Origin of the sequence: Streptomyces olivaceoviridis (assembly GCF_014650115.1) — a bacterium.
In the GTDB taxonomy this organism is placed as follows: domain Bacteria; phylum Actinomycetota; class Actinomycetes; order Streptomycetales; family Streptomycetaceae; genus Streptomyces; species Streptomyces olivaceoviridis.
In genome coordinates, this window is record NZ_BMUI01000017.1 from 57,226 (window position 1) to 170,777 (window position 113,552).

The window sequence follows — 113,552 nt, forward strand, 5'->3', positions numbered from 1 at the left end:
CGAGAACGGCGGTGGCCGTCGCCGTGGGTATCCGGGATCGGGTCATGTGGGGGTCCCTTCGTCGGACCGGATACGGACCGGGTGTGGGCCCGGTGTGACCAAGGGTGCGTTCAAGATGATGAACACTGAACTCATCCTTGTTCTCCGGTGACCCGAGAAGTTAAAGGTCTGAACCAGACACGTCAAGAGTGCGCGGCCGACTCGCACGCCGTAGTCGGCACCTCACCAAGAACCCTTCTCCACCGCTCGGCACCCGTGGCCCCTGACCGCGCTGGTGCCGACGTCGTCGATCCGGTCGCAGTGCCAGTCGTTCCGGCCGGCCCCGTCCTCGACGTAGACGCCCCCGCCTCCGGTCGGCTCGGAGACCTTGGCGCACCCCTCGCCCACGAGCGTGCCGGAGCCCTGATCCTCGGAGGTGCTCGCGCAGTCGTAGTAGTAGGGCGGTGGCGCGGGTGCGGCGAGGGCGGCCGGGGCCGACAGCGTCCCGCAGCCTGCTGCCAACAGGCCGACGCAGAGGGCCGTCACGGTCCGGCGGCGCGTGGTGCGAGCGCGCATGCAGCGTTCCTTCCGGTGCTCGGCCGGGTGAGCGGGCGGGTGCTGATCCGGGCCCGGCCTCACGCGGGAGCGTTCCACCCGGCCGACCGCCCTGAAGCACCGCTCACCCGAACGAGGACAGCGGGTGGTCCGCTGTGCGCTGCGCACCGTCAGGAGAACCGCACGGCAGCCCGCTGACCACCTGTCACGGAGACGGGCTCGCGATGCGGAGCGGTGCCGCGGGGGCCGGAGCGGTGTCGGTCTGGCCGGTGGCGTCCGCCCACCAGTCGGCGCCGTCCTCGGCGTAGCGCAGCAGCACACCCTCGCGGATCGCCCAGGGGCAGACGACGGCCCGGGGCAGGCCCATCAGCTTCAGCGCCGTGTGCCCGACGACCGCTCCGGCCAGGCTCTGGGCGGCACGCGGCGCGGAGATCCCGGGCAGCTGGGCGCGTTCGACGGCGGGCAGTCCGGCGAGGGCGTGCACCGCCGCGCGCAGGTCCCGGCAGGCCAGCTCCCGGTCCACGAAGAGGCCGAACCGCCCCGGCGCGGCCCCGCACAGCCGGGCCAGTTGCTGGAACGTACGGGACGTGACGGCGGCGGTGCGCGGACGCTCCCAGCGGATCCGCGAGGCCACGTCCCGCAGTTCATGGCGGATACGGCGGCGCAGCTCCTTCAACTCGCCCGGACCGGGCGGATCCTGGACGCCCAGGTACTCCCGGGTCAGCCGGTTCGCGCCGAGCGGCAGGGACGCGGCGAAGTCGGGCAGCCGGCCCCGGCCGAAGGCCACCTCCAGCGAGCCGCCGCCGATGTCGAGCAGGGCCAGGGGCCCCGCCTTCCAGCCCAGCCAGCGGCGCGCCGCCAGGAAGGTCAGCTCGGCCTCCGTCTCACCGGGCAGGGTGCACATGCGGATACCAGTGCCGGACGCGACCCGTTGCAGCACGTCATGGCGGTTGGGGGCGCTGCGCACCACCGCGGTCGCGAAGGCCAGCGGGCCCGCCGCGTGCCACCGCCGGGCCGTGGCGCCCGCCGCGGCCACCGCCTTCACCAGCCGCTCCACCGCCTCGTCGGCGATGGTGCCGTCCGGGCCGACCTGTTCGGACAGGCGGAGCTTCCACTTGACGGTGTGCACCGGCAGCGGAACACCACCCTCCACATCTGCGATCACCAATCGGACCGTGTTCGACCCCGCGTCCACCACGCTCACCCGCATGGCCGGGGAGTACCCAGTTCACCGGCGATCACCCTTCGCACAGGGGGCGTGCCGGCGCACAGCGCCCCCGCCGCGTGCCTCAGCAGCGGCTCGCGCGGCAGTCGGAGGCCGACAGCAGCGCGAGGCGCACGGGCCGGAGTCCAGTGGACGCCCGCCGTGCGGCAGCTGCGCGCACACCCTCCGCACACCCGCCGCGCGGCAGCGTGCGCGCACCCCCCCCCGCACACCACGTCCGTGTCGGCTCCGGCCCTCCGGCCCTCCGGCCCCGCGCGGCCCCGCCGCGGCCCGGCCGTCCGCCGCGAACCGGGTTCCGTCGACGGCCGGCACGGAGCGGCGGCCCTCACCTGTGCGCTCCGCCGGGCACTCGGGCGGGGCCGGCCTGTCCGAATCCCGGCCCCGTGGGTCCCGGCGGACCCGCCGCTGCCCTTGGATGGTCACGCGCACGGTCGGCGCGCGCAGCGGCAGGTGACGGAGCGGATGCGATGAGGGTACTGGTGATCGGCGGCGGCATCGCGGGGACCGCGACCGCCCTGGGCCTGCACAAGGCCGGTGTCGACGTCACCGTCTTCGAGGCACACCCGGACACGGCCGAGGACATCGGCGCCTTCCTCACCCTGGCGAGCAACGGCATGCGCGCCCTGGCCGAGCTGGACGCCACGCACGCCGTCACGGCCGTCGGTTTTCCGCTGACTTCGCTGCGGCTGCTGGACGGCCAGGGCACCGAGGTCGCGCACGCACCGCTCGGCGAGGCGGACGACCCCGCCCTGCGCTACCGCTGTCTGCGCCGCGGCGAACTGAACGCGGCCCTCCAGGGCGAGGCGGTCCGGCGCGGCATCCGGCTGCGCCACGGCGCCCGGCTGGTGTCCGTGACGGACGGCCCGCACGACGTCACCGCCCACTTCGCCGACGGCTCCACGGCCGGCGGCGACCTGCTCATCGGCGCCGACGGCCTGAACTCCACCGTGCGCGGGCTGCTCCTGCCCGACGTCCGGCCCGGGTACGCCGGCCAGCGGGTCTACTACGGCTACACCGCGACCGCGTCCGGACCCGGCCCGGACGGCGCCATCACCATGGTGCGGGGCAGCGCGACCGCCTTCGGGTACGCGGTGTCGCCGGCGGGGGAGACGTACTGGTTCGCCCGTGCCGGCGGCGATCCGCTGTCCACCGGGGCCCTCGCCGCGCCGCCCGCCGTGCTGCGCGCACAGCTGCTGGCGCTGCTGAGGAAGGACGACACCCCGGCCGCCGCACTGGTCGGGGCATCCGCCGACGCCCTCATGGTCACCAACGCCACGGAGCTGCCGCTCGGCACCGCCTGGCACACCGGGCGGGTCCTGCTCGTGGGCGACGCGGCCCACGCGGCCTCCCCGGCGACCGGCCAGGGTGCCTCGATGGCCCTGGAGGACGCCGTCGTCCTGGCCAAGGCCCTGCGTGACCTGCCCGATCAGCGGGCCGCGTGCGCCGGGTACGAGCGGCACCGGCGCCCGCGGACGGAACACAACATCACCGTCAGCGGCGGCCTCACCCGCGGCACCCGCACGCCGTCCCGCCCCGCACCCGGCACGCCTCCGCCCACCGGGCCGGACGGGCGGCTCATCCGCCAACTCGCCTGGGACACCCCGCTGTCCGCCGCCCCGCCCGAGCCGCGCTGACCCGATCCCGACCGCGTGGGCCGGGCGGACGAGCCGACCGCCGTGTGACCGAGGGAGGGCACCGGCAGTTGAAGGATCTGGTGTCCGAAGGCTTGTGGCCCGGTTGGTTCATCTCTTAAATCAAAGCATGAACTAAGCCGTGGGTCATACCCGTTGAACCCCCACACGTCTGGAGCCGCCGCATGAGACTGAGATCCCTGGGCGCAGTGCTGGCCGCCACGGCCGCGTTGCTCGCCCTGCCCGCCACGCACCCCTCGGCCACCGCCGCCGAAACCCCCTTGTCCCAGGGGAAGTCCGCGACCGCGTCGTCCGAGGAGAACGGCGGCACCGCCGCCGTCAAGGCCGTCGACGGCGACACCGGGACCCGCTGGTCCTCGGCCGCGAGCGACGACCAGTGGGTCCGGGTCGACCTCGGGAGCACCGCCACCGTCACCCGGGTCGTCCTGAACTGGGAGGCCGCCTACGGCAAGGACTACAAGGTCCAGGTATCCGGGGACGGGAGCACCTGGACCGATCTGAAGTCCGTCACCGGCTCCGACGGCGGCACCGACACGCTCGACGTGTCCGGCCGGGGCCGCTACGTACGGATGCTCGGCGTGCACCGGGCCACCGCCTGGGGCTACTCCCTGTGGGAGTTCCAGGTGTTCGGCACGACGGACGGCGCCCAGGCGGGCTGCGGCACCGCGAACGCGGCCCAGGGCAAGGCCGCCACGGCCTCCTCCACCGAGAACGCCGGCACCCCCGCCTCCGCCGCCGTCGACGGCGACACCGGGACCCGCTGGTCCAGCCAGGCCGCCGACCCGCAGTGGCTCCGCGTCGACCTCGGCTCCGTCCAGGACCTGTGCGGGGTGGACCTGAACTGGGAGGCCGCCTACGGCAAGGACTTCCAGATCCAGACCTCCTCCGACGGGCAGAGCTGGAACACCCTCAAGACCGTCACCGGGGCGACCGGTGGCACGGCGTCCTACGCCGTCAGCGGCTCCGGCCGGTACGTCCGCGTCTACGGCACCGCCCGCGGCACCGGCTACGGCTACTCCCTGTGGGAGGTCGCCGTGCACACCGGCACCACCGGCGTCCCGCCCGTCCAGGGCGGCGGCGACCTGGGACCGAACGTCATCGTCGTCGACCCCTCGACCCCGGGCCTCCAGCAGAAGTTCGACGACGTCTTCGCCAAGCAGGAGTCGGCCCAGTTCGGCACCGGCCGCTACCAGTTCCTGCTCAAGCCCGGCACCTACAACAACATCAACGCCCAACTCGGCTTCTACACCTCGATCTCCGGCCTCGGCCTGAACCCCGACGACACCCAGATCAACGGGGACATCACGGTCGACGCGGGCTGGTTCAACGGCAACGCCACGCAGAACTTCTGGCGTTCGGCGGAGAACCTCGCCCTCAAGCCGGTCAACGGCACCGACCGCTGGGCCGTCGCCCAGGCCGCGCCCTTCCGCCGCATCCACGTCCAGGGCGGCCTCAACCTCGCCCCCAACGGCTACGGCTGGGCCTCCGGCGGCTACATCGCGGACTCGAAGATCGACGGTACGGTCGGCCCGTACTCCCAGCAGCAGTGGTACACCCGGGACAGCTCGGTCGGGGGCTGGACCAACGGCGTGTGGAACATGACCTTCTCCGGCGTCCAGGGCGCCCCCGCCACCAACTTCGACAGCGGCCCGTACACCACCCTGGACACCACCCCGGTCTCCCGCGAGAAGCCGTTCCTCTACCTCGACGGCTCCGCCTACAAGGTGTTCGTCCCGGCCAAGCGCACGAACGCCCGGGGCGTCTCGTGGCCCGCGAACGCCGGCACGTCGATCCCGCTCGACCAGTTCTACGTCGTCAAGCCCGGCGCGACGGCCGCCACCATCAACCAGGCCCTCGCCCAGGGCCTCAACCTCCTGTTCACCCCCGGCGTCTACCACCTCGACCAGACCATCGACGTCACCCGGCCGAACACCGTCGTCCTCGGCCTCGGCCTCGCCACCCTCGTCCCCGACAACGGCATCGACGCGATGCACGTCGCCGACGTCGACGGCGTGCGGCTCGCCGGGTTCCTGATCGACGCGGGCCCGGTCAACTCCGACACGCTGCTGCGCATCGGCACCCCCGGCGCCACCGCGGACCACTCCGCCAACCCCACCACCATGCAGGACGTGTTCATCCGCGTCGGCGGCGCCGGACCCGGGCTCGCCACCAACTCCGTGGTGGTCGACAGCGACGACGTCATCATCGACCACACCTGGATCTGGCGCGCCGACCACGGCAGCGGCGTCGGCTGGGACACCAACCGCGCCGACTACGGCCTGCGCGTGAACGGCGACGACGTCCTGGCCACCGGCCTGTTCGTGGAGCACTTCAACAAGTACGACGTCTACTGGAACGGAGAACGCGGCCGGACGATCTTCTTCCAGAACGAGAAGGCCTACGACGCCCCGAACGCCGCCGCCATCACCCACGACGGCATCACCGGTTACGCGGCCTACAAGGTCGCCGACTCCGTCACCACCCACGAGGCGTGGGGCCTGGGCAGCTACTGCAACTACACGGCCGATCCCTCGATCGTCCAGGCGCACGGCTTCCAGGTGCCCGTCGGTTCGGGGATCAGGATGCACGACCTGCTGGTGATCTCCCTCGGCGGCAAGGGCCAGTACGCGCACGTCGTCAACGGCACCGGCGCACCCACCTCGGGCACCGACACGGTCCCGTCCAAGGTGACGTCCTTCCCGTAGGACACCGCGCAGCCGCGGGTCAGCCGCCGGCCAGGGCCTCGTGCGGGGCCTTCCGGTAGGTGTCCCGGTACAGGGAGGCGAAGCGGCCCGGGTGGTGGAAACCCCACCGGGCCGCGATCTCCGTCACCGTGGTGCCGCTGCCGGGGTCGGCGGCCACCAGCTCGTGGTGGGCGTGCGCGAGCCGCACCCGGCGCAGCTGGGCCAGCGGAGTGGTGTCCAGGTGACGGCGGAAGGCGTACTGGAGCGCCCGTACCGTCACATGGGCCGCGGCGGCGATGTCCGCGACCGTGACGGGCTGGTCCGCGTGGTCGTCGATGTAGGCGAGCGCGCGGCGCAGCACCGCCGGGTGCGCCTCGGTGCCGTGGGCGGCGGGCTCGTCCAGCGCGGTGTTGGGGAACGCGGCGAGAACGCTCGCCGCCAGGTGCTGGGCGGCCGTGGCGGCGATCAGCGGCTGGTCCGCGATCTCGGCGTCGGACAGCACGTCGTCCCGCAGATGGGCGATCGTACGGCTGAGGTGGCGCGCCGCGGCGGCCGAGCGCGGCCGGTGCCCGGTCAGCCGTACCGGTCGCGAGCCGTCCCCGGCCACCTGGGCGAGCAGCGCGGGATCCAGCATGGTGATGTTGTAGCGGGCGTTGCAGATGCGGCCCTCGTACGGCAGGTCCGGTGGCGCGAACAGCACCACGTCACCGGGGCCGAAGGAGTCCTCGACGCCCTGGAAGCCGTGGTCCCGCACGGTTCCCTCGTGCACGACGCACAGGCAGATCCGGCCCAGCGGCGACACCGAGTAGGCCATCTCGAAGTCCAGCGCGAGTTCGTCGACACTCACCGTGGGGATGCCGGCGCGGTGGATCTGGGCACGGGTCGAGCCGGGCGTCCCGCTGGCGATGCGCATGGTGGCGTAGGCCCGGCTGAGGAAATCCTCCGTCACGTCCAGGTCGCGGCTGTCGAAGGTGAGGGTGTCCATGTCCCCCGGCTGCCCCCGAACTCCGCTTCCACGACCCGTCGACCAGCGATTTTTCGTTTTCTGTACGGCCTCTTGCCCTGTTGTTCGCCTGGCGGCTGGCGTTCGGCGGCCGGGCTGCGGAGGGTGAGCGCATGATCGGACGCGACGAGCAGACGGACCAGCTGGAAGCACTTCAGGAGGAGGTGGAGCAGCTGCGTCGTGCCCTCGGCTCCCACGCCCTGGTCGACCAGGCGATCGGCGTGGTGATCACCGTGGGCGGGCTGCGTCCGGAGCAGGGCTGGGAGGTCCTGCGGCACATCTCGCAGCACACCAACATCAAACTGCGGGAGGTCGCGCGCTGCCTGGTCCAGTGGCCGACGCACCGCCGGCTGCCCGAGGCGATCCGCGGGGCCCTGCCCGCCGCCCTGGAACACGCGCGCACCCAGGCCGAGGCCGCCGACCGGGGCGACGAACGCGAGGTCCGCTGCGGCCGGCCGGGCTGAACCGCCGCCCGGCGGCCCGGCCGCCGGGCCGAACGGGTGGGCGTACGGCGGCCGGTGCGCCCGTCAGTCCGCGGTCAGAAGCAGATCCGCCCACGCGCGACCGCGCAGGTCCGCGTCCCGCAGGATGTCCACCGCCGTGCAGGCCAGCGCCTCCACCACCGCCGTCAGCACCCCGCGGGCCCGCTGTGAGGCCGCGGCCTCGGCGAACTCCGGCGTGTGGTCGGAGCCGTCGGCGCCCATGATCGCGACGAACGGGTGGATGGCGGGCACCCGGCCGCTGACGTTGCCGATGTCGGAGGAGCCCAGATAGACGCCGGGCATGGGCGCGGTGAGCGCGATCCCGGCGCGGTCCAGGTGTCCGGCGAACCGCTCGGACAGCACCGAGCTGTCCCGGAAGTGCTCGTACCGCACGCTCGCGCGTTCCACCGTGACGGCCGTGCCGGTCGCCAGCGCCACCCCCTCGGCGGCGGTGCGCAGCTGTTCCGCCAGCTCGTCCAGGGCCGCCGTCGTGACCGCGCGCAGCCCGAAGCGGCCCTCGGCGTACTCCGGGACGATGTTCGTGGCCGTACCGCCCTGGGTGATGATCCCCTGGACATGGGACCCCTCCGGCAGCCGCCGCCCGAGTGCCGACAGGACGTTGAACAGCTCGATCAGCGCGGCGAGCGCGTCGATGCCCTCCGTCGGACTGCCCGTCGGGTGCGCGGCCCGGCCCCGGAAGCCGACCCGGTACTGCTCCTGCGCGGTCAGCGGCGCCCGCACCCAGTCGTACACCCCGGGGTGGAACATCAGGGCGGCGTCCACCCCGTCGAAGACCCCGGCCTCCACCTCCAGGGCCTTGCCGCCACCGCCCTCCTCGGCCGGCGTGCCCACCGCGAGGACCGTGCCCCCGGTGCCGTCCCGCACGGCCTCCGTGACGAGGGCCGCGCCGAGGCCCGCCGCCGCGATCAGGTTGTGCCCGCAGGCGTGCCCCAGCCCGGGCAGGGCGTCGTACTCCAGGGGGAAGGCCACCACCGGCCGCCCCTCGCCCGAACGGGCCGTGAACGCGGTCGGCAGACCCGCGGCCTCCCGCCGCACCGCGAACCCGGCGCGTTCCAGCTCGCCCGTGAGCAGCTTCACCGCGCGGTGCTCGGCGAACGCGGTCTCCGGGTCCGCGTGCAGGGCGGTCGCCACGGTCCACAGCGCGTCGGCGCGGCGCTCGGTCTCCTCCCGGATCCGCTGGTACAGCGACACGAGACCTCCTGGGGTTCGGCGGGCGTGTTCCGTGCCGGCCCGGGTTCCACCGAACGGCCTCCTGACACCGGCCGCGTGTTTGGGGAGCCCGGCCGGTGCAACACGGTGGATGCGGCACCCACCAGCTCAGGAGGACAGCCATGGATCACTCACGCGTACCCGTCCTGGAGGCTTTGCGGGAGTTCCGGCGGCGAGGAGACGTGGCGTACGGGCCACCGGGGCACAAGCAGGGCCGCGGCACCGATCCCCGGGTGGCCGAGATCCTCGGGCTGGACGTCTTCCGCTCCGATGTGCTCAGCCTCAACGGCCTGGACGACCGCCGCCAGTCCCAGGGCGTGCTGGAGCAGGCCCAGGAGCTGATGGCGGACGCGGTCGGCGCCGAGCACGCGTTCTTCTCCACCTGCGGCAGCTCCCTGTCCGTGAAGACCGCGATGTGCTCGGTCGCCGGACCGGGGGAGAAGCTGCTGCTGTCCCGCAACGCCCACAAGTCGGTCATCGCAGCGGTGATCATCAACGGTGTGGAGCCGATCTGGGTCCACCCCAAGTTCGACGCCGAACGGCACATGGCCCATCCGCCCGAGGCCGACGACGTGCGCGACCGGCTGCGCGAACACCCCGACGCCAAGGGCATGCTGCTGATCACGCCCACCGACTGGGGCACCTGCGCCGACGTGCGCGCGGTGGCCGACGCCTGCCACGCCTTCGACGTCCCGCTCATCGTGGACGAGGCATGGGGCGCCCACCTGCCCTTCCACCCGGAGCTGCCCGTCTGGGGCATGAACGCGGACGCCGACCTGGTCGTCACCAGCGTCCACAAGATGGGCGGCGCGATCGAGCAGAGTTCGGTGTTCCACCTCCAGCACGACCGGGTCTCGCCCACCGTGCTCAAACAGCGCGAGGACCTGCTCGGCACCACCAGCGCCTCCAGCCTGGTCTACGCGGCCCTCGACGGCTGGCGGCGGCAGATGGTGGAACAGGGGCATGACCTCCTGGACGCGGCGCTGCACCGGGCCGAGCGCGTCCGGGCCCTGCTGCGCGAGCTGCCGGGGCTGCGGGTGATGGGCGACGAGGTGGTTCAGCAGGACCTGGCCGCCGAGTTCGACCCCCTGAAGATCGTCGTCGACGTACGCGACCTCGGCATCAGCGGCATGCAGGCGGCCGAGTGGCTGCGGGCCAACTGCCACGTCGACGTGGGCGGCTCGGACACCTGCCGGATCAGTGCCTCCATCACCCACGCCGACGACGACGCGACCGAGAAACTGCTGGTGGAGTCCGTGCGCTCGCTGGTGGAACGCGCGGACACCATCGAGCCGCGGCCCGCCGTGCACCTGCCCGAGCCCCGCGCCCTGGAACTGGAGCAGGCGGTGCTGCCCCGCGAGGCCTTCTTCGGTCCCGCCGAGGACGTGCCCGCCGAGCGGGCCGTGGGCCGGATCGCCGCGGAGACGATCAGCCCGTACCCGCCGGGCGTGCCGGTCGTGGCGCCGGGCGAGGTGATCACCGCGGAGATCGTCGACTACCTGCGCAGCGGAATCGCCCACGGCTTCCTCATCCCGGACGCGGCGAACTCCTCCCTGGAGACCCTGCGGGTCGTGGCGCGCCCGTGACCGGCGGCCGAGGGGCCGTACTCCCGGCCGTACTCCCCTGCCCGTCCCGAACTGCGCCCGACGGGGTCAGCGCCTAGGGTGGCCTGTGCGGGCGGCCACCGGGTGACCGCCTGCCCCGGGTCAAGAAGCCGGCCCTGCTGACCAACACGTGCTCGGCAGGGGGCACTTGGCCCTGCCGGTGGTCCCCGGGCCCGGACCAGCGCGTCCGGCGGGCCTCCCGCCCCGGCAACGCGACAGGAGACGGCCCGACTTCACCCCGACCGGAAATCCCCGTGGTTCCCGGTTTCGGACGCCCCGGCCCGGGGACCTCGGTACGAACCCTGTCGTACCCCTTTTCATGCGACTTTCCATTCGACGTTCGCCCGGTACGTCCCTGGTGCCGGCCATGCCCCGGCGTGGGCAGCCGCGCCTCGGGCACCCGTCTCCCCCCCCAGCCGGGCCGCCCCGTGACCAGCGAAGGAATTGGAACTGATGAGCGAGACGAACCCTTTGAAGCGAGCGGCGGACAAGGTGGCGGACGCCTTGCAGGGCGGGCCGGCGGGCCCCGAGGACGGCATCCCGGGCAAGCCGGGACCCAAGTCGCCGCCGGTCGCCGAGCCGACCGACCCCCATGAGCCGTACCCGCCCAAGCCCGACCAGAGCGGCCCGGCCACCGTCTCGCCGACCGGGCAGCCGACCGGCGCCGACCAGGCGCGGATGGCACAGAGCGGCAGCTACCTGACCAACGCCCAGGGCACCCGGCTCTACGACACCGACCACTCCCTCAAGGCGGGCCCCCGCGGACCGGTGCTCCTCCAGGACCACCACCTGCGCGAGAAGGTCATGCACTTCGACCACGAGCGCATCCCCGAGCGCGTGGTCCACGCCCGCGGCGCCGGCGCGCACGGCGTCTTCCGCAGCTACGGCACCGCCGCCAACGTGACCAAGGCGGCCTTCCTCGCCGAGGACGTCGAGACACCGGTGTTCGTCCGCTTCTCCACCGTGCTCGGCTCCCGCGGCTCCTCCGACACCGTCCGCGACACCCGTGGCTTCGCGACGAAGTTCTACACCAGCGAGGGCGTCTTCGACCTCGTCGGCAACAACATCCCGGTGTTCTTCATCCAGGACGCCATCAAGTTCCCGGACGTCATCCACGCCGGCAAGCCGCACCCGGACCGGGAGATCCCCCAGGCGCAGAGCGCCCACGACACCTTCTGGGACTTCGTCACCCTGCACACCGAGGCCACCCACCACACCCTGTGGAACATGTCCGACCGGGGCATCCCGCGCTCCTTCCGCACGATGGAGGGCTTCGGCGTCCACACCTTCCGCCTGGTGAACGCCGAGGGCGGGACCACCCTGGTCAAGTTCCACTGGAAGCCGAAGCTGGGCGTGCACTCCCTGGTGTGGGAGGAGGCCCAGATCATCAACGGCGTCGACCCCGACTTCCATCGCCGGGACCTCGCCGACGCCATCGAGGCGGGCGCCTACCCGCAGTGGGAGTTCGGCATCCAGACCTTCCCCGACACCCCCGACCAGACCTTCGAGGGCATCGACCTGCTGGACCCGACGAACATCGTCCCCGAGGAACTGGCCCCCGTGCAGCCGATCGGGCTGCTCACCCTCGACCGCAACCCGTCGAACTTCTTCGCCGAGACCGAGCAGGTCGCCTTCCACGTCGGCCACCTCGTCCCCGGCATCGACATCACCGACGACCCGCTGCTCGCCGGCCGGCTCTTCTCCTACCTGGACACCCAGATCACCCGGCTCGGCGGCCCCAACTTCCCGCAGATTCCGATCAACAGGCCGCACTCACCCGTCAACGACATGCTGCGCGACGGCTTCCACCAGACGGCCGTCCACCGCGGTGTGGCCCCCTACCGCCCCAACTCCCTCGACGGCGGCTGCCCGTTCGCGCCCGGCGCCGGCCTCGACGGCGCGTACGTCGAGACGCCCGTGCGCATCCCGGAGACGACCAAGGTGCGCGAGGCACCCGAGTCGTTCGACGACCACTTCAGCCAGCCGCGCCGGTTCTGGCTCAGCATGAGCCCGCCCGAGCGCGAGCACATCATCGGCGCCTACACCTTCGAACTCGCCAAGTGCTACGAACAGGCCATCCGGGAACGGGCCCTGAAGGTCCTGGCCAACATCGACCCGGAGCTGTGCGAGGGCGTCGCCGCCGGCCTCGGCCTGTCCGCCCCCGCGCCGACGGTGCCGCTCGCCGACGTCGAGCCCAGCCCCGCCCTCTCCCAGGTCGGGCACACCTGGCCCACCGACGGCCGGATCATCGGCATCGTCACCGGCCCCGACGGCGACCTGGACGGCGTACGGGCCGTACGCCAGCAGGTGCTGGACGGCGGCATGGTCCCGCTGATCGTCGCACCGGCCGGCGGCACCCTCGGCGACGGCGCGGACGCCCTGACCGTGCAGCGGACCTACGCCACCGCGCGTTCCGTGGAGTTCGACGCGCTGCTGGTGGCCGGCACCCCCGGCGTGGGCGCCGACGCCTACGGAGCCCGGGACGCCAAGGCGGGTCAGCCCAACGGCCACCAGGCCACCCCCGACCCGCGGGTGGGGCTGCTGCTGGCGGAAGCCTTCCGGCACGGAAAGGCCATCGGCGCCGCCAAGGGCGGTCAGAGTGCCCTGGAGGCGGCCGGCATCCCGCTGGAGGCACCCGGTGTCGTCGCCGACGACACCGCCACCGCCGCGCTCCAGCAGCTCACCCAGCTGCTCGGCACCCACCGGGTCTGGGAACGCTTCCCGTCCGCCGCCTGACGGCCGTTCGGACATCCGTCCGGACCCGCCCTACGAGCGTCGGCCCCGCGCCGGCTCCCCCCGACACCGGGAGCCGGCGCGGGGCCGCTCACTCAAGGGTGGTGCGGCACAGCAACAGGCAGATGTCGTCGTCGTGTTCGGAGTCGTGCAGCATCGGCTTGAGCAGCGCGTCGGCCGCCCCGTCCAGATCCGCCAGATCCGACCGGCCGAGCGCCCCCATCGCCTGGGCGAGGCGGTCGATGCCCGCGTCGATCCCGGCCGACCGCCGCTCCACCAGCCCGTCCGTGTACAGCGCGAGCGTCGAGCCCACCGGAAGCTCCAGGGTGTGCTCCTCGTACGAGAACGCCATCGGAACCCCCAGCATGATCCCCGGTCTGGCCTCCAGCACCCGCACCTCGCCGTGCGGACCGCACGCGATGGCCGGCGGATGCCCGGCCGCCGCCCACACCACACCGGACTCCCCGGGCGTGAACCGGGCGATCGCACAGGTCGCGTACAGCTCCGGTTGCTGATGGCGGAGCATCCGGTGCAGCAGGGTGAGGATGCGCGCCGGGCCGTTGCCCTCGACGGCGTAGGCGCGCAGCGCGGTCCGCAGCTGGCCCATGATCACCGCCGCGCGCAGCCCGTGCCCCGTGACGTCCCCTATCACCGCCAGCACACTGCCGTCCGGCTGCGGAAACGCGTCGTACCAGTCGCCGCCGATGTTCAGACCGTGTGTCGCCGGCAGATAGCGCGCGGCCAGGTCGAGCCCCGGGGTGGCGGGCAGCTCGGTCAGCTGGGCCCGTTGCAGGGCCTCGGCCACGTCCCGGTGCTGTTCGTACTGGCGGGCGTTGTCCAGGGCGATGCCCGCCCGCCGGGCCAGTTCCAGCAGCATCACGGTGGTGTCCGGGTCGAAACGCTCGCCGGGCGCCGCCAGGGTCAGCACCCCCTGCACGGTGCGCGCGCCGAGCGGCAGGCACAGCAGCGGCCGGTCCGGGAAGAGCGCGGAGGCCGGCAGGTCGTCCACGCCGGGGAGGTCACCGGGGTGCGGGCCCGCGTGCTGCGGACGGCCGGTGCGCGCCGCCGTCACCGTGGCCGCCGCCCGCTCGGCCGGCGGGATCCGCTCGTCGTCCACGAACCAGACGTCGACGTGCCGCGCGTACTCCGGGACCAGCAGCTCGGGCAGCCGGCGCAGGATGTCCTCGTGATCGAGGGAGGCGTTCAGCACCGCGCTCGCGTTGGCCAGGAAGGTCAGCAGACGGCGGGCCTTCTCCGCCTCCGCGCGCGCCGCCCGCTCCGCGTCGAGGAGCTCACGCTGCGCCAGCGCCGCCGCCTCCAGCTCGGCGTGCAGGGCCAGCACGCCCTGGTTGGTCTGGTGCAGCTCCTCCCGGTGGAACCGCAGCAGCTTCTCCCGCTCCGCCAGGTGCGCCAGCAGGGCGGCGGTGTCCTCGTCGGCGCCCAGCACGGCCTCGGCGAGCGGGGCGTCGTCGAGGCCGGGCAGCGGGCCGGGCACGGGGGAGGGGCAGACGAGCGTGTGCTGCCACGGCTGCGGCCCGTCCAGGGCGACCCGCAGCTTGCCGTCCGCCTCGGCGGTCACGGCCAGGTCCGCGCCGCCGGCGTCGACGGCGCGGCGCAGCCGGGCGCCGAGCGCGCTCAGGAAGCGGGCGCGGTCGAGCGCGGGCACCCCGGCGTCCGTGGTGAGCCGCGCCAGCAGGGCACGGGCGCGGGCCGCGTCGGCGGCGCAGGCGATGGTCCAGTTCTCAGAGGCGGCTGTCATGGGCGCTGGTCCGGCGGTCGGGGGCCAGTACGGCCACACTGGTGTCGTCGCGTGCGGGGCGGGCCGGGCTGCCCGCGTCGCGCAGGATGGCCCCGGCCACCACCGACGGGTCGTGGGCGAGCAACAGGGGGTCCTCCGGCGGACGCCACCGGCTGGGCAGTCCGTCACTGTGCACGACGAGCAGGCTGTCCCGGCGCCACGGCACCCGGCGCACGGGCACGTGCGCCGGGAAGTACGCGCCGACGATCCCCGGATGGGAGACGAGGGACGTCCAGGAGTCCCCGGTGCGCACCCGGGCGCCGACGTTGCCGACGCCCGCGAAGCTGAGTTCCTCCCGCTCCGTGTCCACCTGGGCGACCGTGACCGCGGCGCCCCGGGTGGGCCGCAGCGCGGTGTGCAGCCGGCGCAGGATGTCGGCCGGCGGCAGATGGGCGGCGCCGCGCAGCTCCGCCACCGCCGCGGTGGAGGCGTGCGCGGCCTTCGGACCGTGCCCCAGACCGTCCGCGAGCAGCAGCGTCACCAGGCTCCCGGAGCGCACCCAGCTCCACGCGTCACCGCACTGCTCGGCCTGCGCGAGGGCGGTGGTGATCCCGCCCGCCGGCACCGGTGCCGCCGGTGCCCCGCGCCTGTCGGGTTCGGGGTCGATCCGCGCCGCCGCGACCGTACCCCGGCCCGGCAGGCTGTACAGGTGGAAGGCGTTGGCGCTGCGCTGACAACTGCCCAGACCCGCGCCGAGCGAGCCGGCAGCGGTGGACCAGCCGTCCCGCAGCGCGGCACCGACGTCGGCGATGCCCGGGCCGTGGTCGAGCGTGAAGAGCTGTACCGACACGGCCTCCCCGCCGACGGCCGACGCCGCCACCAGGTTGACCACCATGCGGCCCCCGCCGGCGTGCTTGAGCAGGTTGGTGGCCAGCTCGGTGGCGACCAGCTCCGCTGCCGACGTGCGCGCGGCGCCGAGGCCCGCCTGTCCGCACGCCTCACGGGCCGCGATCCGGGCGTCCCGGACACGCGTGGAGTCGTGCACCGGGATCTCCCACACCCGGCTCATCCCACCCCCGGACGCGACGCGGGCACCTGGGCCACCCAGGCGACGGCGGTGACGGTCGTGCCCCGGCCGGGCTCGGTGTCCACACTGAACTCGTGCACCAGCCGCTTCGCTCCGCTCAGCCCGAGTCCGAGGCCGCCGCCGGTGGTGTACCCGTCGGTCATGGCCAGTTCCAGGTCGCGGATGCCCGGACCGCTGTCGATGAAACTCATGCGCAGACCCCGGCTGCGGCCGTTGTCCAGCGGCGTGATCTCCGCCCGCCCGCCGCCGCCGTGCACCAGCGTGTTGCGGGCCAGCTCGCTAGCCGCCGTGACCAGCTTGGTCTGCTGCACCAGACCGAAGCCGAGTTGCGCCGCGCACTGCCGCACCTGCTGCCGGACCCAGGCCAGATCCGCGTCCGAGCCGATGGGCAGGCTCGTCGCGGATACCTGGCCGGACGACCGCATCAGCTCCCCCTCTGCGACAGCAGTTCCATGGCACGGTCGACGTCCAGCGCGGTGACCAGGCCGGGCAGGGTGAGCCCCAGCTCGACCAGGGTGATCGCCACGGCGGGCCGCATGCCGGCCAGGACCGTACGGGCGGCCAGCAGGCCGGCCGTGGAGGCGATCTCCGCCAGGACCCGGCCGAGGAACGAGTCGACGATGTCCACGCCGGAGATGTCGAGGACCACACCGGTCACCCGGCTGGTGGCGATGCGGTTGGTGATGTCGTGTTGCAGCTGCTCGGCCATGCCGTCGTGCAGCTCGCCCTGCAAGGAGACCAGCAGGACGTCGCCCAGGGCGAGTACCGGGACCTGGGACGGCTGGGCGGGAGTGGGCTGGTTCACCGGGCGCTCGCACCCGCGTCCGCACGGGACACCTCGATGCCCTGCTTGCCCAGCGCGTAGGCCAGCGCGTCGGACAGCGAGGCGCGGGTGAGCACCGAGCCCAGGTCGATGCCGAGCTGCACGATGGTCTGCGCGATGGCCGGGCGGATCCCGGACACGATGCACTCCGCGCCCATCAGGCGTGCCGCGGCCACCGTCTTCATCAGGTGCTGCGCGACGAGCGAGTCGACCGTCGGCACGCCGGTGATGTCCAGGATGGCGTAGCGGGCCCGCTGGTCGACGATGGCCTCCAGCAGCGACTCCATCACGACCTGGCTGCGCGCGCTGTCCAGCGTCCCGATCAGGGGTACGGCGACCGTGCCCTCCCACAACTTGATGACGGGGGTGGCCACTTCGAGCAGCTGCTGGCGCTGCCGCTCGATCAGCTCGGCGTTCGCGTCCAGCGCCGTCTCCATCACCACCAGGCGCAGCGTGCCGAGCAGCAGCGTCAGCGCCATCACGCACTCCTGCGCCTGTGGGGTGGCGGGGTCGGCGAACTCCTCGCGCAGCAGGTCGACCGCGGGCACGCGCAGGCCGGCCACCTCGTCGGCGATCTGGGCCGGGGTGGATCCGGTGCGGGTCCGGGTCTGGGTCATCCGCCCCAACTGGTCACGCACCGGCGCGAAGCCGGGCGCCGCGATGTCCTCCAGCCGTCCGCCGACGGCCACGTCGGACAGCGCCTCCACCACGGCCTTGCACGCCTCGACCGCCTCGTCACGGGAGACGGTGAAGACCGAGCGGAACAGGGGCGCGTCGGCCCAGCGCTGGGCGATCTGCTCCTTGCGCCGTTCCAGGAAGGCACTCACCACCTGCGGGGCCGATGCGGCCGCGTCCTGCTCGGGCACTCTCATCCTCTCCTCTCGCACAGCCAGGTCCGCCGGTCGGCCGGCTCCCCGTACCGATCATCGCCGACCGCCCACCGTAGCCTCCGCCGTCCGGCCGGGCCAAACCCGGTCTCGGCAACTTTCCCCAGGTCAGGGTCGTTTGACCAGGGACACCGCGCGGACCCCGCCGACAGCGGCGGCGCAGCCCGCCGCCGCCTCGGCCGGCGGGCCGGGGCCGCGCCCCCGGGCGCCGACACGGCCGGACGGCCCGGACGCCGGGTGCCGTCCCGGACGGGGAGGCCGACGTGACCGGGGGACGGGGGTGCCGGGCGGGCGGGGCCGAACGCCGCCGTGCCGTGGCGCGGGGCCGGTGCCGGGCGGTGGCCCGCGGTGTCGTGGTGTGGCGTGCGGGCGTGGCCAGGAGCCGCCCTGCCGTGGTGCCGCGTACGGGTCGGGCCGTGGGCCGCCACGCCGTGGTCCGGTGTGTGGGCCGTGCCGCAGGGCTTCGTGCCGTGGTTCGGCATGTGGGTCGTGCCGCAGGGCTTCGTGCCGTGGTTCGGTGTGTGGGTCGTGCCGCAGGACCTGGCGCCGTGGTCCGGTGTGTGGGCCGTGCCGTAGGACCTCGTGCCGCGGTGTGGAGCGTGGGGTTGCGTCGCGGCGCGGACCAGTCGGCGGGCAGGGGTGGGGGACGGCCCGGCCGTGCTCGGCCGCCGGCTCGTCCCGGTCTGCTTCCCGCGCACGTCGATTCGGCTCCTTCGGTGCGTTCACGTGGTGCCGGCCCGCCGGTGTGTGCCGCCGGGCCGGTGTCGGTGAGCCGCCTACCCCGAAACCCGCGGGACTCTCCTCGCTGTTGCGGACGTCACCCGTGCGTGCGACCGGCCGTGACCGCGGGGGTCAGTCGCGCGCCGGTGCCGGGGCCTCGGAGCGGACCGGTGCGGGGTCCGGCTGCGGAGAAGGGCGGCGACGGCGCAGCAGCAGGCGCCGTGCCGGACGCTCCACCCCCTCGTACAGGACCCAGGACAGGGCGAGCGACACGGTGAACGCGGCGGCGGTGACCGCGAGCCCCGCCAGGGCGCCGAAGTGCGGCTTCTTGCCCAGAAACTCCGTCACGGCGCGCAGGACCAACAGGTGGACCATGTAGAAGGCGAACGACAGCTCCCCCAGCCGTACCATCCGCCGGCGCCGCCACAGGGACGGCAGCCCGTGCAGGTCGGCGACCGCCGCCGCCGGGATGAGCAGGGCGAACCCGGCGATGGTGCACACGGTGGCGGAGTAGCCGGGCGTGACCTGAGGAACCATGAAGTAGCCGATGACGGCCAGGGCGAGCGAGGCCTCCAGGCCGGGTCCGCGCCAGCGGCCGAGCAGCACCAGCCGCGCGGTGACCGCGCCGAGCACGAACTCGGGCAGCCGCGCGGCCGGGAACGAGTAGATCGAGTAGGTCCACCAGTGGTGGGCGTCCGACCAGGCCAGCAGCAGGACCGCCGCCACCGACAGTCCGCCGAGCGCGGCCGACCCGCGCGCCCCGAGCCGGCGCAGCAGCAGGATCAGCGGCGGGAAGGCGGCGTAGAAGAACGCCTCGCAGGCCAGCGACCAGCTCACCGGGTTCAGCGTCTGCCACCACGGGCGCCACCAGGAGTGCAGCAGCAGCGCGTTCCCCAGCGTCTGCTTCGCCGTCGGCCGCGCCAGGTGCGTCAGCGTGTACGCCATGACGAGGGCGACGGCGAGGGTGGCCAGGTGCACCGGGTAGATCCGGGCGACGCGCCGCCGCCAGAAGGCGAGCGCCCGGTCGCGGGGCCGCGCCGACCAGGTCAGTACGAATCCGGACAGGACGAAGAAGAACGACACTCCGGTGGCGCCGGCACCGAAGGCCCACGACACGAGGCGGCCACCGGTGCCGCCGAACCAGCCGAAGTTGTGCACGTGCAGTCCGAACACCAGCAGCGCCGCCATCCAGCGCAGCCCGGTGAGAGACGGCAGGGCGGCCGGTGCGCCGGACCCGGCGGTCGCCGCGCCGGTCCGGACGGGTGGCGTCCGGAGCGCCGGGGTCGTCGCCGTGGTCATCACATCACCTGCCGCAGGGGGTTCGCGTGGGGCATGAAGGGGAACGTTGCCCGCCGGCCCCCGGTCCCTCACGCCGCACGGGAAACATCACACTGCTGCCGAACGACGGACCGCCGTCCGTGCCACGGACGGCGGTCCGGGCACACCCGCCCGGGTGAGCACGCACACCGCGGTGCCGGGTGCACCCCACGCCCCCGGACGGGTCAGCCGGCCGGCTCCTTGCCGATCCGCTCCAGCAGGAACGCCGATGTACCGCGGGAGATCGTCGCCGACCTGTGCGACCACGCGGGCGGACTCGTCCGGGACGGCATGGCCGTGATGGTCGTCCAACGCGACGGGGCGCCCGCCGCCGGCCGACGGACCCAGCCGCGCGGCCCGGCCCGGCCGGACGTCCCTCTCGACGGCCGCCTCCTTGACGGGTGCCGGATTTCTCGCCCGGGGCGGATCCATGTGCTCCGCGGGCTCATCTGCTGTGCGGCGTGCACCGACGGGCGTGCGGCGTGCGCACCGGGTCACCGGTGCGCGGGACCGCCCGGCTCGCCGCGCGGATCGCGCCCCTTCGGGGCACGATGATGCGGGAACGCCCGGGACCAGCCTTCGGTCGGCCGGGAGGGCGTATGCATACGCAAACGTCCGGCGCGTGGTGCGGCGGGCGGAAGGTGGGCGGGGAAGTGGACGTGGGGCGACGACAGACGGCCAAAATTGCACCGTTCGTTTTCTTGAATCCCTCGTGTTTTTGAGGATAGGTTCGGCCGCATGACCGCCTCCCCGACCCCGACCACCGCCGAGGAGCTCCGCGGTGCCGGCCTGCGCGTGACGGCAGCCCGCGTCGCGCTGCTGGAGACCGTCCGGGACGGAGACCACCTCGGCGTCGAGGCCGTCGCCTCCGGAGTCCGCGATCGCGTAGGCCACATCTCCCTGCAAGCCGTCTACGAGGCTCTTCACGCGCTGACCGCGGCGGGCCTCGTCCGCCGTATCGAGCCGGCCGGCCACCCGGCCCGGTACGAGGGGCGTGTGGGCGACAACCACCACCACGTCGTGTGCCGGTCCTGCGGCGCCGTCGCCGACGTCGACTGTGCCGTCGGCGACGCGCCCTGCCTGACCGCCGCGGACGACCACGGCTTCACCGTCGACGAGGCCGAGGTCGTGTACTGGGGCTTGTGCCCCGACTGTTCCACCGGCCGCAGTTCCTGAGCACCGAGTTCCGCACAGTTCGGAAGGAATTTCCATGACTGAGAACCATGACGCGATCGTCACAGACGCGAAGTCGGAGGAGGGGAGCGGCGGTTGCCCCGTCGCGCACGACCGGGCCCTGTACCCGGCCCAGGGTGGTGGCAACCGCCAGTGGTGGCCGGAGCGGCTCAACCTGAAGATCCTGGCGAAGAACCCGGCCGTGGCGAACCCGCTCGACGAGGACTTCGACTACGCCGAGGCCTTCAAGTCGCTTGACCTCGCGGCCGTGAAACGTGACATCGCCGAGGTGCTCACGACGTCGCAGGACTGGTGGCCCGCCGACTTCGGCAACTACGGCCCGCTGATGATCCGTATGGCCTGGCACAGCGCCGGCACCTACCGCATCAGTGACGGCCGCGGTGGCGCCGGGGCCGGCCAGCAGCGCTTCGCCCCGCTCAACAGCTGGCCGGACAACGGCAACCTCGACAAGGCCCGCCGTCTGCTGTGGCCGGTCAAGAAGAAGTACGGCCAGAGCATCTCCTGGGCCGACCTGCTGATCCTCACCGGCAACGTCGCCCTGGAGACCATGGGCTTCAAGACCTTCGGCTTCGGCGGCGGCCGAGCGGACGTCTGGGAGGCGGAGGAGGACGTCTACTGGGGTCCCGAGACCACCTGGCTGGACGACAAGCGCTACACCGGCGACCGCGAGCTGGAGAACCCGCTCGCCGCCGTGCAGATGGGCCTGATCTACGTCAACCCCGAGGGCCCGAACGGCAACCCGGACCCGATCGCCGCGGCCCGCGACATCCGTGAGACGTTCCGCCGCATGGCGATGAACGACGAGGAGACCGTCGCCCTGATCGCCGGCGGCCACACCTTCGGCAAGACCCACGGCGCCGGTCCCGCCGACAACGTCGGCCCCGACCCCGAGGCCGCCTCGCTGGAGGACCAGGGCCTGGGCTGGAAGAGCACCTACGGCACCGGCAAGGGCGGGGACGCCATCACCTCCGGCCTGGAGGTCACCTGGACCAGCACCCCGACCCAGTGGAGCAACGGGTTCTTCAAGAACCTGTTCGAGTTCGAGTACGAGCTGGAGCAGAGCCCGGCGGGCGCCCACCAGTGGGTGGCCAAGAACGCTCCCGAGATCATCCCGGACGCGCACGACCCGTCGAAGAAGCACCGCCCGCGGATGCTGACCACCGACCTGTCGCTGCGCTTCGACCCGATCTACGAGCCGATCTCCCGCCGGTTCTACGAGAACCCGGACGAGTTCGCGGACGCCTTCGCCCGCGCCTGGTACAAGCTCACCCACCGCGACATGGGCCCGAAGTCGCTGTACCTCGGCCCGGAGGTCCCGCAGGAGACGCTGCTGTGGCAGGACCCGCTGCCGGAGCGCGAGGGCGAGCTGATCGACGACGCGGACATCGCCACCCTGAAGACCAAGCTGCTCGAATCGGGCCTGTCCGTGTCCCAGCTGGTCACCACCGCGTGGGCGTCCGCCTCGACGTTCCGCGCCAGCGACAAGCGCGGCGGCGCCAACGGCGCCCGCATCCGCCTCGCCCCGCAGCGCGGCTGGGAGGTCAACGACCCCGACCAGCTGGCCCAGGTGCTGCGCACCCTGGAGAACGTCCAGCGGGAGTTCAACGCCTCCTCCGGCGCCAAGAAGGTCTCCCTGGCCGACCTCATCGTCCTCGGCGGCGCCGCCGCCGTGGAGAAGGCCGCCAAGGAAGCCGGCTACGAGATCCAGGTGCCGTTCACGGCGGGCCGTGTCGACGCGACCGAGGAGCAGACCGACGCCGAGTCCTTCGAGGCGCTGGAGCCGACCGCGGACGGCTTCCGCAACTACCTCGGCAAGGGCAACCGCGTGCCGGCCGAGTACCTGCTCCTCGACAGGGCGAACCTGCTGGGCCTGAGCGCCCCGGAGATGACCGTCCTCGTCGGCGGTCTGCGCGTCCTCGGCGCCAACCACCAGCAGTCGCAGCTCGGCGTCCTCACCACGACGCCCGGCGTCCTCACCAACGACTTCTTCGTCAACCTGCTCGACATGGGTACGGCGTGGAAGGCGACCTCCGAGGACCAGACCACGTTCGAGGGCCGCGACGCCGCCACCGGCGAGGTGAAGTGGGCCGGCAGCCGCGCCGACCTCGTCTTCGGCTCCAACTCCGAGCTGCGCGCGCTCGCCGAGGTGTACGCCGGCGACGACGCGAAGGAGAAGTTCGTCAAGGACTTCGTCGCCGCCTGGAACAAGGTCATGGACGCGGACCGCTTCGACCTCGTCTGACCGACCGGTTCCACCACGCCTGACCCGTTGAACAGCACGTCCGGGTCCGCCCCCGCTGGGCGGACCCGGACGTCCTGCTTTCCGGTGGGACCGGGCGTGTCAGTGGCCCAGCGCCGCCGCGCCCGCCCGCGCGTACCGCTCGTCCAGGTCGCCCGACGGAGCGCCCGCGACGCCGATGCCCGCGACCGGGGCGCCCTTGGCGGTCACCGGCGTGCCGCCCGCGAGGAACAGCGTGCCCGGGATGTCCTTCAGGGTCGGCGCCTGGGCCAGCCGCCCGGTCAGCTCGGAGGTCGGCGCGTTCCAGGACACCGCGGTGAACGCCTTGCGCTCGGCGGACACGTACGACTGCGGGCCCGCCCCGTCTCCACGCAGCGTGACCAGCGTGTTGCCGTTCCGGTCGACGACGGCCACGGACACGTGCCGGCCGTCCTTCTCGGCCGCCTCGATCGCGGCGCGCGCCGCCTTCGTCGCCGCGTCCAGGGTGAGGTGCGTGCTCTGGGTCAGCTCTCCGCCGCGGGCCGCGACGGGAGCGGCGGCGGGCGTGGCGTCCGTGGAGTCGGCGGCGTTGGCGGCCACCGTGCCGACCACACCGGCGCCGGCGACGGCCAGGGCGGCGCCGCCCACGAGAACGCGGGCACGCAGGGACGGCTTCTTACGGCTGGGCATGCTGAGGAACCTTCCGGTAGGGGCTGGGCCGGGGGCGGAGTCGCTCCCGGAACCGATCCTCGACCCGGTGCGGGCCGGGTTCCGTCGCCGGACCGGATGTCCTGGGGGTCATCCGATCGGATGACCCCGGAGGTTGGGGGGCGTGGGCACAATGGAGGGTGTTTGCCCAGTTCAGCGCGGAGAGGGAGGTGCTCGCGGTGGCCGTACCCGAGCGCGACGACACCCGTGCCCTCACCATCGTCATGCACACGGCGTTCTTCGTGCTGTTGTCCGCGTCCGTCGCCCGCTACCTGGCCCGGCACGCCGACGGACCGCACACCCCCTGGGTGATCGCCCTGTCCGCGCTGCTGGCCGCGCTCTACGTCCTCGGCCCCGCCCTCGGCACCCGGCCCACCCCGCGCCGCCTCACCTGGCTCGGCCTGGTCGTCGCCGCCTGGGCGCTCCTCGTGGTCCTCGCCCCGAGCTTCGCCTGGTGCGCGGTCCCGCTCTTCTACACCGGCCTGCGCACCCTCCCGCCGCGCACCGCGATCCCGCTGGTCGCGCTCCTCACCGCGCTCGCGGTGGCCACCCAGCTCGGCCTGGCCGGCTGGCCCGACCCGAACGTGCTCCTGGCACCGCCCGCGGTGGCCGCCGTGGCCACCACCGTGTTCGTCGTCATGCAGCGTCAGGCGGCCCGGCAGGACGCCCTGATCGACGACCTGGTCCGCACCCGGCGCGAACTCGCCGCCACCGAGCGTCGCGAGGGCACCCTCGCCGAACGCGAACGGCTCGCCCGGGAGATCCACGACACCCTCGCCCAGGGCCTGTCGAGCCAGCGCATGCTGCTCCAGGCGGCCGACCGTCTCTGGGAGACCGCGCCCGGCACCGCCCGCGACCACGTCCGTACGGCGGCGGCGATCGCCGAGCGCAGCCTCGCCGAGGCCCGCCGCTTCGTCCACGACCTGACCCCGGCCGACCTGGCCGAGGGCGGTGGCCTGCTCCAGGCCCTGCGCTCGGTCGCCGAGCGCGAGACGACACCCGCGCTCACCGTCCGCGTCCACACCGAGGGCAGCCCGCCCGTCCCGCTGCCCGCCCCCGTGGAGTCGGCCCTGCTGCGCATCGCCCAGGGCGCCCTCGCCAACGTCCGCGAACACGCGGCGGCCACCACCGCCACCCTCACCCTGACCTGCCTGGACGACCAGATCGTCCTCGACGTCACGGACGACGGCCGCGGCTTCGACCCGCGCACCCCGCCCACCCCCGGAGCCGCCCCGGCCGACGCACGCGGCCACGGCCTGCCCGCCATCCGCGCCCGCCTGAGCCAGCTGGGCGGCACCCTCACGATCGAGTCGGCGCCCGGTGAGGGCACCGCGCTGTCGGCGGCGATCCCGTTGGAGCCGAGATGACCCACACCCCCGAGACGGCCGCACCCGCACCGGTGCGCATCCTCGTCTGCGACGACCACGCCGTCGTACGCGCCGGACTGCTGGCGCTCCTGCGCAGCGCCCCGGACATCGAGGTCGTCGGCGAGGCCGGCAGCGGTGAGGAGGCGCTCGCCCTGGCGCGCAGGACCGCCCCGGACGTCGTCCTCATGGATCTCCAGCTGGGCGAGGGCATCGACGGCGTCGAGACCACCCGTCGACTGCGCGCCGAGCCGTCCGCCCCGCACGTCCTGGTCCTCACCACGTACGACACCGACGCCGACGTCACCCGTGCCGTCGACGCGGGCGCCACCGGCTACCTGCTGAAGGCCGAGCGCGCCGAGGACCTGTTCACGGCGATCCACGCCGCCGCCCAGGGTCGCCCGGCCCTCTCGCCCCCGGTCGCCGACCGCGTCATGTCCCGTCTCCGCAACCCGCGCCCCACCCTGACACCCCGCGAACGGGACATCCTCGCCCACCTCTCACGAGGCCTCTCCAACCACGCCATCGCCCGCGCCCTCTACATCAGCGAGGCCACGGTGAAGACACACCTGCGGCGCATCTACGACAAGCTCGGCGTGGACACGAGGGCGGGCGCGGTGGCGGTGGCGAAGGAACAACGGCTGCTGCCCTGACCGGTGTCACAGAGCGCCGGTCAGGACGACGCCCGCCGGGGCGCGGGGCGGTGTCCCTGTGCGGCTCCGCCGCGCGGGAGCGGCCGGCCACCGGAAACCCGCAGCCGTGCGGTGACTCTCCCGTACGGTGGCGCCGGCGCGCGACAGCCCCCTACTTCCGCAACGCCTCGAACGCCTCCCGCCCCGCCACCCCGATCGCGAGGTCGATGTCCGGAGCCAGCCCCGCCCGCCGCCCGGCCCGGGTCAGCGCGGCGATGGCCACCCGCTCCCCGGACTCCGCCTCGACGACCCCGATCTCGTGCCGGAGATGCAGGAACGTGCCCGTCTTCCCGCTCCACCGCAGCGTGTCCGTCCGCAACTCGCTCGCCAGCCGCTGCGTGAACACCTGGAGCCCCATCAGCCGGCGCAGCTCCGCCGTCGCCCCGGGGCCGGCGATGCCGTCGCACCACACGCGCTCCAGCAGGCCGACGAGCGCCGTGGCCGAGCCGGCGTTGGCATGAGCCGGGTCCAGGGTTTCGATGGTGTGCCGGCCGGCCCCCTCGTCCCGGACGGCCAGCTCCAGTGCCAGGGAGAAGTCGTTGCCGGCGGCACCGGCGGCGCACTCGTACAGGTGGTTCATCCGGTGCCGCATCCGGATCCCGTCGCAGCCCCAGGCGCGCAGCCGCGCGTCGACGTCCGCCACCGGCACCAGGCCCAGCAGCGCGTCCGCGGCGGCGTTGTCGCTCACCGACAGCATGAGCGCGAGCAGGTCGCCGACGGCCACGGTGGCCGGGTACCGGAAGGCGGCGAGCCCGGTGGGGCCGACGCTGCTGGTGCCGGGATCCACCGTGACCGGGTGCGCGGGGTCGAGGTCCCCGTGCGCGATCCGGTCCAGTACGACCAGGGCGAGCGGGACCTTCACCACCGACGCCAGGGGAGTCGGCTCCTCGATGTCGAAACCGAGTTGCTCACCGGTGCCGAGGTCACGGGCGAGGAAGGAGCCACGGACGCCGAGCGCCGCCCAGTCCGCGGCGATGCCCTCGGCGACATCGAGCAGGGCCCGGTCGTCACCGACGTACACCGGCCGGTGCGCCGGTGCCGCGCTGCTCGGTGAGCGGTGTGCGGTACTCATCGGCGAGGCGCCCGTCGTGCCGCCAGGCATGGCGTCTGCCGCGCTCGCCGGGGAGCCGCCCGCCGTGTCTCTCCCGGTGAGCTGCCCACCGGGTTCCTCGGCGAGCCGTCTGCCGTGTTCATCCGCGAACCCCTTCCCGCACTCGTCCGCGAACCCCTTACCCCACTCATCCCCGAGCCCTTCCCGCCCTCATCCCCGAGCTCCCGCCCCGTTCACCCGCGAGCCGCCAGCCGCGCGCGAGCGTCCTCGGTGCCGGCCCCCGCCCCCGGCCCCCCGTGCCGGGCAGACGTGGCGTCCACGGCGGACGCCAGCAGTGTGGCCAGCCAGCCCGGTACGGCTCCCGCGCTGTCGCGGCCCCGGGCGGCGCTCACGTCGTACCCCCGGTGCAGGGCGGGGTCGGCGAGGGGTCTCCAATGGGCCCCGTGCTGCCGTGCGAACGGCTCGGTGCACAGCAGCAGCGCGCTCCCCGCGAGCGTCTCGGCGAGCGCGGTGGCCGCCGGTCCGGCCGGCCGGATCCGGCTCTCGGGCAGTCCGGCGCGCGCGGCTGCCCGGTACAACCGCTCCTCGAAGTACGGCACTTGGTCCTCCGTCAGGAGCAGCAGCGGCGGTGGTGCGGCGGGCCCGGCGGCGCGACCGCGGCGTGGCCGTAGCTCTTCGAGGTGGACCGCACGCTCCGCGGCCCCGCCTCCGCTGCCCTCCGGCACCGGCGCGGACGCCAGCCCCAACGGCACCCGGAACGCGGCCCCTTCCGGAGGATCGCGCACCAGCGCGTACCCGAGCGAGCCGTCGGCCAGCCCGGAAGCCCGCTCCAGGGGCGGCAGTTCCCGCATGCCGAGGGTGATCCCGTGCTCGGTGCCGGCGCGGAGGGCCCGGGCCAGCGCGGCGGGCGCGCAGTCCGCGGGCACACCGACGGCGCACACCCGGGACCGCCGGGCCGAGCGGGCGACCTGCCGCAGCCGCTGGGCCCGGTCCAGCACGTCCCGGGCGTACGGGAGCAGCAGCAGGCCCAGCTCGGTGGTCACGATCTGCCGCCGCGACCGGTCGAAGAGCGAGCCGCCGAAGTGCTCCTCCAGCGTCTTGATACGACGGCTGAGCAGCGGCTGGGCGATTCCGAGCCGGTCGGCCGCCCGGGAGAAGCTCGCCTCGTCGGCCGTCGCCACGTACGCCTCCAGGTGTGCCAGGAGATCCACCCTGCACTCATATCAATACGGTATGGGATCTTCAAAGTTCCCTCTTGGACATGAGTGGCCTCCCGCTGTTTCGCTGTCCCCGTCGACGGCCGCCGGCGAAGACCGACGCCGGAGTGGACGCCGCCGACCGACCCCGCCGACCGACCCCGATGACGGGCCGACCTGGGAGGACCTCACCCATGACCGATCTCGACCGCCCCACCCTGCTGCCGCGCCGCCGCCTGATCAAGGCCGGCCTCGCGCTCACCGGCGCCGCCGTGACCACCACCGCCCTCTCCGCGCCCGCCGCCTCCGCGAGCCCGGACGCCGCATCACGCGCCGGACAGGCCGAGCTGGCCGAGCTGGAGCGACGCTACGGTGCCCGGCTCGGCGTGTACGCGCGCAACGTCCGTACCGGGCGGACCGTGTCCCACCGGGCGGGGGAGCGGTTCGCGATGTGCTCCACGTTCAAGGCGTTCGCCGCGGCGGCGGTCCTGCGCGACGGGGCCGGGTGCGCGCCGCTGGACCGGGTGGTGCACTACCCGCCGCACGACCTCCTGCCCCACTCCCCGCGCACGGAGGAGAACCTGGCGACCGGCATGACCGTGGCCGACCTCTGTGCGGCGGCGATCCAGTACAGCGACAACGCGGCCGGCAACCTGCTGCTGCGGGAGCTGGGCGGCCCGGCCGGACTCACCCGCTTCTACCGGTCGCTCGGCGACGAGGTGAGCCGGCTCGACCGGTGGGAGCCTGAGCTGAACACCGCGATCCCCGGGGACCTGCGCGACACGACCACCCCGGAGGCGATCGCCGCGAGTCTGGAGCGCGTCACCCTGGGCCGGGCGCTGGCCCGCGCCGACCGCGAGCGGTTCGTCGGCTGGCTGAAGGGCAACACCACGAGCTCGGCACGGTTCCGCAAGGGGCTGCCGAAGGAGTGGGTCGTGGCGGACAAGACCGGTACCGGCGACTACGCGACCGCCAACGACATCGGCGTGGCCTGGACGACCCGGCGGACCCCGGTCGTGCTGGCGGTGCTCTCCGGCAAGACCACCCCGGACGCTCCGGTGGACGAGGCGCTGATCGCCGACGCGGCGGCCGTCGTGGCCCGCGCCCTCGCCCCTGGCGAGTAACTCGGGGCGGCAGCCCGGGAATTCAACGGCACGCTGAGCGACGGCACCGTCGACTCCAACGGCGACCGCAACGGCTACAAGCTCGGCGGCGACGACATCGCCGTGAGTTCTGGACCGGCACCAACGGCTCCCGTTGCCACCGCTCCACGGTGAGGGGAAGCGCCGCTCAGCCGACGAGGTCGCCGGGGGACACCGGGTGGGCCTCCAGGTCCGTCGCGGCCAGCAGGTCGGCGATCAGCTCCGGCGAACCGCCGACATACGTGCTCACCAGGTCCACGTCTCCGCCCACGATCCAGGCGCGGTCCTGCGGCCACCACAGGTCGGGGAGCTCGGCGAACTCGTCCAGCGTCACCGGGGAGACGGCGTCGGCCAGCCGGCCGGCCAGCAGGACCTCGTCCCGGCCCGGCGTCCCGAACGTGGCGAACCGGCCCCAGTCCCAGCGGCCGTACCCGCACCACAGCCCGAACCAGCACCGGTCCGGGGTCCCCGTGTGCCGGGCCAGGACGGGCAGCAGCGCCCGTGCCACGTCCGGCGGGGTCGGCCCCTGTCCGGGGTGCTCGTCCCACACGCCGGACAGGCCGTGGTCGGAGCGGTCGACGTGGTCCTGGTCCGCCCCGATCACCTCGTGCCAGCGGGTGACCGGAGTGACGCGCGTGCCGTGGGCGGCGGCCACCGTCGACCAGCGCACCGGCCGCTCGTCCAGCTGGGCCGGGTGCAGGATCCGTGCGTAGGCGGCGAAACCGGGCGCGGCGACGCCCGCCACGGTGCCGAGCGCGCCCAGTTCCGATCGGGTCAGCCAGTCGGCGGGGGAGAGGTCGTCGGCCCGCACCCGCAGCCGGCCGTACCACTGCGGAGCGGGGTCCTGGTCGACCAGGGGGTAGTCGTTCACTTCCACAGTGTGCCGTGCCACCACCCGCGGCGGCCGACCGGGCGGGCCGGGGCCGGGCCCCGGCCCGCCCGCCCGCGACGACGATCCTACCGACCCGGTGCCGATGGGCCCCGGTGTGCCACATACCCCCCGGTCACCGTCAACACCACCGGCGCGTCCGTGAGTTCGTCGGCGGACGCCCGTACGGGGTCCACGGACAGCGCGGTGAGGTCGGCGCGGTGGCCGGGCGCGATCCGGCCCGCGACGCCGGCCTCGCCGGCGGCGGTGGCCGCATGGCTGGTGCAGCCCTCCAGCGCCTGTACCGCCGTGAGGCCCGGCCGGTGCGCGGCCATGCCCTTGGGCCGGCGGGCCGTCGCCAGTACGGCCCGCACGTCGTAGTGCGCGATGGGCCAGTCCGAGCCGAGGGCCACCGTGGCCCCGGCCTCCCGCAGGTCCCGCAGCCGCCAGGCGCGGGCCGCCCTGTCACCGCCCAGCCGGCGCGACCACTCATCGGTGGCGTCGTCACGGGTGTAGCCGGTGTGCGGCGGTTGCAGGGAGGCCGCGACCCCCAACTCGGCGAACCTGGGCAGGAGTTCGTCGGGTGCCGTCTCGATGTGCTCGATCCGGTGCGCGCCGTGCCCGCTCGGGCCCAGCGAGGCCACGGTGTCCAGGACGTGCCGGACGGCGGCGTCCCCGATGGCGTGCGTGGCCGTGCGGACACCGGCCGCGTGCAGGGTGCGCACCGCCTCGGCGTACGCGTGCGGGTCCGGCCAGAACGCGTCGGTGCCCTGGCCGTGGCAGTCCGGGTGCTCCAGCCAGGCGGTGCCGCCCTCCACGGTGCCGTCCATGAAGAACTTCACCCCGCCGACCACCCAGTGCAGGCCGCCCCTGCCCTGGACCTCGATCAGCTCCCGCAGGGCATCGGCGTCCGCGCCCGGCATGCACCAGGGCGCGAACCGCAGCCGCACCGGCAGCACCGTCTCCCGTGCCACCGCCGCCACCAGGTCCAGGTCGCCGCCGTCCATCACATGCGCGCCGGTCAGCCCGGTCGCGGCCATGGCGGACAGCAACTCCACCAGCCGGGCCCGCCGTTCGGCGTACGAGGACCGGGGGACGACGTCCGCCACCAGGTCCATCGCCGCGTGCTCCACCAGATGCCCGGTGGGCCGGCCGGACGCGTCGCACACCACCTGGGCGCGCTGGTCGAAGGCGCGCGGACCGGTCACCCCCGCGGCGGCCAGCGCCGCCTCATTGGCGAGGGCGGAGTGGCCGTCGTACAGGCGCAGGAAGGCCGGGGTGCCGTCCAGGACGTCCGCCACCAGCTCGTGGTGGACCGGGCGGCCCTCGAAGGCGTTGTGGTCCAGGCCGTAGCCCACCACCCAGCCGTCCACCCGTTCGGCCCCGGCGAGCGCCGCGCGCAGTCCGGCCAGGTCCGTCACCCCCGACAGGTCGGTGCCGGTCGCCATGTCGAGCCCCCACACGGGGTGGCTGTGGGCGTCGACGAGGCCCGGCACGAGGTGCGCGCCGTGCAGGTCGACGACCTCCGTGCCGGGGCCGCGCCAGTCCCGTACGTCGTCCGCCGTTCCCACCGCGGTGATCACCCCGTCGTGCAGGGCGACGGCCGTGGCGGTGGGGCGGGCCGGGTCGAGCGTGCGTATCTGGGCACCGGCGAGAATCAGATCGGCAGCGGGCATGCCGGGAACTCCCTTGTTCACGAGGACTGTTCGGTGGTCTCGGTGCCGAACGTCGCGTAGACGTCCGGGCGGCTGCGGCGCAGCCACCACGCCAGCGGCAGGCCGAGGGCGAAGACGGCGGGCGCCACGGCGACGAGCAGCACGTTCACGGCCGGGGACGCGGCGGTGAACAGGTCGATGTGGCTCACCACCAGCGCGATCGCGGTCGCCAGCAGGACGGTGGCGAGGACCGGCGCCACCACCGTGCGCACGACGCCCTCCGTGTGGCGGATCCGCCGGAACCAGCAGGGCACGGCGATCGCGGCGAGCAGTTGGAGCAGCAACAGACCGATCATCCCCGGGGTGTTCACCCACAGCAGCAGCTGCTGGTACGGGTCGGCTCCGGCGGCCCGGAACGCGAGGACGACCAGCGCGCCGAGTACGGTCTGGGCGATGCCGGCGACGTACGGGGAGCGGTGCCGCGGGTGGACGCGGCCGAGCCGGCGGGGCAGCACGCCCTCCTCGGCCAGGGCGAGGGCGTAGCGGTTGATCGCGTTGTGGAAGGCGAGCAGGGACGCGATGACGCTGGTGACGATGAAGACGTGCATCAGATCGGCGGCCCAGCCGCCCACATAGGTGGTGATCGCGGTGAAGAAGAGTCCCGCCGGGTCCTTGCCCGCCGCCTGTACGACCTGCTCGTCGCCGAACGCCTGGACGGCGACCCAGACGACGAACGCGTAGAACAGGCCGAGGAATCCGACGGCCGCGTACGTGGCGCGCGGGATCGTGCGCTCGGGGTCGCGGGCCTCGCGGCGGTAGATGACCGTCGACTCGAACCCGGTGAACGCCGCGAAGGCGAAGGCGAGGACGGCGGCCGTGCCGGGCACGAACACGTGCGCCGGGGCCAGCGAGGCGAGGGACAGCCCGTGGGCGCCGCCCTTCAGCAGGACCCCGCCCGCGAGCAGGACGAGTATGCCGGTCTCGGCGACGAGCAGCACGCCCAGCACCTTGGCACCGAAGTCGATCGAACGGAAACCGCCGTAGCCGATCAGCAGCAGGCCGGCCAGCGACACCGGCAGCCAGGGCACGTCGGAGCCGAACAGGGAGTGCGCGGTGTCGCGGGTGGTGGTGGCGAGGAGGCCGTAGACGCCGATCTCCATGCCGTTGTAGCCGACCAGGGCCAGCAGGGCGGCACCGATGCCGACCGGTCGGCCGAGGCCCCGGGTGATGTAGGCGTAGAAGGCACCGCCGTCGGTGACATGGCGGCTCATGGTGGTGAAGCCCACGGCGAAGACGGCGAGGGTCAGTCCGGCCAGCAGGTAGCCGACGGGCGCGCCGATGCCGCCCAGCAGGATGGCGAGCGGGGCGACCCCGGCCATGACCGTCAGGGGGGCGGCAGCGGAGACGACGAAGAAGGCGATGTCGGAGGTGCCGAGGGAGCCGGACCGGAGGCCGGGCGCGCCGGACGACGCGTCCTCCTCCGGGAGTTCGGCGGTGGTCACGGACATACGGGCGGGCCCTTCTGGCGGCGGAGGGGGAGGGAGGGGATCGGCGGTGGTGGGGCAGCCGGGTGTGCGGGCACCGGCGGGCGGGGCCGGGGGTGAGCCGTCCGGACCGGTGTGTTCCGGGCGCACGAGGGGATGGCGGGCACCCGGAGCCGTAAACCTAAAGGCTTTCGGTTTCGGCAATGTAACCTGCCGTTGGGCATCCGGGAAGACCTCGAAACGACATCAGGGGGATCGCTGACCATGGGACGGCCGCGCACACCGCTCCTCGACCGCGAGCGCATCACCACCACGGCGCTCCGGCTGATCGACGAGACCGGTGACTTCAGCGTCCCGGGGATCGCCCGTCGGCTCGGCGCGCAGACCGGATCGGTGTACCACCACGTGGACGGCCGGGACGGCATCGTGGAACTGCTGCGCGAACGCGTCTGCGCGGCGATCGACCCGGCCACGCTGGAGCTGACCCCGTGGGACGCTGCCGTCGAGGCCTGGGCCCGGTCCTACCGGGCCGCGTTCGCCGCCCACCCCCGGGCGATCCCGCTGCTGATGACCTCGCCCGTCCGCGCGCCCCGGGTCCTGGAGCAGTACGAGCGCGCGGTGGGCGTGCTGCTCGCCGCCGGCTTCGAGCAGGCCGAGATCATGCCGCTGGTCATAGCCCTGGAGAACCTGGTGCTGGGCTCGGCCCTCGACCTGGCCGCCCCCGAGACGATGTGGGAGCTGACGGACCGCGTGCCGACGCCCCGCCTCGCACAGGCGCTCGCGGCGGTCGGCGACGGCCGCGCCGACCGCGCCTTCGAGGTGGGCCTCACCGCGTTCCTGAACCACGCGCGGGCGCTCCGCGCGGAGCGGGGGCGGGGGCGGTAGGGGCGGCTTCGGGCTCGTCCCCGGCCGCGCGAGCGTCTGGTCGTCGTCACCGGCGCGGCCACCGCCACCGGCAGGATGCGGGCGCCCTCCTCCTGGTTTCCCAGTACCGGCAGTAACATGATCATCTGGTTCCGGGTGTACCAGTCAGTCAACTCGGCGCCGTCCCCAGCGACGCGCCCTGCCCGGAGAAGTCCAATGTCTTCTGTCAACGACGCGTTGGAAGACGCGCGCCTCACCTACGAGCAGCACATGCGGACCTGCCGCCAGTGCCATGCCGACGCCGCGCCCTGTGCCGTGGCGAAGCACCTCCTGCGGATGTACAACCTCGCCCGCAGGGACCGGATGCGCGCCGGCGGCCCGGACACGTCCACGGCCTGACCTGCGCGGCACGCTTTTCACCCGGCGTGAGGAGGGAACCCGGTGGCCTGTCCCGTCCCCCGAGGCACAGGAGGCCACCGTGACGGACCGGCAGGGTGATCGTCCGAACCCGGTCACACAGCACGCCCGCCCCGACTTCCCCTCCCAGGACCAGCCGCACCCGGGCTGGACCGGCCCGATGGACCCGCCGCCCGACCACGGCGAGGAGTCCTACCACGGCGCCGGGCGTCTCGACGGCCGCAAGACCGTGATCACGGGAGGGGACTCCGGTATCGGCCGGGCGGTCGCGATCGCCTTCGCCCGCGAGGGCGCCGACGTGCTGTTCACCTACCTCGCCGACGAGGAGGAGGACGCCCGTGAGACGTCCCGGCTGGTGGAGGACGCGGGACGCAAGGCGGTCGCCGTGTCCTGCGACATCCGCGACGAGGACAACTGCCGGTCGCTGATCGACCGGGCGGTCGCCGAGTTCGGCCGTATCGACGTCCTCGTGAACAACGCCGCCTACCAGATGTCCCAACCCAAGGGCATCGAGTCGATCAGCACCGAGCAGTTCGACCGGGTGATGCGGACGAACCTCTACGGGATGTTCTGGCTCACCAAGTTCGCCCTGCCGCACATCCCGGCCGGCGGCTGCGTCATCAACTCCACGTCGGTCCAGGCGTACAAGCCCAGCCCGCACCTGCTGGACTACGCGATGACCAAGGGCGCGATCGTCACCTTCACCCAGGGACTGGCCCAGATGCTCGCCGAACGCGGCATCCGCGTCAACGCCGTCGCGCCCGGACCCGTGTGGACCCCGCTCATCCCGGCGACCATGCCCGACACGGCGGAGTTCGGCAAGCAGAGCCCGCTCGGCCGCCCGGCCCAGCCCGCCGAACTGGCCCCCGCCTACGTGTATCTCGCCTCGCCCCAGGCGAGCTTCATCACCGCCGAGATCCTCAACGCGACCGGCGGCACCCCGCTGCCCTGACCCACCCCCCGCCGCGGAGAGCGGTCAGCCGGCCCGGAACGGCGGCTCGACCAGGAGCTCCAGCAGCCACGCGGCGCTCTCCGCGGCCCCCGGCTCGGGGCCGCCGGCGCTGCCGGGGAACATGCGGCCCCAGGAGGCGGCCCGGCCCAGCGCGCTCAGCCGCCAGGCGAGTTCCGCCGCGCGCCGCAGCTCCGCCGCCGTGCGGCCGGCGCCCGTCCACTGCTCCAGATAGGCGTCGAGCAGCCGGGGCAGCACCTGCGGCCCGTAGCGGTCGCAGGCCCGCTCGACGGGGACGCGCAGGCTGCAGAACGGGTGGGAGACGGCCGCGTCGCCCCAGTCGAAGAAGGTGAACCGGCCCGGTGCCGGCCGGAACAGCTGGCCGTCGTGCAGGTCGGCGTGGTCGAGCGTGTCCGCGATGCCGACGGAGGCGAGTTCGGCACACCAGTCCGCGACCCGGGGCCGCAGGCGCTCCAGGCGGGCCCGCTCGTCCGGGGCCAGCGCGGAGTTCCCGGCCAGCAGCCTGTCGAACACCTCGGGCAGGCCGGGAGTCCGGGCGGCGGGCACACCGAGCCGTTCGATCGCGGACGCGTGCGGGACCAGGGCGTGCTGCATGCGCGCGTACTGGCGCAGCAGGGCTTCCCAGTCGCGCGGCCCGACCGGCTCCCGGTCCAGCACGGTCCGGAACAGATCACCGCCGTCGGGGAGCAGCGCCCAGCCGCGCTCGGCGTCGACGGCCAGCGGGCGCAGCACATGGTCCGGCACCCAGCGGGCCAGCGCGCCGGCCAGCGGCCCCTCGAACGCGCTGGCCCGCGGATTGGCCTTGAACCAGACGGCGGCCTGCCCGGCGCGGGCGGCCGGCCCCCCGGCGTCCCCCCGCCCACCGACCGGCACCCGGACCAGCACCGACCACGGACGCAGCCGTACCCTCAGGGCACCCTCGGCACGCAGGCCGTGGGCGGTGAGGTGACCGGCCACCCAGTCGAGGGCCGCGGCACGCCAGGCCCCCTGCTCCCACGGCGTCACCGCGTCCGGGTAGCGCCCTCGGTCCACCACCGTCGTGTCGTCCGCTCGCATCGCCCCATCCCAGCATCGAGCCGGACGGTCCGGCCAGCGGATTTCCGCCCTCGCCGGCGCCCTTGCGGTGCTCAGGAGAACCGGAGGAGCCGAAGGCGATCAGGTCGCCACCGGCTGGGCGGCCACCGGGACCTGTTCCGTTCCCTCAGTACTCCTGCGTCCGATGCACCTCGCCCGTGCCCAGGGTGATCACGGCGCGGGGGCGCATGGGGCCGTCGTCGCGCCGGGAGAGCAGGACGACCTCCTCGACCACCGCCGTCAGCGTGCCGAGTCGCACGGCGCACTCGGCGGCGAGGCGGTTCGGGTCCCGGGTGCGGCCGAGGGACAGATGCGGGGTGAAACGCTCGCCGCGTCCCTGACACAGCGGGAACCCCAGCCGCAGTTCCCGGTGCAGACGGGCCCAGGGCGCCGGGTCGACCGCGGCCGGGTCGAGCCACACCGTGGCGTAGTGCCGGTGCCGGAAGGAGCGCACCCCGGCCAGGCGCGCCCCGAACGCCGTATTCCGTGCCGCACCGGCGGAGAGCAGCGGCAGGGCCCGCTCGAACTCCTCCTCCGGTACGAAGCCGAACAGCAGATTCACGTGCGGCGGCCACCGCCGCACCTGCGGATCGTGCTCCCAGCGGATCTCCTGGATCGCAGGCCAGAGCTCCGGCGGCGGCAGCCACGCCACCGCGGTCCGCGGCGTCGGCGCCACCCTGAGCGCGTCCGCCGGCTCGGCCCCGCCGGAAGCCGCGTACCCGTTCACCTGGCCGGGGTCCCGGACAGGGCGGTGCCGGAGCGACGCGGGCGCCCGAGGGCGAGGAGGGCCGTGTCGTCGTCCAGTCCGTCGCCGAAGCTGACGAGCAGGCGGATGAGGGCGTCGATCACGGTGCGCGGGTCAGCGGGGGCGAGCTCGGTGGCGAACGACTGAAGCGCGTCGTAGCCGTACAGGCCGCTCTTCTCTCCCGTGCGCGCCTCGGTGAGGCCGTCGGTGTAGAGCAACAGCGTGTCGCCCTGGTGGAGCGCGGTGCGGATCGTCGTGAAGGAGGCGTGGGGGAAGGCCCCGACCAGGAGTCCGCCAGGCGTCGGCAGGTACTCGGCCCGGCCGTCCGCCCGCAGAAGCAGCGCGGGCGGGTGGCCGCCGGAGGCCAGGAGGACGCGGACGCTCCGCCCTGTGGATTCCAGGGTGCCGAAGACGGCGGTGCAGTAGCGGGGGTCCCCGCCGCCGTAGCGTTCGAGCAGTGCCGAGTTGAGGGTGGACAGGACGGCTTCGGGACCGAGCCCGTGCAAGGCCGCGGTGCGCAGGGTGTAGCGGACGAGGGAGGTCGCCGCCGCGGCCTTCGGGCCCTTTCCGCAGATGTCCCCGAGGAAGAACGCGAAGTGGTCGTCGCCGAGGGGGAACAGGTCGTAGAAGTCGCCGCCCAGCTGGATCGGGGAGGCCATGTGGTAGTAGGCGGCGGTCTGCACGCCGGGCACCGCCGGAAGACCGGCCGGGAGCAGGCTCTGCTGGAGTACGGCCAGTGCCTCGCGCAGCTGCTCGCGATCGGCCTCCGCCTGGTGGCGGGCCTCCTCGGCCGCGCGGCGGGCGCGCAGCAGCTCGATCTCGTAGGCGCGCCGGTCGGTGGCGTCGAAGACGGTCGTGCGGATCAGCAGGGGACGGCCGCCGGTGCCGCGCTTCACGGCCGATGTGATCAGCACCGGAAGCCGGGACCCGTCCGCGACCTTCATCTCCAGCGCTATGCCGCCCACATGACCCTGCATGCCCAGGAGCGGTGCGTAGTGGGTCTCGTGGTACAGCTTGCCGCCCACGGTCAGCAGGTCGGCGAAGTGCCGGCGGTACACGACCTCCTCCCGGGAGAGGCCGAGCCAGCCCAGCAGCGTCTTGTTGACCTTGACGATCGTGCCGTCCATCAGGGTCGACAGGTAACCGCAGGGGGCGGACTCGTACAGCTCCTCCGTGCTGTCCTCCAGCAGGGCGGTGACGTCCGTGTCGATGCGTGGCCACGCCTCCCCGGGGGGTGGAGGAGCCGGGCCGGAGCCGGACATCAGTCCAGCTCTTCCACGAAGCCGGTGATCGCCCTGGTGGTGGCCTCGGGAGCGCTCAGTTGCGGGCAGTGGCCGGTGGCGGCCAGCGTGATCAGGCGGCTGCCGGCGACGGCGGCGTGCACGTAGGCTCCGACCTCCCTGGGCGCGATGACGTCCTGCTCGCACTCGAGGACCAGGGTGGGGACGGTCACCGTCTTCAGGTCCTGCCGGCTGTCGGACAGGAACGTGGTGCGTGCGAAGACGCGCGCGATGTCCGGGTCGGTGGCGCAGAAGCTGTGGGCCAGCTCCGCACCCAGTTCCGGCCGGTCGGGGTTGCCCATGATCACCGGGGCCATGGCCGCGGACCAGCCGAGGTAGTTGGCTTCCAGCGAGTCCAGCAGCTCGTGGATGTCCGCCGCGGTGAAGCCGCCGCGGTAGTCCTCCTCGTCGATGTAGGAGGGGGAGGGGCACACCATGACCATCGAGCCGATCCGGTCCGGTACCGCCGCGGCGGCCAGGACGCCGACCATGGCGCTGACCGAGTGGCCCACGAACACGGCGTCCCGCAGGTCCAGCTCCGCGCACACGTCCACCACGTCCCGGGCGTAGCCGTCCAGGGTCGTGTAGCGCTCCTCCTGCCAGGCGGCCAGGTCGGAGCGGCCGGAACCGACGTAGTCGAACAGCACCAGGCGGAAGTGCCGCGCCAGGCCGGGAGTCACAAGGCGCCACAGGTTCTGGTCGCAGCCGAAGCCGTGCGCGAGGATCATGGTCCGACCGGACTCCTGCCCGATGATCCGGACGTTGTTCCTGCGGAGGATGCCCATGTCCCCATCCTCCCACGTCAGCGGTCGGACGGGCCGCCTCCGCGTTGATCAGCGCCCCCGCCGTCGAGCGAGCACGCGGGGACAGCGCCGCCCCGCGGAGGCGACGCTGTCGTCGACGCTCGTCGACGCGTTCAGCCGGCCTTCTGCCGTTCGCGGAGCTCGTGCACGTTGTTCGCGGTCAGGGTGCCGTCCTGCTGTTCGTAGTGGGAGAGGGCGAGACCCAGGCCGAAGAAGGTGGGTGCCCATTCGCCGACGAAGATGCCCCAGCGGTCGGCGCGGTCCAGGCCGGTGCCGGGTTCCATCTTCAGAGAGCCTATCCACGCGGCCAACGTGAGGCCGATGGAGGCCATGCCGGCCAGGTAGGCGTGCTCACTGCGAATGCCCATCTCGTGCATCTTCTTGACGATCATGGCGTGCTCCAGGTCCATGCCGGTGGTGCGAATGAGTGCGGTGGCTTCGACACCAACCCGATTGCCCGATTTGCCGGGAGGCATGTCCCTTAAATGGTGTTTTGTGCCGTTTCTTGATTGCTGTTTCAACATGCCTACGAGGAAGGGCGGGGAAGGGCTCGGAGCAGGTCAGTCCTTCACCGCTCCGCCCAGCCCGGAGACCAGCCGTCGCTGCACGAGGACGAAGAACACCAGCACCGGGACGGTCATCACCGTGGACGCCGCCATGACCCCGCCCCAGTCCGGCTCGTCGGGCTTGTAGAAGACCAGCAGGGCCATCGGCAGGGTCGACTGCGAGGTGTCGCTGATGATGAACGACTTGGCGAACAGGAAGTCGTTCCAGGCGGAGATGAAGGAGAACACGCTCGTGGCCACCAGGCCGGGCAGGACCAACGGGAGGAGGATGCGCCACAGGAAGCGCGCGCGGCTCGCCCCGTCGAGGTACGCGGCCTCCTCCAGGGACTCCGGAACGGCCTTCACGAACCCGCGCAGCATCCAGATCGCGAACGGCAGCGAGAAGGCGATGTGCGGCAGGATCAGCGAACCCAGCGTGTTCAGCTGGCCGAGGTCCCGCATGAGGAAGAACAACGGGATGGTGAGCGCCTCCACCGGCACCATCTGGGCCACCAGGAACATGATGAGCAGGGTGGTCCGGAAGCGGAACCGGAACCGCGTCACGGCGGTCGCGGCGAGGAAGGCGATCAGCGCGGAGGCGATCACGACACTCACCGCGACGACAAGGCTGTTGACGAAGTACCGGCCGAATTCCTGCTGTTCGAACACGCGCCGGAAGGAGGCCGGCGAGGGCGAAGCCGTCCAGGGCCTCGGCTCGGTGGACTCGATCTCCCCGGCGGGTTTGAGCGCGCCGAGCAGCATCCAGTAGAGGGGGAAGGCGACGACGGCGGCGACCAGCAGCGCGGTCGCCTCGGCGGCGAGCCGCCAGGGCCGCCGTACCGTCCGACCGCGTACGGCGCTCACAGCTCCTCCCCTTGGCGGCGCAGCAGCCGCAGGTATCCGAGCGTGATCGCGAGCAGGATCAGCAGCATCACGACGCCGATCGCGGACCCGAGGCCGTACTGCGAGGAGGCGAAGGCCTTCTGGTAGGCGTAGACGTTCAGGACCAGGTTCTGCCCGGCGATGCCGCCGCCGCCCGTCATCACGTAGACCTGGGTGAAGACCTTGAAGTCCCAGATGACCGACTGGACGGTGACGATGACCAGGATCGGCCGCAGGACCGGCGCCAGTACCGAGCGCCAGATCCGCCACTGCGAGGCGCCGTCCAGGGCGGCGGCCTCCAGGATCTCGGCCGGCACCGCGCGGATGCCGGCGTAGACGGTGACCATCACGAACGGGAAGGAACACCAGACCACTTCGAGCAGGACCAGGAGGAAAGCGCTGTAACGGCCGTAGGTCCAGGAGAAGTCGCCGATGCCCAGGAGGCGGTCGACCGGGCCGAAGTCGGGGTCGAAGAGGAACAGCCAGACCGTCGAGCCGGTGATGGTCGGGGTGGCCCACGCCCCCAGCGCGGCCAGCAGGAGAGCGAGCCGCGGGACCGCGCGGACCCGGGTGAGCAGGACGGCGAGCGCGCAGCCCACCGCCAGAGTGCAGACCACACAGGCCGCCGCGAAGCCGACCGTCGCCAGCAGCACCTGCCAGAACTGGTCGTCGGCGAAGAGTTCGGTGTAGTTGGCCAGGCCCCGGAAGCGGGTGGGTTCCCCGCCGCTGACCTGGGCCTGGGTGTACTCCAGGAACGAGATCAGGCCGAGCTGGTAGACGGGGTAGGCCAGCAGGCCGCCCAGCACGAGCAGTGCGGGTGCCAGGTAGAGCCAGGGGGTCCATCCACCCGAGGGGCGTGGGGCCCTGTCCGGCGTGCGGCCGCCGCCGCGTGGGCGCGACGAGCCGTGGACCACCCGCACCCGCCGGGGCTCCGCACGTTCCGCCCCGGAAGGCGCCGTCAGCCGGCTCACCTGGCTGCTCCGAACGCGTCGTCCATCTTCTTCGCCGCGTCGGCGGAAGCCGCCGCGACGTCCTTCCTGCCGCTGACGATCTCCTGGAACATGGTCGGCAGCACCAGCGAGGAGTCGATCTGGGCCCAGGCGGGCGAGGCGGGTACGAACCGGGTACCGGCGGCGAGGGTCCGGACGAACGGCTTCACGTACGGCTTCTCGACCGCGGCCTGCTGCCGTACGTCCGTGAAGGTCGGCAGGAAGCCCATCGCGTCGAAGAGCTCCCCTTGTGTCTTCTTCGAGGCGAGCCGCTTCATCAGGTCCACGGCGAGCGTGCGGTGTGACGTGCTCTTCAGGACGCCGATGTTGTTGCCGCCCGCGAACGCCGGCGCGATCGAGCCGGGCTCGACCCCCGGCAGCGGCACCACCGCGTACTTCCCCTTGACCCTCCCGGCCTCCACGGCGGCGTGGCTGAAATCGCCGCCGATCGCCATGGCCGCCTTCCCGGAGGCGAACGCGGTCACGGTGTCGTTGCCGCCCATGCCCGCGCACTTGGCGGCGGGACAGTTGTCGTCGCCGAAGAGGGAGGTGTACGCCTCGATCCCCCTCCGGGCGGCCGGGCTGTCGATGGCGGAGGCGTACGCACCCCCCTTGTCCGTGGCCAGATCACCGCCGTCGGCCCAGATGAACGGCATCGCGCCGTAGGTGTAGGCGCCGCCGACGGCCAGGCCGTACAGGCCGGGTTTCGCGGCCCGGATCCTCTTCGCGGTGGAGATCAGCTCGGCCTGCGACTTCGGTGCGCGGAGGCCGAGTTCGCGGAAGACGTCGGTGCGGTAGTACAGCGCGCGGACGCCGACGAAGTACGGCGCCCCGTAGACCTTGCCGTCCACGGTGACCGACTGCCGGGCTGTCGGATCGGTGTCCTTCGCCTCGCTCCAGGCGTTGAACTCCCGTGTGACGTCCGCGAGTCCGCCGTCCCGTACATAACCGGCGGTGTCGGTGTTGCCGTACTCGATCACGTCGGGCGCCGACTTGGGGTCGTTGAAGGCGGCCTTGACGCGCTGGGCGCGGGTCTCCACGGGGATGTACTCGACGGTGACGTCGGTGCCGCGGTGCGCCGCCTCGAAGCCGGCGGTCACCGCGTCGACGACGCGCTGCTTGGGCTGGTTGTCGACCTCCTGGAAGAGCCAGACGCGCACGGTGCCGGTCTTCTCGTCCTTGTCGGAGGCGGAGGTGCCGGAGGTCTGGGGCGCGCAGGCGGCGACGAGGGCGGTGGCGAGCGCGGTGAGCCCAACAAAACGGACGGACAGCTTCATGCAGTGCTCCTCCGATAAAGCGTTGCAACATGCGCAATGGTGGTTTCGCTGTGCACAACACATCGGAGGCTAGGGACTGCATGAACACGCCACAAGAGGTCTCCACCACTCTGTGACCGCGGGACGCACCCCGTGCAACGCCCGCCGCCCGCCGAGCGGTTCGGCGGGCGGCGCAGCGGGAAGAGCGGGTCAGCGCATCGGGCAGCCGGTCACCGCACCGGGAAACCGAAGGCGTACCCCTGCTGCTTCAGCCGGGGCAGCAGGGTGCGCAGGGCCGTCACCGTCTGGGAGCGGTCGCCGCCCGCGTCGTGGAAGAGGATCGTGGGCCCGCCCGGCAGCTCCCGCTCCACGGTCGCGATGATCGCGTCGCTGCCCGGCCGCTCGAAGTCCTTGGAGTCGACGTTCCAACCCAGCGGGCGCATCCCGTGCGAGGCCGCCAGCTTCCGGCTGTACGGGGTGAACGCGCCGCCCGGGGCGCGGTAGTACATCGGCCGTACCCCGCCCGACGCCTTGGTGATCTGCCGCTCGGCGTCCTCGATCTGCTGCGCCTGGTAGGCCTGGGGCTTGGTGTCCATGGTGGTGTCGTGCGACACCGTGTGGTCGCACAGCCGGTGCCCGGCGGCCACCACCTGCCGGACCAGCTCCGGGTGCGCCTCGGCCTGGGTGCCGACCATGCAGAACGTCGCCTTCACGCCGTTGTCACGCAGCACTTGGAGCACCTGCGGGGTCCAGACCGGGTCCGGGCCGTCGTCGATGGTGATGTTCACCGCGTGCTCGCCCCGGTCGGAGGCGTGGGCGATGGTGACGGACACGGGCTGTGCCTCGGGCGCGGCGGCCCGGGCGGAGGCCCGCGGGTCGGCCGGCCCGCCGCCGGTCTGGCCCGCCTGCGCCGTCCACACCGACGTGGCGGCGGCCACCGCCGTGACCCCGAGCGCCGCCGCGACCACCCTGCCGTACCAACCCCGTCCACCATGCCGCGCCATGTCCGTCCGCCCCCTGCCGTGCCGATGCCTGTGCTGTGCCGGTGCGTTGCCGTGCCGAAGCACTGCGCACCCGGTGCACATGGCAGGACGGCCGGGACCGGGCGCGGGATCCGTCTGTTACGGATCACGGACAGTTCCGAGGCGCGGCCGGGACACTCGCCCGCCGCCGGGACCGGAAATCGCCGGTCGTGGTCCGCGACCCGGGCCCGGACGCTACGGTGCCCGGATGCCTCTCTATCCGGAGACCGAGCCGTACGCCCACGGGATGCTCGCCGTGGGCGACGGCAACCACATCCACTGGGAGACCTGCGGCAACCCCGAGGGCAAGCCCGCGCTCGTCCTGCACGGCGGACCGGGCTCCGGCCGCACCCCGTACGCCCGCCGCCTGTTCGACCCGGCCGCGTACCGGATCGTCCTGCTCGACCAGCGCGGCAGCGGCCGGTCCACCCCGCACGCGAGCCGCCACGACACCGACATGAGTGTCAACACGACGAGCCACCTCCGGGCCGACCTGGAGCTGCTGCGCCGGCACCTGGGCATCGAACGGTGGCTGGTGTGGGGCGTGTCGTGGGGCTCCGTCCTCGCGCTGCGCTACGCCCAGACCCACCCCGGTGCCGTCACCGAACTGGTCCTGACGGGGGTCGCCACCGGGTCCGACGCCGAGGTGGAACTACTGACCCGCGGGCTGGGCAGACTGTTCCCGGCGGCCTTCGAGGCCTTCCTGGCGGGCGTGCCCGCGGAGGACCGGGACGGCAACCTCGCCGCGGCCTACAACCGGCTCCTCGAATCCGCCGACCCCGAGGTCCGGGAGCGGGCCGCGCGGGCCTGGACCGACTGGGAGACGGCCACGATCCCGGCGCCCCCGCGCTCCGTCGACCGGTTCGAGGACCCCGTCTTCCGCCAGGGCTTCGCCCGCACCGTCACGCACTACTGGGGCAACGGCCACTTCCTCGGCGACGGTGGCGACGGCGACGGTGGGAACGCGGCCGAGCGCGACGGCGTGGTGCTCCGCGACGCCCACCGGCTCAAGGGCATTCCCGGCACCCTGGTCCAGGGCAGCCTCGACTTCGGCAACCTTCTCGGCATCGTCTGGCGGCTGCACCACGCCTGGCCGGGCAGCGAACTGGTGATCGTGGACGACGTCGGCCACACCGTCGGTGCCCCGGGCATGGCGGACGCGCTGGTCGCGGCAACGGACGCGTACGCGCCCCGCCGGTGACCGGCAGCCCGCTCCTGACGGGCCGTGACATCCGGCGGGGCGTCGTCGAGTCGAGCGGGCCCTGGTCGCCCCGGGCGCCGAGGACCGCACGCGCCGCCCGGCGGGCGCTGAACGCGCGCCCGCCGGGAGGGTTCATCGGTGGCCGCTCGTCCGGAGCGGCCACTACCAGTAGTGACGGCGGCCGGCGACCGCGTGTCCCATGGACCCCATGATCCACAGGACGGCTCCCACCACCAGCAGGATGACGCCGATGGTCCACAGGATCGAGATGCCGGTGAGGAAACCGATGATGAGCAGGATGATGCCGAGGGCGATCATGACGTGCCTCCAGCCGATGACGGGGCTCCTGTCCTTCGAGTGCCCCCGAAACGCCCGCCCTATCAGTGCGCTCCGACTTTCGAGAAGTTGTGTCGGCCATGTTGACTCGGCGCTGCGGCGGCCTCACATTACCTAGCGGTAGCACCCCGCGGTAACCCCGCCGCCACCCCACGGCCCGCAGCTCGCGGTCCCCCCGGCACGCCCGTCGCGTCGTCCCGCACGCCCAGTCCTCCGGTCGCCCCCGCACGCCCAGCTCTTCGGTCGCCCCCGCACGCCCTCGGCTCGACCGAGCCGCCCGTTCTCGTGCTCCACCAGGCCCGCACACCCCGCACCCCCACCCGCCACGCCGACGGCACCGCCATGCCCGTCCGCCCTGTGTCCTGTCCCGAGAGGGGAGAGCACCGCATGCCCATACCCACCCCGCGCCGCGTCCTCACCGCGGCCTGCGCGGCCGTCGGCGCACTGGTCCTCGGCCTCGGCACGGCCCCCGCCCAGGCCACCGCGCCCCTGAACTACGTGGCCCTCGGGGACAGTTACAGCGCCGCCTCCGGTGTCCTCCCCGTCGACCTCACCAGTCCGCTCTGCCTGCGTTCCACGGCCAACTACCCCCACGCCATCGCCGCCCGGACCGCGGCCCGGCTGACGGACGTGACCTGTGGCGCCGCCCAGACCAAGGACTTCACCGAGGCCCAGTACCCCGGCGTCGCCCCCCAGGCCGACGCGGTCACCGCCGGCACGGACCTGGTGACCCTCACCATCGGCGGCAACGACAACGGCACCTTCATCAACGCCATCACCGCCTGCGGCACCGCCGGCATCCTCAGCGGCGGCCAGGGCAGTCCCTGCGAGGACCGGTACGGCACGTCCTTCGACGACGAGATCGACGCCCACACCTATCCCGCGCTGAAGTCCGCCCTGCGCGGCATCCGGGCCAAGGCTCCCCAGGCCCGGGTGGCGGTGCTCGGCTACCCGTGGATCACGCCCGCCACCGCCGACCCGTCGTGCTTCGTCAGGCTGCCGGTCGCCACCGGCGACGTGCCCTACCTGCACGCCCTCCAGGCGCACCTCAACGCCGTGGTCCGGCGCGCCGCCGAGGAGACGGGGGCCGTCTACGTGGACTTCGCCGAGGTCTCGGCCGGGCACGACGCCTGCCAGGCCGTCGGCACCCGGTGGATCGAGCCGCTGCTGTTCGGCCAGAACGTCGTGCCTGTCCACCCCAACGCCCTCGGCGAGCGGCGCATGGCCGAGCACACCCTGAGCGCCCTCGGCCTCGGCTGACGGAGGCCGCCGCACCGGGGCCGCCGGTCAGGCGTCGGCGAGCAGCGGGTCGTACGGAGTGGAGCGCTCCCGGCCCGACATGAAGGCCAGGAAGTCCCGTACGAAGGCGCCCCGCGTGTACGTGCCGTCCGCGCCGGCCGTGTCCCGCCGGAACCCGGCGCGGAACAGCGCCCGGTACTCGTCCGCGTCGACGCGTTGGTCGCCGTCCGTGTCGGTGACGTCGAAGAGGACCTCGGCGACCCTGATCAGGGCGGGACCGGCGAGCGAGGGCACGGCCACCGCGTACTCCCGGGCGCTGACGCGGCCGTCGCCGTCGGTGTCGAGTGCCGCCTGGAGCTCCCGCCACCAGCCGGCGAAGGCGTCGTAGAGCCGCGTCTCCTCCGGCTCGTCCAGGTCGAGGCGGCCGGCGAGTTCCCGGGCCATGGCGGCGAGGTCGGGCCAGTCCAGATAGCCGTCCCCGGTCTGGTCCAGCACCGCCGCGAAGAACTCCTCCGCGCTCCGCCGCGCCGCGCTTCCCGCGTCGGGGTCCGGCTCCTCCGGCGGCAGGGGTGTGATCAGCCGGATCAGCGCCCCGGCCCGCTTCATCCGGTCCCGCAGCGCGCTGACCGTCCGGGCCCGTGGGTCGTCGCTGCCGGGGGAGAGGGAGAGCAGGTCGACGACGGCATCGGTCCGGAGCAGGCCGTCGGGGAGGAACCGCGCGAGGCCGACGGCCAGGTAGGCGCTCTGCATCAGGGTCTGGGCGCCGGGCAGTTCGGGAAGGCCCGCCCGCCTGCGGAAGGGCTCCGGCAGGGACGCCACGGTGATCACACCGATGAGCGGGCCGACGAGCGCGCGGCCGGCCGCCCACAGCGTGGGCAGACCGTGCAGCAGCGGCGGCGCGGGCAGATGGTCGAAGAGCCGGTAGAGGATGACGCGCATCGCCTCCGTGTTCTCCAGCCGCTCCTCGACCACCCGGTCGTAGTACGGCCAGAACTCCTGGACGGTGGGCGGAAGATGACGGGCGTCACCGTCCAGCACGGCGAGGTAGGCCCGGAACTCGGCGTACAGCCGCTCGATGGCGTCCTGCTCCAGGGGCTGCCCGCTGAGGCGGCACATCGTGACGCCGCTCTCGAAGAGCGTCGCGACCACCCAGGCCCGCACCTCGGGATCCATCGCGTCGTACGGCCGGTCGTGCGCGTCGGTGCCGCGCAGCCGGGCGTGCAGCCGGTTGAGCCGGGCCGCCTCCCTGCGCCGTACCTCGTCGTCGGGCCCGAACATGCGCTGAAGACTCACGACCGTGTTGCGCAGCCGTCGCCACGGGTGCGTCACGAACGTGGAGTTGTCGATCAGGGCTCCGCCGATCTGCGGGTGCGCCGCCTCCAGTACGGTCCCCCGGATGATGGCCAGTGCCCAGCGCGGATCGTTGAAGAACGCGTGGAACTGACCACCATCGCCGAAGAGTTCGCCGACACCGGCCTCGGTGCCGGTGTTCCCGGGGTCGTTGCTGCGCGTGTCCGTCACGGTCGTCGTTCTCCGTTCGCGTCGGGCGCCACGCCGCCGAAGCGGCGGTCGCGCTGCTGGTAGGCGCGCAGGCACTCCACGAAGTGCGGCGCGCGGAAGTCGGGCCAGAGCACCGGCGGGAACATCCATTCCGCGTAGGCGACCTGCCAGAGCATGAAGTTGGAGATGCGCTGTTCCCCGGAGGTCCGGATGACGAGGTCCACATCGGGCGTGTCGGGGAAGGGCAGATGAGCGGCGAAGCTCCGCTCGTCCACGGCCTCGGCCGGCACCCCGCCGCGGATCAGGGACCGTGCCGCCGCCACGATGTCCCGGCGCCCGCCGTGGTCGAAGGCGACGGTCAGCGTCATGCCCCGGTTCTCCCCGGTCAGCGTCATCAGATCGGCGAAGTCCCGGGCCAGTGCCGGGGGGATACGGGGATCGGCCACCCCGAGGAACCGGCAGCGGATCCCGCGCGCGTGCAGCAGCGCGGCGTGTTTGCGCACCACGCGGCGGACCAGCCGCATCAGGAAGTCGACCTCGGCGCTCGGGCGCTGCCAGTTCTCGGTGGAGAACGCGTACAGGCTCAGCCACTCCACGCCGGCCGTCCGTGCCGCCTCGATGACGTCGATCACCGTCGTCTCCGCCGCCAGGTGACCCGACGTGCGCGGCAGTGAACGCCGTGCCGCCCAGCGGCCGTTGCCGTCCATCACACAGGCCACGTGCCGCGGCGTCCTCCGGGCGGAGCCGCTGCCCTCAACCGTCACGCCTGCCCCCCGCAGCGATGAGCGGACCCCCTCGTCCCGTCCAGGGTGTCAGCCCCGGGTTCCGGATACGGCACAACGCCCGCCGTTCACCCTTGGTACAGCTGTCCGAGGGGTGTGCGGCGCGTGCGGGGGCTCGCCTCCGGGCGCGCGCTGGTGCTGCCCCCCGCCCCGAATCGCCTGCCCGCCGGAGTGAGCGCGGCCCGGACGGTGCCTAGCGTCAGGGGACATGGCGATCTCCTTACCGAGTTCCGTGTCCCGTCCACCGGGTTCCGTGTCCCGTCCACCGGGTTGCGCATGGCGTCGGCGTACCGGCCTCGCCGCCCTGGCGGCGGCCTGCCTGGTGGCCGTCGCCCCCGCCGCCGCCGCGCAGCCGTCCAGGGACGCGCCCCGCGCCTGCGGCCCGCACCCGGCGCTGAGCCGGTCCGTGCACCACCTCGTGGCGCACGACCGGATCGCCGGCGCCGCGGTCCTGGTCACCGGCGCCGACCCGGACGCCCCCTGCGCGCGCTGGACGGCGACCGACGGCGTGGCCGAGCTGCGTACCGGCCGCCCCATGAACACCACCGACCGGCTGCGCGTCGGCAGCGTCACCAAGACGTTCACCGCGACGGTCGTCCTGCAACTCGCCGCCGAGCGGCGGCTGTCCCTGGACGCCCCCGTCGAGCGCTACCTGCCGGGCCTGATCCGCGGCGGCGCGTACGACGGCCGCCGGATCACCGTACGGCAGCTCCTCCAGCACACCAGCGGACTGCCCGACTACCTCGACGCACCCGAGTGGCAGCACATCGAACGACTGCGGTACCGCCACTTCGAGCCGCGCCGGCTCGTCGCCCGCGCCCTGCGGCTGCCGCGCCCGGAGCACACCTGGCACTACGCGACCACCAACTACCTCGTCGCCGGGCTGATCGTGCGCGAGGTCACCGGCCACAGCCCGGAGACGGAGATCAGCCGCCGGATCATCGCGCCCCTGGGACTGCGCGACACGTACTGGCCCGGTGACGAGACCCGCGTCCGGGGCCCGCACTCGCACAGCTACTTCACCGCGGACGACGGCCGCCGGGTGGACGGCACCGCCTGGAACACGACCTTCGGCGGGGTCGGCGGGGCCCTGGTGTCCACGCCGGCCGACCTGACCCGGTTCGCCCGCGCGCTGCTCACCGGCCGGCTGCTGCCCGCGCCGCAACGCGCCGAGATGCGGCGCACGGTGGCCGCCGACCCCGACCGGCTCTGGCCCGGCGCCCGCTACGGGCTCGGCCTGATCTCCTCACCGCTGTCCTGCGGCGGCAGCTGGTGGGGACACGCCGGGACCGTGCCCGGCGGCCACCGGGCGCTGGTCGCGACCGGCCCGGGCGGCCGTGCCGTCGCCGTCGCCCTGAACGAGGTGCCCGCCACGCTCCAGGCCGAACAGGACTTCCTCGACGTCGTCGACCAGGCCCTCTGCGAGAGCCCGTCCGCCGAAAGGACCCCCGCATGACCCGCGCCACCTTCCCACGCCGCCTCCTTTCCCGGGCCCCGGCGGCCGTCGCCCTGTCCCTCGCGGGCGCACTGGCCCTGGGCACCGGGCCCGCGTCGGCCGCCGCGGCCCGGCCGGCCGCCGACCCCCTCGCCCGCTACCACCACCAGCACCTGCACTGGAAGAGCTGCCGGCTCGGCCCCGACGACGCCACCGGCAAGGAACTCGACCAGGCCGGCGCCCAATGTGCCGACGTCACCGTGCCGTTGGACTACGCCCGCCCCGACGGCCGTACGATCACCGTCGCGATATCCCGGATCCGGGGCACCGACACCGCCCACCGCGTCGGCGCGCTCCTGCTCAACAGCGGCGGCCCCGGCGGGCAGACGCTCGGCGATCCGCCGTGGGTGCGCGCGGCCATGAAGGACGTGGCCGCACGCTACGACGTGGTCGGCGTGGACCCCCGCTTCGTCGGCCGGAGCACCACCCTGGACTGCCACTGGCCCACCGGCAGCATGATCCGCGGTGCCGGCACCGGCCGCGCCGCCTTCGACCGCGTGGTCGCCCTCTCCGCGGACCTCGCCCGCCGCTGCCGTACCCACGCCGGTGACCTGCTGCCGTACGCCACCACCCGGAACACCGCGCGCGACATGGACGTGATCCGGGCGGCGCTGGGCGAGCGCAGGATCTCCTACCTGGGCTACTCCTACGGCACCTACCTCGGCCAGGTCTACGCGACGATGTTCCCCCGCCGTACCGACCGGGTCGTCCTGGACGGCGTGGCCGACCCCGCCCGCTACGGTCCGCGGCTGCTGCGGGGCACGGAGGAGGCCAACCGGCACGCCCTGCGCGACTGGGCCGACTGGACGGCCGCCCACCACGCGACCTACGGGCTGGGCCGCACCGGGAGCGCCGTGCTGGCCACCGTGGAGGCGGTCCGGTCGGCCTCCGCCCGCACGCCCCTGCGCCTCGGCGGGTACCGGGTGGACGACCATGTCCTGCCCGTCGTCGTCTTCAACGGCCTCTCGCAGGACAACCCCACGGCGTACGGCGACTTCGCCCGGGGTGTGGGGGACCTGCGGCGGGCCGCCGAGGGCCGGCGGGTCACCCCCTCGCCGTGGCTGGCCTCGGCGCTGGAGTTCACGCTGACCGGGCACGAGTCCTCCTACGGCAGCGCGCAGACCTCCATCCTCTGCGGGGACGTGGCCGCGCCGCGTGACCCGGAGACGTACTGGCGCGATCTGCGGCGCGCCGGGAGCCGGGACACGCTGTTCGCGCCCGTCACGTACGACATCAACGCGTGCGCGTTCTGGCAGCCGCCGCGCGAACGCCCGACGACGGTCCGCGACGACCTGCCGGCCCTGCTCGTCAACGCCACGGGCGACCCGCGCACCGTCTACCCCATGGCGGAGGCGGTGCGCCGGAACTGGCCCAGTTCCCGTCTGGTGACCCTGCGCGGAGCGGACCAGCACGCGGTGTACGGCGTCTTCGGCAGCCAGTGCGTGGACGGCGCGGTCAACAGCTACCTCGCGACCGGCCACCTCCCGCCCGGCGACCTGACCTGCTCCACCGGCTGACCAGGCCCCGCTACACTCCGCACCTCCGGGCCAGTCATGATAGTTTCGCTTTCAACAAACGCTGTCACCCGGAGGAGCCCAGGTTGACCAGTCCCGTTCCGGCCGGCGCCGACCGGCGGATCTACATCGACAAGCAGAGCCCCAAGGCGTACCACGCGCTGGTGCAGACGTCCGAGGCGGTGCGCGCGGTCGCCGCCGACGCGGGCCTGGACCGCGTGCTGGTGGAACTGGTCAACCTCCGTGTGTCCCAGCTGAACGGCTGCGCCTACTGCCTGCACCTGCACACCCGGGCGGCGCTGCGGGCGGGGGACACCCCGCAGCGCCTCGGTGTGCTCGCCGCCTGGCGCGACACCGAACTCTTCACGCCCGCCGAGCGAGCCGCCCTCGCCCTCGCCGAGGCGACCACGGCCCCGGCCGACACCGCCGCCCAGGACACCGCCTACGCGGCTGCGCGGGACGCCCTCACCGACGACCAGATATCCGCCGTGATCTGGGTGGCCGTCACCATCAACGCCTTCAACCGGGTCTCCGTCATGAGCCGGCACCGGGTGCGGGCCGAACAGTGAGACCGCGCGGGCGTACCGGCTGTCGGACGCGCCGGGGCCGTTCACCGGAACAGACCGGTCACTCCCGTGCCGTGGTCGACGGGCACTGACGTGGGGGAGCGGGCCGGGCAGGGTCCGCGCACCCTCGGGGCCGCCCTGGCCGGGGCGGGGTACGCGTGCGCGCTCCGCTCCCGGACCGCGCCGGCTTCGACCCCTGTCGGCCCGTGCCGCACCGCCGCCGACCGGGGGCCCCGAGCCGCCTCACATCGCGGGGTGCCGCTCCCCGGCCGGGACCGGCAGTATGACGATCCGCTGGACGGCCCGGCTGAGGACCAGCACGCCCGCCACGATGAGCAGCCCCCCGCACAGCTCCGGTACGAGCCACCAGCCCGTCCGGATCCGCTCCCCGAACAGGAAGACGCCCAGGGCCAGGCTCACCACCGCGTCACCGATGGTCAGCGCGGGCTGTGCGGCGGCCAGCGGGCCGGCCTGGAGCGCGTTCTCCAGCAGGACCACGGAGGCCGCCCCGGCCAGCGCGAAACCATACGTCTGCCACGACCGCAGGAACGCCGCGAAGCCGTGGTCGGCGAACGTGCCGGAGGCCGACTTCAGCAGGGCGGCGGTCAGGGCGTTGCCGGTCGCGGACGCGGCCGCCAGCAGCGCGGCGCGCCGGGCCGGTGGACGCCCCCGGCCGGCCAGCAGGACGGTCCCGGCCATGGCGCCGAGACACAGACACAGGGCCGGGATCCAGCGGACGAGCGGCGCCTGGTCGGTGGCGCCGTGCGGGGCGGCGGCGACGAGCAGCAGCGCGAGCCCGGCCACGCAGCCGCCCACCCCCCACCAGCCCCAGGGCGGCAGCCGCCGGTGCATCAGCGGGGCGGCGACGAGCAGCGCGAAGGGCAGCTCCAGGATGAAGAGCGGCTGGACCAGGGCGAGCGGGCCGTTGACCAGGGCCAGGCTCTGGAACAGCGCGGCGCAGACCACCCCGGCCATGCCGATCAGCCAGGCCGGCCGCCGTGCCAGCTCCGCGACCAGCCGGATCCCGCTGCCCTGGGAGACGGACGCCACCTTGCGCTGGAAGGCGGTGCCCACGGCGTTGCTCGCCGCTCCCGCGACGGCGAACACCGCGGCCAGTTCGATCACGACCGTCTCCTGCCTGCGGGTCGGTCTCCCGGACGAGCTTCGGGCCTTCCCAGCCTACGGAACCGCACGGTCCCCCGCGGGTCGGCCGGAGTCGCCTCGCACCGCCTCGCACCGGGACCGGCAGGTCGGAGCGCGGGGGTGTGCGCGCGGGGGCCTGCCGGCCGGCACGCGGAGGGTCATGCGGTGGCGGGGCCGGTCGTGCGCAGGGCCGTGTCCGCCTGGCGCCGGCGCCACTCCTCCACGGTGTCCTGCTGGCGCCTGGCCCGTTCCAGGAGGCTGTCGAGCCGGCCGGGGTCCAGGCGCTTGTCGGTCGTGGCGAGCCGGCGCAGGGTGAGCCACCCCGCGGCCTTGCCCTCGACCGCCAGCCGCATTGCCTCCAGTTCCAGGACGGTGCTGAGCGGAGAGCGCCGTACCAGACGCCCGTTCAGCTTCATGCGTGCCACCTTCTCGGCCGCCCAGCCCGCGCAGACCTTGGTGCGCCGCACCGGCACGTCCAGGTCCCGCATGATGTCCAGCAGTGCCGCGCGGTCCTCGCTGATCTCCGCGGCGACCGGCCGGAGGGCTCTGCCGAGCGCGGAGCCCCGGGTGGACCGCACCAGGTGGCCGATCCGCTGGGTGCCCGCCGTGGCGCCGGCGAGGTGGTCGTTGAGGTAGATGCCGAGCAGCTTCATGTCGGCGCCGCCCGTGCTCCGGGGGCCGGGGGTGGCGGGGCGGTTCATCTGGCGCCTCCTTCGTCGGTGCCGTGGGGTCGTGGACGCGGTGAGTCCGGCGGGCCGTCGCCCGCACCCCGGCCGCGAGCCGGCCGTACGGGGTGCGAGATGCCCAGGCGTACCTTGTGCAGGCCGTCCGAGTAGTGCACGAGCGGTGCGGTCGTGGGCGGCGGCAGCCCCGCCGCCCGGGTGAGGGTCTCCTCGACGGTGTCGAGCCGTGCCTCGCGCACCGGCCAGGGCGCGTGCTCGACGGGCGTCTCCCACAGCGCGCCGAGCCGCCGGGTGAAGGCCCGCCACCGCGAGGTCAGCCACACGTCCCGGGCGCCGGGCCGGACCGGCTCGCCGGGGCGGACGGCCACCTCGTACGAGGGCCCGCCGCCCCGCCGCGCGCCGGTGTAGACCACGGTGTCCCCCCGGCGCGCCACCTCCAGGCGGCCGACGTGGTACGGCACCCCGACCGCGCGGGCGGCCGGCATCACCGGGGAGGACACCTCGATGGACAGGAACCAGAGCCCGTCCCGGCCGTTCCGGTCGCGCACATAGGTCCGCAGATTGGTCTCGGGGAACGAGGGCAGCGCGAGCGGGAACCCGGGCGGGCGCACGTCGGCCATGACGAACGGGGTGAGGCTCACCCACGCGGCGCCGTCGAACGTGTCCACCACCAGACCGTCGGGCAGCAGGCGCTGGACCTGTTCGGGCGGGTACGCCCAGTGCACGAAGGTCTGGGTCAGCCAGCCGGCCCACAGCGCGGGCAGGTACACGCGCTGCTCCGCTCCGTACGAGACCACGCGCACCGAATCCCCCGGCGGCCCGCGCCGAAACCCGGGAAGCGGGCCGGTCTGCCCGGAGCGCGCCGGCTCAGGTGGCCCGGGTGCCGCCCCCGCGGCGGATCCGGCCGAGCAGGTCCCGGTGGTAGGCCGCGAGCTGACCGGCGGGCACGGGGGCGGGGCTGCCGGTCAGCGTGTACCAGGTGTCGCTGCCGGAGTGCTGGACGACGACGCGCACGCTGTGGCCGTCGGAGCTCAGGATGGTCGCGACGGTGAGGTCGCCGGTGATGACGCCGACCTCGTCGGTCATCGCGCCGCCCGGGCCGGCGGTGACCCGGTCGACGTAACGGGTGATGGCGGGAGGGTTCCTCATGCGCGCAGGTTCGCATCAGCCCGGATCCCGGGGCCCGCACCGCGCGGGTGCCGCCGCCGTTCACACCCGGCTGGACGTCGCCGTGTCCGCCGACAGCCGCTGGGCGAGGTAGATGGGGATCACCGACAGCAGGACCAGGACGGCGGCCACGACGTTCACCACCGGAGCCTGCTGCGGCCGGGTCATGTTGCCGAAGATCCAGATGGGCAGGGTCTCGATGCCCGGCCCCGCGGTGAACGTGGTGACGATCTCGTCGAAGGACAGGGCGAAGGCGAGCAGGCCGCCCGCCAGCAGCGCGGAGCGGACCAGCGGGAAGGTGATGTCCACGAAGGCGCGGAAGCTGGTCGCGCCGAGGTCCATGGCCGCCTCCTCGTACGAGCCGGCCGTACGGCGCAGCCGGGCCACCACGTTGTTGAAGACCACGACGATGCAGAAGGTGGCGTGCCCGACGATCACGGTGAACAGCCCGAGCCCCACGCCGAGCGGCTCCAGCACCGTGCTGAAGGCCGAGTTGAGGGCGATGCCCGTGACGATGCCGGGCAGCGCGATCGGCAGTACCACGATGAAGGACACCGTGTCCCGGCCGAAGAAGCGGTGCCGGGCCACGGCGAACGCGATCAGCGTGCCGAGGACCAGCGCGACGGCGGTCGCCCCCAGCCCCGCCTTCACCGACACCCACAGGGCGTCGCGGGCACCGGAGTTGTGCGCGGCCACCGACCACCAGCGCACGGTGAGGCCCGGCGGCGGCCAGCTCGCGGTGCGGTCCGGGTTCAGGGAGTTGACCAGGACGAGCAGCAGCGGGACGTAGATCACCGCGAAGCCGAGCCCGGCGCCGATGCGCAGGGCGGTGCGCGCGGTGCGGCTGAGGTGCATGGCGCTCTTCTCCTCCAGCTTCCGACGGGTGTGCGGGCGGACTACAGGCTGTTCAGGGCGCCGGTGCGGCGGATCGCCAGCAGGTACAGGACGATCACCACCACGGGCACGGTGCCGAGGGCGGCGGCCATGGGCAGGTTGAGTTCGATGTTGGAGTAGACGAGGTTGCCGATCAGCTGGGTCTTGCCGCCGACGATCTGCACGGTGATGTAGTCGCCGAGGCTCAGCGAGAAGGTGAACACCGAGCCGGCGGCGACCGAGGGCAGCACCATGGGCAGGACGACCGAACGGAAGGTCCGTCCCGGCCGTGCCCCGAGGTCGGCGGAGGCGTCCAGCAGACTGGCCGGGAGCTGTTCCAGCGCCGTGTGGATCGGCAGGATCATGTACGGCAGCCAGAGGTAGGTCAGGGTGAGGACCGTGGCGGGCAGCCCGTAGCCGGGGCCGCTCAGCCCGAACGGCGCGAGCATCCAGTCGGCGAGGCCGCCCTCGGAGAGGATCAGCCGCCAGGCGTACACCTTGACCAGGTAACTCGCCCACAGCGGGGTGAGGATGGCCACGACGAGCAGCGGACGCCACTTCGGCCGGGCCACGCGGGCGGTGTAGAAGGCGACCGGGAAGGCGATCACCGCGCACAGCGCGGTCACCGCGAGGGCCACCCCGACGCTGCGCAGGACGACCTGACGGAAGACCGGTGTCGTGAACAGCGCGTGGAAGTTGTCCGTCGACCAGACCTTCACCACCTGGGAGGTGAAGGAGTCCGTCGTCCAGAAGGCGGAGACGAACAGCACCGCGAGCGAGCCGAGGTAGAGGACGGCGAGCCACAGCAGCGGGGCGGTGAGCAGGAGGGCCAGCCGCAGCCGGGGTCTGCGGTGCAGGGCTCCGGCGAGCCGCCGGACGGTGCCCCGGCCGGCGGCGGTCGGCAGATCGGTCGTCACGGCTCAGCCCTTGATCTCGGTCCAGGCCTGCACCCACTTGGCGTACGGCACGCAACGGACGTCCTTGCGGCCGTCGAGGCACTGCTCGATGGGCGTGTTCCAGAAGGCGATCTTCTTCCAGTAGTTCTCGTCGGCGGCGTGGTAGACCGTGCAGAAGTTCTTGTCGCTGGTCTCGGCGCACGCCTTGGAGTTGGCGGGGGCCTCGCCGAAGTACTCGGCGACCTGGGCGTTGACCTTGGGGGAGACGATCCAGTCCAGCCACTTGTAGGCGCAGTTGGGGTGCTTGGCCTTGGCGGAGACCATCCAGGTGTCCGACCAGCCGGTCGAACCCTCCTTCGGGACCAGCGCCTTGACCTTCGCACCCTCGGAGGCGGCGAGGTTGGCGATGACCTGCCAGGTGGTGCCGACGACCGAGTCCCCGCTCTTGAAGGCGGAGACCTCCTTCAAGTAGTCGCCCCAGTACTCACCGACGTTCGCGTTCTGCCGCTTCAGCAGCGCCACGGCCGCGTCGAACTGCTTCTGGTCGAGCGCGTACGGGTCCTTGATCTTCAACTCCGGCTTGGCGGCCTTGAGGTACAGGGCGGCGTCGGCGATGTAGATCGGCGAGTCGTACGCGGTGACGTGCCCCTTGTACCGCGCGGCGTCGTCGAAGACGGCGGACCAGGAGGTGGGCGCGGGCTTGACCTTCGCGGCGTTGTACATCAGCAGATTGGCGCCCCGGCCGTGCGGGATGCCGTACATCTGCCCCTTGACGGAGTTCCAGGCACCGTTCTTCAACCCGCTGAAGATGTCCTTGTAGTGGGGGACCAGGCCGGTGTTGACGGGGGCCGCGTCACCGGAGGCGATCAGACGCAGCGAGGCGTCGCCGGAGGCGGAGACGGCGTCGTACTCGCCGGTCTTCATCAGCTTGACCATCTCGTCCGAGCTGGCGGCGACCTTGGAGTGGACCTGGCACCCCGTCTGCTTCTCGAAGCCGGAGACCCAGTCCGCCTTGGGGTCGTTGGAGCCGTCCTCCACGTAGCCGGCCCAGGCGATGAGGTTGACCTGGCCTTCGGTCCTGCCGAGCTTCGTGGGGGCCTTGAGGTCGGGCGGGTTGAGGCCGGTGGCGGAGGTACCGCCGGAACCGGAGGAGTCGCAGGCGGCGGCGAGCAGCAGCGTGGCGGCGCACACGGCCGAGGCGCGCAGGGTACGGGTGAGACGCACGACGTTCTCCAGGGGGAGGGGGACGGTGTCAGGAGGGGAGCCGGACGGCGTGCCGGCGGTGCCACTGGAGGCGGACCCGGGTGCCGCGGTAGGCGGCGACGTCCGCCGAGGAGGTCTCCAGGTTCTGCTGGAGCGCGGTGAGCCGGCCGCCGCCGTCCAGGTCGACCAGGAAGCGGGTGGCGTCGCCGAGGTAGACGACCTCGGAGACGGTGCCGGTGGCTGTGGCGTGCTCGGGCTCGTCGGCCTCGGCGGACTCCTTCAGGACGCGGATCTTCTCCGGACGGATGTTGTAGGTGCCCGCGGAACCGGTGATCCGGTGGGCCGCCTCGCCCTCGAGCAGGTTGGAGGTGCCGACGAAGGAGGCCACGAAGGGCGTCGCGGGGCGTTCGTAGATCTCGGCGGGGGTGCCGACCTGGGCGATGCGGCCCTGGTCGAAGACGGCGATCCGGTCGCTCGTCGTCAGGGCCTCCTCCTGGTCGTGGGTGACGAAGACGAAGGTGATGCCCACCTCCCGCTGGATGGCCTTGAGTTCGACCTGCATCTGCTCGCGCAGCTTCAGGTCCAGCGCGCCGAGCGGCTCGTCCAGGAGCAGGACACGGGGGCGGCCGACGAGCGCGCGGGCGAGCGCGACGCGCTGGCGCTGGCCGCCGGAGAGCTGGGCGGGCCGCCGCTGGCCGTAGCCTTCGAGGCGGACCTCGGCCAGCGCCTTGCGGGCGCGGACCAGGCGTTCCGCCTTGGGTATCCGGCGGATCCGCAACCCGTAGGCGACGTTCTGCTCGACCGTCATGTGCGGGAACAGGGCGTAGTCCTGGAAGACGGTGTGCACGTCCCGCTCGAACGGGGCGAGGCCGGTGACCTCCTGTCCGGCGAGTTCGATCCGGCCCTCGTCGGGGGTCTCGAAGCCGGCGACGAGCCGCAGCACCGTCGTCTTCCCGGAGCCGGACGGGCCGAGCATCGAGAAGAACTCGCCGTCCCGGATCTCCAGGTCGACCCCGTCGACGGCGGTGGTCCCGCCGAACGACTTCCGCAGACCCTGGAGCCGGATGGCCATCCCCTCCATACGGGAACCTTTCTGGCGCGCTGAACGTTGACCGTAAACATATGAAGTCATAGGTCATAGCTCAAGGTCCCCTTAAGGTAAAGTTTGAGTCAACGCACGAGGTGATGGCCGTGAGGCAGCACGAGATCGACGGAGGCGCCCGCAAGGCGGTCTTCAGCCCCGTGGACAGCCGGGCCCGTGTGGACGCCGTCGTCCGCCGCCTCGGTGACGCCATAGAGCTCGGCCTCCTCGCCGACGGCGAACAGCTCCCCGGCGAGAGCGAACTGGCCGGACAGCTCGGTGTCTCCACGGTCACCCTGCGCGAGGCGCTCATGGCGCTGCGGCAGCAGGGCCTGGTCACCACCCGCCGGGGCCGCGGTGGTGGCAGCTTCGTCTCCCTGCCCGAGGTCCCGGCCGACGACCGGCTCCGGGCGGGACTGCGCGGCTGGAGCACCGAGGAGCTGCGCGACCTCGGCGACCACTGGGCCGCCCTGTCCGGTGCCGCCGCCCGGCTCGCCGCCCACCGCACCGAACCCGCGGACCTCCAGCCCCTGCGCCGTACGGCCGAGGAGCTGGCGCATGCCGAGGACGCGGCGGCGCGCAGCCGGTTGTACGGCCGCTTCCACGTCGAACTCGCCGCCGCCGCGCAGTCCGCCCGGCTCACCCGCGAACAGGTCGCCCTCCAGAGCGAGGTGGGCGCCCTGCTCTGTCTCGTCCTGGCCGACGACGCATATCGTGAAGAAGTTGCGGACCGTCATCGCGCTGTCGTCTCCGCCGTGCAGGATGGGGCGCACGAAACGGCCGGCACGCTGGCCGAGCGGTGCGTCAGGGAGTCGACGGCGCGGCTCGTCGCCGTACGTCTCACCCTCTGACCGCGCCGCGTCCGGTTCTTCGTCCGCTGGAGGACACCATGGGCGTCAGCGCCGGGCTCGCCACTGTCGCGACGGACCCGGAGACCTGGGTGGCCGCGCGGGTGTGCGGCGCGCTGGAGGCCGTCTTCGTGTCGGTCGCCGCCACCCGTGCCGACACCGCGGCCCTGCTGGAGCGGGTGGCCGCCGAGGGGCGCCGGCCCGCCAGCCGCGACCTCGCCGCGCTGCGCCCCGGCCTGCACCGGCGGCTGAACCACGAGGAGCTGGTCTCCGGCGTCGGCTTCGTCGCGGCCCCCGGCCTGCTGGTCGACGTGCCGGCCTGGCTGGAGTGGTGGCAGGCGGACGCCGACGGCGCCGTACGCCCGCTCCTGCTCGATCTCGACCCCGGACGGTCGGCCTACTCCGACTACACGCACTGGGACTGGTTCACGCTGCCCCGTGACACCGGGCGCCGGGCCGTCGCCGGACCGTACGTGGACTATCTCTGCTCCGACGAGTACAGCCTCACCCTGTCCGAACCGGTGGGGATCCGGGGGCGGTTCGCCGGAGTGGCCGCGGCCGACGTGTACCTGCGGCACTTCGAGGCGGCCGTGCTCCCGTTGCTGCGGCGCCTGTCCCGGCCGGCCCGACTGGTGAACGCCCGCGGCCGGGTCGCCGCCTCCGCCGACCCCGCCCACCTGGCGGGTTCCCTCACCAAGGGCCCGGACTTCGGCGAACTCCTCACCGCCGGACGGCCCGGTGGGTACGACGGCCTGCGGCTGGTGCCGTGTCCGGGCGTGCCGCTGGTGCTGGTCCTGGCCTGAGCGCGCCCCGGCCGGCCGCGCGCACGCGCGCGACCCCGGGCCGCCCGTGCCCGGGGTCTGTCGTGCGGAACGGGGAGCGTCAGGCCGCGAGGCGCTCCGCGAGCTGCTTGGCCTTGCTGGCGGCGGCCACGAGGGCCTGGTCCCGGGAGGCCTCGTACAGCGGGATCAGCTCGGCCATCGCCGGGTTCTGCGGGGCCATGGTCAGCTCCGGGACGATGAAGTCCAGGTCCATGCCCAGGGCGTCGGCGAGGACGGCCGTGAGGTAGTTCTGGACGTACTCGTACCCCTCGCGCGGGGTGCCCGGCGCGTAGGAGCCGCCGCGGCTGGCGACGACGGTCGCCGGGGTGCCCTTGACGGACGGGGTCTCGCCCGCGGTGCGGCCGAACAGGATCACGTTGTCCAGCCAGGCCTTGAGGGTCGACGGGATCGTGTAGTTGTACATCGGGGCGCCGATCAGCACCGCGTCGGCCTGCTCCAGCTCCTCGATCAGCTTGACGCGCTCCGCGAAGACGGCGGCCTGCTCGGGCGAGTGCGCGGACGGGGGGACGAAGCCGGCGACGTGCGCCTGCGCCGAGAGGTGCGGCACGGGTTCCGCGGCCAGGTCCCGGTAGATGACCGTGCCGCCGGGGTGCTGCTCCTCCCAGTGCTTGCGGAAGGCCGCCGTCACGGCGCGGGAAGCCGACGCCTCGGTCGAGAACACGGACGAGTCGATGTGCAGCAGGGTGGGCATGGGGATTTCTCCAGAAATGGGGCAGGACAACCGGGCACCGATGGAGCCGGCTCACGTTTCGTTCAGAACTATGTTTAACACACCGACTTACTTTTCTTCAGCCCCCTACGGCGGGGTAGTAAGCTAGGGCCATGGCGGCGGAGCAGAACCACGACAGCGCGGCGTGCAAACGGGTGGACGACGGCATCACCCGTGTCTTTCAGTTGCTCGGGAAACGCTGGAGCGGCCCGATCGTGGCCGTCCTTGTCGAACAGCCCGCGTACTTCGCCGACCTGCGGCGGGCCATCCCCGGCATCAGCGAGCGCATGCTCTCCGACCGGCTCGCCGAGCTCGGCGCGGCCGGCCTCGTCCTGCGCGAGGTCGACGAGGGTCCCCCGCTGCGTGTGTCCTACCGGCTGACCGAGTCCGGCGCCGCCCTGGAGCCCGCCCTGCGCACACTGGCGGAGTGGGCCAAGGCCCATCTGCCGGACGCGTCGGGATGCCCCGGGACGAACCTGGAACGGCCGGCCGGGGCCCGGAACTAGGAGCGGGCGCCCGGGGGTTGTCCCCCCGGTCGGCGCACCGGTTCACCGGATGGCGGGGGGACACCGACCTCGGAGACGGTGGTGTTCCGCGGACCGCACGCCCCGGAAGGAACCCTCTTCGTGCGCATCGTCACAGCCGCCGTGGCCGCCCTGGCCCTCGCCGCCACCGCCTTGCCCGCGGCCTCCGCCGCGTCCGCCGCGCCACAGGACCCGCCGTCGGCCACCGACGGCGGGTGGCGCATGGACGGCTACGGCACCCTGCTCGTCCTCGGCAGGGGCGCACTGCGCGAATACCAGATCACGGCCGTCAGCTGCGTGGAGGGCGACTCCGCACGGCAGACCGGCCCCGGCACCTACACCACCCCGGACGGCACCGCCCTCACCGTGCGGACCACCCCCGACCGCGCGCACGCCCGGCTCGCCGCGGACCGCTCGGTCGGACACCGGCGGCTGACCCGGATCCGGGCCCTGCCCGCCGCCTGCGCGCGCCCGCCCGCCACGGACCCGCGCGCCGACTTCGACGTGCTCTGGCAGACCTTCGAGGAGAACTACCCCTTCTTCGCGCAGAAGGGCGTCGACTGGCACGCCGTCCGCGACCGGTACCGTCCGCAGGTCCACCGGAACACCACCCGGGCCGAACTCTTCGACATCTTCAGCCGCATGCTCCGCCCCCTGCACGACGCCCATGTCGCGGTCAGGGACGGCGACCGCGTCTTCGCCGAGGTGCGGCCCGGCACCGAGCCGCCCGGCAAGGAACTGGACGCCAGGGTCAAGGAGTTCATCCTGGCCCGCGACCTGAAGGACGCCACCGGCCTCCAGGACTTCGCCGCCGGGCGCATCACCTACGCCGACCTGCGTGGCGACCTCGGCTACCTGCGGATCTCCGGCTTCGGCGGCTACGCCGGCGCCGGCGCGCCCTACACCGCGGAACAGGCGGAACTCGACCGGGCGCTCGACACCGTCCTCACCCCGGGCCGCACCCGGCACCTCAAGGGCCTGATCATCGACCTGCGCGTCAACGGTGGCGGCTCCGACGCCCTGGGCCTGCGCATCGCCGCACGGCTGACGGACACGCCCTACACCGCCTACGCCAAACGCGTCCGCGACGATCCGGCCGACCCCACCCGGCACACCCGCCCCGAACCCGTGCCCGTCGTCCCCGCCGCCGCGACCCGGTACACCGGCCCGGTCGCCGTCCTGACCGGCGGATCGACCGTCAGCGCCGGCGAGACCTTCACCCAGGCCCTGCTCGACCGGCCCGGCCGCACCGTGCGGATCGGCCGGCCCACCCAGGGCGTCTTCTCGGACGTGATGATGCGGTACCTGGCCGACGGCATGCTCTTCGTCCTCCCGAACGAGGAGTACCTGACCCGCACCGGCCGCACCTTCGACGGCACCGGCATCCCGCCGCAGCTCACCGAACCGGTCTTCACCGAGGAGGAGTTCGCGCACGACCGCGACTCGGCGTTCGACAGGGCCGTCAGCGTCCTCGCACCGCGATCACCGTCCTCCGGCTGACCGGTCCGCCCGGCCGGTGACCACCCGGCGACCGGACGGCCGCCCCGCATCAGTCGACCGGCCAGGTGTGCACCGGCGCGTTGAGGTGCATGTAGTCGATGTACACCTGGGTCATCCGGCGCAGCGCCTCGTGCCGGCCGGCGTGCGTGGTGCCGGCGAGGTGGTGGAACATCTCCTTCTGCCACACCGCTCCGTTGCGTGCCGTCACACAGCGCTGCTCGATGACGCCGAGCAACGGCTCCCGCCACGCCGCGTCCATGCCCGAGTGCTCCAGCCCTCGGTGCGCGAGCGGCAGCAGCCGGCGCAGCACCAGCTCCGGCACCGGCACCTCGCCCATCCCGGGCCAGTACAGCAGCGCGTCGATGCCGTGCCGGGCGGCGGCGTGCAGGTTGTCCTCGGCGGCCGAGAAGGACATCCGCGACCACACCGGCCGGTCCTCCTCCACCAGGGCACGGGTGAGGCCGTAGTAGAAGGCGCCGTTGGCGAGGGTGTCGGCCACGGTCGGTCCGGCGGGCAGCACCCGGTTCTCCACCCGGATGTGCGGCAGGTCGTTCGCGACGGCGTAGACCGGCCGGTTCCAGCGGTAGATCGTGCCGTTGTGCAAGGTCAGTTCGGGCAACTCGGGGATGTCGCCGCGGTCCAGCGTCTCCGCCGGGTCCTGCTCGTCGCACAGGGGCAGGAGGGCCGGGAAGTACCGCAGGTTCTCCTCGAACAGATCGAAGACGCTGTTGATCCACCGCTCCCCGAACCACACCCGGGGCCGTACCCCCTGCACCTTGATCTCCTCCGGGCGGGTGTCGGTGGCCTGCTCGAACAGCGGGATCCGCGTCTCGTGCCACAGCTCCTTGCCGAACAGGAACGGGGAGTTGGCCGCGAGCGCCACCTGCACCCCGGCGATCGCCTGCGCCGCGTTCCAGTAGCCGGCGAACTCCTCCGGGGACACCTGGAGATGGAACTGCGTGCTCGTGCACGCGGCCTCCGGGGTGATCGTGTCCGCGTACGTGCGCAGCCGGTCCGCCGCGTCGATCTCGATGCGCAGGTCCTCGCCGCGGGCCGCGAAGACCTGGTCGTTGAGCAGGCGGTAGCGGGGATTCTCCGACAGGGTGTCCTCGCCGATGTCCTCCTGCCGCAGCGTGGGCAGGATGCCGATCATGAGCAGGCGGGTACCGACCGAGCGGGCCCGCCGGTCGGCGTGGTTCAGCGCGGACCGGATCTCCGACTCCCAGGCGTCCGGACCGCCGGCCGTCAGCCGCCGGGGCGGTACGTTGATCTCCAGATTGAACCGGCCCAGCTCGGTGGACCAGGCCGGGTCGGAGATCGCCTCCAGCACATCGCTGTTCCGCATCGCCGGCTCGGCGTCGTCGTCGACCAGGTTGAGCTCGATCTCCAGGCCGACCTGTGGTCGCTCCGACTCGAACCGTGCCTCGCGCAGCATCAGCGCGAAGGCGTCCAGGCACTCCTGCATCTTGATCCGGTACCGGCGGCGGTCCTCGCGGGTGAAGACGAGCGCCGGGACATCACGACCCATCGACCCTCCAGCGTCCCTCATCGGACACCTCTCCCCCCAGCGTGGCACCAGCGGCGGATGCCTACCAAGCGGACGGGGGGTCGGGGGAGCGGGGCGTACGGAGCATGCGGGCCGGATACGTACAGCGGCGGATCCGGCCCCGTGGGGGGGCGTACGGCGTGACGGGCTCCCGTCCGGTGGGATCCGGCCGGGTGGAGGCCGACGGGCTTCCGCTCGGTGGGGTCCGGCCGGGTGAGGCCCGTACTCGCGAGCGGGCCGAGGCCGAGAGGATCGCCGGCGCACCGGGTGGGCCCGCCGGACCGCCCCACCCGCTCAGCAGCCGCCCGCCGCCCATGGCGAGGCCAGGGAGCCGGCCACCGCCGTGCCGTCGGCCCGCGCGCCGTGAGGAGCGCGCGGGGGGCGAGCCGGTCATCGTCGTGCCGTCGTGCCATCGGCCCGCGCGCCGCGCGGATCGTGCGCGGGCCCGTCGGTCAGGCGGTCTTGCGGGCCACGCCGCCGTAGAAGCCGATCTCCGCCGAGTGCTGCGGCGGCGGGGCGTCCGGGCGCCAGAAGGGCACCTGGGCCAGGCCCGGTTCGACGAGGTCGAAGCCCTCGAAGAACCGCTCCACCTCCGCGCGGGAGCGCAGGTTCAGGGAGGCGGTCGCGTCCGAGTACACGGCCTGCGCGGCACTGCGGTCGGCGAAGTCGCCGGTGGCGTGCGAGAGCACCAGGAAACTGCCCGCGGGCAACGCGTCGCGCAGCGTGGCGACGATCTCGGCGGGCCGGTCCGCCTCGGTGAGGAAGTGCAGGATGGCGACGAGGAGCAGGGCCACCGGCTGGTCGAAGTCGATGAGCTGGCGGACGTCGGGGTGGTCCAGGACGGACCGCGGGTCCCGCAGGTCGCCCAGGACGATGCGGGTCGTACCGGACCGGCTGAGCAGGGCGTTGCCGTGCGCGGCCACGATCGGGTCGTTGTCGACGTAGGCCACGCGGACGTCCGGAGCCACCGACTGCGCGATCTCGTGCACGTTCGGAGAGGTGGGCAGCCCGGTGCCGATGTCCAGGACCTGGCGGACCCCGCCGCCGACGACGTACCGGACGGCGCGCTGGAGGAAGGCCCGGTTGGCCCGTACACCGATCCGCGCCTCGGGTGCCGCGGCGGCGAGTCGGTCACCGGCCTGCTGGTCCACCTCGTAGTTGTCCTTGCCGCCCAGGAGGTAGTCGTAGATCCGCGCGGGATGCGGTTTGCTGGTGTCGATGTTCACGGCCTCGACGCCGTCCTGTGTCACGCTGAGCTCCTCTCGACGGCCGTCACGGCCTCGGTCCGCACACGGCCGGGCACAGCTTCCCACATCACCATGCAACTTCCGTCGCCGCGTCGGGAGTTCCCGCAGGTCGCCGACGTCGTGCGGCGACAGGGCCGCGCGTGCCGAAACCGCGCCGTCCGCGCGTCGCCTCACCCGGCCGGACCCTTCCGGCTGGCCCGCACGGGCCCGGCGCCGCAGGGTCGGAAGCAGGATCGGGATCCGGACACCTCCGCCGAGGACGGATCCCACGGACCGGCACGTCACCTGGCCGCATGGCGGTGGCGGGCCGACCGGCGGGAGCGGGGAACGGCGAATCCATGCGCTCGGGCCGTTCCCCGCCCCGCCGGACACCGCCCGCTCACACCGCCCGCTCACACCGCCCGCTCACACCGCCCGCTCACAGCGCCGGCTCACGGCCGCCCGCTCACGCCGCACCGGGCAGCGCGGCGTCTCCGCCCGCCCGTCCTCGACGATCGCGCTCCCGCGCACCCCGGCGGGCTTGCCACGGGAAACCGATCGGTTTACGGTGAGGGGAAACAGATCGGTTTCCGAATGAGGAGATGGACATGACGTCGATCAAGAACTCTGTCGCGCTGGTCACCGGCGGCAGCCGCGGTCTGGGCAAGGCGCTGGTGGAGGAGCTGTACGCCCGTGGCGCCGCCAAGGTGTACGCCACGGCCCGCGACCCGCGCAGCGTCACGCACCCCGACGCCGTGCCCCTCGCGCTGGAGGTCACCGACCCCGCGTCCGTCGCCGCCGCGGCGGCGCAGGCCCAGGACGTCACCGTCCTGATCAACAACGCCGGCATCTCGGTCGGCGCGCACTCCTTCCTGGACGCCGCGGTGGAGGACGTACGCCGGGAGTTCGAGACCAACTTCTACGGACCGCTGCTCGTCACCCGTGCCTTCGTGCCGGTCGTCGAGCGCAACGGCGGCGGGCACCTCCTCAACGTCCACTCCGTCCTGTCCTGGATCGGCGTCGCCGGCTCGTACAGCGCCACCAAGGCGGCCCTGTGGCAGCAGACCAACTCGCTCCGCCTGGAGCTGGGTGCCCGCGGCATCGGGGTCACCGGCCTGCACGTCGGCTACGTCGACACCGACATGGCGGCGCACGTGGACGGGCCCAAGTCCGCCCCCCGGGACGTCGCCGCGCTCGCCCTCGACGGCGTGGAGGCCGGGGCGTACGAGGTGCTGGCGGACGACATCAGCCGCCAGGTCAAGGCGGGCCTCTCCGGGGACCTGACCGCGCTGTACCCGCAGCTGTCGGCCTAGTCCCCAGCCGTCAGCCCCGGGCCGTCTCCCCCCACGGTCCGGGCCGGCCGCCGGCGCCGTCACCCGCACGGGGCCGGCCGGCCCGCATCCCGGCGTGGTCGTGGCCCGTCCCGGGGCCCGGGGCCGTTGTCAGTGGCTGCCCTTACGGTGAGAAGCAGTTGAGGACCTGCTGGAACGGCCGCGGGTCCGTCTGGGGGAGGGGTGTGCCATGTCCACGGCGTCCGCGGTGTCGACGACGTACCTGGAGCTGTCGCAGGAGGGCGACGGCGCCCACAAGTTCTACGAAGTCACCGTCGACGGACAGGTGGTGACGGTGCGGTACGGCAGGATCGGCGCGGCCGGACAGACGCAGACGACGACGTTCCCGACCGCGGAGAAGGCGCGGGCCGCCGCCGCGCGGAAGGTGGGGGAGAAGGTCCGCAAGGGATACGCCCCGGCGGTCCAGGGACAGCGGGCGCCCCGCGCGGTGACCCGCCGCCAGGTGAGCTCCGCGCCGTCCACCGCCCGTGCCGTGGCCCCGGTGCTGTGGCGCTTCCGCACCGGCTCCGCCGCGTTCGGCATCCATGTCGACGACGACCGCTGCTGGGTGGGCAACCAGGCTGGTGACGTCTACACCCTGGACCACCAGGGCGCCGTCCTGGCCCGGTTCAGCCTGCCCGACGGGGTGAAGTGCCTGGTCGCGGACGACTTCTGGATCTACGCCGGCTGCGACGACGGAAAGGTCTACGACCTGTCCTCCAAGCTCCCCTTCGCCGCCTACGACATCGCCGCCGACGTCGACATCTTCTGGCTGGACATCCACGAGGGCGTCCTGGACGTCTCCGACCGGGACGGCCGACTGACCGTCATCGATCACGAGGACGAGCACCAGTGGTCCCGCCGCGGCCAGGGCGAGCACGCCTGGATGGTCCGCGCCGACGACCGAGCCGTCTACCACGGCCACCACCGGGGCGTCACCGCCTACGCCCCGGACGGCGGCGGCGAGCTGTGGCACACGCCCACGAAGGGTGGCGTGCTCTTCGGCTGGCAGGAACAGGACGCGGTGTACGCGGGCACCGCGCACCGCGTGGTCCAGCGGCTGTCGAAGGACACCGGCGCCATCGAGGCGACCTACGCGTGCGACAGCGCGGTGTACTCGTGCGCCACCTCGCCCGGTGGCCGGTTCGTGTTCGCCGGGGACGCGGCCTCGTCCGTCTACTGCTTCGACCAGGACGGCACACGCCTGTGGAAGCTCGGCACGGGCAGCGGCTCGGCGCTGTCGATGCAGTACCGCGACGAACGGCTGTACCTGGTCACCACCGACGGTTCCCTGGTGTGCGTCGACGCGAGCGAGGCGGCCGTCTCGGCGGCGCAGCAGGGCACGGTGCCGGTGGTGCGGGACGTCAAGCTCGCCGCCGCCACGCCGACGTACGCCCCGGCCACGGCGGTCGCCGCGGTGGCCACGGTCGCCCAGGCGCCCGCGGGCTCGGTGGTGGTCGAGTGCGTCCAGGAGAGCGGCCGAGTGCGCGTGCACGTGGTCTCCGGCGGCTACGACTCCTCCTGGAACGTCCAGTTCCCGCGTGCGATACGCGAACCCGGCGCACGGTACGTCGTGGACGCCCTGCACCCGGCTGCGGGCGGCTTCTACCGCGTCCGCGGCGACATCCGCCGCCTGCTCTGACGCCGGGTCACGGCGCCGTGCCGAGCGGGCGACAGGGCACCGGGTGCTCGTCGACGCCTCCGGGCTCACCCGGCGTTCCCGGCTTCCCCGGCACCCCTGGTCGCAGCGGCTCACCCGGCGCCGCCGGCTCCACCCGGTAGAGCCGTGCCCCCGGCCTCCGGGTCACCGCCTCCGCCAGGCGCCCGTCCGTGAACAGGGCTGCCACGCCGTCCTCCAGCGCCCAGCCGCCGGGCAGTGTTCCCGCGGCGACGGCTTGCCGGTAGGAGGGGCGGCGGCCCGGTTCGCCGTCGTAGTGCGGGCACACGGAACCCGGCAGCAGGCCCAGCCCGTCCCGCAGGGAGGCGAGCGGACCGAAGGAGTCCGTGTGCGAGGCGTCGGCCCAGCAGTTGGCGCCGGCGCTGATCCCGCACAGCAGGGTCCCCCGGTCACAGGCCTCCCGCAGCAGCCGGTCCACCCCGTGCACGCGCCAGACGGCCGGCATGTTCGCGGTGTTGCCGCCGCCTACGTAGACCACGTCCTGGGCGAGCAGGAACGCGCGCAGCGCGTCGTCGTCCAGCTCGCGCCGGAACAGCGACAGCACGGCGGGCACGCACGCACGGGAGCGGAACGCGCTGAGGAACCGGTCGACGTACCCGGGCGCGTCGCCGCTCGCCGTGGGCAGGAAGCAGACCCGGGGGCGGGGGTTTCCCGCACGGGTGAGCAGCCAGTCGTCCAGCGGCCCGTCCTCGTCCGTGGAGAAGCCCCCGCCGAGGAGCACCACACGACGACCGGGAACGAGCGCCATGGGACGCCCCCCTTCGCAAGGGCCAGGTGATGTGCCGAACGATGCCGGGGCGGGGGCCCCGGCGCAATCGAATACCGGGCGGGCGAGTGTCCGCCGGGCGCCCGCGTCAGGGGTGGACCGCCGCCGCCCTGCCGAGGACGTCCCGGGCGGTGGGGAGCGCCTGGACGCGGTCCTGAGGAACCACGCCGATGCGGGTGCGGCGGTCCAGGAGGTCGGACTCGTCCAGGGCGCCCTCGTGCCGCACGGCCCAGAGCAGTTCGGCGCGGGTGACGGGATGGCCGGGGAGCACCGGCTCGGCCAGGGCGGGGTCCCGGGCGGCGAGGGCGTGGACCGCCACGGCCTCGGTGCCGTAGCGGCGGACCAGGCGGCGCGGTGCGGGCAGCGCGCGCAGGCGTGCGGGGGCGGCGGCGCCGACCAGGGGCAGCGCGGCCGTGGGGGAGGGGGCGGCGCGCAGGCCCCGGGCCCCGGCCGCCGCGTCCACGGCGTCCTGCGCCATCCGCCGGTAGGTGGTGAGCTTGCCGCCGACGACCGTGGTGACACCGTCGGGCGAGGTCAGCACCGCGTGCCGGCGGGAGATGTCGGACGTACGGGGTGCCCCCGCGGGGTCCTCGGGGGCGGAGGTGTCCAGCAGCGGGCGCAGTCCGGCGAAGGCACCGACGACCTCGTCCCGGGACACGGGGGTGTCGAGGGCCGAGCCGAGCACGTCCAGGAGGAAGCCGATGTCGGCCTCGGGGACCTCCGGCACGTCCGGGACGGCGCCGTCGACCGGTTCGTCGGTGAGGCCGACGTAGACCCGGCCGTCCCCCTGGGGCAGGACCAGCACGAAGCGGTTGGTCTCCCCGGGGATCGGGATGTGCAGTCCGGCCGGCAGGGCGCCGAGCCGTTCCGAGCGCAGGACGAGGTGGGTGCCGCGGGAGGGCCGTATCCGGATGCCGTCGGTGAGGGCGCCCGCCCACACCCCGGTGGCGTTGATCACGGCGCGGGCCCTGATCTCGCCCTCCTCGCCGGTGAGTTCGTCGCGGATCCGGGCGCCCGTCCCGGTCAGCTCCAGGGCCCGCACCCGGGTCAGCACCCGGGCGCCGTGCGCGGCGGCCGTCCGGGTCAGGGCGGTCACCAGCCGGGCGTCGTCGGTCACCTTGCCGTCCCAGGACAGCAGCCCGCCGCGCAGCCCGGCCGCGCGGACCGAGGGGGCGAGGTGCCGGGCCTCCGTCGCCGAGAGCCGGCGGGGCGCGGGCAGCACCTGGCGCGGGGTCCGGGCGGCCAGCCGCAGCACGTCCCCGGCCCGGAGCCCGGCCCAGGCCAGCGTGGCCTGGGCCCGGGACACCAGCGGGGTCAGCGGCAGCACGAACGGCTGGGCCGCCACCAGGTGCGGGGCCGTACGGGTCATCAGCACCCCGCGCTCGACCGCGCTCTCGTGGGCGACGTCGAACTGCGCGGAGGCCAGGTAGCGCAACCCGCCGTGGATGAGCTTGGAACTCCAGCGGGAGGTGCCGAAGGCCAGGTCGTGGGCGTCCACCGCGACGACGTCCAGCCCGCGGGCCGCCGCGTCCAGCGCGGCCCCGGCGCCCGTGGCGCCCAGCCCGACGACCAGGACGTCGGCCGTCCGGCCGTCCGCGGCCTCGGCCAGTTCCCGGCCGCGCCGGTGTGCGCTCAGGGACGAGCCGGGCGCGGCCTCGGTGTGGCTCATGGCGTCAGGGTCCTCTCCAGGAGGGTGCGCAGCTCACCGAGGAGGGCGGCGGAGTCCAGCTCCGGATCGTCCTCGTCGGTCATCGTGCGCAGGGACAGGGCGAAGGACTGCACGGTCAACAGCAGGACGCGCGCCTGCCGTTCGGTGTGGCCGGGCCGTACGGACCCGTCCGCGTGGCCCTCGCGCAGCGCGTCGGCCAGCAGCGCCAGCAGCGCCTCCTGGCTCGCGCCGCGACGGTCGAGCACGTACGGCAGGAGCAGTTCCGGATCGACGTCGACGATCTTGCGGAAGAGGGGGTGCGCGCGGAACGCCTCGACCCCGGCCACCAGTCCGTCCACGACCCGGGTGCGCGTGGGCGTACCGGGCGCGGGCTCCGGTATGGCCCGGGTGGCCACGTCGATCCACTCCCGGGTCATCAGATCGCCCACCAGGCCGCGCAGGTCCGGCCAGCGCCGGTACAGCGTCATCCGGGAGACACCGGCGCGGCGGGCCACGTCGGCGAGCGTGGTGCGCCGTACGCCGACGGCCAGCACGCAGTCGCGTACCGCGTCGAGGACGTGATCGTTGTCCGAGCCGCTGCCCGAACCGTTGTGACGAATGGGCGTCATGTGTCACAGTGTAACGCCCCGGGGCCCGGACGGAAGCGGCCAGGCCCCGGGGACGGCCCCGAGCCGCGCGGACCGAGCCCCCGACCACCACCCCGACCAGCGCACCCACCTGTGAGGACGACCGTTCAATGGACATGCTGTGGAACGGCTGGGGCGACCCGGCCAAGGCGGCGCCGCTGCCCGACTCGGTGACCGGGCTGCTGCGCGACCTGCTCGGCGTCAAGCCGCGCAGCACGCCCGCGCTCGGCCTGGAGGACATCCGCCTGCCCGCCCCCACCGTGGGCCCCGCCGCCCTGAAGGCGCTCGCCGCGGCCGTCGGCGGCGAGGAACACGTGCGCACGGACACGGAGAGCCGCATCCGGCACACCCGCGGCAAGTCCACCCCGGACCTGCTGCGCATCCGCGAGGGCGACGTCGCCGACGTCCCGCAGGCCGTCGTCCTGCCCGCCGGCCACGGCCAGGTGCTCGCGGTCCTGCGCGCCTGCGCCGCGCACGGCCTGGCCGTCGTGCCCTTCGGCGGCGGCACCTCGGTGGTGGGCGGACTCGCCCCGCAGCGCAGCGCGTTCGTCGCCCTGGACCTGCGCCGCATGAACGGCCTGCTCGACCTGGACCCCGTCTCGCGCACCGCCGTCCTCCAGCCCGGCCTGCGCGCCCCCGAGGCCGAGGCCCTGCTCGCCGGGCACGGCTTCACCCTCGGCCACTTCCCGCAGTCCTTCGAATGGGCCACCATCGGCGGCTTCGCGGCGGCCCGCTCCAGCGGACAGGCGTCCGCCGGATACGGCCGCTTCGACGAGATGGTGCTCGGCCTCACCCTCGCCACCCCCGAGGGCACCATCGAGACCGGCCGCGCCCCCCGCTCCGCCGCCGGACCGGACCTGCGCCAGCTCATCCTCGGCTCCGAGGGCGCCTTCGGCGTCATCACCTCCGTCACCGTACGGATCCGCCCCCTGCCCGAGACGCGGCTGTACGAGGGCTGGCGGTTCGGCTCCTTCGAGGAGGGCGCCACCGCACTGCGCCGGCTCGCCCAGGACGGACCCCGGCCGACCGTGCTGCGCCTGTCCGACGAGACCGAGACACTCGTCGGCCTCGCCCAGCCCGACGCCATCGGCGCCGGTTCGGCACCGGGCGACGCCGGATGCCTGGCGATCACCGGATACGAGGGGACGGCCGAGGACACCGCGCACCGCCGCGAACGGGCGGCGGCCGTGCTGACGGACTGCGGTGGCACCCCGGCCGGCGCCGAACCCGGCGAACGCTGGGCGCACGGCCGCTACTCCGCGCCCTACCTGCGCGACGCCCTGCTCGACGTCGGCGCCTTCGCCGAGACGCTGGAGACCGCGGCCTTCTGGTCCCGCGTCCCCGACCTCTACACGGCCGTCCGCACGGCGCTCACCGACACCCTCACCCAGGCCGGCACCCCGCCCCTGGTGATGTGTCACATCTCCCACGTCTACGAGAACGGCGCCTCGCTGTACTTCACCGTCGTCAGCGCCCAGGGCGAGGACCCGGTGGCCCACTGGACGCCCGCCAAGCACGCGGCCAACGAAGCCGTGCTCGCCGCCGGCGGCACCATCTCCCACCACCACGGGGTCGGCACCGACCACCGCGACTGGTACGTCCGCGAGGCCGGCCCGCTCGGCGTCTCGGCCCTGCGCGCCGTCAAGCGCCGCCTGGACCCCGAGGGGCTCCTCAACCCCGGCGTCCTGCTGCCCACCGACTGACCCGACCCGACCGCCTGCCTCGAAAGGCCCATCGATGCGCCAGTTCACCGCTGTCGTCAACCCCACCGCGGGCGGCTCCACCGGGGCGGCGACCCTGCTCCGGCTGGCCCGGCTGCTGCGCGAGGCCGGGGCCGGACTCCGGACGGAGTACAGCCACAGCCTCGCCCACGCCCAGGACATCGCCCGTGGGGCCGGTGAGCGCGGACGCATCGTCCTGGCCGTGGGCGGCGACGGCATCGCGGGCGGCATCGGCGGCGCGCTCAGCGGCACCGGAACCGTCCTGGGCCTCGTACCCGCCGGACGCGGCAACGACTTCGCCCGCGCGCTCGGCCTGCCCGCCGACCCGGCCGCGCTCGCCGGCATCCTGCTGCGCGCCGAGCCCCGGCCCGTCGACACGATCGAGGTGGAATCGGCCGTCCACCCGCGCACGGTGGTCCTGGGCAGCGTGTACGCCGGCGTCGACGCGGAGGCCAACCGGCACGCCAACAACGCCCGGCTGCTGCGCGGCGCCGCCTCCTACTACGCGGGCGGCCTGCGCGCCGTCACCACCTGGCGGCCGGCCGAGTACCGCGTCACCGTCGACGGCGAGGAACACACCCACCGCGGCTACACCGTCGTCGCGGCCAACTCCCCTTACTACGGCTCCGGCCGGCTCATCGCGCCCGGCGCGCGCGTCGACGACGGCCTGCTGGACGTCGTGCTGATCCGGCAGGCCCCGCGCCGGCTGTTCTTCGCCCTGATGAACGAGCTGAAGAACGGCACCCACGTCCGCCGCCCCGAAGTACGCGTCCTGCGCGGCCGTGAACTGCGCATCGAGGCCACCCGGCCCGTCCCCTACGGCGCCGACGGCGAGGTCGAGGCCACCCTGCCGGTCACGCTGCGGGTGCGGCCCGGGGACCTGCCGGTGCTTTACTGACCGCCCCGGCGCATCACCCGCGCACCCCTGGGTAGGCAAGGAGTGCCTGGGGAGGGAGCCATATGTCGCTGGAGCAGGCCGAGGGTGTGGTGCGGGCGGTCGTCGTGTACGACGGGCGGTTGCTGCTGGTGCCGGAAGGAGACGGAGACGGCTGGACACTGCCCTCGGGCACACCGGAACCGGCCGAGACCGCCCAGGCCACGGCGGCGCGGATCGTCTACGAGCTCACCGGTTACCTGGTCGACGGCACCGAGCCGCTGGAGCCGCGGGACACGGCGGGGGAGACGGCCGTGGTCTGCCAGTTGCTGAGCGAGTCACCGTCGGACGGGGGCCGCTTCGCACCGGAGCAGGTGCGCTGGGCACCGATGGAGGAGACCGCCGGCACACCGCTGCCGGCGAGCGTGCGCACGTATCTGCGGGGGCACACACCCGTGTGAACCCCGACGATCAGCCGGGGTGCCGCGGGCCGTGGCACGGAGTGTGCCGTCGGCCCCGCCTGGGTACGGGCAGGTCGGGTTTTCCCGCCGGGCGTTTCCGGTTGCGGGGCCGACGCCGCGGGGGTTCAGTGAGTAGGGGCCGTTCGGGGGCCTTGTTTCCGGTCGCCGCTCGCCTGCCGTACCAGGAGCTGTCATGTCGATGTCGTTCGGTGCGCCGTTCGGTTCGTCGGATGCGTTCAATGAGCTGCTGAATCGTTTCTTCGGAATGTCGCCGGCGTCATCGCCCCCCGCCGTACAGCGCGTACCCGTCGGACGGCTGCTGACGGAATCGTCGCGGCAACTGCTGAACCTGGCCGCGCAGCGGGCCGCTACCGACGGCACCTCCGACCTGGACACCGAACACCTGCTCTGGGCGGCCACCCAGGTCGACCCCGCACGCCGGCTGCTCTCCCAGGTGGGCGTGGACCCCGACACGGTCGCCGCCGAACTGGCCAAGGTCCTGCCTCGCGAGTCCGCCGAACCCTCCGCGCAGCCGGGCCTCACCCCGGCGGCCAAACGCACCCTCGGCGCGGCCTACGCCCGGTCCCAGGCGGCCGGCGTCTCCTACATCGGTCCCGAGCACATCCTCGCCGCCCTGCTCGGCGACAGCGACACGGGTGCGGCCCGGATGCTGCGCGCCGAGGGCCTGGACACCCAGCGCGTCGCGGGGCTGACCGAACAGCCGGCGGCGCGTGCCGAGGCAGCCCCCGCCGAACGGAAGAAGCCGGCCACGACCCTGGACGAATACGGCCGCGACCTGACGGAGGAGGCCAAGGCCGGCAGGCTCGACCCGGTGGTCGGGCGGGCCGAGGAGATCGAGCAGACCGTCGAGATCCTCTCCCGGCGCTCCAAGAACAACCCGGTGCTCATCGGCGAACCCGGAGTCGGCAAGACCGCCATCGTGGAGGGCCTCGCCCAGCGCATCGTGGCGGGCGAGGTCCCCGACGTCCTGAAGGACAAACGCGTCGTCTCGCTGGACCTGTCGGGCATGGTGGCGGGCGCGCAGTACCGGGGACAGTTCGAGGAACGGCTCAAGAAGGTCATCGAGGACGTCCAGGCGGCGAGCGGCGACGTCATCCTCTTCATCGACGAACTGCACACGGTCGTCGGCGCCGGCGCCACCGGCGAGGGTTCCATGGACGCGGGCAACATGCTCAAGCCCGCTCTCGCGCGCGGTGAACTCCACGTCGTGGGCGCCACGACCATCGACGAGTACCGCAAGTACGTCGAGAAGGACGCCGCCCTGGAGCGCCGGTTCCAGCCGGTGATGGTGCGCGAGCCCACGGTCGAGGAGACGGTGCAGATCCTCGAAGGGCTCCGCGACTCCTACGAGGCGCACCACCAGGTCCGCTTCGACGACGCAGCCCTCGTGGCCGCCGCCGAACTGTCCGACCGGTACATCAGCGACCGCTTCCTGCCGGACAAAGCCATCGACGTGATGGACCAGGCCGGTGCCCGGGTGCGGCTGCGCAGTGCCGGACGCTCCACCGAGGTCGTCAGCCGCGAGGACCGCATCGCCAAGCTGCGCCGTGAACTCGAACAGGCCGTCTCCGCCGAGGACTTCGAGAAGGCCTCGGAGCTCAAGCGGGACATCGCCGAGGCGGAGGGGGAACTCGCCGGCATCGAGGAGCGCCGCGAGGGCGTCGTCTCCGTCACGGCCTCCGACATCGCCGACGTCGTCTCCCGCCGCACCGGCATCCCGGTCTCCCAGCTCACCGCCGGCGAGAAGGAGAAACTGCTCCGGCTCGAAGAGGAGATGCACGCGCGGATCGTCGGCCAGGACGAGGCGGTCACCGCGGTCTCCCAGGCCGTGCGCCGCAACCGCGCCGGCATGGGCGACCCCCGCCGCCCCGTCGGTTCCTTCCTCTTCCTCGGCCCGACCGGCGTCGGCAAGACCGAACTCGCCAAGACCCTCGCCGCCCTGCTGTTCGGCGAGGAGGACCGCATGATCCGGTTCGACATGAGCGAGTTCCAGGAGAAGCACACCGTCGCCCGGCTGGTCGGCGCGCCCCCTGGATACGTCGGCTACGAGGAGGCGGGCCAGCTCACCGAGAAGGTCCGCCGCCGGCCCTACAGCGTGGTGCTCTTCGACGAGGTGGAGAAGGCCCACCCCGACGTCTTCAACACCCTGTTGCAGATCCTGGACGACGGACGGCTGACCGACGCGCAGGGCCGCACCGTCGACTTCCGGCACTGCGTCGTCATCATGACGTCCAACATCGGCGCGCGCCGCATCCTGGACCACAAGGGCGATGTCTCCGCGCTCAAGGACGAGTTGATGGAGGATCTGCGCACGCGGTTCCTGCCGGAGTTCCTCAACCGGATCGACGACATCATCATCTTCCACGCCCTGACCGAGGACGACCTCGGGCAGATCGTGGACCACCTGCTGGACCAGAGCAGGCGCAAGGTGCGCGCGCAGGGCCTGGACCTGGAGGTCACGGAACCGGCCAAGAAGCTCCTCATCGCCCACGGCCACCAGCCGGAGTTCGGCGCGCGCCCGCTGCGCCGCACGATCCAGGCGGAACTCGACAACCGCATCGCCAGCCTGCTGCTCGGCGGCGAGGCCGACCCGGGCGACACGATCGTCGCCGAGGTCCGCGACGACTCGCTGCACTGCACGGTACGCAGAGGCGACCACGGCGAACCGGCGTCCCGGGAAGGCTGAGAGAAGGAGTCCTCAGCCCCGCAGCGCGTCCTGCACGCTGGGATAGCAGGCGAGGAGGGGGGTGAGGCCGACTATCTCCAGGGTGCGCAGGACGGGCCGCCGTACGCCTGCCAGACGGAGCCAGCCCCCCGGAGCGTGCGCCTGGTGGGCGGCGATGAGGACGTTGATGCCGCTGGAGTCCATGAACGGCACACCGCTGAGGTCCGCGACGGTGCGCGCCCCGTCGGGGTCCGCGGGGGCGAGGGCCCGGCGGAGGGCGCCGGAGGTGTGGTGGTCGACCTCCCCGGTCACCGTGACGACGGTGACACCGTCCGCGTCGGTCCGGGTGACCGACAGCGGCTCCGGCCCCGCCTGCTCGTTCGTGAATGCCGTGTCTGCCACGCGTCCCTCGTCCACGCTCACCCGATCCTTGCCCATAGCTTCCGTCTCCGACAGGCTGCCCAGGATCCCCCGGAGGATGCAGGCCGGCCCCGGAGCGCTCCGGCGCGCACCCGGTGACCGCCGACGGAGCGGGGTTGCCGCCGCCGGCCGTCTTGTCCCGCACCGCCCGGCCCACTTCAATGCTCTTCACCCCCGCAGGAGAACACCTGTCCCACATCACCCAGTGAAGGGGTTCTTCTTGAGAGCCGTACGCGTGACAGCCGTCACCGCCGCAGCCTGCGCCACCGTGCTCGCCGCCGCGCTGCCCTCCTCCGCCGTCAACTCGTACAACGCCACGCCGGCGCCCGAGCGCACCGAGGTCGGAGCACTCGTGGCCGCCTGGGACGACGACGGCGACCCGGCCACCCCGGACCGCGTCGACTGGGTGTGCTCCGGCACGATGGTCGACGCCGGCACCTTCCTGACCGCCGCCCACTGCACCAGCGACTGGCCGGCCGGCGTCCGCTTCTTCGTCTCGCTCGACCAGGACGTCCAGGCCGGACTCGACGCCGCCGCGAAGCAGCACCCGGGAGACCCGGCCGCCCAGGCGAACGCCGTCGCCGTCCAGGGCACCGCGCACACCCACCCGGACTACCCGGGCCCCGCCTCCGACCCGCACGACATCGCGGTCGTCGAACTGCCCGCCGCGAAGGTCGCCGCCCGCTGGTCCTTCACCCCGGCCGCCCTGCCGACCGCGAACCAGCTCGACGCCCTCGGCCCGCAGGGGCTGAACTCCACCGACTGGTTCGTCGCCGGGTACGGCACGCAGGAGGCCGTCAACGGGCCGGGCGGCCAGACCCACCCCGGCGGCGGCGTCCGGATGAAGGCCCCGGTCACGTTCAACGCCCTGAACGACTCCTGGGCCCGGCTGGGCATGACGGCCCCGCAGGGCAACGGCGGTGCCTGCTACGGCGACTCCGGCGGGCCCGACTTCGCCGTCATCGGCGGCAGGAACGTCCTCGCCGCCACGACCATCACCGGCGACACGCCCTGCTACGCCACGAACGTCGCCTACCGCCTGGACACGCCCGGAGCCCGCGCCTTCCTGGCACCGTTCGTGAAACTGCCGTAGCCCAGCGAACCGGACACCGCGGGCACCGGTCCCCGCGCGGAGGGACCGGTGCCCGCCTCCGCCCGCGCGCGAGGACCGCGGGGCTCCGCGCCGCGCGGCCCGGCAGGGCGTGGGGCCGGTGGCGGACATAGGCTGATGTGGCCAGGAGTACCACGGAGGACAGCCGACCCTGAGCCATTTCCCGATGTGACGGCCCGAGCCGGCCGACGGGAAGGGAGTACCGGGATGGATCAGGAGAGGATCAACGCGTTCCTGGACCACTTCGTCACCGACCTCGCGTCGACCGAGGCCGCCGGCTCCATCGCGCTGGGCCACCGGCTCGGCCTCTACCGGGCACTCGCACAGGGCCCGGCGACACCCGAGGAGTTCGCGCAACGCACGCACTGTCATCCGCGGTACCTCACCGAGTGGCTGCGCGGCCAGGCCGCCGGCGGATACGCCGAGTACGACGCGGCGACCGGCCGGTTCTCACTGGCCGAGGAGCAGGCGTTCTGCCTGGCCGACCCCAACGGCCCCGACGTCGCCGCGGCCTTCCGCTTCGCCCTGGGAATGCTGCGCGCCGAGCCTCGCATCGCGGAGGCGTTCCGCACCGGCGAGGGCGTTGCCTGGCACGAGCACGATGACGAGGTGTTCGTCGGAGTCGACGCCTTCTTCCGCCCCCATTACGAGGCCGAGCTGGTCCCGAACTGGATCCCGGCGCTGGACGGCGCGGACGCGAAGCTGAACGCCGGGGCGCGGGTCGCCGACGTGGGGTGCGGTCTCGGCTCGTCGTCGATCCTGCTGGCCCAGGCGTATCCGCGGACGGAGGTCGTGGGTTCCGACTACCACGGCGAGTCGATCGCGGTGGCGCGCGAGAGGGCTGCCGAGGCCGGGGTCGCCGGACGCGTCACCTTCCAGGTGGCCACCGCGCAGACCTTCGAGGGTGCGGGCTACGACCTGGTGGCCATGCTCGACTGCCTGCACGACATGGGCGACCCGTTGGGGGCCGCCCGACGGGTGCGCGAGGCGCTCGCCGCCGACGGCACGTGGCTTCTCGTGGAACCGCTCGCCTCCGACCGGATCGAGGAGAACTTCCATCCGGTGGGCCGGCTGTACTACAGCGCCTCCACGTTCCTGTGCGTGCCCAATGCCCTGTCCCAGCGGGGCGGTTACGCCCTGGGCGCGCAGGCCGGTGAGGCGGCGGTCCGCGAGATGGTCACCGAGGCGGGTTTCACCCGGTTCCGCCGGGCCGCGCAGACTCCCTTCAACGTGGTCTACGAGATCCGGCCGTAGAACGCGGGGTGCCGAGGTCGTGGCCCCCGGCCCCGACCCCGGCGAGAGCGTGCGCGGGTGGCCGGGCCGGGTACCTACACTGGGTGGTCGGGTGAGCGTCGACGGTGACCAGGGTGGGGCGGGAGCGGCTGTGACGGAGAAGGCCGGGGGATTCGAGGACCCGCCCGCCGATGTGCTCGCCGCGGCAGCCGCCGCGTTCGGGCTGCTCGCCGCCCCGGCCCGGCTGCGTCTGATGTGGGCCCTGGCGCAGGGCGAGTGCGATGTCACGCACCTCGCCGACCGCGTGGGCGGTGCCCTGCCCGCCGTCAGCCAGCACCTGGCGAAGCTGAAGCTCGCCGGACTGGTCCGCTCCCGCCGTGAGGGGCGGCGGCAGATCTACTCCATCGGCGACCCGGACGTCGTGGCCCTGATCCATGCCGTGGTCGGCAAGTTGACCGCGCGGTCGTACCCCGCCCCCATCCCGGCGCAGGATTCACGCCGGACGCTTACCAAGGGCACGTAGACTCCGCCTGCCGTGCCGCCCTGGAGGCGGACGGCCCCGCGATGAGATGCCTCGCCTGTGAATCGGCTGTGGATCCGCGCTGTTCCGGCAACGTGTTTGCTAGATTGCGCAATCACGCAACCGATGTGCCGCAGGCCCGACCGTTCAGGGGAGTGGGAGATGAGCGACCCGTGGGACGGGCCGGCCGGCCAGGGCACACGCAGCCGTGGCGCGCGGGTGCCCCGGCAGCGCGGGGCAGTACCGGACGACGCGCGTCCGCCGGGCGGCCGGGCCGCGGCCCGGGCGGCCTCGCGGGCGGGCGGCGGCAGGCGGTCCCGCCGGGCCCGGCCGGTGCGGCGCGGCAGGCGGGTGCTGAAGATCCTCGGGATCGGCCTGTCCGTCCTGATCGTGGTCACCGCCGGCGCGGGCTGGTGGTTCTACGAGCACCTGAACGGCAACATCCACAGCGTCTCCCTGGACGGCAAGGGCGGCACGGAGAAGGCCGACGCCTTCGGCCGCACCCCCATCAACATCCTGGTCATGGGCTCCGACGGCCGGACCAGCGCGACGGACTGCAAGCTCGGCGGCGGCTGCGCGAAGACCGGGGTGCAGACCGGCAGCAACGCCGACGTGGAGATGGTGCTGCACATATCCGCCGACCGCTCGAACGCCACCGTGATGAGCATCCCGCGCGACACCATGACCAAGGTCCCGGCCTGCGAGGACAGTGAGTCGGGGCAGTCCACGAACGGCTACTACGGCCAGATCAACAGCGCGCTCCAGTACGGGCCCGCCTGCCAGGTGGCCACCGTCCACCAGCTCACCGGGATAACCATCGACCACTTCGTCAAGCTCGACTTCTCCGGCGTCGTCAAGATGTCCGACGCGGTCGGCGGCGTCTCGGTGTGCGTCAGCGACGACGTCTACGACACCTACTCCCACCTGAAGCTGTCCAAGGGCACCCACACCCTCAAGGGCGTCGCGGCCCTGGAGTTCGTCCGCTCCCGGCACGGCTTCGGCGACGGCAGCGACCTCGGCCGTACGGTCTCGCAGCACATCTTCCTCAGCGCGATGATCCGCAAGTTCAAGAGCGCGGGCACGCTCACCGACCCCACCGCGGTCTACCACCTCGCCGACGCCGCCACCAAGGCACTGACCGTGGACGACGGCCTCGGCACCGTGAACAAGCTGATCTCGCTCGCCGACGACGTGAACAAGGTGCCCACCAAGCGGATCACCTTCACCACCATGCAGACGGCCCCCGATCCCGGCGACAACGACCGGGTGGTGGTGGGCCCGGGCGCGAAGAGCCTGTTCGCCACCATCGCGAACGACCAGGCCCTGACCACCGGCTCCGGCAAGAAGTCCGCGGCGGCCTCCGCGACCGCCAAGGCGAAGGCCACCGCCTCCGCCGTGCCCGCGGCCGAGGTCGCGGTGACGGTCGAGAACGGCACCGGCATCACCGGCCGCGCCTCCGCCCTCGCGACCGCCCTCACCGGCCAGGGCTTCAGCACCGCCACGACCACGGCCAACGCCCCCAGCCCCGCCACCGGAACCACCCTCACCTACGGCACCGGCGAGCAGGCAGCGGCCCAGACGGTGGCCAAGGCGCTCGGCCTGCCCCCGTCCCACCTGAAGCAGGGCACGGGCAGCGGCCTGACCCTGGTGATCGGCAGCGACTGGCCCAGCGGCACCAGCTACCCGGGCGGCTCGTCCTCGCCCGCGCCCGCCGACACCAAGGCCGCCGTCGGAGGCGCCCACGCCTCCACCGCCGACCAGGCCAAGACCTGCGCCAAGGTGAGCCCCTACAGGACGGTCACGTACGAGGGCGTCTCCATGACACCGTCCCAGGCCTACGCCGCGGCGCGGAGCAAGCCCGACTCCGACGCCTGACCGATGGCGGGGGCCGGCCGTGGGGACGCCGGGTCAGAGCTTGCGCCAGCGCGCGTTGCACCAGGAGAAGACACCGAACGCGGCCAGGCCGAGCGCGACCAGGGCGAGCAGCCAGGGCCCGGCCGGCAGGTCCCGGAACGCGCGCAGGGTGTCGTCCATGCCCTTGGCCTTCCCCGGCTGGTGCTGGACGGCCGCGACGAGCGCGAACACACCGGCCGCCGCGAAGACGACGCCGCGGGCCGTCCCGCCCGTCACCCCGAGGCCCTCCACGACCGGCCGGACCCGGGCCGACATGGCGCTGGTCCGCAGCTTGTCGCGGAACTTGCGGCGCACGGCCCGCACCGAGATCCACCCTCCGGCGATCACCACGGCGGCCCCCGCGATCCCGAGGAGCCACTGGCCGCCGGGCCAGTCCAGCACCCGCGCGGTGACGTCGTCGGTGTGCCGGTCGGAGGAGCCGCTGCCGCTGCCCCGGTCCCCGGCCGCGTAGGAGAGCACCGAGTAGGACACGAAGCAGTAGAAGACGGAACGGAACAGGGCCGCCGCCCGCCGGGAGAGCTTGGCCCCGTCGGGGCCGTAGCCGGCGAACACCGCCTCGGACAGCCGCCACAGCGCCATCCCGGCGAGGGCGACGCCCACGATCCACAGCATCGCCGACCCGAACGGCTGCCCGGCCAGCTCACCGAGGGCACCGCCGCGGTCGGCCTGCTGTCCGCCGCCGTCACCGCCGAAGGCGATCTGCACGGCGATGACGCCCACGAGTACGTAGATCAGCCCACGCGCCGCGAAGCCGGCCCGGCCCGCCGCCTCCACGGCCGGGCTGTCCGCCACCCGCCGCGCCCGGGACCGTCCCCGCAGTGTCCATGTGTGTGCATCCATGTACCGCCGGATGCCCCCGGGTACGGCTCCGACACCTTCCCCGGCGGGCCCGGCTCGCGGGATCCGGACGGCCCGTTGAGTACCGGGCCGTGCGGTTTCCGTACCTCCCCCTGACGAACGGGTCCGGGATGCGAGGATGGGGGGTCATGACGGCGGGGTGGGGTGTGCGCACGGTGCGTACCGCGGTGTTCGCGGCCGTCTGCGTCGTACTCGCCGCCCTCGGACACGTCCTGATGGCCGGCCATGACGTGCCCGCGTGGGCACTGGCCGCCGGCCTCGCCGCCACCGGCGGCGCGGGCTGGTGCCTGACCGGTCGTGAGCGGGGTACGGCGCTGATCGTCCCGCTCGTCGTCGCCGTCCAGGCGGCCCTGCACGCGGCGTTCTCCCTCGCCCAGACCGCTTCCCCGGGCACCGCACCGCGGCCGGCCGTCATGTCCCCCATGGCGATGGACATGGGCGCCAAGCCGATGGACGCCACGCACATGGCGCACATGGCGCACATGGCGGACATGACGCACTCCACGGACGGGGCCGGATGGCCGGCGTCCGGGATGCTCGCCGCGCACCTGCTCGCCGCGCTCCTCACCGGACTGTGGCTGGCGTACGGCGAGCGGGCCGCCTTCCGCATCCTGCGGGCCGTGGCCGGACGGCTGGCCGCGCCGCTGCGCCTGCTGCTGGCCCTGCCCGTCGCCGCCGACCGCCCCGGACCGCGGCTGCGCCGGCCCCGCTCGGAGCGGGCGCCGAGCCTCGACCTGCTCATCCACGCGATCACCTCGCGCGGGCCGCCGACGGGGACCGCTGTCGTCTGAAGACAGCCGGTACACCGGGGCCGCCCCTGAGCGCCTCGGTCCACGGCCGTACGCCCGCGCACGCGCCCGCAGCGCGGTAGCCGCTCACGCCACTCGCCGCGTGCCGTCACACCCCGGCACGCCCGTGTCGGCGTGCCGTCGCCCGCTGCCCGTGCGCGCGTCGTAGGGCCGTCCTCCCCCCGCACCGGACCGGCCGCGCCCAGGCGTGCCCCGGTCCGGTCACGGTCGACCCGAGAAGGACACCAGGTGATCACTCCTGTCCTGCCCCCAGCACGGACCGCGTACGGCCGGACGGCAGCCGCCGACGAGTCGGCGACCGCGTGGGCGCTGGCCGCCCGTCGTGGTGACGCCGACGCGGTCGAGCACTTCGTCCGCGCCCTGCACCGCGACGTCCAGCGGTACGTCGCCCACCTCTGCGCCGATCCCCAGGCCGTCGACGACCTCGCCCAGGACACCTTCCTGCGTGCCCTCGGCAGCCTGCACCGCTTCGAGGGCCGCTCCTCGGCGCGCGCCTGGCTGCTGTCCATCGCCCGCCGGGCGGTGACCGACAGCCACCGCCGCGCCGCCTCCCGGCCCCGGCTGTCGGACGCGGCGGACTGGCAACGGGCGGTCGAGTCGGTCCAGCCGCGCGGCCTGCCCGGATTCGATGACGGCATCGCACTGCTGGACCTGCTCGCAGGGCTGCCGGCCGAGCGCCGGGAGGCGTTCGTCCTCACCCAGCTGCTCGGCCTGCCCTACGCCGAGGCGGCCGAGGTCAGCGACTGTCCCGTCGGCACGGTGCGTTCCCGCGTGGCCCGCGCCAGGGCGACCCTGATCGGCCTGCTCGACGCGGCGGAGCGGCCCGCCGCCCCTCCGGTCGCCTGACCGGTTCGCCGGGGTGGGGCCGGCACGCCGCCGGCCCCACCCGGGTCACTGGGAACCGAGAGGCGGAGGCGGAGGCAGATGCGGATCAGCGCGCCTCCGCGTCCGCGTCCGCCTCCGCCTCCCCGCCCCGCGACAGACGTCCGCCGATCAGCAGTACCGCGCACGCCCCGGCCGTCAGCAGTCCGCCGGCGAGGAAGGCCCCCCGCGCACCGGCGAGCGGCAGGATCAGACCTCCGAGCGCGGCGCCCGCCGCGATGCCGGCGTTGTACGCACCGGAGTTCGCCGCGAGGGCGAGGTCCGTGCGGCCCGGCGCCCAGTGCAGCATCGCGTTCTGGGCGGTCATGAACACCGGTCCGAGCGCACCGCCCATCAGCACCAGGCACACCACCGCCATGACCTGACGGCCGCCCGCCGCGTACAGACCGAGCATGCCGAGCGCCTGGGTGGCCACGGCCGTGGGCAGCGCGGCACGCGGGAAGCGGTCCAGCAGCGCCGCGGTGCCGCTCACCCCGGCCAGGCACGCGGTACCGAAGGCCGCGAGCAGCACGCCGACCGTGCCGGGGGCGAACCCGCCCACGCCGCCCAGGAACGTCACCAGGTAGGTGTATCCCGCGAACGCACCGGTGGCGGAGAGGAATCCCGCCGCCAGTACGGTCCCGAACCGGCGGACGTCGGGGCTGCTGCCGTAGGCGGCGGGCTCGTCGTCCGGACGCGAGGTCGGCAGCAGGACGGCGATCGTCACGAGGCAGACCAGCCCCGGAACGGCAAGGGAGGCGACCGGCACCGGCCAGCCGCGCTGCCGGCCCAGCCAGGTCCCCGCGGGGACACCGAGCACCAGGGCGAGCGAACCGGCCACGGACAGCGCCCCGACCACACGTCCGCGCACCTCGGGGGCGAACAGGCCCACCGCGACCGGCCCCATCACCGCCCAGAACAGCGCCTGGGCGAGGGCGGTCAACAGCCGTGCCCCGAGGAGCAGCCAGTACGAGCCGGCCACGGCCCCGACCAGACTGGACACGACCAGCGCGGCCAGCAGTCCCGCGAGCACATGACGCCGGGGCACCGCCCGCAGGGCGTGGGCGAGCGGCAGGGAGGCGACGGCCACCGTCACGCCGTAGCCGGTGACCAGCAGCCCGACCGCCGACAGCGACACCCCGAGGCTGTCGGACATGAGGTCCAGGAGGCCGATGGGCAGGTTCTCCGCGGTGTTGAAGGTGAAGGCGGCCAGCATGAGAGCCGCGAGCACCGCGGGGCCGCGCCGTGCGGCCGGTCGCGCCGAGACCCCACGGTCTCGTCCCGGCCTCGCCCACCGCGCTGGTTGTGTGACACCGCCCATGCGATCAGCTCACCGGCCGCCCCGGTCCCACCGCAACCGAATTCCGGGCTCGCCGGCACGGCCGGAGGGTCCTGTGTCAGGCGCATGTGCCAAGTCCGCGCGAACCGCCCTTGCCCACCCTTCCGTTCAAACGGCGTGCGGTAGGGTACGAGCTGTTTGGTTTAATTTTCAGCTTGGGGGAGGGTCCATGGCTCAGCAGGAGCGAGCTGTACGGACCCGACGTGCTGTTCTGGAGGCCGCCGCCGCCGTCTTCGCGGAACGCGGATACGCCGCCGCCACCATCGCCGAGATCCTGAACCGGGCCGGCGTCACCAAGGGCGCCCTGTACTTCCACTTCGACTCCAAGGCGGCCCTCGCCCGGGGCGTGCTCCAGGAGCAGACGGGGACCGAGTACCACCTGCCCCGGGAGCTGAAGTTGCAGGAGTGGGTGGACGCGGGCATGACCCTCGCCAAGCGGCTGCCGCAGGAGCCCGTACTGCTCGCCGGCGTCCGGCTCTCGGCCGACCTCCAGGGTCGCGAGGTGCTCGGCAGCGCCTGGCCCGCCTGGGCCCGGATGACCTCGTGCGTCCTGACGGAGGCGAAGGAACGCGGTGAGGTGCTGCCGCACGTGGACCCCGAGGAGACCGCCCAGGTCTTCCTCGGTGCCTGGATCGGCGTGCAGTTCGTCTCGCAGGCCGTGGCCGGCTGGGCCGACCTGGACGACCGCATGTCGGCGCTGTACGGGCACATCCTCCCCGCCATCGCGGCCCCGGCCGTCCTCGTCCGGCTGGACACCGCTCCGGACCGGGGCGCCCGCGTGATCGCCGAGGTCCGGCAGAAGTCACAGACACTCGCCGGCGTCTGAGCCCGACACCGACCGCCGCGCCGGGCTCCCGCTCTCGGCCGTCTCTCGGGCGCGCTGGCGGCACGCGTTCAGGCGTGTACCAAACCGCTGAGTCGGTTTGTGACGGCCCTCGCTCGAGCCTCGCGGCCGAGCACCCGGCACCCGGTCACGCCCGGCCGGCCGCGGGGACGAGACCGGGGGCGAACCGGAACGAGACCGCCTCCATCAGCGGCTTGCGCCTGGTGTTGTGGAAGGCGGCGATCCGCCATGTGCCGTCCGGCTCCCGCACCAGCGTGTACGTCTGCACCTTGCCGAGCCGGCGGGGCCGCCTGCCCTTGTAGGTGTCGCCGCGCCCGCTGACGACGGCCGTGTCCGGCCCCGGGAAGCGGATGCCGACGACCTCGTCCGCGAGCCGGGTGTCCTTGAGGAAGGTCGTGAACAGCACACGGTGGCTCTCGGTGATGTCCCGGCGCCCCTGGTAGAGCGTGCCGACATAGGTGGCGTAGGTGGCGTCCTCGGTGAACAGGCGGCCGTAGGCGTCGGCGTCGTGCTCGTTCCAGGCGGCGACCAGTGCGTCCAGGACGGCGGTGACGGCGGCGGTGTCGTGCGATGCGGGCACGGCGGAGGTCTCCCCTCGTGGTTAGACTGGCGCGGTATCTTACTGAGAACAGTATCTGCATACGTGCAGAGATTTGGGAAGGGGGGCCCCGTGTCGAATCCCGGGAGCGGCGGGGACGGCGAGCACGTGATCTTCCGTCAGTACCTGGACGCCGTGGGCCTCCAGGGCCTGGCCAGCGCGGAGGCCGCGGGCCTGCACACCTCGGAGTGGTACGCGCTCAGCCTGCTCAGCCGGGAGGGCAGCCTGACCCCGGGCGAACTCGCCACCCGCACCGGGCTGACCACCGGGGCCACCACCCGGCTGATCGACCGTCTGGAGCGCGCCGGATACGCGCGCCGGACGCCCGACCCCACCGACCGCCGGCGCGTGCACGTCGAACCCGTCCCGGACGCGCTCGACCGCGTGGAGGAGGTCGTGGGCCCGGCCCGCCGCCGTCTCGCCGAGGTGCTGGCCCACTACACGCCCGACCAACGCGCCCTGATCTTCGACTACTTCGCCCGCGCTGCCCCCGCGTTCCGCGCCGCGACCGAGGAGATCCGGGCGACGGCCCCGCCCAGGCGGGCCAGGAGGCCCGGCTGACCCGAGCGGACCGGCGCCCCGGGCCGCCGCGCGCACGACGGGCGGTCCCAGGCGCACGACGGGCGCTCCCGCTCGCTCCCGGGCGTGCCATCATCACCGTCGTCCGTACGACCGCTCCCCACCGGAAGGGCACGGGCCACGATGACCGACTGGGAGTGGGACGAGACCCTCTTCGCGGGCGCCGCCCCCTACTACCAGCGGGGCCGGCTGCCCTACGCCCCCGGGCTGGTCCCCCGGCTCGCCGAGGTGCTCGCGGCCGACGGCACCGGACGCCTCCTCGACGTGGGCTGCGGACCGGGCACCGTCACCCTTCCGCTGGCCCCCCTGTTCCGCGAGGCCGTCGGCGTGGACCCGGACACCGGGATGATCGCCGAGGCCACGCGCCGGGCCGCCACCGCGGGACCGGCCGCCAGGACCCGCTGGCTACGGCTGCGCGCCGAGCATCTCCCGGCCGGTCTCGGCACGTTCGACGTGGCGGTCTTCGCCCAGTCCTTCCACTGGACCGACCGCGAGCGGGTGGCGCGGACCGTCCACGGCATGCTCCGGCCCGGCGGAGCACTGGTGCACCTGGCCGACCTGAAGACCGAGCGCCGTACGACCGCGGGTCTGCCGTACCCGGCCGTGCCCTACGCCGGTATCGCCGCCCTGGTCCGGCGCTACCTGGGCCCCGTCCGCCGCGCCGGCCGGAGCCTGCTGCCGCAGGGCACCCCGGGAGGTGAGGCGGCGGTGCTCTCCGGGGCCGGATTCGCGGGCCCCGAGCGGCATGTCGTACCCGGCGGACAGGTGCTGGTGCGCACCACGGACGACGTCGTCGCCTGGACGTTCTCGATGTCCTTCTCCACCCCGCACCCTGTTCGGCCCGGACGGCGCGTCCTTCGAGGCGGACCTGCGCCGGCTGCTCGGCGGCGCCTCCCCGGCGGACCGGTTCGCGGAACGGGTCCCGAGCACCGAGGTGTTCGTCTGGCGCCGGCCCCGGCAGGCTCGGTCACGGACCGGCGGGACCGGCTGACGGCGGCTCAGGCCGGGGCCGTGGGTATCCGATGGAGGATGTATGTCCACGGTCACTAGGATGTGAGGCCAAGACAACCATGCGACCGGCCGTTCGTTGCGGGCCGGTCGGGGTCGCCGATGCCAGGGACCGCTCCCCGGGCTGCGGTGATCTTCCTTCCCAGGAGGACCCTCCGCATGTTCCGACGAATAGGCAACGCCGTCGTCCGTCATCCCATTTGGACGATCGTGGCGTGGCTGATCGCCGCGGTGGCCATCGTCGCCACCGCTCCGAGCCTGCCCTCGAACAGTGACGAGAGCAGCTTTCTGCCCAAGAGTTACGAGTCCATCCAAGCGGCGCAGCTCCAGGAGAAGGCGTTCCCCAGCGCCTTCACGCCGTCAGCGATCGTGCTCTACCAGCGCACCGACGGCAGCAAGCTCACCGCCGCCGACCTGCGCGATGTCGCCCGGATCAGTTCCGAGCTGGGTGAGAAGCACATCGACCAGGTACAGAAGGTCGTCCCCGGCCGGCCGTCCAAGGACGGCAGGTATGACCTGACCCTGGTCCAGATGGACAACAAGACCGCCGGCCAGCCCAAACAGGCCGACGCCGCCAAGGAGTTGCGTGACGAGGCCAAGAAGCTGGCCAAGGGCACGGACCTCGAAGCCAAGCTCGGCGGTTCCGCCGCGCAGGCGCTCGACCAGCAGGACTCGTCCAAGCGGGGCGATGCGCTGATCGGTCTCGGCACCTTCGGGATCATCCTGATCACCCTGCTGATCATCTTCCGGGCGCCGATTCTCGCCGTACTGCCCCTGGTGCTGATCGGTCTGGTGTCCGCCGTCGCCAACGGGCTGATCGCCTACGCCACCAAGCTGTTCGGGCTGGAGGCCAACAGCTCGATCTCGTCCATCCTGATCGTCGTGCTCTTCGGCGTGGGCACGGACTACTTCCTGTTCCTGATATTCCGTTACCGCGAGAGCCTGCGGGCCGGCGACGAGCCCAAGGAGGCCATGGTCAACGCGGTCGGCCGGGTCGGCGAGGCCATCGCCTCGGCGGCCGGAGCGGTCATCATCGCGTTCCTGGCCCTGGTGCTGTCCACGCTGGGCTTCCTCAAGCAGATGGGCCCGGCGCTCGCCATCGCGGTCGGCGCCACGCTGGTCGCGGGTCTGACCCTGATCCCGGCCGTGGTCTCGCTCATCGGGCCGAAGGTCTTCTGGCCCTCCAAGTCGTGGAAGACGGAACCCGAGAACGCCCGCTTCGCCGTCCTCGGCCGGGGTGTCCAGCGCCGCCCGGCGCTGACCGCCGTCGCCTCCGGTCTCGTCCTGCTCGTCCTGTCGCTCGGCACCCTCGGCTACAAGGCCACCTTCGACCTGGCGTCGGGCTCCATGCCCAAGACCAAGGAGTCCATGGTCGTCCAGGACGAGATCCAGAAGGCGTACTCGGCGGGCGCCGCCGCACCCACCGACGTCTACCTGTCCAGCACCGACGGCAAGCCGCTCGACAGGTCCGCCTTCGACGCGTACGCCACGAAGCTCGGCGCCGTGGACGGCGTCGCGAGCGCCCGCCTGAACCAGGTGAACAAGGCGGGCACCACCGCGGACTTCACCGTCACGCTCAAGTACGAGGCGTCGACGGACAAGGCGATCGACGCGGTGGGCAGGGTCCGCGACGTCGCGCACTCCTCGGCGCCCGAGGGCACCAAGGCGCTCGTCGGCGGCATGTCCTCGATCTACAAGGACATCAACGCGGCGGTCAACCACGACTACCGGACGGTCTTCCCCGTCGCCGCCGTCCTGATCATGGTCATCCTGGGGCTGCTGCTGCGCAGTGTGGTCGCGCCCTGGTACCTCATCGCCTCCGTGGGCCTCGGCTTCGGCGCCACCCTCGGTGCCACCGTGTGGATCTTCCAGGACGCGCAGGGGCACTCGGGTCTGATGTTCATGCTGCCGGTGATCATGTACCTCTTCGTGGTCGCGATCGGCACCGACTACAACATCCTCATGATCGCCCGGTTGCGTGAGGAGGCGCGTGAGGGCCGGGAGCCGCGCGAGGCCGCCGGCATGGCGCTCCGGCACGCCGGGCCGACCGTGGCCGCGGCGGGCTTCATCCTGGCGGCGACCTTCGCCACGATGATGCTGGCCGGCAACTCGCTGCTCTCGGAGATGGGCTTCGCGGTCTCCTTCGGCATCGCGGTGGCCGCGTTCGTCATGGCGATGTTCTTCACCCCCAGCCTCACGGCCCTGATCGGCCACGCGGCCTGGTGGCCGGGCCACGCCGACCGGGCGGAGGTGCCGGCCGCCGGCACCGGCGCCGGAACGGTCGACTCCGGGCCGGTCCGGGGCGAGGAGGACCGGGATCCGGCCGGGCGCCGCGGTTAGCGGAGGCCGGTGGAACCGCCGAGTTCCGCCGGGAGTCGTGACGGGCGGCGGCCGGTGACACCGGCCGGCTTCGCCGGGCGTCGCGACGGACGACGGTCGGTCTGATCGAAAAAGTCCTGCCGGGCCATGCGGCCCGGCAGGACTTTTTCGTGCCCGGTGCGAGGACCGGCCGGCCCGTCAGCCCGTGGCGGCGGGGCCGTGGAAGTAGTGGCCCTTGTCCAGATCCGCGAGGAGACCGGGCTGGACCGGTTCCCAGCCCAGCAGTTCGCGGGTCAGGGCGCTCGACGCGACGGTGTCGAAGCCGAGCGGGCCGCTCAGCCAGCCGAAGTGCTCGGCAGCGGCCTCGGGCGCCACGGAGGTCACCGGCACCTCCAGATGACGGCCGATCACGTCCGCGATGTCCCGGAGCGCGACACCCTCCTCCGCCGAACCGTGCAGCACCGAGCCGGCGGGCGCCTTCTCGGCCGCCAGCCGGAACAGCCGTGCGGCGTCGAGGCGGTGCACGGCCGGCCAGCGGGTGGTGCCGTCGCCGGGGTGGCCGGAGACGCCCTTGGCGCGGGCGACGGCGACCAGGCTCGTGACGAAACCGTTGTCCCCCTCGCCGTGGCAGGTGGGGGAGAGCCGCACCACGGAGGAGCGGACACCGCGTTCGGCGAGGGCCAGCGCCGCCTCCGCGGTGGTCTGCCGGATCGCGAAGTGGGAGCCGTGGAGCGCGGGCCTGTCCCGTTCGGTCGCGAGCCGCCCGGGTGCGACCCCGAGCAGTCCGGAGGCCAGGACGAAGGGCCGTCCGGTGCCGGCGAGAGCGTCGCCGAAGGCGTCCACGGCACGGCGATCGGCCTCGGCCGCCTCCTGGAACCCGCCGCTGAAGGCCAGGTCGTGCTTGAAGGCGAGGTGGATCACCCCGTCCGAGGCGGCGGCAGCGTCCCGCAGCACGGCGAGGTCGTCGACGGTGCCGCGGACGACCTCGGCCCCGGCCGCGGTGAGCGCGGCGGCGGAGGCGTCGGAGCGGGCCAGCCCGGCGACCTGGTGTCCCGCCTCGATCAGGTCGGGCACGAGGGCGGAACCGATCCAGCCGGACGCCCCGGTCACGAAGAAACGCATGGGAGAACCCCAGACTCTTGATGTCAGTGACTGTCATGGACCCTAGCATTCGATGTCAGTGACTGTCATCGCTAGGATCTGGGCATGGGCAGATGGGAGCCGAACGCGCGCGAGCGCCTGGCGGAAGCGGCGTTGGAGCTCTACGGCGAACGCGGGTACGAGCAGACCACCGTGGCGGAGATCGCCAAGCGCGCCGGGCTGACCGAACGCACCTTCTTCCGCCACTACGCCGACAAGCGCGAGGTGCTGTTCGGCGGCTCGGGAGAACTGGAGGAGCTGTTCGTGCGGGCGGTCGCCGGCACGCCCGCGGACGCCGCGCCGATCGAGGCGCTGGCCGCCGGGCTCGACGCGGCCTCGGAGATCTTCGCCGACCGCCGCCCGTACGCGCGCGCCCGGCACGCCGTGATCACGGCGAACGCGGAACTCAGGGAGCGCGAGCTGATCAAACTCGCCTCCCTGTCGACCGCGCTCGCCGGCACCCTGCGCGGGCGCGGCGTCCCGGAGCCGGCGGCGAGCCTCGCCGCCGAGGCCGGGGTGGCCGTCTTCAAGGTCGGCTACGAACGCTGGCTGGAGGCGTCCGAGGACCGCGACCTGGTGCACCTGGTGCGGGAAGCGCTGAGCGAGTTCAAGGCGGTGGCCGCCGGCGGCTGAGCCGTGGTGGCGGACCGCCCGCTCGTACCCGGTGCCCGGCCGTGTGTTCGTGCGCCGGGGCGGGGCCGGTGCCGGTACGACTCAGCGGGAGGCGTCGGCCAGTCGCCGGAGGGCCTCCAGCGCCCGCTCGGCCTGGTCGTGGGGCACGAAGAGGTGGTCGTGGTGGAAGCCCGCCACGACGTTGCAGCTCAGGCCCTCGTCGGCGAGCGCCCGCGCGACCGCGGCGGTCAGCCCGATCGCGTCCAGCGCGGAGTGGACGCGCAGGGTGATCCACCCGGCCACGTAGTCGTACGCCATCCCGGCCGCGTCCGCGTCCGCCTGCGGCACCACGAGGGTGAGACCCTCCGGCTCGGCGACCGTGACCACCGGGGAGCAGCCGGACGGTACTCCGCCCTCGGCCATGGTGAAGACATAGCGGCCCGGGTTCAGCTCCGGCCGCATGCCGCCGAGCAGGGTGCGCAGATCGGTCTCGCCTGTCACAGTCCCACCCTACGGGCCGTGCGGAGGGTCGGCCGCTCGGCCGGGTGACCCGGCGGCGACGGGACCGGGCGCGCGGCGCGTGCTCGCGTGAGCCCTGTACGCGCCCCCGTTCGCGCGGCAAGACTGCGCTTCGGCGGGCAGCGGCCGGGCGCCGCCCGCGCGTCGTCCGAGCCCGGGGAAGGCAGGTCGGCCGCTGTGCTGTTGCGTCTGCCCACGTCCCTGACGGAAGCCGGGGAATGCCTCGCCGAGGGGGCCGTGCCGATAGGCGGGGCGACTCTCGTGTGGGCGACCTGGCAACGGGACGGGTTCCCCCGACTGGCCATGTCCCTGCGGGAGTTGCCGGAGGCCAACGTCTTGGGCCGGGAGACCGTGGGCGGCGCCGTGATCCTGCACCGGATCGACGAACGGGTGCCGGACGTCCTGCGGCTGGCCGCCGCCACGATCGGCACCGGCGCCGTACGGCGGACGGCGACGGTCGGCGGCAACATCGTCGGCAGCACGCTGCGCTGCCTGCTGCCCGCCGCGCTCGCCTTGGACGCCCGGGCGACGGTCCTGGAAACCGACGGCGTCCGCGAGGCCGACCTGGCCGAGGTGGTCGCCAAGCGGCCGGTGCTGCTCGGCCTGCGCTGGCGCACGCCGACCGCCTCGGCGTACCGCAAGCTGCCCGGCGAGGCGGGCGGCGCGCCACCCCTCGTCGTCGCCTCGGCCCTGCACACCGGGCAGGGCGTGCCCGACCGCGTGCGGGTCGCCGTACGGGACGGTTACGAGGTGCTCGCCGGCACCGCCCCCGGTGACGCCGATGCCGACGAGACCCTCGACGCACTGCGCGGCACCGCCCTCGGTGAGCTGCCGGCCGCCGCCTGGGACGTCGTACGCCCTCAGGTCATCGGCCTGCTGGAGAGCCGAGGCACGGACTGAGCGGATGGCTGATCCCCGCGGTCGTTCGCGGCCTTCGCGCGGGCGTCGGCCCGCAGCCGCGGAGCCACGAGCTTCGGTGGCGTGTCATCGTGGCGGGTATGGCGACGGAACCGGACGTGGCGGTGCTGGTCGGACTCCAGGCCGCCGGCAAGACCACCTTCTACGCGCGGTGCCTGGCCGGCCGGTACGCGCTGGTCAGCAAGGACCTGTTCCCGCGCGGTGCCCGGAACAAGCAGGGCCGGCAGATGCGGCTGGTGGCCGAGCACCTGGCCGCCGGACGGGCCGTGGCCGTGGACAACACCAATCCGTCACCGCTGGAGTGGGGCCCGCTGGTGGAGGCGGCCCACGCCCACGGGGCGACCGCGACGGCCTACTGGTTCCCGCCGGACCTGACGGGCTCCCTGCGGCGCAACGCCGCGCGCGAGGGCCGCGACCGGGTCCCCGACGTCGGTGTGCTGGCCACGTCGAAGCGGCTGCGCAGACCGTCGCCGCGGGACGGCTTCGACGCGGTGCGCGAGGTCCGGTTCGACGGGCGGGGCGGCTTCCGGGTACGGGACCGAACCGACAACACGAGGTCAAGGAGTCCAGCCGTGGACGGATGGTACGTGGACGACCGCTGCGTCAACTGCGATGTGGCCCGGCAGTTCGCGCCCGAGCTGATCGGCGAGGCCGACGGGAAGTCGCGGATCCTGCGCCCGCCGGCCGACGACGCGGAGAACCGGCGGCTGCACGCCGCCGCCTTCGCCTGCCCCACCCGCTCGATCCGGCCGGTGACCGGCCGCGCCGACCCGGCGCTGGACCCGTTCCCGCTGGCCCTCGACGACGGGGTGCTGATCTGCGGCCACAACTCGGCGCGGACCGCGGGCGCCAACGCCTATCTGCTCCGGCGTCCGTCCGGCACCGGCATGATGGTCGACACGCCCCGCTGGAGCCGTGAACTGGCCAGGCGGTACACGGCGTACGGCCCCGTCACCGATGTGCTGCTCACCCACCGCGACCATGCCGCGCACGGCCGCCGCTACGCCGACCACTTCGGTGCCCGGCTCTGGATCCACGAGGGCGATCTGGACGCCGCACCGGACGCCGACCAGGTGATCCGCGGACTCGAACCGCTGGAGATCGCCGCGGGCGTCACCGTCCACCCGCTCCCCGGCCACACCCGCGGCAGCGTCCTGTACCTCGCCGACGACCGGTACTGCTTCAGCGGCGACAGCTTCTACTGGTCGCGGACGACCGGTGACCTGGAGGTCGTCGAGAGCGTGACCTGGTACTCCATCGAGGTCCTGGCCGACTCCCTGGCCAGGACGGCGGGGCGGCTGCGGTTCGAGTGGGTCCTGCCGGGCCACGGGGACCGGCGCCGGCTGCCGGCCGAGGAGATGTCCCGGCGGCTGCACGGCCTGACGGAACGCACGCGCCTGCTGCGGCCCCGCCCGGTCGACTTCACGGACGTCCGCTGGTGACGGGACGCCGCACTGTTCCCTGACAGGCAACACCCCGGGCGCTGTCGGGATCACCGCCCCCGCGCCGGGCTCCTACCTTTTCGGTGCACAGGGTCCGACCGAAGGGGACAGGAATGAAGCGCAAGGCGACGGCATGGGTGCTGCCCGCGTTACTGGTGACGCTCAGCGTGGTGGGCTCCGGGGCTCCGTCCTCGGCGCAGAACGAGAACCGGGCCGCGGCCACGTCGACCACGGCGGTCGGACCGCAGTACGACACCACGCACGTCTACGTCACCCCCGGCTCCACGGACGCGTTCGTCGCCAGCTGGGAGGCGACCTTCGGCGGGACGCACACGGCCAAGGTCGTCACGACCGTCACCCCGACGCCCAGCACCACCGAGTCCGAGCTGGTCTTCTCGCCGGTCGGCACCCTGTCCGTCTTCGACTTCAAGACGCCCGTGCCCTATCCGTTCGGCAGCGAACGGACGGGCTGGCTCATGAGTGACTTCGACAAGGGCGTCCGCCTGGCCCGCAAGAGCGGGGCCCAGGTCGTCGTCGCGCCCTTCGACGACCCCATCGGCCGCGACGCGGTCGTCCAGTTCCCGGGCGGGATCAACGCCCAGTTGTACTGGCACACCAAGGTTCCGTCGTACGCGCCGCTGGAGACCGTGCCGGACAACCGGATCTATCTGACGCCGGACTCGGTGGACGCGTTCCTCCGCTCGTACCTGCGCTTCACCGGCGGCCGGATCGTCGCCGACCGGCGGGCGGCGGACGGCGGTGACCTCGGCCGGCCCGGGGAGACGTACCGCCGCATCGCCCTGCGCTCCCCGTTCGGCAACACGGTCGTCAGCGTCACCGACGGCCACCTTCCCTACCCGTTCGGCCGGGAGACCACCGGCTACGCGGTGAAGGACCTGTCGGCGACGCTGCGCAAGGCCGGGGCCTCGGGCGCGAAGGTGCTGTGGGGGCCGTACGCTTCGGGGGGCCGGTCCTCCGCGATGGTGGAGTTCCCCGGCGGCTATGTGGCCGAACTGCATGAAGGAGGGGAGCGCGGGTGACCGACGCGACGATGGGCGATGACGTGTACCAGCCGGACGGGTCGGAGGTGCAGGACGACGCCGGCTTGCTGGACGCGTCCGACACCCTGGACTACCGGAGCGGCGACGAGGCCCTGGACGAGGGGTACTCACCCCCGGAGCGCCCCTGGGGCGTGGAGCACACCGGCGTCACGGCGGCGGAGCGGTGGCGGGGGGAGAGCCTGGACGAGCGGCTCGCCGAGGAGGTGCCGGACATCGGCGTCCCGGAGGGCGACGGCATCGGCGACACCTGGGGCACGGACGGAGAACTCCTCGACGACGAGGTCGGCGACGAGCGCGCCGGACGGCTCGTCGCGCCGGACGAGGGCACCCACGAGAACACCGAGTCCGACCTGTTCGCCTCCGACCGGGGCCTGGACGGCGCCGGGGCCTCGGCGGAAGAGGCCGCGATGCATGTGATCCCCGGCTCCGAGAGCTACTGACGCCCCCGCGGCCCGATACGGAGGACCACCGAATGAGCACTGCTGGACCGGGGCCGGACGCCGGCCACCACCTGCGGCACCTCAGGGAACGGATGGCCGAGCACCACCGTCGTGCCCGGGCCGAGCACGAGGAGTCCGCTCTGGAGGAGGCGATCGACGGGGCCGCCTTCGACCTGGCCGCCGACATCGCCCACCCCACCGCCGCCGGTGGGACGGAGCCCGGCTACGACGTCGACACGGACCTCGGCGTCGACCGGCGGTAGCGGCACCCCGCGCTCCGCACGTGGACACCGCCGGCCGGCCCCGCTTCCGAGGCCGGCCGGTCTCACTTCAGGGCTCCGCCGGTGATCCCGGCGGCCAGGTGGCGCTGGGCGGCGACGAGCAGCGCTGCCGCCGGGACGGACGCCAGGACGGCGGTGGCCATGACGGCGTTCCACTGGTTCGTGTGGGCGCCGAGGTACTCGTAGATGCCGACGGTGACCGGCCGCACCGACTCCGTGGTGTTCAGGGTGAGCGCGAAGAGGAAGTCGCCCCAGGCGAACAGGAAGGTGAAGAGTCCGGCGGTGATCAGCGCGTTGCGGCTCAGCGGGAGCACCACGGACCACAGGACGCGGAGCCGGCCGGCGCCGTCCACACGGGCGGCGTCGATGATCTCCCCGGGGATGCTCCGCATGAAGGCGCGCAGGACGAGGATCGCGAAGGGCACGCCCGTGGTGGAGTCGGCGAGGATCAGCCCGCCGTAGGAGTTCAGGAGTCCCAGGTCGGTGTAGGCGCCGTACAGCGCGTTGGCCACGACGATGCCCGGCACCGTCTGGGTGACCAGGAGGCCGAACAGTACGACCGTGGTGCCCCGCAGGCGGAGCCGGGCCAGCGCGTAGGCCGCCGGTACGGCGAGTCCGAGACTCAGAGCCACACTGCCGAGGGCCACGACGAGGCTGGTGACCAGGTTGCGCCGCTGATCGCGCAGGGCGGTGGCGTAGCCGCCGAAGTCCGGGTGGCGGGGGAACCAGCCTGACGGCAGGACGCTGCCCGCCGGTTGCAGGGAGGCGTTCACCATCCAGTACACCGGGAACAGCATCAGCGCGAGCAGGACGATGCCCACGACCGTGGACAGGGGGCCGCGTGCGGGTCCGCGCTTCACCGGCGGGCCCCTCAGGTGTTCCGGGCGCGCCGGTCGGCGCGCAGGTGGACGAGGGCGAAGGCGAGCGAGACGAGGACGAGCACGTTGCCCATGGCGGCGCCGCGCCCGAACTCGAACTGCTGGAAGGACAGCTCGTACGACCGGGTGGCCAGGGTCTGCGTCGCGCCGGCCGGTCCGCCGCCCGTGACCACCAGGATGATGTCGAGGACCTTCACCGTGTAGACGACGCCCAGCACCAGCACCACGCCGGCCACGGGCCGCAGCAACGGCCAGGTGACATGGCGGAACGCCGCCAGCCGGCCGGCGCCGTCGAGCTTCGCCGCCTCGTAGTAACGGGCCGGGATGTCCTGGAGACCGCCGTACAGGAGCGCGGTGTTGAAGGGGACGCCCACCCAGATGTTGACCAGGATCACCGACACGAGCGCCTCGGAGGTGCCGGTCAGCCAGGGGATGCCCGAGGACAGCAGGTGCAGGTGGCGCAGCGCCTCGTTGACGACCCCGCTGTCGGTGTCGAGCATCCACCTCCACGTCGTCCCGGAGACCACCAGGGGCAGCAGCCACGGCAGCAGCAGAAGCGACCGCAGCAGGCCGCCGAGCGGGAACCTCCGCTGGAAGAACAGGGCGAGGGCCAGCCCGAGCACGAACTGTCCGGCGATCGAACCGACGGTGAACAGGACCGTGGTGAGCAGGGCCTGCCAGAACACGTCCGTCGACAGGACGGTCGTGTAGTTCCGCAGGCCCACGAAGGGCGCGGCACCGGTGTAGAACGTCGCCACCGAGTACTCCTGGAAGCTCATCACGACGTTCTTGACGACGGGGTAGCCGAAGAACAGCGACAGGTAGACCAGGGCGGGCAGCAGGAACAGCCACCGGGAGACCCGCGCCCACAGCCGGGTCCGGGACACCGCCCGGACCCGCGCGGTCCCGTCAGGAACCGGTGGCGATCCGCTGCGCATGCCTGAGTGCTTCCTGAGGAGTCTGCTCGCCCGCCAGCGCCGCCTGCACGGCGGTGTAGATCCCGGTCGCCGCCCGCGGCCACTCGACGCCGAGCTTGCCGGTACGGGACCGGGTCCCCTCCACGCTCTTGACGAAGGCGGCCATCGACGGGACCTGCTCGGCGTACCGGGCCGCCACCGAGGAGCGGGAGGGCACGGTGTGGTACTGCTCGGCCAGGGCGAGCATGTTCGCGGAGTCGTTCAGACAGGCCAGGACCCGGGCGGCCTTCTGCCGCCGGGCCTCGGAGGAGTTCTGCGGGACGGTCCACACCTCACCGCCGAGCGGGGTGACCAGGGTCTGACCCGGCCGGCGGACGGGGAGGGGTGCCACGCCCCAGTGCAGGTTCTTCGTCTTGTTCATCGCGGTCATCCGCCAGGGACCGTTGACCATCATGGCCGTCTTGCCGGCGACGAACTGGTCGTGGACATCGGCCTGCGTCCAGTTCAGCACCGACTTCGACATGGACCCGCTCCTGACCAGGTCCACCCAGAGCTGGAGGGCCTGGGCGGCCTGCGGGGTGTCCAGCCGTGTCTCGTCCCCGCCGTTGGACCACAGGAAGGGCAGGAACTGCCAGGTGCCCTCGAAGGTGGCGTTGGCGTCCACGGCCATGCCGTAGCGGCCGGGCCGGGTGAGCTCGGCCGCGGCCGTCTTCAGCTCGTCCCAGGTCTTCGGCACGGCGACACCGGCCTCGGCGAGCATGTCCTTGTTGTAGAAGAGGGCGACCGTGCTGACCGTGGGCGCGAGCCCGTACACCTTCCCCCGGTAGGTGCCGGCCGACCGGATGCCCTCGGTGTAACCGGCGGCGTCGAGGCCGTACCGGTCCAGCGGGGTCAGCGCGCCGGTCCGCGCTATCTGCTGGAGGTCGGGGTTGTCGAGCATCAGCAGATCGGGCAGGGTCCGCGACGAGGCCTGCCGCAGCACCTGCGGGACCAGCGACGCCCCCGGCACGCTCCTGTGCTCGACGGTGACACCGGCGGCCTTGCCGCAGGCGGTGAGCCGCTCGCCCCACTGGGCGTGCTCGGTCGCGTCGGTGTAGTAGTCGAGGGCGGTGATGGACGTCACCTTGCCGTCGGCGGATCCGGAGCCGGTTCCGCCACCGCACCCGGTGGCGGCCAGTACCAGGGCAACGGTTCCGAGGAGGGCGGTGATCCGCCGTGCCGACGGTCTGGCCGCTGAGTTCATGGGGTGGTGCCTTCCGTTGCTGGTACCGGACCGACCCGGGTTCGGGTGAGTTGGTCCATACCGGCATGTTCCGGTCCGAGCAGGGATGGTACCGGAAACAAACGATCGGAAGATCAGCGGATGATCCGGACGTCAGTACAGGGCTCCGTGGTCACCGCACTGGCCCGCCGCTTCCCGGATCATCGCCGCCACGGCGTCCGGCCGTGACAGGAGCACGGCGTGCGAACCGTCCACGACGCGTTCGGTGGCCGCCATGCGCTGGGCCATGAAGCGCTGGGCGGTCGGGCTGAGCATCCGGTCGGCGGCGGCGATGGCGTACCAGGACCGCTTGCGGGCCCAGGCGGGCGGTCCCGACCTCGCGGTCAGCGCGCCCCGCGCGATCGGGCGCTGCGACACGGACAGCACGCTGCCGACCCGGGGCGCCAGATCGGTGGCGTACACGTCGAGGAAGCGTTCGCGCCGGATGTACAGCTCGCTGTCCGGGTCCCCGGGAGACCGCGTGGGAAGCCCGGCGGCGACGGTCGGATCCGGCCCCGGCATGGGGGAGAAGCGGCTCGTGACATCCAGCAGTGACTCGCCGGCGTCCAGCCCGAACCCCGCGACGTAGCACAGCGCCACGACGTTGTCGGCGTCGGCGGCGGTGATGACCGCGCCCCCGTAGCCGTGGCCGGCCAGCACGACCGGGGTGCCGATCTGGCCCACCACGCTCCTGACGTAGGCGGCGTCGTGCGCGAGACCGCGTAGCGGGTTCGCCGGCGCGTACACCGTCAGCCCGGCGGCGTGCAGATGCCGGATGACCCCCGCCCACGACGAGGCGTCGGCGAACGCCCCGTGCACGAGCACGACGGTCGGCGGTAAGGGCTTGCGTCCGGGCACCTCGGTGACCTCCGGTGAGTGGGGGGTCTCCAGCCAAGCCCATCCAGGTCCCGCCGGCATCGCGCGAACGTACCAGGAACCGCTCACTCGTCGGGCAAGGCCATGACCAGGTTGGCCAGCTGGACCCGGGAGTTGATCGACAGCTTGCGGAAGGCGGACGTCAGGTGCGTGTTGACGGTGTGCGGGGAGACGACCAGCAGCTCGGCGGCCGTACGGTTGCTGTGTCCCTCGGCGATCAGCCGCGCGACCTTCTTCTCCGAGACGGTCAGGGCCTCCCAGCCCTGGACGGGGCGCTGCCCGTCCGTCGCCCGCCGTCCGCCGGCCCCGGCACGCCGCAGATCGCGCTGGACATGGGCCGCCGCGGCGTGCGCGCCCGACGCGGCGAACGCGGCCTGGGCGTCGGTCAATGCCGCCACGGCCTCGGTCCGCCGACCCGTCGCCAGGAGCGCCCGTCCGAGGTCGGCGGAGGCCGCCGCCCGGACCAGCGGGCGCGGGCTTCGCCTGAGCAGGGCGACGGAGCGTTCCAGCAGGACCGGGTCGTCGCACACCAGCCCGCGGGCGCGCGCCGCCAGCCCCGTGGCGGTGGGCACCGCCGGATTGCGCGCGGCGTGGGCCTCGGCCTGGGCGGCCAGGTCCTCGGCGAGTGCGCGGTCCGCGCCGCGCAGGGCCACGCGGATCGCGGTGCCGACCCATGTGCGCAGCAGCCGCCAGCGCAGGAAGGGCCCCTCCCGCTGCACCTGCCGGACCCGGTCGACAGCCCGTCCGGCGTCCCCGTCGACCTCGGCATGGACCGCTTCCAGGAAGCGCACCGCGGCCGTGTTGCCCGGGTTCGGCTTGACCGCCAGCCGCTCCCGTGCCTCGGCCAGGTGCTGCCGCGCGGCCTCCCGGTCACCGCGCAGCAGGGCGATCCGGGAGCGGATCACCCGGCCGTTCACCTGCTGGACGTGCGCCTGTACCTCGTCCTCCAGGCGCTCCATCGTCACGAAGTCGGCCTCCGCGTCGTCCAGCCGGCCCAGCTCCAGGTGCTGCTGTCCCTGTGCCCATAGCAGCATCCCCTCACGGATCCCGCCGGACTCGTCCGCGGCCTTCGCCAGCAGCCGCTCGCTGGTGACGAAGTCGTCCATGTGCTGGTACGCGACGATCTCCTCGGGGAAGAAGGTGGGGTCGACGGCGCTGAGCGCGGTGAAGCGTTCCAGCGCGAGGGCGTTCTCCCCCGCGTTGAGCGCGATCTCCCCGAGCGCGAACAGGGCCTGGACATGGGCCTCCCGGTCGCCGGTCGCGACGGCGGCACGCAGCGCGTCCTCGCCGGCCTGCCGCGCCGGTGCCAGGTCGTGCGCCCGGGACAGCGCCAGCGCGCGCAGGCCGGCGAGCCGCGCCTCCACCTCCGGGGCCGCGCCGCCGACCGCGAGCGCCGCCTCGGCCCGGCGGCGCAGCTCGTCGGCGAGGTCCAGGTTCCACAGCGTGCCGCCGAGGGCGGCGTGGAGCCGGCCGAACGTCTCTATCGGCGGCCGGTAGGCCAGCAGCCGGTCCCCGGTCGCGAGCGCCTCCCGGTTCCGGCCGGCCCGGGTCAGGGACACGATCGCCTGCTCACCCACGGCGAACCACAACGGGCGTGCCACCGGCACCAGGGCCAGCGCGCGCGTCATCAGGTCGCCGGCGAGGCCCGGCGTGACCGGCAGCACGTCGGCGGCGGCGCGCCTGAGCAGCGCCACCGCCTCCTCGTCTCCCGGCTGGGCGCCCCTGAGGATGTGCGACACCACGTCGATCGGCTGGTGGCCCGCGGTGACGAGCCGGCTCGCGGCCTCCCGGTGCAGCACCTTCCGGGCCGAGGGCGGGATGTCCACGTAGACCGCCTGGCGCAGCAGGTCGTGCCGGAAGACGAGCCGGTCGCCGTCGTCGTCCAGGAGTCCCGCGCGCACGGCCTCCTCCAGCGCCGGGAGCAGCGCGACGGACGGCCGGCCGCAGAGCGCGGCGGCGTCCTGGAAGCCGAAACGGCGGCCCAGCACCGATCCCATCTGAAGGAAGCGCAGTGTGTCGGGGTGCAGCGAGCCGAGCCTGCCGCGGACGCCCACCACCAGCCCCGGGGGCACGGGCTCACCGGAGGCGTCGGTGGTCCGCAGCCCCGCGAGCATCTCGACGGCCAGGAACGGGTTCCCGCCCGCTCCGGCGAGCAACTCGCGCACCCGCTCGTCGACGGCCGCCCCCAGGGTGTCACCGGCCAGCTGGCCGATGGCCGCGCCGGACAGCGGGCCCAGGGACAGGGTGCGCACCGGGAGCTCGTCCGCCACGGCCGCGACGATCTCCTCCGCCGGGCCGCCGACGCCCTGCCGCTCGGTCAGCAGCCACAGCACGGGTGAGGTCCGCAGACGGCTGGGCAACTGCTTCAGGGCGAACCGGCTGAGCGGGTCGGCCCACTGGACGTCGTCCAGGGCGATCAGCACCGGCGCGCCGCCGGCCCGTTCCTCGATCGCCTCCGCGAGCCGCTCCACCAGCCAGATCCGCTGGTCGTGCCGGTGGGCGAGGTCGACCAGCGCGTCGCCGGACAGCAGCGGCCGGTCACCGTGCAGGACGCAGGTCGCCAACGACGACAGCGGCACGAGGTGGTGCGACTCGTCGGCCTTGCCGAGACCGACGGAGAACCCCGCCGCCTCCGCGCCGGCGACGACTTCGGTGAGGAGCGTGGTCTTGCCGATGCCCGGTTCCCCGCGGAGCACGGCGAGCGCGCCGCTGCCCGTGCGGGCCACCGCGTCGATCAGCGTCCGCAGCACTTCCAGTTCGGGCTCCCGGCCGCGCAGACCGCTGCGCGACAGCGGTCCGCCTGACCCCGCCACCTAGGCCCCTCCTGTCCGCACGCGCCGGTCAGGCCGGCGCCCCGGGGCCACTATGACAAAAACGGCAGCTCAGCGCATAGTGAGGAACGCGATGCGTGACCCGGCTCGTGCGACGCGGCCGGTCCGGCTCATGCCGACGCGACTCGTCCGAGCGACAGCGAAGCGGGGATCGCGGCCGTCCCGCCCCGGAACGAAGCGGACCACTCACGCCGGGCGGAGGCGCGCCACGCGGCGGGGGAGATCCCGTAGGCGGCCCGGAACACCCGGCTGAAGTGGGAGGCGCTGGTGAACCCCCAGCGGTGCGCCACCGCGGCGACGGTCAGCTCCGCCGACTCCCGGCGGGCCAGGTCGCGACGGCAGTGCTCCAGCCGGCGTTGCTGGATCCACCGGCTGACGGTGATGTCCTCCAGCTCGAACAGCTTGTGCAGATAGCGCACGGAGATGTGGTGGGCCCGGGCGATGGAGTCCGGCGACAGGTCCGGGTGCGCGAGGTGCCGGTCGATGTACGCCCGGATCCGCACCAGCGACATCCGGGCCCCGCTCGCCGAGTCCTCGGTTCCCCTGCCGAGCCGCTCCTCGGCCAGGGTCTGCACCAGGTCCACCACGTTGCGGGCGATCAGCTCGCCCGTCCGCTGCGGATACGTCGCCGCACTGTCCACGAGCCGGGACAGGAGAGGCGTCAGCAGGCCGCCGACCGCCGACTCGGAGCCGAGCGGAGCCGCCGTGATCTGCCGCAGCTCCGACTCGCTCAGCCCCAGCACCTCCCGGGGCAGCACGAGGGACTTCGTCAGGAAGCGCTCCGGGAGCGTCAGCTGGACGGGCCGCGCCATGTCGTAGACGAAGAGCTGCCCCGGCCGCACGTAGGCCTCACGGTCGTCCTGTTCGATGCGGGCGACGCCTGCGCAGAGCAGCTTCACCACCACGTAGTCGTCGTTGTCGCTCCCCGCGATGAGCCGTCGGGTGCGCCGTGCCCGCTGCGGATCGCCTTCCACGGCCACGGTCTGCATCGGGCCCAGCGGCGACGTACGGATCGTGCCGCAGTCGACCTCGTCGGGAACGCCCATGTCCACGGCGCCGAACGTCTGGGACAGGGCCTCGCGCCAGTACGCCCGGCGCCGGTGCGTGGGAACCGTCTTCGTGCTGAGGAGGGTGCCTGAGGTCCCGGGGTCCGGTGTCGATGGATCCGACGACATGATCTCCGCCCTTCGGCCGCTGCGCTTTCGATAACGCAGCGTGCCAGGGCGGCCGGGTGACCACATCGCGTGAACGCGTGAGACCAGTGGTACTGGGCGGGGGACCGAGCGGTTCCGCCCCGGACCGGCCGGGGGGAACCGCCTTGGACCGGCCAGGGGGAACCGCCTTGGACCGGCCGGGGCGGTTCCGTCCTGCGCCGGCGGGAGCGGTTCCGCCGTGGACCGGTCTCAGGACGGCCGGTTCAGCGGGCCCCCGCCCAGGTGCGCCGTGCCCACTCCGCGAAGGGGGTCCAGCGGATCTGCGGGTGGGCGGCGTGCAGTGCGGGGATGTCGACGCGGTAGCCCGGTCCGTTCAGGAACGCCCACATCGCGTGCATGTCCGGATTGCGGATCGCCGCCAGCGGGACCTGCTCGTGCCGGACCTCCCGCCCGAGCGCCGCGCCGAGCGCGGCGGCCATCTGGGCGGGAGTGGGGGCGTCGCCGGCCAGCTCGATGCGCCGCCCGGTGTAGGGAGCGGGGTCGAGCAGCACCTCCGCCGCGAACGCGCCGAGGTCCGGACGGGCGAGCTGCTGCAACGGCCGGTCGGGCGGCAGCGGCAGATCGAGGACGCCCTCCAGGACGCGGTCCGCTCCGCCCAGCGCGTTGTCGAAGAAGTAGGTCGGCCCCAGGATCGTGTACGGCACGTCGCCGGCGGTGAGCTCCGCCTCGATGCGTGCCTTGCTCTCGAAGTGCGGCACCCCGCTGTCCTGGTCGGCCCCCGCCACGGAGCTGAACACGAGATGCGGAACGCGCTTGTCCCGCGCGGCGGCGAGGATGGCCCGCCCCTGCTCCACCTCCGCGTCGACTCCGGCCTCGAAGGGAGTGGTGAACGCGAAGACAGCCGCGACCCCGCTCATCGCCGAGGCCATCGACTCACGGTCGCTCAGCGATCCCGCCACCACCTCGACGCCCCGCGCGGACAGTTCCCGGGCGGATCTCCGGCCCGGGTCACGCACCAGCGCACGGACCCGCGCCCGGCGGCCCAGCAGCGCGTCGGTCACCGCCCCGCCCTGCCCGCCGGTCGCCGCGAGCACCAGAACCGGTTGGTCGGTCATCGAAGATCTCCTTCTCTCGTATGCGGTGTTGGGCGCCGCCCGGAATGCGTCGCCCCCTCGTAACCTTCCACCTAGGCCGTCGTACCCGGCGTCATGGCACGCGGGTGGCCGCGGCCGGCACCGACGGCGCCACGGCGGCGAGGTCGTCCCCGAGGCGGACGACCTCGGTGGGCGGTCGTTCCAGCAGGTCGACGTCCTGGTCCTGGAGCGCGATCACCAGCGCGGTGTCGGGCAGCGCCCGGGGCAGCCCGGCCAGCAGTGCCTGGGCGGCGGGGCGGTCCAGACCGGCGACGGGTTCGTCCAGGAGCAGGACCGGGGGACGTCTCAGCACGGCCCGCGCGATGGCGAGGCGCCTGCGCTGGCCCTGGGACAGCAGGCGCCCGCCGGGGCCCACCGGGGCGTCGAGCGGCAGGGCCGACAGGCCGACCACGTCCAGTGCGGCCTCCAGGGCGGTGGGGCCGGCCGAGGGGGCCGCCTGCCGCAGATTGGCCGCCACCGTGTCGTCGGCCAGCCAGTCGTCGGCCTCCACGAGGGTGACCGTCCCGGCGACGGTTCCGGCCGGCAGCCGGTGCACCGGGGTGCCGTCGAGGAACACCGTGCCGGCGGGGGCCGGCAGCCGCCCGGCGAGCCGGCCGAGCAGCGTCGACTTGCCGCTGCCGTTGGGGCCGGTGATCAGCGTCAGGCCGGGGCCCGACAGGGTCGTGGTCAGGGTCGCGGAGGAGCCGAGCAGGGGCAGGCCGGACGCCTCCACGGAGCGGGCTCCGTCAAGGGCGGCGACACGCCGCGGCCACCGGTCCCAGGTCTGGTCCCCGGGCCGCACCGCGCTCCCGTCCCCGGGCCGCTCCGCGCTCTGGTCCCCGGGCCGCTCGTCCGCCGCGAGCGGTGCGAGGCGGTCGGCGGCGTCTTTGGCCGCGGCCAGGTGCTGGAGCAGCCGGGGCAGTCGCTCCAGCAGTTCCCAGCCAGCGGCCAGCAGCAGCACCTCGCCCACCACGACGGCGACCGGCTGGGCCGGGGCCGCGCCCAGGGCGATCACCAGTACCACCGCCTGTCCCACGGCGGCCAGGAGGCGCAGGCTCAGCCGGCCGAGCCGTTCGGCCCGGGCGGCAGCCCACTCGGCGGACTCGACGGCCGTCACGGCGGTCGCCGCCGCCCGCCGCGCCTCGGGAACGGCGTCCAGACAGCGCAGTTCGTCGAAGGAGGCCCGGCTGCCGAGCAGCACGGTACGCAGTGCCGCCCTGGCCTCGGCGGCGGTGGCAAGCTGGGCCCGCGACCGCCGGTGGGCGCGCCGGGCGCACCAGAGGCCGGCCGCCCAGACGACCAGTTCGGCCAGCCCCAGCCGGGGCGTCGCCGCCAGCAGCAGGATCTCCACCAGGCACGCGGTGATGACCGCCGCCCCCAGCGGCGCGCAGACGTTCGCGGGCAGGCCCGCCACCGTCTCCACGTCGGTGGTGAGCCGGGTGAGCAGCGTCCCGTCGCGCTGCGCGCGCAGTTCCCGCGCGGTGAGCCGGGCCGCACCCCGGGCCGACCGGGCGCGCAGGGCCACCTGGGCGGAGAGCAGGGCCCGGTGGCTGGCCAGGCGTTCCAGGTACCGCAGTCCGGTACGGCCCAGGGCCAGCGCCCGCACGGCACCGGACGGGTACATCCACGACCAGGTGGTGTCGGCCTGGAGCGTCACCACGGCGCAGGTCGTCAGGAACCACCCGGAGACGCCCAGCAGCGCGGCACCGGCGAGTTCGCCCGCGGTCGCCAGCAGCATGCCGGTGACCAGGGCCCGGAGCGGGACGGCCGTCCGCAGCAGCCGCCAGGCACGGTTCGGCCTCATCGGGTTCCCCCGTGGTCGCCCAGCGGGACTTTCCCGTGGTCCAGCGTGATCACCTGGTCGGCGAGGGACAGCAGCGCGGGGCTGTGGGTGGCGAGCAGAACCGTCCGGTCGCGGGTCAGGGTGCGCAGCGCGAAGATGACGCGCCGCTCCGCCTCGGGGTCGAGGTGGGCGGTGGGCTCGTCCAGGCACAGCAGCGGGGCGTTCCGCAACAGCGCGCGGACGAGGGCGAGTTGCTGCGACTGCCCGGAGGACAGGCCGGTGCCCCGCTCGCCCACCGGTGTGTCCAGCCCCTGGGGCAGTGTGGCCAGGAGGTCGGTGAAGCCGAGCGAGTCGAAGGCGGCCAGCAGATCGTGGTCGTCGGCGGTGGGCCGGGCCAGCAGCAGGTTCTCGCGCACGGTGCCGGGCAGCAGGTGTGCCGGCTGTCCCACCCACGCGACCCGGCCGGGATCGGCGGGCACGGGCCGGCCGTCGAGCACGTGCAGCGCGTGTCCGTCGTCCGGTGTGCGCAGCCCGGCCGCCACGGCCAGCAGGGTGGACTTGCCGGCCCCGCTGGGCCCGGTGACGGCGAGGCACCGTCCGGGCGCGAGGTGCGCGCACACACCGTCCAAGGCCGGTGTCTCCCGTCCCGGGTGCCGGACCGTCACGGCGTCCAGGCGCAGCCCCGGCGGCGTCACGGACGGCCGCGACGGCGGGCCGGCCGATGCCTCGGCCTCGCCCTGGGCGTCCAGGAGCGGGGCCAGCAGGCCGGCGGCGGCGGTCGCCCGGGCGCGGGCGTGGTAGCCGGCGGCCAGGTCCCGGGCGGGCGCGAAGTAGGCGGGCACCAGGACCAGGACGAACAGCGCGGCCGGCAGGCCTATGTGGTCCGGCACGAGGGGCAGCCGCAGGTAGTCGAGGAGGGCCAGCCCGCAGTAGGTGGCCACCACGGCGAGCGTGCCGGTGATCAGCAGTTCGACCCACGCGGTCGACAGGAAGGCGATCCGCAGCACCTTCTCGGTGCGACCGGCGACCTCCCGGTCGTGGCGGGCCAGCGCACCGGCCGCCTCCTCGTGCGCGCCGAGCCCGACCAGGGTGGGCAGCCCGCGCAGATGGTCCAGCAGCCGTGCCCGGTGGGTGCGGATGGCCGACAGCTGGACGCGTACGGCGGTCTGCGTGCCCAGGCCGATGACCTTCAGGTTGGCGGGCAGCAGCGGTGTCGCCGCCAGCACGAGCAGGGCGACGAACCAGCTGCACCAGGCGATGGCGGCCAGGGTGAGGCCGCTGCCGAGCAGCATGGCGGTCCGCGCGGGCACGTAATCGGTGAGCCAGTCGCTCAGCTCGTCGACCTCGCCGTCGACCGCCTCGGCCGGCTCCGTGTCGTCCACATCGGTCCGGGCCGGGCCGTTCAGCGGCAGCGCCGACGCGACGAGCCGGACGCGCAGGGTCTCACGCACGGCCCGGGCACCCCGGGCGGCGGCGGCCTCGCCGGCGCAGAGCAGTGCGGCCCGCAGGGCCACCCCGGCCGCCGTCACCAGGGCGGGCGCCAGTACGGCGGACGGGGGCGCGCCGTGCAGCGCGTCCAGTCCGCGCTGGGCCGCCCAGGCCAGACCGCCCGCCCAGACGACGGTGCCCGCCTGGGCCGCGCCGCGCAGGAGCCCCGCGCGGCGCAGCTCCGGCCGGCCGACGGACGCCCATTCCCGCAGCCGTTCGCTCGCCGGGGTACCGGCGCGGTCCGTGGCCAGTTCGTCCAGCAGCACGGTGGTGGCGGTGCTCACGGGGTGCGCTCCGCCTCCGCGTCGAAGCAGCCGGACCGCAGGTCACGGCGGTCGGTGGCGATCCACGCGGCCAGTGCGACCCCGGCGAGCACGGTGACACCGAGCGGGCCGATCCACTCGGCCACCCCGCCGAAGACGTCCTGCGACAGGGCCGTCGCCAGGATGCCGAGCACCACCAGCAGGATCCGGCGCAGCACGGTCCGCACGGTGCCGGAGGGCGAGGCAGGAGCCACCGGCGCGCGCGGTACCGCCCGCAGCGGCGGAAGGACCTGCTCCACCGGATCGGTGTACTTGCCCCGGAAGCTGCGCCACGCGTACACGTTGTAGGCGAGGACGAACGGCATGCACAGTCCCACGCCCAGCACCAGGAAGAGCTCGGAGGAGTGCGGGCTCGCCGCCTGGTGGACCGTCGACGCGGGCGGGACGACCACCGGGGCGGTGAGCGCCACCAGAGCGAGCAGACCCGCGGCCGTCAGGGTGGCCACGGCGGCGAACGGCCGCCAGTCCGGAGCGCGGCCGAAGCCCGACCACGCGACCGCTCCGGCGCCGACGGCCACCGCGACCGCGAGCCAGAACGCCGCCGCCCGCAGCGGCTCGTCCAGCCGGAGGTGCTGCGGGTCGGCACCCGGCAGCAGCAGGCCGAGCACGACCGCCAGTGCCGCCGTGGCCGCGAGCAGCGCCCGTCCGGTGCGGCGGGTCCGCGACCGGGACCAGCCGTCGGTCTTGTCCTGCAACCAGGCGGCCCCGGCCAGCAGGTAGACGACGACCAGACCGAGCGCGCACAGCAGGCTGTAGGGGCTGAGCCAGTCGAAGGCCCCGCCCGTGAAGTGCCCGCCCTCCTGCCGGGGGCCGGTGAGCACCGCACCGAGCACGAGACCCTGGCAGACGGCCGCCGCGAGGGACGCCCCGCCGAACAGCAGCGCCCAGCCGCGCCGGTAGCCGCCGGCCGCGCTGTGCATCTCCAGGCCGAGCCCGCGCAGGATGACGGCGATCAGCATGCCGACGAGCGGCAGGTAGACGGCGGGCAGTACGACGGAGTAGGCGCCCGGCAGACCGGCCCACAGGACGACCCCGGCCAGGATGATCCAGCTCTCGTTGGCGTCCCAGGCGGTCGCGACGATCTCGCCGTACTCCCGTCGGCGTTCGGGCCCCGCGGCCAGGCTGAGCATGCCCACCCCGAGGTCGTAGCCGTCGAGGACGACGTACATGCCGAGGGAGAAGAGGGCGAGGGCGTAGGCGGCGTACTCAAGCAACGAGGGCCTCCGGGACGTCGGGCGCGGCGGGCCCGGTGGGCAGT

104 protein-coding genes and 2 pseudogenes (2 of these 106 only partly in view) are annotated in these 113,552 nt (G+C 73.5%); 46 read left to right on the forward strand and 60 right to left on the reverse strand.

Features of this window, described 5'->3' with window-relative positions; genetic code table 11:
- From IE273_RS27945 to IE273_RS27955, 3 genes are all read right to left on the reverse strand, one after another.
- Positions 1–46, reverse strand: the start of a protein-coding gene (locus IE273_RS27945; RefSeq protein ID WP_189817942.1) for a polysaccharide lyase family 7 protein. Its footprint begins 731 nt before the window's first position; 46 of the gene's 777 nt are visible here — the first part of the coding sequence; the start codon lies at positions 44–46; its stop codon lies off the left edge, out of view.
- 176 nt (positions 47–222) lie between these two features.
- Positions 223–555: a hypothetical protein gene (locus IE273_RS27950; RefSeq protein WP_189817943.1), complete on the reverse strand. Its 333-nt coding sequence runs from the start codon at positions 553–555 to the stop codon at positions 223–225.
- 184 nt (positions 556–739) lie between these two features.
- Complete coding sequence (locus IE273_RS27955; RefSeq protein WP_189817944.1) at positions 740–1,744, reverse strand: Ppx/GppA family phosphatase; 1,005 nt, start codon at positions 1,742–1,744, stop codon at positions 740–742.
- Positions 1,745–2,226: 482 nt separating this feature from the next.
- Here IE273_RS27955 and IE273_RS27960 point away from each other — a divergent pair, with 482 nt between their 5' ends.
- Both IE273_RS27960 and IE273_RS27965 read left to right on the forward strand, forming a co-directional pair.
- Positions 2,227–3,393, forward strand: coding sequence for an FAD-dependent oxidoreductase (locus IE273_RS27960; protein WP_189817945.1), 1,167 nt, complete (start codon positions 2,227–2,229; stop codon positions 3,391–3,393).
- Positions 3,394–3,575: 182 nt separating this feature from the next.
- Positions 3,576–6,116, forward strand: a complete 2,541-nt coding sequence (locus IE273_RS27965) for a discoidin domain-containing protein (protein ID WP_189817946.1) — start codon at positions 3,576–3,578, stop codon at positions 6,114–6,116.
- A 19-nt stretch (positions 6,117–6,135) separates the two neighbouring features.
- On the opposite strand, the gene IE273_RS27970 is transcribed toward IE273_RS27965, so the two are convergent.
- Positions 6,136–7,080, reverse strand: a complete 945-nt coding sequence (locus tag IE273_RS27970) for a helix-turn-helix transcriptional regulator (RefSeq protein WP_189817947.1) — start codon at positions 7,078–7,080, stop codon at positions 6,136–6,138.
- Positions 7,081–7,211: 131 nt separating this feature from the next.
- Between IE273_RS27970 and IE273_RS27975 the strand changes: the two genes are divergently transcribed.
- Entirely contained in the window at positions 7,212–7,562 is a 351-nt protein-coding gene (locus tag IE273_RS27975) for an ANTAR domain-containing protein (protein ID WP_189817948.1), read from the forward strand.
- 63 nt (positions 7,563–7,625) lie between these two features.
- Here the strand turns inward: IE273_RS27975 and IE273_RS27980 are convergent, their stop codons facing one another.
- Positions 7,626–8,792 carry an amidohydrolase gene (locus IE273_RS27980; protein ID WP_189817949.1) on the reverse strand — a complete coding sequence of 389 codons (1,167 nt, stop codon included), beginning with the start codon at positions 8,790–8,792 and terminating at the stop codon, positions 7,626–7,628.
- Positions 8,793–8,932: 140 nt separating this feature from the next.
- On the opposite strand from IE273_RS27980, the gene IE273_RS27985 reads away from it, so the two are divergent.
- Positions 8,933–10,396 carry an aminotransferase class I/II-fold pyridoxal phosphate-dependent enzyme gene (locus IE273_RS27985; protein WP_189817950.1) on the forward strand — a complete coding sequence of 488 codons (1,464 nt, stop codon included), beginning with the start codon at positions 8,933–8,935 and terminating at the stop codon, positions 10,394–10,396.
- 471 nt (positions 10,397–10,867) lie between these two features.
- Complete coding sequence (locus IE273_RS27990; protein ID WP_189817951.1) at positions 10,868–13,150, forward strand: catalase; 2,283 nt, start codon at positions 10,868–10,870, stop codon at positions 13,148–13,150.
- A gap of 88 nt (positions 13,151–13,238) precedes the next feature.
- On the opposite strand, the gene IE273_RS27995 is transcribed toward IE273_RS27990, so the two are convergent.
- From IE273_RS27995 to IE273_RS28015, 5 genes are read right to left on the reverse strand one after another with little or no spacing between them, the layout of a single operon-like run.
- Positions 13,239–14,906: a PP2C family protein-serine/threonine phosphatase gene (locus tag IE273_RS27995; RefSeq protein ID WP_189817952.1), complete on the reverse strand. Its 1,668-nt coding sequence runs from the start codon at positions 14,904–14,906 to the stop codon at positions 13,239–13,241.
- On the reverse strand, positions 14,890–15,954 hold the full coding sequence (locus tag IE273_RS28000) for an ATP-binding SpoIIE family protein phosphatase (protein ID WP_189817953.1): 1,065 nt from the start codon (positions 15,952–15,954) through the stop codon (positions 14,890–14,892). Before IE273_RS28000 ends, IE273_RS27995 begins: the two co-directional genes overlap by 17 nt.
- Positions 15,951–16,397 (reverse strand): ATP-binding protein, encoded by a 447-nt coding sequence (locus IE273_RS28005; RefSeq protein WP_189817954.1) that lies wholly within the window; start codon positions 16,395–16,397, stop codon positions 15,951–15,953. The genes IE273_RS28000 and IE273_RS28005 overlap by 4 nt, the downstream gene beginning before the upstream one ends.
- Positions 16,397–16,777, reverse strand: a complete 381-nt coding sequence (locus IE273_RS28010; protein WP_058083291.1) for an STAS domain-containing protein — start codon at positions 16,775–16,777, stop codon at positions 16,397–16,399. The genes IE273_RS28005 and IE273_RS28010 overlap by 1 nt, the downstream gene beginning before the upstream one ends.
- A complete protein-coding gene (locus IE273_RS28015; RefSeq protein WP_189817955.1) occupies positions 16,774–17,667 on the reverse strand; it encodes an STAS domain-containing protein in 894 nt (297 codons plus the stop codon). Before IE273_RS28015 ends, IE273_RS28010 begins: the two co-directional genes overlap by 4 nt.
- Before the next feature lie 378 nt (positions 17,668–18,045).
- On the opposite strand from IE273_RS28015, the gene IE273_RS28020 reads away from it, so the two are divergent.
- Positions 18,046–18,258, forward strand: a complete 213-nt coding sequence (locus IE273_RS28020; RefSeq protein ID WP_189817956.1) for a hypothetical protein — start codon at positions 18,046–18,048, stop codon at positions 18,256–18,258.
- Between the two features lie 276 nt (positions 18,259–18,534).
- Here IE273_RS28020 and IE273_RS28025 read toward each other — a convergent pair whose 3' ends face one another.
- Positions 18,535–19,701 (reverse strand): acyltransferase family protein, encoded by a 1,167-nt coding sequence (locus IE273_RS28025; RefSeq protein ID WP_189817957.1) that lies wholly within the window; start codon positions 19,699–19,701, stop codon positions 18,535–18,537.
- A gap of 756 nt (positions 19,702–20,457) precedes the next feature.
- On the opposite strand from IE273_RS28025, the gene IE273_RS28030 reads away from it, so the two are divergent.
- Both IE273_RS28030 and katG read left to right on the forward strand, forming a co-directional pair.
- Positions 20,458–20,895, forward strand: a complete 438-nt coding sequence (locus IE273_RS28030) for a Fur family transcriptional regulator (RefSeq protein ID WP_189817958.1) — start codon at positions 20,458–20,460, stop codon at positions 20,893–20,895.
- Between the two features lie 34 nt (positions 20,896–20,929).
- Positions 20,930–23,155 carry a catalase/peroxidase HPI gene (gene katG, locus IE273_RS28035; protein WP_189817959.1) on the forward strand — a complete coding sequence of 742 codons (2,226 nt, stop codon included), beginning with the start codon at positions 20,930–20,932 and terminating at the stop codon, positions 23,153–23,155.
- Positions 23,156–23,254: 99 nt separating this feature from the next.
- Here katG and IE273_RS28040 read toward each other — a convergent pair whose 3' ends face one another.
- Entirely contained in the window at positions 23,255–23,821 is a 567-nt protein-coding gene (locus tag IE273_RS28040; RefSeq protein ID WP_014676809.1) for a GlcG/HbpS family heme-binding protein, read from the reverse strand.
- Positions 23,822–24,009: 188 nt separating this feature from the next.
- Here IE273_RS28040 and IE273_RS28045 point away from each other — a divergent pair, with 188 nt between their 5' ends.
- A complete protein-coding gene (locus IE273_RS28045) occupies positions 24,010–25,206 on the forward strand; it encodes a sensor histidine kinase (RefSeq protein WP_189818063.1) in 1,197 nt (398 codons plus the stop codon).
- Positions 25,203–25,856, forward strand: a complete 654-nt coding sequence (locus IE273_RS28050; RefSeq protein WP_189817960.1) for a response regulator — start codon at positions 25,203–25,205, stop codon at positions 25,854–25,856. Before IE273_RS28045 ends, IE273_RS28050 begins: the two co-directional genes overlap by 4 nt.
- Positions 25,857–26,007: 151 nt before the next feature.
- Here the strand turns inward: IE273_RS28050 and IE273_RS28055 are convergent, their stop codons facing one another.
- Both IE273_RS28055 and IE273_RS28060 read right to left on the reverse strand, forming a co-directional pair.
- Positions 26,008–26,967: a serine hydrolase gene (locus tag IE273_RS28055; protein ID WP_229887627.1), complete on the reverse strand. Its 960-nt coding sequence runs from the start codon at positions 26,965–26,967 to the stop codon at positions 26,008–26,010.
- A gap of 212 nt (positions 26,968–27,179) precedes the next feature.
- Positions 27,180–28,157 carry a LysR family transcriptional regulator gene (locus IE273_RS28060; RefSeq protein WP_189817962.1) on the reverse strand — a complete coding sequence of 326 codons (978 nt, stop codon included), beginning with the start codon at positions 28,155–28,157 and terminating at the stop codon, positions 27,180–27,182.
- A gap of 179 nt (positions 28,158–28,336) precedes the next feature.
- Between IE273_RS28060 and bla the strand changes: the two genes are divergently transcribed.
- Entirely contained in the window at positions 28,337–29,266 is a 930-nt protein-coding gene (bla, locus tag IE273_RS28065; protein WP_189817963.1) for a class A beta-lactamase, read from the forward strand.
- A gap of 166 nt (positions 29,267–29,432) precedes the next feature.
- On the opposite strand, the gene IE273_RS28070 is transcribed toward bla, so the two are convergent.
- From IE273_RS28070 to IE273_RS28080, 3 genes are all read right to left on the reverse strand, one after another.
- Positions 29,433–30,155 (reverse strand): hypothetical protein, encoded by a 723-nt coding sequence (locus IE273_RS28070; RefSeq protein ID WP_229887629.1) that lies wholly within the window; start codon positions 30,153–30,155, stop codon positions 29,433–29,435.
- An 86-nt stretch (positions 30,156–30,241) separates the two neighbouring features.
- Complete coding sequence (locus IE273_RS28075; protein ID WP_189817965.1) at positions 30,242–31,828, reverse strand: amidohydrolase; 1,587 nt, start codon at positions 31,826–31,828, stop codon at positions 30,242–30,244.
- A 17-nt stretch (positions 31,829–31,845) separates the two neighbouring features.
- Complete coding sequence (locus IE273_RS28080; protein ID WP_189817966.1) at positions 31,846–33,315, reverse strand: APC family permease; 1,470 nt, start codon at positions 33,313–33,315, stop codon at positions 31,846–31,848.
- A gap of 240 nt (positions 33,316–33,555) precedes the next feature.
- Between IE273_RS28080 and IE273_RS28085 the strand changes: the two genes are divergently transcribed.
- The 3 genes from IE273_RS28085 to IE273_RS28095 all read left to right on the forward strand — a co-directional run bounded on the left by IE273_RS28085 (position 33,556) and on the right by IE273_RS28095 (position 35,524).
- Positions 33,556–34,176: a TetR/AcrR family transcriptional regulator gene (locus IE273_RS28085; RefSeq protein WP_189817967.1), complete on the forward strand. Its 621-nt coding sequence runs from the start codon at positions 33,556–33,558 to the stop codon at positions 34,174–34,176.
- 195 nt (positions 34,177–34,371) lie between these two features.
- Positions 34,372–34,554 carry a hypothetical protein gene (locus tag IE273_RS28090; RefSeq protein ID WP_014676820.1) on the forward strand — a complete coding sequence of 61 codons (183 nt, stop codon included), beginning with the start codon at positions 34,372–34,374 and terminating at the stop codon, positions 34,552–34,554.
- A 79-nt stretch (positions 34,555–34,633) separates the two neighbouring features.
- Positions 34,634–35,524 carry an SDR family oxidoreductase gene (locus IE273_RS28095; RefSeq protein WP_189817968.1) on the forward strand — a complete coding sequence of 297 codons (891 nt, stop codon included), beginning with the start codon at positions 34,634–34,636 and terminating at the stop codon, positions 35,522–35,524.
- A gap of 24 nt (positions 35,525–35,548) precedes the next feature.
- On the opposite strand, the gene IE273_RS28100 is transcribed toward IE273_RS28095, so the two are convergent.
- From IE273_RS28100 to IE273_RS28140, 9 genes are all read right to left on the reverse strand, one after another.
- Entirely contained in the window at positions 35,549–36,598 is a 1,050-nt protein-coding gene (locus tag IE273_RS28100; RefSeq protein WP_189817969.1) for an aminoglycoside phosphotransferase family protein, read from the reverse strand.
- A 145-nt stretch (positions 36,599–36,743) separates the two neighbouring features.
- Positions 36,744–37,343 carry a 2'-5' RNA ligase family protein gene (locus IE273_RS28105; RefSeq protein WP_189817970.1) on the reverse strand — a complete coding sequence of 200 codons (600 nt, stop codon included), beginning with the start codon at positions 37,341–37,343 and terminating at the stop codon, positions 36,744–36,746.
- Positions 37,340–38,626 (reverse strand): PP2C family protein-serine/threonine phosphatase, encoded by a 1,287-nt coding sequence (locus tag IE273_RS28110; protein WP_189818064.1) that lies wholly within the window; start codon positions 38,624–38,626, stop codon positions 37,340–37,342. Before IE273_RS28110 ends, IE273_RS28105 begins: the two co-directional genes overlap by 4 nt.
- Positions 38,623–39,426, reverse strand: coding sequence for an alpha/beta fold hydrolase (locus IE273_RS28115; RefSeq protein ID WP_189817971.1), 804 nt, complete (start codon positions 39,424–39,426; stop codon positions 38,623–38,625). Before IE273_RS28115 ends, IE273_RS28110 begins: the two co-directional genes overlap by 4 nt.
- Before the next feature lie 131 nt (positions 39,427–39,557).
- A complete protein-coding gene (locus IE273_RS28120; protein WP_189818065.1) occupies positions 39,558–39,836 on the reverse strand; it encodes a hypothetical protein in 279 nt (92 codons plus the stop codon).
- Positions 39,837–40,004: 168 nt separating this feature from the next.
- Positions 40,005–40,853, reverse strand: a complete 849-nt coding sequence (locus IE273_RS28125; RefSeq protein WP_189817972.1) for a carbohydrate ABC transporter permease — start codon at positions 40,851–40,853, stop codon at positions 40,005–40,007.
- A complete protein-coding gene (locus IE273_RS28130) occupies positions 40,850–41,791 on the reverse strand; it encodes a carbohydrate ABC transporter permease (protein WP_189818066.1) in 942 nt (313 codons plus the stop codon). The genes IE273_RS28125 and IE273_RS28130 overlap by 4 nt, the downstream gene beginning before the upstream one ends.
- Before the next feature lie 47 nt (positions 41,792–41,838).
- Positions 41,839–43,137, reverse strand: a complete 1,299-nt coding sequence (locus IE273_RS28135; RefSeq protein ID WP_189817973.1) for an extracellular solute-binding protein — start codon at positions 43,135–43,137, stop codon at positions 41,839–41,841.
- Positions 43,138–43,346: 209 nt separating this feature from the next.
- Positions 43,347–44,120 carry a polysaccharide deacetylase family protein gene (locus IE273_RS28140; protein ID WP_189817974.1) on the reverse strand — a complete coding sequence of 258 codons (774 nt, stop codon included), beginning with the start codon at positions 44,118–44,120 and terminating at the stop codon, positions 43,347–43,349.
- Between the two features lie 226 nt (positions 44,121–44,346).
- On the opposite strand from IE273_RS28140, the gene pip reads away from it, so the two are divergent.
- Positions 44,347–45,339 (forward strand): prolyl aminopeptidase, encoded by a 993-nt coding sequence (gene pip, locus IE273_RS28145; protein ID WP_189817975.1) that lies wholly within the window; start codon positions 44,347–44,349, stop codon positions 45,337–45,339.
- Positions 45,340–45,501: 162 nt separating this feature from the next.
- Here pip and IE273_RS28150 read toward each other — a convergent pair whose 3' ends face one another.
- Positions 45,502–45,657, reverse strand: a complete 156-nt coding sequence (locus IE273_RS28150; RefSeq protein ID WP_189817976.1) for a DUF6131 family protein — start codon at positions 45,655–45,657, stop codon at positions 45,502–45,504.
- A gap of 405 nt (positions 45,658–46,062) precedes the next feature.
- Between IE273_RS28150 and IE273_RS28155 the strand changes: the two genes are divergently transcribed.
- Positions 46,063–46,935, forward strand: a complete 873-nt coding sequence (locus IE273_RS28155; RefSeq protein WP_189817977.1) for an SGNH/GDSL hydrolase family protein — start codon at positions 46,063–46,065, stop codon at positions 46,933–46,935.
- Positions 46,936–46,962: 27 nt separating this feature from the next.
- Here IE273_RS28155 and IE273_RS28160 read toward each other — a convergent pair whose 3' ends face one another.
- Positions 46,963–48,435 carry an oxygenase MpaB family protein gene (locus tag IE273_RS28160; RefSeq protein WP_189817978.1) on the reverse strand — a complete coding sequence of 491 codons (1,473 nt, stop codon included), beginning with the start codon at positions 48,433–48,435 and terminating at the stop codon, positions 46,963–46,965.
- Positions 48,432–49,178 (reverse strand): polyprenyl diphosphate synthase, encoded by a 747-nt coding sequence (gene uppS / locus IE273_RS28165; protein WP_268257522.1) that lies wholly within the window; start codon positions 49,176–49,178, stop codon positions 48,432–48,434. Before uppS ends, IE273_RS28160 begins: the two co-directional genes overlap by 4 nt.
- Positions 49,179–49,518: 340 nt before the next feature.
- On the opposite strand from uppS, the gene IE273_RS28170 reads away from it, so the two are divergent.
- From IE273_RS28170 to IE273_RS28180, 3 genes are all read left to right on the forward strand, one after another.
- Positions 49,519–50,652 carry a serine hydrolase domain-containing protein gene (locus IE273_RS28170; protein WP_189818067.1) on the forward strand — a complete coding sequence of 378 codons (1,134 nt, stop codon included), beginning with the start codon at positions 49,519–49,521 and terminating at the stop codon, positions 50,650–50,652.
- The gene (locus IE273_RS28175; protein ID WP_189817980.1) at positions 50,649–52,208 is read left to right on the forward strand and encodes an alpha/beta fold hydrolase; all 1,560 of its coding nucleotides are present in this window, start codon (positions 50,649–50,651) and stop codon (positions 52,206–52,208) included. Before IE273_RS28170 ends, IE273_RS28175 begins: the two co-directional genes overlap by 4 nt.
- A gap of 83 nt (positions 52,209–52,291) precedes the next feature.
- Positions 52,292–52,774, forward strand: coding sequence for a carboxymuconolactone decarboxylase family protein (locus tag IE273_RS28180; RefSeq protein ID WP_189817981.1), 483 nt, complete (start codon positions 52,292–52,294; stop codon positions 52,772–52,774).
- A gap of 240 nt (positions 52,775–53,014) precedes the next feature.
- Here the strand turns inward: IE273_RS28180 and IE273_RS28185 are convergent, their stop codons facing one another.
- The 8 genes from IE273_RS28185 to IE273_RS28220 all read right to left on the reverse strand — a co-directional run bounded on the left by IE273_RS28185 (position 53,015) and on the right by IE273_RS28220 (position 59,817).
- Positions 53,015–53,896: a DMT family transporter gene (locus tag IE273_RS28185; protein WP_189817982.1), complete on the reverse strand. Its 882-nt coding sequence runs from the start codon at positions 53,894–53,896 to the stop codon at positions 53,015–53,017.
- A gap of 176 nt (positions 53,897–54,072) precedes the next feature.
- Positions 54,073–54,615, reverse strand: a complete 543-nt coding sequence (locus tag IE273_RS28190) for a hypothetical protein (protein ID WP_189817983.1) — start codon at positions 54,613–54,615, stop codon at positions 54,073–54,075.
- Entirely contained in the window at positions 54,612–55,367 is a 756-nt protein-coding gene (locus tag IE273_RS28195; protein ID WP_189818068.1) for a YqjF family protein, read from the reverse strand. Before IE273_RS28195 ends, IE273_RS28190 begins: the two co-directional genes overlap by 4 nt.
- A gap of 97 nt (positions 55,368–55,464) precedes the next feature.
- Positions 55,465–55,746 carry a hypothetical protein gene (locus IE273_RS28200; protein ID WP_189817984.1) on the reverse strand — a complete coding sequence of 94 codons (282 nt, stop codon included), beginning with the start codon at positions 55,744–55,746 and terminating at the stop codon, positions 55,465–55,467.
- A 60-nt stretch (positions 55,747–55,806) separates the two neighbouring features.
- Positions 55,807–56,619: an ABC transporter permease gene (locus IE273_RS28205; RefSeq protein WP_189817985.1), complete on the reverse strand. Its 813-nt coding sequence runs from the start codon at positions 56,617–56,619 to the stop codon at positions 55,807–55,809.
- Positions 56,620–56,660: 41 nt separating this feature from the next.
- On the reverse strand, positions 56,661–57,554 hold the full coding sequence (locus IE273_RS28210) for an ABC transporter permease (RefSeq protein ID WP_059262431.1): 894 nt from the start codon (positions 57,552–57,554) through the stop codon (positions 56,661–56,663).
- Between the two features lie 3 nt (positions 57,555–57,557).
- The gene (locus IE273_RS28215) at positions 57,558–58,757 is read right to left on the reverse strand and encodes an ABC transporter substrate-binding protein (RefSeq protein WP_189817986.1); all 1,200 of its coding nucleotides are present in this window, start codon (positions 58,755–58,757) and stop codon (positions 57,558–57,560) included.
- A gap of 28 nt (positions 58,758–58,785) precedes the next feature.
- The gene (locus IE273_RS28220) at positions 58,786–59,817 is read right to left on the reverse strand and encodes an ABC transporter ATP-binding protein (RefSeq protein WP_189817987.1); all 1,032 of its coding nucleotides are present in this window, start codon (positions 59,815–59,817) and stop codon (positions 58,786–58,788) included.
- Between the two features lie 104 nt (positions 59,818–59,921).
- On the opposite strand from IE273_RS28220, the gene IE273_RS28225 reads away from it, so the two are divergent.
- Positions 59,922–60,668, forward strand: coding sequence for a FadR/GntR family transcriptional regulator (locus IE273_RS28225; RefSeq protein ID WP_189817988.1), 747 nt, complete (start codon positions 59,922–59,924; stop codon positions 60,666–60,668).
- Positions 60,669–60,706: 38 nt separating this feature from the next.
- Positions 60,707–61,468 carry a cache domain-containing protein gene (locus tag IE273_RS28230; protein ID WP_189817989.1) on the forward strand — a complete coding sequence of 254 codons (762 nt, stop codon included), beginning with the start codon at positions 60,707–60,709 and terminating at the stop codon, positions 61,466–61,468.
- Positions 61,469–61,547: 79 nt separating this feature from the next.
- Here the strand turns inward: IE273_RS28230 and IE273_RS28235 are convergent, their stop codons facing one another.
- Complete coding sequence (locus tag IE273_RS28235; protein WP_189817990.1) at positions 61,548–62,198, reverse strand: FMN-dependent NADH-azoreductase; 651 nt, start codon at positions 62,196–62,198, stop codon at positions 61,548–61,550.
- A 131-nt stretch (positions 62,199–62,329) separates the two neighbouring features.
- Here IE273_RS28235 and IE273_RS28240 point away from each other — a divergent pair, with 131 nt between their 5' ends.
- Both IE273_RS28240 and IE273_RS28245 read left to right on the forward strand, forming a co-directional pair.
- Positions 62,330–62,722, forward strand: a complete 393-nt coding sequence (locus IE273_RS28240; RefSeq protein ID WP_189817991.1) for a winged helix-turn-helix transcriptional regulator — start codon at positions 62,330–62,332, stop codon at positions 62,720–62,722.
- A 120-nt stretch (positions 62,723–62,842) separates the two neighbouring features.
- Positions 62,843–64,240, forward strand: a complete 1,398-nt coding sequence (locus tag IE273_RS28245; protein ID WP_189817992.1) for a S41 family peptidase — start codon at positions 62,843–62,845, stop codon at positions 64,238–64,240.
- 49 nt (positions 64,241–64,289) lie between these two features.
- On the opposite strand, the gene IE273_RS28250 is transcribed toward IE273_RS28245, so the two are convergent.
- Positions 64,290–65,768: a glutamate-cysteine ligase family protein gene (locus IE273_RS28250; protein WP_189817993.1), complete on the reverse strand. Its 1,479-nt coding sequence runs from the start codon at positions 65,766–65,768 to the stop codon at positions 64,290–64,292.
- Positions 65,769–66,238: 470 nt separating this feature from the next.
- The gene (locus tag IE273_RS28255; RefSeq protein ID WP_189817994.1) at positions 66,239–67,036 is read right to left on the reverse strand and encodes an SAM-dependent methyltransferase; all 798 of its coding nucleotides are present in this window, start codon (positions 67,034–67,036) and stop codon (positions 66,239–66,241) included.
- A 584-nt stretch (positions 67,037–67,620) separates the two neighbouring features.
- Between IE273_RS28255 and IE273_RS28260 the strand changes: the two genes are divergently transcribed.
- Both IE273_RS28260 and IE273_RS28265 read left to right on the forward strand, forming a co-directional pair.
- Complete coding sequence (locus IE273_RS28260; protein WP_189817995.1) at positions 67,621–68,325, forward strand: SDR family oxidoreductase; 705 nt, start codon at positions 67,621–67,623, stop codon at positions 68,323–68,325.
- A 208-nt stretch (positions 68,326–68,533) separates the two neighbouring features.
- The gene (locus tag IE273_RS28265; protein WP_189817996.1) at positions 68,534–69,985 is read left to right on the forward strand and encodes a WGR domain-containing protein; all 1,452 of its coding nucleotides are present in this window, start codon (positions 68,534–68,536) and stop codon (positions 69,983–69,985) included.
- Positions 69,986–69,992: 7 nt separating this feature from the next.
- Here the strand turns inward: IE273_RS28265 and IE273_RS28270 are convergent, their stop codons facing one another.
- The 3 genes from IE273_RS28270 to IE273_RS28280 form a co-directional block, all read right to left on the reverse strand.
- On the reverse strand, positions 69,993–70,769 hold the full coding sequence (locus IE273_RS28270) for a Type 1 glutamine amidotransferase-like domain-containing protein (RefSeq protein WP_189817997.1): 777 nt from the start codon (positions 70,767–70,769) through the stop codon (positions 69,993–69,995).
- A 106-nt stretch (positions 70,770–70,875) separates the two neighbouring features.
- Positions 70,876–72,456: a glycerol-3-phosphate dehydrogenase/oxidase gene (locus IE273_RS28275; protein WP_189817998.1), complete on the reverse strand. Its 1,581-nt coding sequence runs from the start codon at positions 72,454–72,456 to the stop codon at positions 70,876–70,878.
- Positions 72,453–73,064 carry a TetR/AcrR family transcriptional regulator gene (locus tag IE273_RS28280; RefSeq protein ID WP_189817999.1) on the reverse strand — a complete coding sequence of 204 codons (612 nt, stop codon included), beginning with the start codon at positions 73,062–73,064 and terminating at the stop codon, positions 72,453–72,455. The genes IE273_RS28275 and IE273_RS28280 overlap by 4 nt, the downstream gene beginning before the upstream one ends.
- 128 nt (positions 73,065–73,192) lie before the next feature.
- Here IE273_RS28280 and IE273_RS28285 point away from each other — a divergent pair, with 128 nt between their 5' ends.
- From IE273_RS28285 to IE273_RS28300, 4 genes are all read left to right on the forward strand, one after another.
- On the forward strand, positions 73,193–74,785 hold the full coding sequence (locus IE273_RS28285; protein ID WP_189818000.1) for an FAD-binding oxidoreductase: 1,593 nt from the start codon (positions 73,193–73,195) through the stop codon (positions 74,783–74,785).
- Between the two features lie 34 nt (positions 74,786–74,819).
- Positions 74,820–75,701, forward strand: a complete 882-nt coding sequence (locus tag IE273_RS28290) for a YegS/Rv2252/BmrU family lipid kinase (RefSeq protein WP_189818001.1) — start codon at positions 74,820–74,822, stop codon at positions 75,699–75,701.
- 62 nt (positions 75,702–75,763) lie between these two features.
- On the forward strand, positions 75,764–76,138 hold the full coding sequence (locus IE273_RS28295; RefSeq protein ID WP_189818002.1) for an NUDIX hydrolase: 375 nt from the start codon (positions 75,764–75,766) through the stop codon (positions 76,136–76,138).
- 193 nt (positions 76,139–76,331) lie between these two features.
- A complete protein-coding gene (locus IE273_RS28300; protein WP_189818003.1) occupies positions 76,332–78,845 on the forward strand; it encodes an ATP-dependent Clp protease ATP-binding subunit in 2,514 nt (837 codons plus the stop codon).
- Positions 78,846–78,857: 12 nt separating this feature from the next.
- On the opposite strand, the gene IE273_RS28305 is transcribed toward IE273_RS28300, so the two are convergent.
- Complete coding sequence (locus IE273_RS28305; protein WP_189818004.1) at positions 78,858–79,262, reverse strand: STAS domain-containing protein; 405 nt, start codon at positions 79,260–79,262, stop codon at positions 78,858–78,860.
- Between the two features lie 202 nt (positions 79,263–79,464).
- Between IE273_RS28305 and IE273_RS28310 the strand changes: the two genes are divergently transcribed.
- The 4 genes from IE273_RS28310 to IE273_RS28325 all read left to right on the forward strand — a co-directional run bounded on the left by IE273_RS28310 (position 79,465) and on the right by IE273_RS28325 (position 83,983).
- Positions 79,465–80,337, forward strand: a complete 873-nt coding sequence (locus IE273_RS28310; RefSeq protein WP_189818005.1) for a trypsin-like serine protease — start codon at positions 79,465–79,467, stop codon at positions 80,335–80,337.
- Positions 80,338–80,562: 225 nt separating this feature from the next.
- Positions 80,563–81,609 (forward strand): class I SAM-dependent methyltransferase, encoded by a 1,047-nt coding sequence (locus tag IE273_RS28315; RefSeq protein ID WP_189818006.1) that lies wholly within the window; start codon positions 80,563–80,565, stop codon positions 81,607–81,609.
- 130 nt (positions 81,610–81,739) lie between these two features.
- Entirely contained in the window at positions 81,740–82,111 is a 372-nt protein-coding gene (locus IE273_RS28320) for an ArsR/SmtB family transcription factor (RefSeq protein WP_189818007.1), read from the forward strand.
- A gap of 159 nt (positions 82,112–82,270) precedes the next feature.
- The gene (locus tag IE273_RS28325; RefSeq protein WP_229887630.1) at positions 82,271–83,983 is read left to right on the forward strand and encodes an LCP family protein; all 1,713 of its coding nucleotides are present in this window, start codon (positions 82,271–82,273) and stop codon (positions 83,981–83,983) included.
- A gap of 33 nt (positions 83,984–84,016) precedes the next feature.
- Here IE273_RS28325 and IE273_RS28330 read toward each other — a convergent pair whose 3' ends face one another.
- Complete coding sequence (locus IE273_RS28330) at positions 84,017–84,862, reverse strand: DUF1206 domain-containing protein (protein WP_229887632.1); 846 nt, start codon at positions 84,860–84,862, stop codon at positions 84,017–84,019.
- Between the two features lie 146 nt (positions 84,863–85,008).
- Between IE273_RS28330 and IE273_RS28335 the strand changes: the two genes are divergently transcribed.
- Positions 85,009–85,671 (forward strand): hypothetical protein, encoded by a 663-nt coding sequence (locus tag IE273_RS28335; protein ID WP_189818008.1) that lies wholly within the window; start codon positions 85,009–85,011, stop codon positions 85,669–85,671.
- A gap of 246 nt (positions 85,672–85,917) precedes the next feature.
- A complete protein-coding gene (locus tag IE273_RS28340) occupies positions 85,918–86,535 on the forward strand; it encodes a sigma-70 family RNA polymerase sigma factor (RefSeq protein ID WP_189818009.1) in 618 nt (205 codons plus the stop codon).
- A gap of 85 nt (positions 86,536–86,620) precedes the next feature.
- On the opposite strand, the gene IE273_RS28345 is transcribed toward IE273_RS28340, so the two are convergent.
- Positions 86,621–87,766, reverse strand: a complete 1,146-nt coding sequence (locus IE273_RS28345; RefSeq protein WP_308437064.1) for an MFS transporter — start codon at positions 87,764–87,766, stop codon at positions 86,621–86,623.
- A 292-nt stretch (positions 87,767–88,058) separates the two neighbouring features.
- On the opposite strand from IE273_RS28345, the gene IE273_RS28350 reads away from it, so the two are divergent.
- Positions 88,059–88,715, forward strand: a complete 657-nt coding sequence (locus IE273_RS28350) for a ScbR family autoregulator-binding transcription factor (protein ID WP_189818011.1) — start codon at positions 88,059–88,061, stop codon at positions 88,713–88,715.
- Between the two features lie 145 nt (positions 88,716–88,860).
- Here the strand turns inward: IE273_RS28350 and IE273_RS28355 are convergent, their stop codons facing one another.
- A complete protein-coding gene (locus IE273_RS28355; protein ID WP_189818012.1) occupies positions 88,861–89,313 on the reverse strand; it encodes an SgcJ/EcaC family oxidoreductase in 453 nt (150 codons plus the stop codon).
- Positions 89,314–89,403: 90 nt separating this feature from the next.
- Here IE273_RS28355 and IE273_RS28360 point away from each other — a divergent pair, with 90 nt between their 5' ends.
- The 3 genes and pseudogenes from IE273_RS28360 to IE273_RS28370 all read left to right on the forward strand — a co-directional run bounded on the left by IE273_RS28360 (position 89,404) and on the right by IE273_RS28370 (position 93,258).
- The gene (locus IE273_RS28360) at positions 89,404–89,892 is read left to right on the forward strand and encodes a MarR family winged helix-turn-helix transcriptional regulator (protein WP_189818013.1); all 489 of its coding nucleotides are present in this window, start codon (positions 89,404–89,406) and stop codon (positions 89,890–89,892) included.
- 141 nt (positions 89,893–90,033) lie between these two features.
- Positions 90,034–90,901 (forward strand): annotated as a pseudogene (locus IE273_RS28365) (class I SAM-dependent methyltransferase).
- A 176-nt stretch (positions 90,902–91,077) separates the two neighbouring features.
- Complete coding sequence (locus IE273_RS28370; RefSeq protein WP_189818014.1) at positions 91,078–93,258, forward strand: MMPL family transporter; 2,181 nt, start codon at positions 91,078–91,080, stop codon at positions 93,256–93,258.
- Between the two features lie 177 nt (positions 93,259–93,435).
- Here IE273_RS28370 and IE273_RS28375 read toward each other — a convergent pair whose 3' ends face one another.
- Entirely contained in the window at positions 93,436–94,359 is a 924-nt protein-coding gene (locus tag IE273_RS28375; RefSeq protein WP_189818015.1) for an SDR family oxidoreductase, read from the reverse strand.
- An 84-nt stretch (positions 94,360–94,443) separates the two neighbouring features.
- On the opposite strand from IE273_RS28375, the gene IE273_RS28380 reads away from it, so the two are divergent.
- Positions 94,444–95,010: a TetR/AcrR family transcriptional regulator gene (locus IE273_RS28380; protein WP_189818016.1), complete on the forward strand. Its 567-nt coding sequence runs from the start codon at positions 94,444–94,446 to the stop codon at positions 95,008–95,010.
- Positions 95,011–95,091: 81 nt separating this feature from the next.
- Here the strand turns inward: IE273_RS28380 and IE273_RS28385 are convergent, their stop codons facing one another.
- Entirely contained in the window at positions 95,092–95,490 is a 399-nt protein-coding gene (locus IE273_RS28385; protein ID WP_189818017.1) for an ACT domain-containing protein, read from the reverse strand.
- A gap of 195 nt (positions 95,491–95,685) precedes the next feature.
- Between IE273_RS28385 and IE273_RS28390 the strand changes: the two genes are divergently transcribed.
- The 6 genes and pseudogenes from IE273_RS28390 to IE273_RS28415 all read left to right on the forward strand — a co-directional run bounded on the left by IE273_RS28390 (position 95,686) and on the right by IE273_RS28415 (position 99,632).
- Positions 95,686–96,408, forward strand: coding sequence for an FAD binding domain-containing protein (locus tag IE273_RS28390; protein ID WP_189818018.1), 723 nt, complete (start codon positions 95,686–95,688; stop codon positions 96,406–96,408).
- A gap of 98 nt (positions 96,409–96,506) precedes the next feature.
- A pseudogene (locus tag IE273_RS43880) lies at positions 96,507–96,839 on the forward strand (AAA family ATPase); the annotation flags it as partial.
- Between the two features lie 159 nt (positions 96,840–96,998).
- Positions 96,999–97,868 carry a 4Fe-4S domain-containing protein gene (locus IE273_RS28400; RefSeq protein WP_189818071.1) on the forward strand — a complete coding sequence of 290 codons (870 nt, stop codon included), beginning with the start codon at positions 96,999–97,001 and terminating at the stop codon, positions 97,866–97,868.
- Positions 97,869–97,981: 113 nt separating this feature from the next.
- Positions 97,982–98,908: a glyoxalase gene (locus IE273_RS28405; protein WP_189818019.1), complete on the forward strand. Its 927-nt coding sequence runs from the start codon at positions 97,982–97,984 to the stop codon at positions 98,906–98,908.
- A gap of 11 nt (positions 98,909–98,919) precedes the next feature.
- The gene (locus IE273_RS28410) at positions 98,920–99,369 is read left to right on the forward strand and encodes a DUF5709 domain-containing protein (protein ID WP_189818072.1); all 450 of its coding nucleotides are present in this window, start codon (positions 98,920–98,922) and stop codon (positions 99,367–99,369) included.
- A 32-nt stretch (positions 99,370–99,401) separates the two neighbouring features.
- Complete coding sequence (locus IE273_RS28415; protein WP_189818020.1) at positions 99,402–99,632, forward strand: hypothetical protein; 231 nt, start codon at positions 99,402–99,404, stop codon at positions 99,630–99,632.
- 62 nt (positions 99,633–99,694) lie between these two features.
- Here IE273_RS28415 and IE273_RS28420 read toward each other — a convergent pair whose 3' ends face one another.
- The 11 genes from IE273_RS28420 to IE273_RS28470 form a co-directional block, all read right to left on the reverse strand.
- Entirely contained in the window at positions 99,695–100,510 is an 816-nt protein-coding gene (locus IE273_RS28420; protein ID WP_189818021.1) for a carbohydrate ABC transporter permease, read from the reverse strand.
- 11 nt (positions 100,511–100,521) lie between these two features.
- Complete coding sequence (locus IE273_RS28425) at positions 100,522–101,466, reverse strand: carbohydrate ABC transporter permease (RefSeq protein ID WP_229887634.1); 945 nt, start codon at positions 101,464–101,466, stop codon at positions 100,522–100,524.
- Positions 101,438–102,688 (reverse strand): extracellular solute-binding protein, encoded by a 1,251-nt coding sequence (locus IE273_RS28430; protein ID WP_189818022.1) that lies wholly within the window; start codon positions 102,686–102,688, stop codon positions 101,438–101,440. Before IE273_RS28430 ends, IE273_RS28425 begins: the two co-directional genes overlap by 29 nt.
- 132 nt (positions 102,689–102,820) lie before the next feature.
- The gene (locus IE273_RS28435; RefSeq protein WP_308437063.1) at positions 102,821–103,624 is read right to left on the reverse strand and encodes an alpha/beta hydrolase; all 804 of its coding nucleotides are present in this window, start codon (positions 103,622–103,624) and stop codon (positions 102,821–102,823) included.
- 23 nt (positions 103,625–103,647) lie between these two features.
- Positions 103,648–106,395 (reverse strand): helix-turn-helix transcriptional regulator, encoded by a 2,748-nt coding sequence (locus tag IE273_RS28440; RefSeq protein ID WP_189818023.1) that lies wholly within the window; start codon positions 106,393–106,395, stop codon positions 103,648–103,650.
- A gap of 128 nt (positions 106,396–106,523) precedes the next feature.
- Complete coding sequence (locus tag IE273_RS28445) at positions 106,524–107,588, reverse strand: helix-turn-helix domain-containing protein (RefSeq protein ID WP_229887636.1); 1,065 nt, start codon at positions 107,586–107,588, stop codon at positions 106,524–106,526.
- 242 nt (positions 107,589–107,830) lie between these two features.
- Positions 107,831–108,682 (reverse strand): NmrA/HSCARG family protein, encoded by an 852-nt coding sequence (locus IE273_RS28450; RefSeq protein ID WP_189818024.1) that lies wholly within the window; start codon positions 108,680–108,682, stop codon positions 107,831–107,833.
- A gap of 91 nt (positions 108,683–108,773) precedes the next feature.
- Complete coding sequence (locus IE273_RS28455; RefSeq protein WP_189818025.1) at positions 108,774–110,504, reverse strand: ATP-binding cassette domain-containing protein; 1,731 nt, start codon at positions 110,502–110,504, stop codon at positions 108,774–108,776.
- Complete coding sequence (locus tag IE273_RS28460; protein ID WP_189818026.1) at positions 110,501–112,255, reverse strand: ABC transporter ATP-binding protein/permease; 1,755 nt, start codon at positions 112,253–112,255, stop codon at positions 110,501–110,503. The genes IE273_RS28455 and IE273_RS28460 overlap by 4 nt, the downstream gene beginning before the upstream one ends.
- On the reverse strand, positions 112,252–113,508 hold the full coding sequence (locus tag IE273_RS28465) for a cytochrome d ubiquinol oxidase subunit II (protein ID WP_189818027.1): 1,257 nt from the start codon (positions 113,506–113,508) through the stop codon (positions 112,252–112,254). The genes IE273_RS28460 and IE273_RS28465 overlap by 4 nt, the downstream gene beginning before the upstream one ends.
- Positions 113,501–113,552, reverse strand: partial view of a cytochrome ubiquinol oxidase subunit I gene (locus IE273_RS28470; RefSeq protein WP_189818028.1) — the 3' portion only. It continues 1,316 nt past the right edge of the window; 52 of the gene's 1,368 nt are visible here — the last part of the coding sequence; its start codon lies beyond the right edge, outside the window; the stop codon is at positions 113,501–113,503. Before IE273_RS28470 ends, IE273_RS28465 begins: the two co-directional genes overlap by 8 nt.

Bases quoted from the DNA above. Each gene is read 5' to 3' on its own strand.
- IE273_RS28155 (WP_189817977.1), top strand. From the start codon at position 46,063: ATGCCCATACCCACCCCGCGCCGCGTCCTCACCGCGGCCTGCGCGGCC.
- IE273_RS28430 (WP_189818022.1), bottom strand. From the start codon at position 102,688: ATGAACTCAGCGGCCAGACCGTCGGCACGGCGGATCACCGCCCTCCTC.
- IE273_RS28425 (WP_229887634.1), bottom strand. From the start codon at position 101,466: ATGCGCAGCGGATCGCCACCGGTTCCTGACGGGACCGCGCGGGTCCGG.
- IE273_RS27985 (WP_189817950.1), top strand. From the start codon at position 8,933: ATGGATCACTCACGCGTACCCGTCCTGGAGGCTTTGCGGGAGTTCCGG.
- IE273_RS28135 (WP_189817973.1), bottom strand. From the start codon at position 43,137: ATGAAGCTGTCCGTCCGTTTTGTTGGGCTCACCGCGCTCGCCACCGCC.
- IE273_RS28240 (WP_189817991.1), top strand. From the start codon at position 62,330: ATGGCGGCGGAGCAGAACCACGACAGCGCGGCGTGCAAACGGGTGGAC.
- IE273_RS28005 (WP_189817954.1), bottom strand. From the start codon at position 16,397: ATGCGGTCGTCCGGCCAGGTATCCGCGACGAGCCTGCCCATCGGCTCG.
- IE273_RS28285 (WP_189818000.1), top strand. From the start codon at position 73,193: ATGGACATGCTGTGGAACGGCTGGGGCGACCCGGCCAAGGCGGCGCCG.
- IE273_RS28015 (WP_189817955.1), bottom strand. From the start codon at position 17,667: ATGAGAGTGCCCGAGCAGGACGCGGCCGCATCGGCCCCGCAGGTGGTG.
- IE273_RS28030 (WP_189817958.1), top strand. From the start codon at position 20,458: ATGACCGCCTCCCCGACCCCGACCACCGCCGAGGAGCTCCGCGGTGCC.
- IE273_RS28140 (WP_189817974.1), bottom strand. From the start codon at position 44,120: ATGGCGCGGCATGGTGGACGGGGTTGGTACGGCAGGGTGGTCGCGGCG.
- IE273_RS28205 (WP_189817985.1), bottom strand. From the start codon at position 56,619: ATGCACCTCAGCCGCACCGCGCGCACCGCCCTGCGCATCGGCGCCGGG.
- IE273_RS28220 (WP_189817987.1), bottom strand. From the start codon at position 59,817: ATGGAGGGGATGGCCATCCGGCTCCAGGGTCTGCGGAAGTCGTTCGGC.
- IE273_RS28450 (WP_189818024.1), bottom strand. From the start codon at position 108,682: ATGACCGACCAACCGGTTCTGGTGCTCGCGGCGACCGGCGGGCAGGGC.
- IE273_RS27955 (WP_189817944.1), bottom strand. From the start codon at position 1,744: ATGCGGGTGAGCGTGGTGGACGCGGGGTCGAACACGGTCCGATTGGTG.
- IE273_RS28370 (WP_189818014.1), top strand. From the start codon at position 91,078: ATGTTCCGACGAATAGGCAACGCCGTCGTCCGTCATCCCATTTGGACG.
- IE273_RS28330 (WP_229887632.1), bottom strand. From the start codon at position 84,862: ATGGATGCACACACATGGACACTGCGGGGACGGTCCCGGGCGCGGCGG.
- katG (WP_189817959.1), top strand. From the start codon at position 20,930: ATGACTGAGAACCATGACGCGATCGTCACAGACGCGAAGTCGGAGGAG.
- IE273_RS28295 (WP_189818002.1), top strand. From the start codon at position 75,764: ATGTCGCTGGAGCAGGCCGAGGGTGTGGTGCGGGCGGTCGTCGTGTAC.
- IE273_RS28150 (WP_189817976.1), bottom strand. From the start codon at position 45,657: ATGATCGCCCTCGGCATCATCCTGCTCATCATCGGTTTCCTCACCGGC.
- IE273_RS28335 (WP_189818008.1), top strand. From the start codon at position 85,009: ATGACGGCGGGGTGGGGTGTGCGCACGGTGCGTACCGCGGTGTTCGCG.
- IE273_RS28275 (WP_189817998.1), bottom strand. From the start codon at position 72,456: ATGAGCCACACCGAGGCCGCGCCCGGCTCGTCCCTGAGCGCACACCGG.
- IE273_RS28345 (WP_308437064.1), bottom strand. From the start codon at position 87,766: ATGCTGGCCGCCTTCACCTTCAACACCGCGGAGAACCTGCCCATCGGC.
- IE273_RS28350 (WP_189818011.1), top strand. From the start codon at position 88,059: ATGGCTCAGCAGGAGCGAGCTGTACGGACCCGACGTGCTGTTCTGGAG.
- IE273_RS28325 (WP_229887630.1), top strand. From the start codon at position 82,271: ATGAGCGACCCGTGGGACGGGCCGGCCGGCCAGGGCACACGCAGCCGT.
- IE273_RS28415 (WP_189818020.1), top strand. From the start codon at position 99,402: ATGAGCACTGCTGGACCGGGGCCGGACGCCGGCCACCACCTGCGGCAC.
- IE273_RS28200 (WP_189817984.1), bottom strand. From the start codon at position 55,746: ATGAGGAACCCTCCCGCCATCACCCGTTACGTCGACCGGGTCACCGCC.
- IE273_RS28435 (WP_308437063.1), bottom strand. From the start codon at position 103,624: ATGCCGGCGGGACCTGGATGGGCTTGGCTGGAGACCCCCCACTCACCG.
- IE273_RS28000 (WP_189817953.1), bottom strand. From the start codon at position 15,954: ATGAGCCGGGTGTGGGAGATCCCGGTGCACGACTCCACGCGTGTCCGG.
- IE273_RS28225 (WP_189817988.1), top strand. From the start codon at position 59,922: ATGGCCGTGAGGCAGCACGAGATCGACGGAGGCGCCCGCAAGGCGGTC.
- IE273_RS28075 (WP_189817965.1), bottom strand. From the start codon at position 31,828: ATGCCCGCTGCCGATCTGATTCTCGCCGGTGCCCAGATACGCACGCTC.
- IE273_RS28085 (WP_189817967.1), top strand. From the start codon at position 33,556: ATGGGACGGCCGCGCACACCGCTCCTCGACCGCGAGCGCATCACCACC.
- IE273_RS28380 (WP_189818016.1), top strand. From the start codon at position 94,444: ATGGGCAGATGGGAGCCGAACGCGCGCGAGCGCCTGGCGGAAGCGGCG.
- IE273_RS28375 (WP_189818015.1), bottom strand. From the start codon at position 94,359: ATGCGTTTCTTCGTGACCGGGGCGTCCGGCTGGATCGGTTCCGCCCTC.
- IE273_RS27990 (WP_189817951.1), top strand. From the start codon at position 10,868: ATGAGCGAGACGAACCCTTTGAAGCGAGCGGCGGACAAGGTGGCGGAC.
- IE273_RS28080 (WP_189817966.1), bottom strand. From the start codon at position 33,315: ATGTCCGTGACCACCGCCGAACTCCCGGAGGAGGACGCGTCGTCCGGC.
- IE273_RS28290 (WP_189818001.1), top strand. From the start codon at position 74,820: ATGCGCCAGTTCACCGCTGTCGTCAACCCCACCGCGGGCGGCTCCACC.
- IE273_RS28100 (WP_189817969.1), bottom strand. From the start codon at position 36,598: ATGCGAGCGGACGACACGACGGTGGTGGACCGAGGGCGCTACCCGGAC.
- IE273_RS28410 (WP_189818072.1), top strand. From the start codon at position 98,920: ATGGGCGATGACGTGTACCAGCCGGACGGGTCGGAGGTGCAGGACGAC.
- IE273_RS28115 (WP_189817971.1), bottom strand. From the start codon at position 39,426: ATGGGCATCCTCCGCAGGAACAACGTCCGGATCATCGGGCAGGAGTCC.
- IE273_RS28040 (WP_014676809.1), bottom strand. From the start codon at position 23,821: ATGCCCAGCCGTAAGAAGCCGTCCCTGCGTGCCCGCGTTCTCGTGGGC.
- IE273_RS28055 (WP_229887627.1), bottom strand. From the start codon at position 26,967: ATGAGTACCGCACACCGCTCACCGAGCAGCGCGGCACCGGCGCACCGG.
- IE273_RS28230 (WP_189817989.1), top strand. From the start codon at position 60,707: ATGGGCGTCAGCGCCGGGCTCGCCACTGTCGCGACGGACCCGGAGACC.
- IE273_RS28235 (WP_189817990.1), bottom strand. From the start codon at position 62,198: ATGCCCACCCTGCTGCACATCGACTCGTCCGTGTTCTCGACCGAGGCG.
- IE273_RS28315 (WP_189818006.1), top strand. From the start codon at position 80,563: ATGGATCAGGAGAGGATCAACGCGTTCCTGGACCACTTCGTCACCGAC.
- IE273_RS28175 (WP_189817980.1), top strand. From the start codon at position 50,649: ATGACCCGCGCCACCTTCCCACGCCGCCTCCTTTCCCGGGCCCCGGCG.
- IE273_RS28090 (WP_014676820.1), top strand. From the start codon at position 34,372: ATGTCTTCTGTCAACGACGCGTTGGAAGACGCGCGCCTCACCTACGAG.
- IE273_RS28455 (WP_189818025.1), bottom strand. From the start codon at position 110,504: ATGAGGCCGAACCGTGCCTGGCGGCTGCTGCGGACGGCCGTCCCGCTC.
- IE273_RS28265 (WP_189817996.1), top strand. From the start codon at position 68,534: ATGTCCACGGCGTCCGCGGTGTCGACGACGTACCTGGAGCTGTCGCAG.
- IE273_RS28260 (WP_189817995.1), top strand. From the start codon at position 67,621: ATGACGTCGATCAAGAACTCTGTCGCGCTGGTCACCGGCGGCAGCCGC.
- pip (WP_189817975.1), top strand. From the start codon at position 44,347: ATGCCTCTCTATCCGGAGACCGAGCCGTACGCCCACGGGATGCTCGCC.
- IE273_RS28190 (WP_189817983.1), bottom strand. From the start codon at position 54,615: ATGAACCGCCCCGCCACCCCCGGCCCCCGGAGCACGGGCGGCGCCGAC.
- IE273_RS27960 (WP_189817945.1), top strand. From the start codon at position 2,227: ATGAGGGTACTGGTGATCGGCGGCGGCATCGCGGGGACCGCGACCGCC.
- IE273_RS27995 (WP_189817952.1), bottom strand. From the start codon at position 14,906: ATGACAGCCGCCTCTGAGAACTGGACCATCGCCTGCGCCGCCGACGCG.
- IE273_RS28445 (WP_229887636.1), bottom strand. From the start codon at position 107,588: ATGTCGTCGGATCCATCGACACCGGACCCCGGGACCTCAGGCACCCTC.
- IE273_RS27975 (WP_189817948.1), top strand. From the start codon at position 7,212: ATGATCGGACGCGACGAGCAGACGGACCAGCTGGAAGCACTTCAGGAG.
- bla (WP_189817963.1), top strand. From the start codon at position 28,337: ATGACCGATCTCGACCGCCCCACCCTGCTGCCGCGCCGCCGCCTGATC.
- IE273_RS28270 (WP_189817997.1), bottom strand. From the start codon at position 70,769: ATGGCGCTCGTTCCCGGTCGTCGTGTGGTGCTCCTCGGCGGGGGCTTC.
- IE273_RS27965 (WP_189817946.1), top strand. From the start codon at position 3,576: ATGAGACTGAGATCCCTGGGCGCAGTGCTGGCCGCCACGGCCGCGTTG.
- IE273_RS28120 (WP_189818065.1), bottom strand. From the start codon at position 39,836: ATGATCGTCAAGAAGATGCACGAGATGGGCATTCGCAGTGAGCACGCC.
- IE273_RS27950 (WP_189817943.1), bottom strand. From the start codon at position 555: ATGCGCGCTCGCACCACGCGCCGCCGGACCGTGACGGCCCTCTGCGTC.
- IE273_RS28025 (WP_189817957.1), bottom strand. From the start codon at position 19,701: ATGACCACGGCGACGACCCCGGCGCTCCGGACGCCACCCGTCCGGACC.
- IE273_RS28280 (WP_189817999.1), bottom strand. From the start codon at position 73,064: ATGACGCCCATTCGTCACAACGGTTCGGGCAGCGGCTCGGACAACGAT.
- IE273_RS28305 (WP_189818004.1), bottom strand. From the start codon at position 79,262: ATGGGCAAGGATCGGGTGAGCGTGGACGAGGGACGCGTGGCAGACACG.
- IE273_RS28405 (WP_189818019.1), top strand. From the start codon at position 97,982: ATGAAGCGCAAGGCGACGGCATGGGTGCTGCCCGCGTTACTGGTGACG.
- IE273_RS28250 (WP_189817993.1), bottom strand. From the start codon at position 65,768: ATGGGTCGTGATGTCCCGGCGCTCGTCTTCACCCGCGAGGACCGCCGC.
- IE273_RS27970 (WP_189817947.1), bottom strand. From the start codon at position 7,080: ATGGACACCCTCACCTTCGACAGCCGCGACCTGGACGTGACGGAGGAT.
- IE273_RS28300 (WP_189818003.1), top strand. From the start codon at position 76,332: ATGTCGATGTCGTTCGGTGCGCCGTTCGGTTCGTCGGATGCGTTCAAT.
- IE273_RS28050 (WP_189817960.1), top strand. From the start codon at position 25,203: ATGACCCACACCCCCGAGACGGCCGCACCCGCACCGGTGCGCATCCTC.